Source organism: Pseudomonas sp. IPO3778 (genome assembly GCF_013386825.1).
Classification (GTDB): domain Bacteria; phylum Pseudomonadota; class Gammaproteobacteria; order Pseudomonadales; family Pseudomonadaceae; genus Aquipseudomonas.
Map to the genome: position 1 here is coordinate 1 of NZ_JACARC010000013.1, position 92,380 is coordinate 92,380.

Consider the following 92,380-nt stretch of genomic DNA (forward strand, 5'->3'; position numbering starts at 1 on the left):
TTACCGCAGCAACGGATATACCCCCGATCAAACCAGATGCAGATGGTTATCCCAAAGCCCCGCCGGCAACTCCAACGGCTTACCCACCAACGGCACCTGCCGGCAATCATAAAACCGGCAACGCCCCTGACCCGACGTCACCACAAACCCGTCCGCCACCGCACCCACCCCCGCACAGTCGGGCAACGGCCCGTCCAGCAGCAACTCCGCGCTGTCCATGTCCCAGATAAAGAACCGGTTCCCCCGGGGCGCCGTCAGCGCTACCAGGCGTAACTCACTGTGCACCGCCACACTGGCCGTGTAATGCCCCATGGCCTGCAACTGCTCATCCGCCACCGGAAAAGCCACAAACGCCTGCCCCGGCCGCTTGATCGCCAGCAACTCCGAGCGCTCATGGGACGCCCCCATAAACTGCTGCCCGGCGAGGATCGTACCGTCGCTGGCAATCCCCATATGCCGCACGCTGTTCATCTGCTGAGCCAGGGTTTCCTTGCTCAACAGCGTACCGTCGCGCTGCATCAGGACCAGGCTCGGCTCCATGGCATGCAGGTTCATCTCCACCCGGCTCTCGGCCTCGGTGCGAATCCCGCCGTTAGCCACCACCAGCGTCTCACCGTCAGGCATCCACGACACCTGGTGCGGCCCAATCCCATGGGTGGAAATCTCCCCGGTGTGCACCAGCCGCTCACCCTCAAACCGGTACACGCCCAGCAAGCCGCGCCCCGGATCAGAGGTGTCGTTCTCCGTGGCATACAGCCACTCGCCGTCCTTGTGAACCACCGCATGCCCATAGAAGTGACGATTGGCGTTGGACGTGATGGTTTGCAGCAGCGCCCCGTCCCGCAAGTCGATCAGGTAGCTCTCGGTGCCCGGCCGACGGGCGACAAACAGCGCAATCGGCAGCGTCGGGTGGTTGATGATGTCGTGGCAACGCTGGCCAACCTGGGTCGCAAACACCTGCTTGCCGTCCAGGTGGAAGCCGACGGCGTAGTGCTTGCCGTCACTGTCATCCCGCGCCGAGAGCAGCAGCGGGCTTTTGCCCTTCTGCTTGAACAGCGTCCAGCCACCCAGGGTAATTGCACTGAGCAGCACGCTACCGATCGCCAAAGCCTGTCGCCTGAGCATCATCAGTCACCGTCGTTGGCGTTAAAGCCCAGTTGGATGCCCAGCGCCTTGGCCAGTTCGCCTTCGTGCAGGCGGTGGACCACGTTGAGGCTGTCGTAGATATCGTTCAGTTGCTGACGCCCGGCATCGTCGGCCAGCAGTTCGTTCAGCGAACGCTGGTTGCTGGCAAACAGTTTCAGGGACGCAGCGTAAGCGGCGTCGATCTTGTCAGCCAACGGCTTTTGATCGGCAGGCAACAGGCCGCGCAGGCCTTTGTTGTCGACGCCTGCCCACACCGTCTGGGCGGCCGCCAGGCTGGCCTCCAGGCTTTGCAGGGACGACTGGCTGCGCCATGCATCGGCCTGGAACGGCTGCGGGATGCCCTTGGTCTGGCGGCCCATTGGCGTGCCGAGTTTTTTCTTCAGGGTGTCCAGTGCGGTCACTTGTACCCGTAGCAGATCCGCAATGGCTTCGTGGGAATCGGCGTAGCGCTGGTTAGGAAACTTGGTCATCTGCGCCAGCATGCCGTCGGTGCTGTTCCAGCTCGTCAGGATTTCTTCGGCGAGTTGCTTCTGCCGTTCGCCGATGGCCACCAGCAGTGGGCAGTAGCGGGCTTTTTGCGTCTCGTCCGCCAGGTCGGTCTTGGCGTCGTAGAGGATGTATTCGTAGGCCGACAGGCCTTGCACCACCACGCTGGATTTGGCCAGTGCGGCGGCGTCGATCTGCGGTTGGGCGGTCACCAGTTGTTCGACCTGACGGCCCACCAGGTTTTTCTTGTCGGGCCAGAACTGCACCTGCCACGAACGGTTGCCCTCGGCCAGTGGGCCGATCAACAACGGCTGTAGCTCGGCCCAGGCTTTTTGCGCGTGCAGGAAGTCGGCGCGGGCGGTCTCCAGGCTTTCCTTGCCCTGGCAGTAGGCCAGGGCGCTGACGGCCAGTTGGCGGTCGGCTTCGACCCAGCGGCTGTAGGTCGGCAGGATCACTTGCTTGGCGATGGCCGCGGAGGTCACCGCTTGCGGGTCCTGGGGCGAGCACGCACCGAGGGCGAGGGCGGCCAGGCTGGTGAACAACAACTTGGGACGGAACATGTCGAGCTCCCTTCTGTAATTAGGACAAAGCTTATAAAGAATTCAGGAATGCCAGCAGCGCAGCGCGCTGCTCGGCATTAAAAGACAACACATGCTGCTGCGCCGCCTGGGCCTCGCCGCCGTGCCACAGCACGGCCTCCATCAGGTCGCGGGCGCGGCCGTCATGCAAAAACTGGGTGTGGCCACTCACGGCCTGCGTCAAGCCAATGCCCCACAACGGCGGCGTGCGCCAGTCGCGGCCACCGGCCTTGAATTCGCTGCGGTTGTCGGCGAGCCCGTCGCCCATGTCGTGCAACAGCAAGTCGCTGTAGGGGCGGATCACCTGGTTGGCCAATTCGGGTTCGGCGGCGGTCGGTGCCGTGGTGAACTGCGGGGTGTGGCAGCCCTGGCAGCCGGCCTGGTAGAACAGGTTTTTCCCGGCCAGCACCTGCGGCGCGTTGACGTCACGACGGGCGGGCACGGCCAGGTTGCGGGTGTAGAACAGCACCAGGCGCAGGATGTTGTCGCTGACCTCAGGCTCGCCATCCGGGCCATTGCCGTTGGGCGCCTGTTTGCAGGCCACTTGTGCATCGGTGCAGTCATCGAACGGTCTCAGGGACGTGGTGAGGCCCATATCACCAGAGAACGCGTGAACATTTTGTTGATTGAGGTTCGGCTGCCCGGCTTTCCAGCCGAATCGACCGAGGACGGTCTTGTGTTGCGCGTCGTCCCAGACCCAGTTCGCCCGTCCGACGATGGCCTCTTTGTCGGCGGTTTTCGGGTCGGTGTTGCGCAAGATGTCGGCGTCGGGAATCGCTTCCAGCAGCCCCAGGCCGATCATCGGCGGTGCAACCCGGGCAGAGAAGCGTGTATCGGGATGCATCGGGCCGTAGCCGAGTTGGGTGATGTGCAGCGCCGGCTTGCGCAGCTCGACGACGGTGCCGTCCTTGAAGCTGATGTTGACCGGGGTGTAGTCGACCCGCACCTTGCCTTCCGGGACGACGCCGGGCACGGCCATGTCCTGCAACTGCCCACCGTAGACCGGCTCGGGGACTACACCCAATTGTTCGATGACCTTCGCGTACGCTGGCGCGTCGGGAATCGACAGGCGCACCAGCATCGACACCGCGTTGGGCGCATCAGGCAGTGGCGGATGACCCCGGCCGTCCTTGATATGGCAGTTCTGGCAGGCGTTGGTATTGAACAGCGGCCCCAACCCGTCGCGGGCGGTGGTGGTGGACGGTGCAATCACCCAGGGGCTGCGGAAGAAGCTGTTGCCCACGCTGAAGTCCAGGCGCCGGGTGGGCGACAGGTTAGCGGCGGGCAGGGAGAAGGCGTTCTGGTCGGTCTTCCTCACCGTTGTCGCGCCACCCGCGCGCGCTTCGCCTGGCTCCGCTTTGGTAAAGCGGGGCGCATCATCGCAGGCACTCAGGCTCAGGGCCATCAGTAGTGCAGACAGGCGAAGGGGCGAACGGGGCATCAGTCTTCCTGAACGTAGGCTGAAAATAAGGCCGCAAAGTCTAACAGGGCAGGGCGGATTGAATAAGAGCAATTATCGTTTGGTGGTATCCGATTCATTCCCGCTAGAATGACCGCACATTTTTCTCTGGAGGTGGCCAATGCAGGCTCTCGACGCTTTGCTCAACCGTGTTTCCGTGCCGCGACTGCTGGACCCGGCACCGACCCAGGAGCAGCGCGACCTGCTGTTCGCTGCCGCCATGCGCGCCCCGGACCACGGCCAGTTGCGGCCTTGGCGCTTCCTGACGGTGGAAGGTGCGGCACGTGAGCGCATGGGCACGCTGCTGGCCGAAGCGGCCCGCCTGCAAGACGCCGATGCGCCCCAGGCCTTTATCGACAAGGCCCAGGCCGGCCCGCTGCGTGCACCGTTGGTGGTGGTGGTGATTGCCCGCCTGCAGGAACACTTCAAGGTGCCCAAGTCCGAACAGCGCCTGGCGGCGGCCTGTGCGGCCCACGGGATTCTGCTGGCGGCGTATGCCCAGGGGATCGGTGCGGTGTGGCGCACCGGTGAGTTGTCGTACTCGGCACACGTGGCCAAAGGGTTGGGTTTGACGGGGGATGAGGAAGCGATTGGCTTCCTTTACTTGGGCACGCCACAAAACCCGCCGCGTACGGCGCCGAAGGAAGACCTGGCGCCGTTCGTGGCGGCCTGGACGGGTCAATAAAGCACCGCAACTCTAATGTGAACGGGCTTGTGTGGGAGCGGGCTTGCTGTGGTGAGCGGGCTTGCCCCTTCAATCTGGGGTGAACCCGACGGGGGACAAGCCCCCTCACCACAGGACAAGCCCCCTCACCACAGGACAAACCCCCTCACCACAGCAAGCCCGCTCCCAGATTGGGTCCTCACGGGTTTCAAGCTCGGGTCAAACCCGAAACTGATCCATCAGCTTCATCTGCTGGCTGGCCAGGGCATTGAGCTGGCTGCTGATGGCCGCCGACTCGGTGGCCTGGCCGGTGAGGGTTTCGGTCACGGTGCGGATCGCCGAGACGTTGCGGTTGACCTCCTCGGCCACCGCACTCTGCTGCTCGGCGGCGCTGGCGATTTGCAGGTTCATGTCGCTGATCACTGTCACCGCGTCGCTGATTTTGCCCAGGGCCTGCACCGCCTGATGAATCTGCCCGGCATTGTTCTGCGCCTGGCTCTGGCTCGAATGCATGGTCGCTACCACGCCGCGGGTGCCGGTCTGGATGCGTTCGATCACCTGGCGAATTTCCTCCACCGAGTCCTGGGTACGCTTGGCCAGGTTGCGCACTTCGTCGGCCACCACCGCAAAACCGCGCCCGCTTTCCCCGGCACGGGCGGCTTCGATCGCGGCGTTCAGGGCCAGCAGGTTGGTTTGCTCGGCGATGCTGCGGATCACTTCCAGTACCGAGCCGATCTGTTCGCTGTTCACCGCCAGGGCTTCGACTTCGGTCACCGCCTTGCTGACTTCTTCGGCCAGGGTGGTGATGTCGCGGGTGCTGCGCTCAATAATCTGCATGCCTTCACGGGCTGACTGGTCGGCACCCCGCGCGGCGCTGGCGGCATTGGAGGCACTGTTGGCCACGTCGTGGGCGGTGGCGCTCATTTCATTCGAGGCCGTGGCCACCTGGTCGATCTCACGGAACTGCACTTGCATGCCTTCGCTGGTCTGGCGCGCGATTTCCGAGGATTGGTCAGCGGTGCCACGGGCTTCGGTGATGCTTTGCTTGATCTGCGCGATGGTCGGCTGCAGCTTGTCGAGGAAGCGGTTGAACCAGTTCACCAGTTCCCCCAGCTCATCCTTTTTCCCGTAGGCCAGGCGCTGGGTGAGGTCACCGTCGCCGCTGGCGATGGCCTTGAGCATGGCGGCCACGCGGTTGATCGGCCGGGTCACGCCGGTGGCTGCCAGCCAGATCAGGAACAAGCCCAGCAGGCCGGCGACTGCGCCCACCAGCAATGCCTTGACGGTGCCGCTGGCTTGGGCCTTGTCGAGCATGGCCTGGAGTTTGAACGAGTCCGCCAGCAGCACTTGCTTGGGCAGCTTGATAACGATGCCCCAGGATTTGGCGTCGGCAATCGGCTTGACCGGGTACACGGCGCGGATCGTGCCGTCTTGCTCGCGGATCATGCGGGTATCGCTGGCCAACAGTTGCACGATGTCTTTGCCTTCGGCGCCGAGGGTATCAACGAGGTTTTTGCCGACCTTTTCCGGCTCGCCGCTGTAACCGGCAATCAAGCCACTGCCGGACAGGATTTCGAGAATCCCTGCACCGTTGAACAGCTCTTTTTGCGCCCCGTCGGTCGCCGCTTGCAGGGCATTGAGGGCGAGGTCGATGCCCACCACGCCGATCACCTTGCCGTCGACCAGCAACGGCAGGGAAATGGTGGTCATCAACACCGGTTTGCCGGCCACCGTGTCTTCATACGGGTCCAGCAGGCAGGTGTTTTTGGTGTCCCGTGGGCAGGTGTACCAGATGTTGTAGGGCGTGCCGCTGAGGTTGAGGGTGGTCTTGGTCAGGTCCTCTTCGACCATCACCGTGTTCAGGCCCTCACCGCCGGCGCGGCTCCAGTAGCTGGAAAAGCGGCCTTTTTCGTTGGACACACGGGCGGCATCGTTGACGAATTCGCTGTCTTTGCCGTCCAGGCCATTGGGCTCGAACGACAGCCAGATGCCGAGCACCTTGCTGTTGCGGTCGAAGGCGGTTTTCAGGCTGTGGTTGAGTTCTTCACGCAAGGCCCCGGCGTCCAGCGAGCGTTTGCCGGCCAGGGTGCGCAGGTCTTTGATCTGGTCGGCGAGGGCGGTGACCACCAACAGGCTTTCGCCGAAGGTCTTTTGCAGTTGTACGGCTTGTTCGGCGGCTTTGGCCTGCAACAGGTTCTGCACGCTGTCGGTGAGCATTCGCGAGCTTGAGTCGCTGATCAGTTGGTCGTTCTGGCTGGTCTGGTAGAGGTTCATGCCCACCACCAGCGCGATCACCCCCAGCAGGCAGAGACCGGACAACAGCACGATTTTCAAGCGAATGGAGAGGGTGTCGAACATAGAAGTACCCGCGAATGGACTTATTAGTATGCAAGCTCAGGCGAGTCCATTCGGCGCTATGCCCGGAACATCGGCTTGGGGCGGCCGTTCATGAGCGGGAGCCGATGAGCGGTAGGCGGGTGTCAGGTGGGATGTGGGAGGTGTTCCGGGCGCGACCAGATCCACAGGTTGCCCAGGCTCATTCCGGCAATGGCCAGGTAGATCGGCCAGCCGTGGTCGAGCATTACCAGCATCAGGCCGGCGCACAGCAACATGCTCGCCGTGGCGCTGACTTTGGCCCGGCGGGCGATGATCTTGCCGTTGCGCCAATTGAACAGGATCGGCCCGAACAGCCGGTGGTTTTCCAGCCAGGCACTCAGGCGCGGAGAGCTTTTGGTGGCGGCCCAGGCGGCCAGCAGGATGAACTCGGTAGTGGGCAAGCCCGGTACCACAATCGCAATCAAGCCAATGCCCAGGCTGACGTAGGCCAGCAGGCCGAATAGGACGCGGGCGATTTTGGATGAGGATTGGGTTTTGCCGGTCATTTTAGTGGGGCTTGCAGGCTGGAATGGGTTGCAGATTATAGAGACTGGCACCCGATCAAATGTGGGAGCTGGCTTGCCTGCGATGCAGACAACTCGGTGCATCAGGTACACCCAGTTGATGCCATCGCAGGCAAGCCAGCTCCCACATTAATTGGGGTTCTACAGAAAAATCAGGCCAGTTCAGGGCTGGTAGCGTACGCCTGTTCCAGCAGCACGGTGAAGCGCACGAACGCGTCAACTGCGCCTTTTTCCACTTCGGCTTCTTCCCCGGCGCTGAATTCCAGTGCGTCGAGGGTGCGGGTGAAGCTTTTCCAGCCTTCGGCGCGACCGCCTGCCGGTTCGCCCAGGTGACGGGCACCGAAGGTTTCGCTCAAGCCCAGGCCCACGGCCCGCTTGATCAGGAACGCGGCGCCCAGCTTGGAGCCTTCAGACACGAACAGCCAGCCGAGGGCTTCGGCTTTGCTCGGGTTTTTCACGGCGCCGGCGACCGGTGCCGGTACTTCGGTGTCCAGGTCGCCCAGGTCCAGTTTGGCCGCTTCGGCACGGCAGCGTTCGGCCAGGTCAGGGACGATCTTGATCAGCTCGGCGTCGTTGTACAGCGCCACCAGTTCCGATTGGAACAGGTACTGCGCGACCACGAAGCGGGCGAAGTTGGCCTGGGTTTCAAACGGTGCATGGGCCTTCACCAGAGCATCGAGCTTGGTATGGGGCTCGTTGGTGATCTGGTTCAGGCGTTGGGAGCGCAGGCTTGGGCGTTCAGCGGTAGGAGAAGCGGTCATGAAGATGTCCTTGAGAGGGGAAGCGTCTGGTTGCCAGGCTGTTATGAACTAGACGAACTAGAAGACGCGTCACAGTAAAAAATCCTCACCCCGGCGCAGATTAAATTCCGGCCGGGTGAGGCTCCATGGATCAGATGTCCCAGATCAGGTTGATCGCAAAGTTGCGGCCCGGTTGGGTCAGGCGGTCCAGGTTGGCCGGACCGGTCACGCCGGCTTCGCCCACGCTGTCGTAGCTGCGCACGTCATCCCAGTTCCAGTATTTCTTGTCGGTCAGGTTGTACAGGCCGCCGTTGATGGTCACGTCCTGGGTGACTTTGTAGAAACCGGTCAGGTCGACGATGCCGAAGCCCGGGGTCTTGAACGGGCCGTTGGCGCTGTTGCCATCGGGGGCGAAGAAGGTGGTGCTGTCGACACGGTCCTGTTTCTTGACCAGGGTCCAGCTGACCAGGGCGCCGTAGTTCTGCTGGTCGTAACCCAGGCCGAACACGCCCTTGAGCGGGTTGACGCTGTTCAGCGGTTCGCCGTTGTCGTCATTGCGCCCGTAGATGTAGGCAATCGAGCCTTGGGTGTACAGGCCCTGCGGCGCGCCAAATGCGTCGAGGTTCAAGCGGCCCTTGGCTTCCACGCCCTTGATGGTGGCGTGCTTGATGTTGTTGGCTTCGAACTGCTGGACGGTACCACCAGCGACCGAGGCGTCTTCGTCGATAAAATCGCGGTATTTGTTGTAGTACACCGCCACGTCAAACGAGCCCGCGTCGAAGTTGCCGCGAATCCCGGTTTCCACACCGCGGCTGCTTTCCGGCTTGAGGTCCGGGTTGGGTTCCACGGTGTAGCCCTGTTGCAGGTTTTCAAAGCGGCCATACAAGGCTTTGGCTGACGGTGTGCGATAGCCTTCGGCGTATTGGCCGAACCAGGTGTATTGCTCGGTCAGGGCATACGTGATGCCGAATTTGGGTGTTACACGGTGCCAGTTCTTTTCCGCATCGCTGTGGTCGTAGATGCGTGTCGGGTCCACGGTGTTGAGGAATTCCTGGGTCAGCTTGGGTTTGAGCTGGATGTAGTCATAACGCACGCTGGGCAGGAAGGTCCACTTGTCCCAGGCGATCTGGTCCTGGGCAAACAATGCATAAGAGTTGATGGTCGGGTCGGGGAAGTCGCTGGCTTTTTTCACGCTGTCGGCGGCCGACGGGCTGGGTGCGCCGATGGCGGTGCAGCCTGCGCCCACCGCCAGGCAGGTCGCGGCGCCTTCACGGGAGCCGGTGACTTTCTGCTGCTTGAGGGTGGTGCCGTAGGTCACGACATGGTCGGTTTCGCCGATGCTGAAGGCCTTGTCCAGTTGTGCGTCGAAAACCCACTGTTTCTCTTCGTACAGCGTGTCGCGAGTGCGCAATACCTTGCGCGATGGCTGGTAGATTTCTGCGGTGGTCTGGTCGGTCTTGGCAATCTGGTAGTTGAGGCTGGTCTTGATGTGATCGGCCATCGGCGAGTCGAGGGCGAACTTGTTCTCGATGCCGAAACGCTCACGGGTAATGGTGTCGTTGCCCGTACGGCCACGATAGAAGTTAAAGCCCTGGCCACCGACGAACGGGCCGCCCACCGCGTTTTTCAGGTTGGTGTCGCGGTCGTCCTTGAACTTCTCGTAGGTCAGGCCCAGGCGGTTCTCTTCACCGTAGTTCCAGCCCAGCTTGGCCAGGATATTGGTGGTACGCGCATCTTCCGGGTTGGCGCCGGTACGGGCCAGGCCGGTGGCGTTGTTGCCGTCATAGGACTCCATTTCGTGGCCATTGCGCTGGCTCAGGTGCAGCAAGCCGTCGAAGTCCTGTACGCGACCGGCGACGGTGCCGGAGGTCAGCCAGCTCTCGTCGGCGGAGCTGTAGCCGGTCTTCAGGCGGGCGCCATAGTCCTGGCCGGGCTTGATGATGTCGTCGGGGTCGAGGGTGAAGTAGCTCACCGCGCCACCGATGGCGCTGCTGCCGTACAAGGCTGAAGCCGGGCCGCGGAGGATTTCCACGCGCTTGACGATTTCCGGGTCGACGTAGTTGCGGCGGGTCTTGGCGTAGGGGCCGTTGAAGAAGTTGTCCGGGACTTCGACACCGTCCACCTGGGTCAGGATGCGGTCGCCGTCGATGCCGCGAATGTTGTAGCCGGCGTTGCCGGAACGGGTGCCGGCGCCTCCCACCGACACACCCGGTTCGTAGCGCACCAGTTCGCGGATGGTATTGACGTTCTGGCGGTCCAGTTCTTCGCGGTCGTGCACGGTCACGGTGCTGGGCACGCTGTCCACGGCCTGTTCCTGGCGGGTGGCGCTGATGGTCATTTGTTGCAAGGTGATGGTGCTGCCGGCGGCGCGCTTTTCCAGCACGATGTTGTTGTTGCTCAGTTTGCGGTAGCCCAGGTTGGTCCCCACCAACAGCCGGTCCAGGGCTTTGTCCGCCGGCAACGAGCCGCGCACGCCAGGGGACGACACACCCTGGCCCAACTCGGCAGGCAGGCCGACTTGCCAGCCGGTCACGGCGGTAAAGGCGTTCAGTGCCGAGACCAGGGATTGCTGCTCGATGCTGAAGCTGTAATTGCCCTGGCTGCGGGTGGCCGGCTCTGCGGCGCTGGCGACCATGACGGGCGCGCCGGCCAACAGAATGGCAGCCGTCAGCAGCGACAAGCCGTGACTGCGAACGGGCGAAGAGGACCGGCGGTTGAAACGAGAGGACATCGAGAGCGCTCCGGAAGGTACGAATCTTATAGTTGCGAAACCGAATCAAATAGGAATCAGTTGCATTGGCTATAACGAGACGTACCGCCGTTGGCTATCGAGTAAAAATAATTCTCATTTAGTTCAGGATCACCAGCGCCGGGTATTCCGAGAGCTTGGCCGAGGTGATGTGGGCGAGGGAGCGCACCACGTCCAGCGGTTGGTCGAGGCGGTAGTTACCGGTGACCGCAACGCTGGCGAGCTTGTCGTTGTTGTTGACGATCCAGCCTGGGTAGTAGCGGCGCAACTCGGCCAGTACTTCGCTCATCGGGCAGTTTTCGAAAATCAGCCGGCCGTCGACCCAGGCCAGGTCTTTGGTGGTGTCGAGCTTGGCCGGTTGGCCGAAGCCCTTGGGCCCGATGCGGATACTTTCACCGGCACTCAGGCGCACCCGTGCGTCATCAAAGGTGTTGCTCAGGTCGACATCGCCGCGCTGCACCTGAACCTGGGCTTCACCGTTCAAGTAGCGCACGGCGAAGGCTGTGTCGCGCACGCTGGCGCGCACCGGTCCGGCGTCGATTTCCAGGGGCAGGCCACGGCTGGGCAGCACTTCGAAAAACGCTTCACCCTGATACAGGCGGGCGATGCGCTGGTGGTCCTTGATGCTGCTGGAGAAAGCCGAATTGGTGTTAAGCAGGACTTTCGAGCCGTCGTCCAATTGCAGGCGCTGGCGCTCGCCCACCACGGTCAGGTGGTCGGCCTGCAGGCGCATGGGCAGGTTGCTGAAGCTGAACAGGCCCAGCAGCAGGACGGCGGCGGTGGCCAAGGGTTTCCAGTGGGGTTTGATGCGGCGCCAGGCGCCGGGTTTGCGCGGCGCATTCAGGGCGACGGCGGCGCTGTGCACCGGCGCGCCACCCCAGGCGTTCTGGGCCTTGATGAAGGCTTCGGCGTGCAGCGGATCGCTGGCGAGCCAGGCTTCGAACTCGGCCTGCTGCCCGGGTTGCGGGCACTGCAAGGCGATCAGCCAGTCGAGGGCTTGGTCCATAGCCGTGTCTTGCAACACCTCATGAGCCAGCTCATGGGGGTGCAGTTTGTTCGGATCCGTCACGGTGTTCCTCGGGTCTTCGCCACGTTTTAATCAAAAGTCCTACAGACTGTGCCGGCAAAGCTTAAGGGCGATCCAGTCTTTCGGCCACACCTATGCAGATGGCCATGATCAATTTCAGTTCCTTTTGCACGGTACTCAGGGACACGTCGAGCTGGTCGGCGATCTCCTGATAGCTGCAGCCGTGCAGGCGGCTGAGGATGAAGATCTGCTGTTGGCGGGCGCTCAACTGGCCGAGGCTGACACTCAGGTGTTCGAGCAATTGCTCGGCCTGTGTCGCGTCTTCCGGGGTGCTGACGGGGGAGGCGACGCTTTGCAGGACATCCAGCGGGACATCTTCCTGCAGGGTGCGGGCCTGGATCCTGCGGGCGCGCAGGTGGTCCAGCGCCAGGTTGCGCGCCGTCTGGTACACGAAGGGTTCGAGGTGATCGATGGGCCGTTCACTCAAGGCCCTTGTCACGCGCAGGTAGGTTTCCTGCAGCAGGTCCTCGGCGGTGCTGTGGTTGTTCACCATCCGCTGCAAGGTGCGCAGCAGAATCACCCGTTGGGTGAGGAAGACGTGGTTGAAGCGAGATTGGCTCACAGTGATACCAGACCGATTTGCAGCAAATGATAATGCTTATCATCAACACAAATGGCAAGGGGCACTTTGATCGGTTTGCGTTGGCGCAAGGCTGCGATCGACTGCGAAGCCGGCGTATTCCAGGCGATGCCGATATGTCTGAAGTACCTGTTCGCCTGGTTTACGGCTGCTTCGCAGTCGATCGCAGCCTTGCGGCCACTGAAGGTGTTACGGCGTTATACGCGATCCAGCAGATACGCCTGGTAGTCCGGAATCCGGTACTCGTGGGCCTGGTCCATCATCGGGCTGCTGAGCAGGTAGTCGGCGCTGCATTCATTGCAGGCCACCGGGATGTTCCACACCGCGGCCACCCGCAGCAACGCCTTGATATCCGGGTCATGAGGCTGCGGTTCGAAGGGGTCCCAGAAGAACACCAGCATGTCCACCCGCTGCTCGGCGATTTGCGCGCCCAGTTGCTGATCACCGCCCAACGGGCCGCTGATCATGGTGTCGATGGGCAGGCCCAGGCGGGCGCTCAACAAGTGCCCGGTGGTGCCGGTTGCCACAAGGTCGTGCCGGGCCAGGCGGTCTTTTTGCCGCTCGGCCCAGTCCAGGAGAAACACCTTGCAATGGTCATGGGCAACCAGGGCGATACGCTTGCGCGCCGCCATGGTTTTGTTCATGAAACCGATGCCGACCATGCCGTTACTCCGCGTTGCAGAGCGCCAGGCAGTTATCCAGCATACGGTTCGAGAAGCCCCATTCGTTGTCATACCAAGCCAGCACTTTCAACAATTTGCCGCTAACCTTGGTGTGATTGGCGTCGAAGATCGACGAAAGCGGGTTATGGTTGAAGTCACTGGAAACCAGCGGCAGGGTGTTGTAACCGAGGATTTTCGAGTGTTGGCTGGCGGCTTTCAGCAGCGCGTTGACTTCTTCGGCGCTGGCTTCTTTTTTCAGCTGTACGGTGAGGTCCACCAGCGACACGTTGATCACGGGTACACGCACGGCCATGCCGGTCAGCTTGCCTGCCAGTTCCGGCAGCACCAGGCCTACGGCTTCGGCGGCGCCCGTCTTGCTCGGGATCATGTTCTGGGTGGCCGAACGCGCGCGGTACGGGTCGGTGTGGTAGACGTCGGTCAGGTTCTGGTCGTTGGTGTAGGCGTGGATGGTGGTCATCAAGCCGCTTTCGATGCCCAGCTCGCGGTGCAGCACCTGGGCCACCGGTGCCAGGCAGTTGGTGGTGCAGGACGCGTTGGAGATGATCTGGTGGGATTGACGCAAAATGTCATGGTTCACGCCATACACCACGGTGGCATCAGCGCCCTTGGCCGGGGCCGAGATGATCACCTTGCGCGCGCCGGCAGTAATATGGGCGGCGGCCTTGTCACGGTCGGTGAACAGGCCGGTGCATTCGAAGACCACGTCTACCTTGTGTGCGGCCCACGGCAGGTCGGCCGGGTTGCGAATGGCACTTACGGCAATCCGGTCACCATTGACGGTCAGGCTTTCCTGATCGTGGGCGACCTCTGCTTCGAAAGTACCGTGGACGGTGTCGTATTTAAGCAGGTGGGCATTGATCGAGCTGTCGCCAAGATCGTTGATGGCGACGATCTGCAAATCCTGACGATAGCCTTGGGTATAAAGTGCGCGCAGGACATTACGGCCAATACGGCCAAAACCATTGATAGCGATACGTAGAGTCATTGGAAGGTGCCTGTCGTCGATTTGTTGTAAGAATTACAAGATTATTCGCATAAAAATAGAAAACAAGCCTTTTTAGTGGCAATATTTTGTTCAATCAACAACGAGTGACCTGAATCAACTGGTCCGATTGATCAAAAAGCACCCTGCCATCCCACCTACAGCGGGCTTTTGATCAGCATAGACATACAGGTCGCCACATCCGTTAGCCTGGAGTTCTACACATGCATCCCCGCGTTCTTGAGGTCACCGAACGGCTTATCGCCCGTAGCCGTGCAACCCGTGAGGCATACCTTGCGCTCATTCGCGGCGCTGCCAGCGACGGCCCGATGCGCGGCAAGCTGCAATGCGCCAACTTTGCCCACGGCGTGGCCGGGTGCGGCACCGAAGACAAAAACAGCCTGCGCATGATGAACGCCGCCAACGTGGCAATTGTTTCGTCATATAACGACATGCTCTCGGCCCACCAGCCGTACGAACATTTCCCCGAGCAAATCAAAAAAGCCCTGCGTGAAGTCGGCTCCGTGGGTCAGTTCGCCGGCGGCACCCCCGCCATGTGCGACGGCGTGACCCAGGGCGAGCCGGGCATGGAGCTCAGCCTGCTGAGCCGCGAAGTGATTGCGATGTCCACGGCGGTAGCGCTGTCCCACAACATGTTCGACGCCGCGCTGATGCTCGGTATCTGCGACAAGATCGTCCCGGGCCTGATGATGGGCGCCCTGCGCTACGGCCATCTGCCGATGATCTTCGTACCCGGCGGCCCGATGCCGTCAGGGATCTCCAACAAGCAGAAAGCCGACGTGCGCCAGCGCTACGCCGAAGGCAAGGCCACCCGCGAAGAGCTGCTGGAATCGGAGATGAAGTCCTACCACAGCCCGGGCACCTGCACCTTCTACGGCACCGCCAACACCAACCAGTTGCTGATGGAAGTGATGGGCATGCACTTGCCGGGTGCTTCGTTCGTCAACCCGTACACACCGCTGCGTGACGCCCTGACCCGCGAAGCCGCGCATCAGGTCACGCGCCTGACCAAGGCCAACGGTAACTTCACGCCGATCGGCGAGATCGTCGACGAGAAATCCATCGTCAACTCCATCATCGCCCTCAACGCCACCGGCGGCTCCACCAACCACACCCTGCACATGCCGGCCATCGCCATGTCGGCGGGCATCATCCTGACCTGGGATGACATGGCTGACCTCTCCGAGGTGGTGCCGACCCTGTCCCACGTGTATCCAAACGGCAAGGCCGACATCAACCACTTCCAGGCAGCGGGCGGCATGTCGTTCCTGATCCGCGAACTGCTGGAAGCCGGCCTGCTCCACAACGACGTCAACACCGTGGCCGGTCACGGCCTGAGCCGCTACACCCAGGAACCGTTCCTGGTGGACGGCGAACTGGTGTGGCGTGAAGGCCCGATCGAAAGCCTCGACGAAACCATCCTGCGCCCCGTGGCCCGTGCGTTCTCCCCGGAAGGCGGCCTGCGCGTGATGGAAGGCAACCTGGGCCGGGGTGTGATGAAAGTCTCCGCCGTGGCGCTCGAACATCAAATCGTCGAAGCCCCGGCCGTGGTGTTCCAGGACCAGCAAGACCTGGCCGATGCGTTCAAGGCTGGCCAACTGGAAAAAGACTTTGTGGCGGTGATGCGCTTCCAGGGGCCGCGCTCCAACGGCATGCCGGAATTGCACAAGATGACGCCGTTCCTCGGCGTGCTGCAGGACCGTGGCTTCAAGGTTGCCCTGGTAACAGACGGGCGCATGTCCGGCGCGTCAGGTAAGATTCCCGCCGCGATTCATGTCAACCCTGAAGCCCAGAGCGGCGGGGCACTGGCACGGGTGCGCGATGGCGATATCATTCGCGTGGATGGCGTCAAAGGCACCTTGGAGCTTAAGGTGGACGCCGAAGAATTTGCAGCGCGCACGCCTGCCACGGGCCTTCTGGGCAATAACGTGGGGGCCGGTCGCGAGCTGTTTGCGTTTATGCGTCTGGCCGCAAGCTCCGCAGAGCAGGGCGCCAGCGCCTTTACCTCTGCCCTGGAGACACTTAAGTGAAGCTTGCGCTGGTCGGTGATATTGGGGGTACCAACGCCCGTTTTGCGTTGTGGCGGGATCAGGCGCTGCATTCGATCCGCGTCCATGCGACGGCGGATCATGCCAGCCCCGAAGAGGCGATCCAGGCCTATCTCAAGGAAGAAGGCCTGGCCATCGGCTCGATTGGCGCGGTGTGCCTGTCGGTCGCCGGGCCGGTGAGTGGAGATGAATTTAAATTCACCAACAACCACTGGCGCCTGAGCAAGACTGCTTTTTGCAAGACCCTGCAGGTGGACGAGCTGCTGCTGGTGAATGATTTCTCGGCCATGGCCCTGGGCATGACCCGCCTGCAGCCCGACGAATTCCGCGTGGTGTGCGAAGGCACGCCGGAGCCGTTGCGCCCGGCGGTGGTGATCGGCCCGGGCACTGGCCTGGGTGTGGGCACCTTGCTCGACCTCGGCCATGGCCGTTGGGCGGCCTTGCCGGGTGAGGGCGGCCATGTCGACCTGCCGGTGAGCAGCCCGCGGGAAGCCCAGTTGTGGCAGCACATCTACACTGAGATCGGCCATGTCAGCGCTGAAACCGCCTTGAGCGGTGGCGGTTTGCCGAGGTTGTACCGGGCGATCTGCGCGGTGGACGGCCATGAGGCGGTACTGGACACCCCCGAGGCCATCACTGCCGCTGGTCTGGCGGGCGATCCGATTGCCCTGGAAGTGCTGGACCAGTTCAGTATCTGGCTGGGCCGCGTCGCCGGTAACAACGTGCTGACCACCGGCGGTCGTGGTGGTGTGTACATCGTCGGTGGCGTGATTCCGCGCTTTGCCGATTTCTTTATCAAGAGTGGTTTTGCCAGGAGTTTCGGCGACAAGGGCTGTATGAGCGACTACTTCAAAGGCATTCCGGTGTGGCTGGTGACGGCACCGTATTCCGGTTTGACCGGGGCAGGTGTAGCGCTGGAGCAGGCATTTGCGTAGGCAGTGATGGCGCCATCGCAGGCAAGCCAGCTCCCACAGGGGAATGCATTCCAAATGTGGGAGCTGGCTTCTGCGATGAGGCCCTCCAGAACAACGAATTATTAAGCCCGTCCCATCCCTAACAACAAGGACGACCCCGTGAGCGTAATCAGTAAATCCATTCTCCTGGTCGACGACGACCAGGAAATCCGCGAGTTGCTGCAAACCTACCTCAGCCGCGCCGGTTTCCAGGTGCGTGGCGTGCCGGATGGCGCGGGGTTTCGCCAGGCGATGAACGAAGCGCCGTGCGACCTGGTGATCCTTGATGTGATGCTGCCGGATGAAGACGGTTTCAGCCTCTGCCGCTGGATCCGCCAGCACCCGCGCCAGGCCCAGGTACCGATCATCATGCTCACCGCCAGTTCCGACGAAGCCGACCGCGTGATCGGCCTGGAACTGGGCGCCGACGACTACATCGGCAAACCCTTCAGCCCCCGTGAGTTGCAGGCGCGGGTCAAGGCCTTGTTGCGTCGCGCCCAGTTTGGCCAGGAACGCAGCGGTGGCGAGGTGCTGGTGTTTGGCGAGTGGCGCCTGGACATGGTCAGCCACCGGCTGTTTCACGTCGACGGTGAGGAAGTGATCCTGTCCGGCGCCGACTTCGCGCTGTTGAAACTGTTTCTCGACCATCCCCAGCAAATCCTCGACCGCGACACCATCGGCAACGCCACCCGTGGCCGCGACCTGATGCCGTTGGACCGGATCGTCGACATGGCGGTCAGCCGCTTGCGCCAACGCCTGCGCGACACCGAAAAACCACCCCGGCTGATCCGCACTGTGCGCGGCAGTGGCTATCAATTGGCAGCCAGCGTGGTTGCCGGCAATGCCCACTGAGCGCCTGCGTGAACTGCGCCGGCGGATTCCGGTACCCCGTTCGCTGCTGGGGCGGATGTTACTGCTGACCCTGTTGGCGGTGCTGTTTGCCCAGGCGTTGTCCAGTGTGATCTGGGTGTCGCAACTTCGGGCTACCCAGCTCGAAGGCCTGGTGACGGCTGCCCGCAGCCTGGCGCACTCGATGACCGCCAGCGTCAGTTATTTCCGTTCCTTGCCGGTGGCTTTTCGGCCTTTGGTACTCGACCAGTTGCGCAGCATGGGCGGTACGCGGTTTGTCGTGACCCTCAACGACAAACCCTTGGGCATGGCCGTGTTGCCGCAAACCCCACGCAAGCAGGCGGTGCTCGGCGCCGTCGAAGAAGTGTTGCGCCAGACCCTGGGCAGTGACGTGCATGTGTCAGTGGAATTCGTCAGCGCCGAAGACCTGCGCATCTTCAACGCCGGTTTGAAACTCGATGAGTTACCGCGCTCCTGGGCGCATTACGCACTGACCCTGGAACCCGTGAATCCGCCGGTGTTGGTGACCCAGATCCAGCTGGCCCAAGGGGAATGGCTGTACATCGCCTCCTTGTTGCCCGAGCCCTACACCAGCCTTGAAGAACAAGGCCTGCCCTCCCAGCAGGTGTGGTTTATCGTGCTGACCAGTGGCTTCCTGTTGTTGTTTATCGGCCTGCTGGTGCACTGGCAAAGCCGTCCGCTCAAGCGCCTGGCACGGGCCGCGCGAGACATGTCCCTGGGCGCCGACGTGGAGCCGGTGGCCGAAGGCGGTGGCAGTGAAGTGGTGGAAGTGGGGCGTGCGTTCAACGCGATGCGCGAACGCATCAGCCGTTACCTCACCGAGCGCAGCCAGCTGTTCAGCGCGATTTCCCACGACTTGCGCACCCCCATCACACGCCTGCGGTTACGGGTGGAGTTGCTCGAAGACGAAAACCTGCAACTCAAATTCGGCCGCGACCTGGATGAGCTGGAGTTGCTGGTCAAGGGGGCGCTGCAGTGTGTGAAAGACACCGATATCCACGAGAACATCGAGCCGGTGGACCTCAACCATGTGCTTGATTGCCTGGTGGAGCCGTACCTGGCGCCCAACGGCAATGGCCGTGTGACCCAGCATGGTCGGGCGCTCACCACCTATCCGGGCAAGCCGCTGGCGCTCAAGCGCTGCATCGGCAACCTGATCGACAACGCCTTGAAGTATGGGCAGAACGCCCATTTGCATATCGAAGACGATGGTGCGGAGTTCATTCTCCACGTCGACGACGAAGGCCCGGGCGTGCCGGAACAGCGCCTGGAGCAAGTCTTTGAACCCCACTTCCGCCTGGCCGGGCAGCAGCAAGGTTATGGGCTGGGGCTGGGCATCGCCCGCAACATTGCCCACAGCCATGGCGGTGAAGTGAGTTTGCAGAATTTGCGCGAGGGTGGATTGCGGGTGACCTTGCAGCTGCCCCGCAGCCTCGACTAGTTGCGCGAAGCTACTTTTGTGGCGAGGGGGCTTGTCCCCCGTTGGGCTGCGTAGCGGCCCCATCACGATCACCGCAGTCTTTCAGACAGATCACCGTCGCAGATTTCAGGACTGCTGCGCAGTCCAACGGGGGACAAGCCCCCTCGCCACAAAAAATTTCTCACCGCAGGGGCTGCGTTAAAGGCTCTGGCGCAACCTGGCCAAATCCCGCAACGGTGGCGCGCCAAACAGCCGGCTGTATTCGCGGCTGAACTGCGATGCGCTTTCATAACCCACCCGATAACCCGCCGCCGACGCTTCCAGGCCTTCGGCGATCATCAAGCGCCGAGCCTCCTGCAAGCGCAGCTGCTTCTGATACTGCAGCGGGCTCATGGCAGTCATTGCCTTGAAGCGGTGGTGCAAGGTCGAGACGCTGAGGTTCACTTCCTTGGCCAGGTCATCAATGCGCAGGGGCTGTTCGTAGTTGCCGTTCAACCAACTGATCGCCTGGCTGACCCGATGGCTCTGACTGTTGGCGACGGCGATTTCATACAGCCGATAACCCTGCGGGCCACGCAACAGGCGATAGAGAATTTCGCGATTGATCAACGGCGCCAGCATCGCGATGTCTTTCGGCGTGTCCAGCAAGCGCGTCAGGCGCAGCACCGCGTCGAGCAACTGGTTGTCCAGGCGGTCGACATACATCCCGCGTGAGGTCGGGCGCGTGGGCACGCCCATGGGGCCGGCTTCGGCGATCAGCGCGGTGATTTGCGCCGGGTCGATGTTCACCCGAATCGACAGGTTGGGGTCTTCCGGCGTCGCATCAAGGATGCGCCCGGCCACCGGCATCGATACCGAGAACACCAGGTAATTGAGCGGGTCGTAGGCGAAGACTTCATCCGCCAGGCGCACCTCCTTGCGGCCCTGGGCGAGGATGCACAGCGCAGGTTCCACCAGTACCGGCATGAAATCCCGCGGGGTGTTATGGCGGTTGAGGTACAGCGAAGTGATCGCGGTGCCGTAGGAGCCATCCTCCCAGGTGTGCCGGCGCACGATGCCGGCGAGTTCTGCGCGCTGCTTTTCCATATCGGCGTCGAGGGGTGTGGAGCGAAGATCGGGCGACGACATGGGACATCCTCGGGTGCTTTGACGATGGGCACAGCTTAGCGGCGGCTTTGCAAAGAGTGGTACTTCGATTCTGCACAATCCTTGCCTGATCCTGCGATAAATCGTGAATCAGGCAAGCAGCGGGCTGTCATCTGCCCGAAATACAGCCGTCATGCCGGGAATAAAACCCGCAGGCTGATTGTTATGTCTACGCATCTCGCAGGATTGTGCAATAAGCCGGCAGGAATCGACTAACTGCATACACACCCGCGCCAGTATCTTTGATCCTGTGGCAACACGCCCTCACAGTGCTTGCCGAGCATCACTTCTCAACGGGAGAGTCGAACATGTCCACCCCCATTCCCGCGAGCCATATGGCCTTTATCCGTGCCCGTACCGGGTGCAGCACCGAACTGGGTGCACGCTTGAGCAGTTTGATCGAACCGGGCCGCCAGGCTCAGGGTTGCCTGCAATTCTCGTTGCAGCACTCCCTGGCCGACCCGGATGTGTGGTTGGTGTCGGGCTTCTGGAGCAGCGAGCAGGCGATGAGTGCCTACTTCAGCTCGCCGGCGCTGATGGTCTTCACCGAGTTGTTGAATGACATGGTGGTTCGCAGCATGGACTTCCAGACCTTTACCGACGCCAGCGCCGTCAACGCCTATGGCGAGTACCTGCAACTGGCGGGTTAGTGCTTTAGAATGGCCGCCTTTCCCATTGGCCAGGACCTGCAACATGGCACGTAAAGAGTTTGCCCACCACGAAGCCGTTTCCGCCTTGGTGCGTGAAGATGAAGGTGGCTATAGCGCCGCCATCGCCGTGAAGGCGCTGGATGGCATGGGCGCACCGCGCTTTCACAAGATCCTCGATGGACAGAAGTTCAAGACCGCCTCCGACGCCGACGATGCCGCAGCTCTGCAACTGGAGCGCTTGGTCGATGTCGATGAAGACGGTCAGCTCTCTTGGGCAACTTCCGCCAACTAAAAACGCCGCTGATCCAAATGGGGGAGCGGGCTTGTGTGGGAGCGGGCTTGCTCGCGAAGGGGGCGTGTCAGTCAATGCATATGCCGACTGATCCACCGCATTCGCGAGCAAGCCCGCTCCCACATTTTTATCGCGTTCCAATCAGCGTTGCGCGGCGCCTGGGCGGTACATTTTGAACAGCGCTTCCGGCCCCAACTGAAAATAATCCGCCGGGCCGCCTCCACGCAGGATCGGCTCGGCGGCAGCGGTGTCGTACACGCCGTCTTTCAGCAGCCATTTGGCGATATGCACCGCAACCACTTCACCAAGTACCAACCAGCTAGGCACCCGTTCCTGGTCGGCGCGCTGCAGTTGAATGATCTGCGTCACCTTGCACTCGAACGACACCGGACTTTCACCCACACGAGGCACGGCGATTACCTTCGACGCCACCGGCGTCAAGCCGGCCAATTCAAACTCGTTGACTTCGGGAGAGACCGGCGCGCAACTCTGGTTCATCTGCTCGGCCAGCGGGCGGGTGGCCAGGTTCCACACGAATTCGCCGGTCTGTTCGATGTTGTTCAGGCTGTCTTTGCGCCCGACACTGGAAAACCCAATGATCGGCGGAATGTAGTTGAAGGCATTGAAGAAACTGTAGGGCGCCAGGTTCAGGCGGCCCTGGTTGTCGTGGGACGAGATCCAGCCAATCGGACGCGGGCCGACAATCGCATTAAACGGGTCATGGGGCAGGCCGTGGCCGTTGGCGGGTTCGTAGAAATGGATATCGTCGGACATGGCCGGGGTTCCTGCTGCGCGGTTCGGGGAGGGCATCATAGTGCAATCCTATGCTGCGGATTTCTATCATCCATATGGAATTTTCATACAGCCCCCACCTATTTTTCACAGCTCCCGGTTCAGTCTGCGCGCCAGGTCGACACCCCCAATAAGTCGACCGTTTGAACGACTGAGCCTTTGGAGCCTTCTGCACAATGAACAAACTTCCTCAGATCACCCTGGCGTTCTGGGTCATGAAAATCTGCGCCACGACCCTGGGCGAAACCGCCGGGGACTTGTTGTCGATGACCTTGAATGTTGGTTACGCCATCAGCTCGATGATCCTGATCAGCGTGTTCCTGGTCACCCTGGTGACGCAACTCTGGTCGAAAACCTATAACCCGGTGCTGTACTGGATTGTGATCCTGTCCACCAGCACTGCCGGCACCACCATGTCCGACTTTATGGACCGCACGCTGGGGCTGGGTTATGCCACGGGCTCGATGATTCTGGTGTCGATCCTGGTGGCGATCTTTGCCCTGTGGCGCATCAGCGGCGATTCGCTGAACGTGAACAAGGTCCAGACCTTTCGCGGTGAGCTGTTCTACTGGATGGCGATTCTGTTTTCCAACACCCTGGGCACGGCGCTGGGGGATTTCCTGGCGGATGATTCCGGGCTGGGGTTTGCCGGTGGCGCCTTGCTGATCGGCGCGAGTATCGCGGTGGTGGTGTTGCTTAAATACTTCACGCGGATTTCGTCGGTGCTGCTGTTCTGGGTCGCGTTTGTGCTGACCCGGCCGTTCGGTGCAACCCTGGGTGACTTCCTGACCAAACCCCATGAAAAGGGCGGGCTGGACTTTGGCACCATCGGCTCGTCGGCCGTTTTGGCGGCGGTGCTGGTGGTGATGATCGCCGGGGCGGCGTATGCCCAGCGCCGTTATGGGCGCCAGGCGGTGACCGAGCTGTCCTGAGGCCAATGAAAAAGAGGCCATATCAGTCAATGACATGGCCCCTTTTTTACACCTGCCGAACCCTTAGTCCGTGGTGATCCGCGAATGCTTGCGGGTGTCCTTCATGGTCACGTACACCAGCAGCGACACGGCGATACACGCGGTGACGTACCAGTAGTAGCCGGTCTCCATGCCAATGCTCTTGAACCACAGCGCGATGTATTCGGCGGTGCCGCCGAAGATCGACACGGTCAGTGCGTAGGGCAAGCCCACGCCCAGGGCGCGGATTTCAGTGGGGAACAGCTCAGCCTTCACTACGGCGTTGATCGAGGTGTAGCCGCTGACGATGATCAGCGCTGCCATGATCAGGAAGAACGCACCCCACCAGGTCTGGATGGTGTGCAGGGTGGTGAGGATCGGCACGGTGAACAGCGTGCCGAGGACGCCGAAGGCGATCAGGATCGGCCGACGGCCAACCTTGTCCGACAAACCGCCGATGATGGGTTGCAGGCACATGAACAGGAACAGCGTAGCCGCCGAAATGGTGGTGGAGTCGGAGATGCTCATGCCGACCGTGTTCACCAGGTATTTCTGCATGTAGGTGGTGTAGGTGTAGAACGCCAGGGTGCCGCCCATGGTCAGGCCGACCACGGTCATCAGTTCCTTGGGGTGGCGCATCAAGGTGCGCATGGCGCTTTCCTTGGCCTTTTCTTTCTTGGTGAACGACTCGGTTTCTTCCATGCCGCGACGCAGGTACAGGGCCACTACCGCGCACAGGGCGCCGATAGCGAACGGGATACGCCAGCCCCAGTCGTACAGTTGTTCGGTGGTCAGCAATTGTTGCAGCACGATCAGTACGGCCAGGGCGATGAGCTGGCCAGAGATCAGGGTCACGTACTGGAAGCTGGAGTAGAAGCCCCGACGTTCCTTGGTCGCCATCTCGCTGAGGTAGGTGGCGGAGGTGCCGTATTCGCCACCGACCGACAGGCCTTGCAGCAAACGGGCAAAGACCAGCAGGATCGGCGCACCGATACCAATGGCTTCATAGCCCGGGCTCAGGGCAATCAGCAGCGAGCCGAAGCACATCAGGTATACGGAAGCCATCAAGGCTTTTTTGCGACCGACCTTGTCGGCGTACAGGCCCATCAACCAGCCACCGATCGGGCGCATCAGGAAGCCCACGGCGAAGATCGCGGCGGTGTTCAAGAGTTGGGCGGTGGTGTCGCCTTTCGGGAAAAAGGTCTTGGCGAAGTACAGCGAGAAGGCCGCGTAGACGTACCAGTCGTACCACTCGACCATGTTGCCGACGGATCCGCTGAAGATCGACTTGATCCGGTTGGAGGTGGTGCGTTCTTTTGCCGGCGCAGCCGCCGACCCCAGAGGCAGGGAGTTGGAGTTATCCATTTAAGGATCCTTCATCTAATTGTTTTTGTGGAGCGCGCACTAGCGCAGCCTGGTCGGGGCTATAGCAGGAGCTGTGCCAGACAGGTGAAGGCCCGGTCTAGAAGGGTTTGCAGAATTTTTTGAGCGGAAAGTCGCTGATGATTGGAGGGTGATGAGCGGAAATCCGCTTATGGCTGCGGGCCTCATCGCAGGCAAGCCAGCTCCCACCTTTTGATTTGTGAATACATTCAAAGGTGGGAGCTGGCTTGCCTGCGATGGCGCCCTACCAGGCGATACAAGAACCGGTTTAGAGGAACGTGTCCCGCGCCAGGCCATGGCGCTGCATTTTTTCATTGAAGGTACGCCGGGGCAGTTGCAGCTCGGCCAGCACCGCCTTGATATCGCCTTTGTGCCGGGTCAGCGCCGCTTTCAGGCAATGGGCTTCAAACGCTTCCTGCTGCGCCGCCAGCGATTGCCCGGCTTCGATGCCTTCCGGCTCAGGTTCACCCAGCCCCAGTACCTGGCGTTCGGCGACATTGGCCAGTTCCCGCACATTGCCCGGCCAGTCATGGCTGAGCAGGCGGCCCAATGCCGGCCCACTCAAGGGTGCAACGCTGCGGCCCAGGCGTTCGGCGGCGCTTTGCGCGAAGTGCTCGAACAGCAGCGGAATGTCTTCCCGGCGCTCACGCAGCGGCGGCAGGCGCAGTTGCGCGACGGTCAGGCGGTAGGCCAAATCTTCGCGAAAACGCCCGGCGCGGGCTTCGTCCAGCAGGTCGGGTTTGGTGGCGGCGATGATCCGCAAGTCCACCTTGATGCTTTGATTGGAGCCGAGCCGCTCCAGTTTTTGCTCCTGCAACACCCGCAGCAATTTCACCTGTTGGGCCAAGGGCATGCTTTCAATTTCATCGAGAAACAGCGTGCCGCCGTCGGCGTATTCCAGCTTGCCGATGCGCTTGCCCTGGGCACCGGTAAACGCACCACTTTCATGGCCGAACAGCTCGGCTTCAAACAGCTGCTCGGGAATCGCTGCGCAGTTGAGCGCCACAAATGGTTTCTTCGCACGGGGGCCGAAATCATGCAGGCAACGGGCGACCAGTTCCTTGCCGCTGCCGGTTTCGCCGCGAATCAGCACGTTGACCGGCAGGCCTGCCAAATCCAGCACTTGCCGGCGCAGGTTCTGCAAACCCCGGGATACCCCCAACAGGCTCGACTCCAGTTGGGCCCGGTGATCAGCCTGTTGGTGCAGGCGGCGGTTTTCCAGCACCAGCCCACGCTTGTCCAGCGCCCGGCGCAGGCTGCTGAGCAGGGCTTCGGGGCTGAAGGGTTTTTCGAGGAAGTCGTAGGCGCCATCGCGCATGGCTTCGACGGCCATCGGCACATCGCCGTGGCCGGTGAGCAAAATCACCGGCAGGTCGGCGTCGCGCCGCTGCACTTCGGCCAGCAACTCCAGGCCCGTGAGGCCGGGCATGCGCACGTCGCTCAGGATCACCCCGGGAAAGTCCCGGGGCAATTGCGCCAGGCATTCCTCGGCGCGGCTGAACAATTGCACCTCAAAGCCGGACAGGCTCAGCCATTGCTCGACGGCCGTGCGGATGCTGGCTTCGTCATCGACCACAATCACCGCATTCAACATAGTTCTGGCGTCTCCAGGGCGATGGGCAAGGTCAGGGTAAAGATCGCCCCGTCACCTTGATTGCCGGCGCTCAAGCGGCCGCCGAGTTCGTGGACGATAGCGTACGACACGGCCAGCCCCAGGCCGAGTCCGTCGCCCACGGGTTTGGTGGTGAAGAATGGGTCGAATACGTTGTTGAGGTGTTCTTCGGCGATCCCGCCACCGCTGTCGCTGACGGTCAGGCTCCACAGCTGCTGATCGGCGTGCAGGCGGATTTCCAGGCGTTTGCGGGGTTTGTCGGCCATGGCGTCGAGGGCGTTGCGCAGCAGGTTGATCAGCACCTGTTCGAGGCGAATCGCGTCACCGCGTACCCACGCCGGGCGGGTCAGGTCCAGCACGGCGCCGATGGCTTCGTCCCGCAGGCGGGCATCGAGCAAGTGCAGGGACTGATCCACCACCGAGGCCAGGTCCAGGCGTTCGCGCAGGCCGCTGGGGCTTTTGCGGGCGAAGGTCTTGAGGTGGCCGGTGAGGGCGGCCATGCGGGTGAGCATGTCGTCCAGTGGGGCCAGGGCCTGGTAGGCGTCGTCCACCCGGCCGTGGTCCAGCAGCAGGCGCAGCGTCGCCAGCTGCATGCGCTGGGCCGTCAGTGGTTGGTTGATTTCGTGGGCGAGGGCGGCAGACATCTGCCCCAATGCCGCCAGCTTGGCGGATTGCACCAAGCCATCCTGGGCGGTGCGCAGGGCGCGGGTGCGTTCTTCCACCAGTTGTTCCAGTTCTTCACGGCTGCGCTGGCGCAGGCGGGCCAGGCGCCAGCGCTGGGTCAGGAACAGCACCAGGAACACCAGCGCCAGCCACGAACCGGCCGCAGCGAGGCCGGCGTTGCGTTGGTCCTCAAAGGCAAACTGTGGCTTGCGTAGCAGATGCAGGGTCCAGCCCTCGGCCTTCAGCGGCAGGGATTCCCAAATGTAATTGGCCTTGCCGTCGGGGCCGTCGACGCGCATCAGGTGGCTGTTGTCGTCAAAGCGTTGCACCGCTTCGGCGTCCAGTGGCAGCAGCTGTTTCTTGTCGTATTGGCGAGTGGCCTTGAGTTCGGCGTGGTCGCTGTCTGACAACGGGCGCAGCGCGCGGTAGCGCCAGCCCGGTTGGTTGGCGATAAACACAATGCCCCGGGCATCGCTGACCAGCAGCAGGTCGTTCCCTTGAGCCCACTCGCGCTCCAGTTCGGGGAATTCCAGCTTGACCACCATGGCACCCAGGAACTGTTCGTTCTCGCCCACCACCGCGCTGGAGAGGAAATAGCCCGGAATCCCGGTGGTCACCCCCACCGCATAGAAACGCCCGGTGCCCTGGCTCAGGGTCTGGCTGAAGTAGGGGCGAAACGCGTAGTTGTGCCCGACGTAACTGCTGGGCAGGTTCCAGTTGCTGGCGGCCACGGCCAGGCCGTTGCGGTCCATCAGTTCCAGGGTGGAAGACTGGGCGGCGCCGTTGATGCGCTCCAGTTTGCGGTTGAGCAAATCCTGGGTGGCCGGGTTCAGCGGGCCTTTCAAGGCGCTGATCATTTCCGAGTCCAGGGCCAGCACGGCGGGCAGGGCGCGGTAGCGTTCGATCAGGGTGTGCAGGGAGTTGCCATAAAGCATGAGCTGCTGATTGGCGCGGGCGGCGTCATCCACCAGGGCCAGGCGTTCGGCGTGGCGGGTGGCCAAGGCGGCAGCCAGCATCGCACCGGCAATGATCAGCAGGGAGTAGAAGGTCAAACGCAACGGGCGGGGAATCGCGATCATACGAAGATGAACAGTGCAATTGGGGGCGAGCACCATAGCATGAGGCGCATGGCTGTTGTGGCGAGGGAGCTTGCTCCCGCTGGGGCGCGTAGCGGCCCCAAAAAAATGGGAGTGCTGGGCACTCCAGCGGGAGCAAGCTCCCTCGCCACATTGAGAGGTGTCCAGCACAAAAAAGGCGACCTTATAGGTCGCCTTTATCCTTGCGGGGAAATGCTTACTGCACTTCTACCGCCAGGCTTTCACTGATCTTTTTCTGCCAGATGGCAGGACCGGTGATGTGTACCGATTCGCCCTTGCTATCAACGGCAACGGTGACCGGCATGTCTTTCACGTCGAACTCGTAGATCGCTTCCATGCCCAGCTCGGCGAATGCCACCACGCGGGACTTCTTGATGGCCTGGGCCACCAGGTAAGCCGCGCCGCCCACTGCCATCAGGTAAACCGCCTTGTGGTCCTTGATCGCTTCGATCGCGGTCGGGCCGCGCTCGGATTTGCCGATCATGCCCAACAGGCCGGTTTGCTCGAGAATCTGGCGAGTGAACTTGTCCATCCGCGTGGCGGTGGTTGGACCCGCAGGCCCCACCACTTCTTCGCGCACCGGATCAACCGGGCCCACGTAGTAGATGAAGCGACCCTTGAGGTCCACCGGCAGGGTTTCACCCTTGTTCAGCATCTCGACCATGCGCTTGTGCGCGGCGTCGCGACCGGTGAGCATCTTGCCGTTGAGCAACACGGTTTCGCCCGGCTTCCAGCTCTGCACGTCTTCCGGGGTCAGGGTGTCGAGGTTGACGCGACGGGCCGACGGGCCGGCTTCCCAGACGATTTCCGGGTAGGCGTCCAACGGTGGCGCTTCCAGCGACGCCGGGCCCGAACCGTCGAGCACGAAGTGCGCGTGACGGGTGGCGGCGCAGTTGGGGATCATGCACACCGGCAGCGAGGCGGCGTGGGTCGGGTAGTCCATGATTTTTACGTCGAGCACGGTGGTCAGGCCACCCAGGCCCTGGGCGCCGATGCCCAGTTGGTTGACCTTCTCGAACAACTCCAGGCGCATCTCTTCGATACGGTTGGACGGGCCGCGCTTTTTCAGCTCGTGGATGTCGATGGATTCCATCAACACTTCCTTGGCCATCACCGCAGCTTTCTCGGCGGTGCCGCCGATGCCGATGCCGAGCATGCCCGGTGGGCACCAGCCGGCGCCCATGGTCGGAACGGTCTTCAGTACCCAGTCGACGATGGAGTCGGACGGGTTGAGCATGGCCATTTTCGACTTGTTCTCGGAACCACCGCCTTTGGCGGCCACGTCCACTTCCACGGTGTTACCCGGGACGATGGAGTAGTGGATCACCGCAGGGGTGTTGTCCTTGGTGTTCTTTCGCGCACCGGCCGGGTCGGCGAGGATCGAAGCCCGCAGGACGTTTTCCGGCAGGTTGTAGGCCTGGCGCACGCCTTGGTTGATCATGTCGTCGAGGCTCATGGTGGCGCCATCCCAGCGCACGTCCATGCCGACGCGTACGAATACGGTGACGATGCCGGTGTCCTGGCAGATCGGGCGGTGGCCGGTGGCACACATGCGCGAGTTGATCAGGATCTGTGCCATGGAGTCACGGGCCGCTGGCGACTCTTCGCGCAGGTAGGCTTCGTGCATCGCCTGGATGAAGTCAACGGGATGGTAGTAGGAAATGAATTGCAGGGCGTCGGCAACGCTCTGAATCAGGTCGTCTTGCTTGATCACGGTCATGAGTCGCGCTCCTCTATAAGGGAACATTCAATAAAGGTGGCTTCAGTGTTGCATCGGTCGGCTGAAACCACCTTTCCAAGGCACGCCAAAGTGGTGCAGGCGCGACGCTAAAAAGGCGCGGCAGTATAACCCGGCACGGTGGCCGATACACCCGACTATGGTCATGAATGCCAGGCCCGATTCACCGTAGGAGCGAGCTTGCTCGCGAAAAACGTGAATCTGATGGGTTTCGTCAGGCGCCCCGCGTTATCGTTAGCGACCTTCGCGAGCAAGCTCGCTCCTACAGTTGAAGAGTTTTATGCCTGAACTTCACGTCGGCGAACGCCACTGGTCGGTAGCCACCGGCAGCAACCTGCTGGATGCCCTGAACCAGGCGGGGGTGGCCGTGCCCTACAGCTGCCGTGCCGGTAGCTGCCATGCCTGTATGGTGCGTTGCCGGGGTGATATCCAGGACAACCAGCCGGATGCCCTGAGCCCGGCACAACGCCAGGACGGCTGGCGCCTGGCCTGCCAGTGCCGGGTCACGGCTGACGTGCAGGTCGAGACCTTTGACCCGCTGCGTGACGGGTTGCCGGCGACGGTGCTGAGCGTTGATTGGTTGAACCCGAGCGTCCTGCGCCTGCGGCTGCAACCCGAGCGCGGCTTGCGCTACCGGGCGGGGCAACATCTGGTGCTGTGGGCGGGCAGCGTTGCGCGCCCGTATTCCTTGGCCAGCTTGCCCCAGGAAGACCCGTTCCTCGAGTTTCATATCGATTGCCGGCTGCCGGGTGAATTCAGTGACGCCGCCCGTCAATTCAGGGCCGGTGACCGCCTGCGCCTGGGCGAACTGCGGGGCGGCGCGTTGCAGTACGACCCCGACTGGCAATCCCGGCCGCTCTGGCTGCTGGCCTCGGGCACCGGGCTTGGCCCGCTGTGGGGCGTGTTGCGCGAGGCCTTGCGCCAGGATCACCAGGGCGCCATCCGGGTCATTCACCTGGCCCATGACGCAGGCGGCCATTATCTGGCCGAGCCTTTGGCACAACTGGCTGCGGCGCACCCGAACGTGACGGTTGAGCGATGGACAGCGGCTGAGGCAACCGAGGCTTTGGCACAACTGCGGCTTGTTTCCCGGCAAACTCTGGCCTTACTCTGCGGGCACCCTGCCAGCGTCGAGGCCTTTTCCAAGCGCCTGTTCCTGGCCGGACTGCCGCGCAATCAACTGCTGGCTGATGTGTTCCTGCCCCGTGGTTGAGCGCTGAATTTTCCAGCCGCGAGATTTGCCATGACCCATGCCATCCTGCAGCAACGCGAACGCGGGTTGCTGATCCTGCAACTCAATCGCCCGGACAAGAAAAACGCCCTGACCCGCGCCATGTACAGCCAACTGGCCGAGGCGCTGGAGCAGGCGGATGCCGATACCGGCGTCAATGCCGTACTGATCCAGGGCAGCAGCGTGTGCTTCACCGCCGGTAATGATATTGGTGACTTCCTTGAACAGCCGCCGGCGGATCTCGACAGCCCGGTGTTTCACTTCATGCGCAGTTTGCTCAATTGCCGCAAGCCGGTGATTGCGGCAGTGGCGGGCGTGGCGGTGGGAATTGGTACGACGTTGCTGCTGCATTGTGACCTGGTGTATGTCAGCCGGGACGCGCGGTTGCGCATGCCGTTCGTCAACCTGGGGCTGTGCCCGGAGTTCGGTTCCAGCTTGATCCTGCCGCGTTTGTTGGGGCACGCCAAAGCGGCGGAGCTGTTGCTGCTGGGTGAAGGCTTTACCGGCGAGCAGGCTGCCGCTTGGGGCATTGCCACCGAGGCACTGGACAGCGGGGAATCAGCCTTGGCCAAGGCGCGGGAAGTCGCCGCGCGGTTTGAAACCCTGGCGCCGGGCGCGGTGCAGGTCAGCAAGCACTTGATGAAAAGCGTCGATCGCGAGCAGTTGCGCAGGGTGATCGAGGAGGAGGGCGCGCTGTTTACCCAGCGGTTGAAGTCGCCGGAGGCGATTGCGGCGTTGTCGGCTTTTATCACTCGGTGATGAATGAGCGTTGGCTGGTCGGACGTCTTCGCGAGCAAGCCCGCTCCCACATTTAACCGCGTACATCCTGAAAAAACGCAGTCGAATGTGGGAGCGGGCTTGCTCGCGAAGAGGCCAGTGAAGCCAGTACAAAAGCCCATCTGCAATACAAAAAGCCCCGCCATTCACATGGCGGGGCTTTTGTTTTTCAGCGTGTCACTCAGACCATTGGGTCGCCAACGTGCAGGATCTTCATGCCGTTGGTGCCGCCGATGGTGTGGTAGCTGTCGCCCTTGGTCAGGATGACCCAGTCGCCTTTCTCCACAACGCCGCGCTTGAGCAACTCGTCGATCGCGGCCTGGCTGACTTGCTCAGGCGGCAGCGATGCCGGGTCGAACGGTACGGTGTAGACACCACGGAACATGGCCGCGCGGGCCTGGGTTTCGCGGTGCGGGGAGAACGCGTAGATCGGGATCGAGGAACGGATGCGCGACATGATCAACGGCGTGTAGCCACTTTCGGTCAAGGCGATGATCGCTTTCACGCCCGGGAAGTGGTTGGCGGTGTACATGGCGGCCAGGGCGATGCTCTGGTCGCAGCTTTCGAAGACCTTGCCGATGCGGTGGCTGGAGGTCTTGCTGGTCGGGTGCTTTTCAGCGCCGACGCAGATGCGTGCCATGGCCTGTACGGCTTCCAGCGGGTATGGACCGGCAGCACTTTCGGCCGAGAGCATGACGGCGTCGGTGTAGTCGAGCACGGCGTTGGCCACGTCGGACACTTCGGCGCGGGTCGGCATCGGGTTCTGGATCATCGACTCCATCATCTGGGTCGCCACGATCACCGCTTTGTTGTGGCGACGTGCGTGCAGGATGATTTTCTTCTGGATACCGATCAGCTCGGCGTCGCCGATTTCCACGCCCAGGTCACCACGGGCAACCATCACGGCGTCGGATGCCTTGATCAGGCCGTCGAGGGTTTCGTCATCGGCCACGGCTTCGGCACGCTCGATCTTCGCCACCAGCCAGGCAGTACCGCCGGCTTCGTCGCGCAGTTTACGGGCGTATTCCATGTCGGCAGCGTCGCGCGGGAAGGATACCGCGAGGTAGTCCACTTCCATTTCGGCGGCGAGCTTGATGTCGGCCTTGTCTTTTTCAGTCAGGGCTGGCGCGGTAAGGCCACCGCCGCGACGGTTGATGCCTTTGTGATCCGACAGCGGGCCGCCGATGATCACGGTGCAGTTCAGTTCAGTAGGTGTCGCGGTGTCGACGCGCATGACCACGCGACCGTCGTCCAGCAGCAGTTCGTCGCCGACGCCGCAGTCTTTCACCAGGTCCGGGTAGTCGATACCCACGACTTGCTGGTTGCCATCGGTCAGGGGATGGCTGGTGGAGAAGGTGAACTTGTCACCGATCTTCAGCTCGATCCGCTTGTTGGCGAATTTGGCGATACGGATTTTCGGGCCTTGCAGGTCACCCAGCAATGCAACGAAGCGGCCATGCTTGGCGGCCAGGTCACGCACCAGTTTGGCGCGAGCTTTGTGCTCGTCCGGGGTGCCGTGGGAGAAGTTCAGACGGGCAACGTCCAGGCCAGCCAGAATCAGCTGTTCGAGGACTTCCGGCGAGTTACTGGCCGGGCCAAGGGTGGCGACGATTTTGGTACGACGGACGGACATGCACAGACTCCTGAGTTCAAGCGCTGAGGAAGGCTACTATGCTCTTTGGTTGTAGTCATTGTTCGTTTGCACTACTTATCGATGATTCGCTTGTTTTCACTCTGCATGAACAGATGAACAACCTTGAAGATTTTCGATGAAGGGTCGATACACTGCACAAGACAGGAGAACCCCCATGCGAATCGTGATCATTGCTGCCCTGGCCGTCAGTGTTGTCGGCTGCACCCGTTGGTCCATGGACCATCATTTGAACAATGCCTACCGCGCTTACGGCGTCGGCGATTGCCAGCGGGTCACCCTTGAGTTGTCCCAGGTCGACCGTGAAAGTCGTTCCCGGCGCTACGTGCAACCGGAAGTCTCGATGTTGCGCGGGCAGTGCCTGGAGCGCGAGAAACTGTTTGTCGATGCAGCGCAAACCTATCAATTCATCATCAGCCAGTACCCGGCGAGCGAGTACGCATTCCGCGCGCGTGCCCGTTTGGATACGTTGCAACAACTGGGGCATTACCCCGGCGCGAGCGCCCAGCCCCGCCCGGCGTCACTGTGAGGATATTTGTCATGGGATAGCTGGCTCGTTGCCAGTCTTGGGCTAATCTTTGAGTATCGGTTTGTATAGGTTTCTATTCAAACGGATTGCATGCCCGGATTTGGCAGCTGTAGGTGACAAGGCATTTGCTGTTGTCGCACCGATATCCGGGGAGAGCGGGCCTTTGCGGCCTGTTCCGAATCACTGGAGCGGCCACAACCCTGGCCATTGGATGGCGACCTCATCATGTTTACTCACCGACGGATCGAGCGGCATCAATTACCCTGCTTCCTTCAAGTATTCAATCGCCTCACGGACAAGCCCATTGGTTACCTGGGGAATGTTTCCGAGAAAGGGCTGATGTTGATCAGCCAATTGCCCATGATGATCGACGTGGATTTTGAGTTGCGCTTGAAGATCCCCGGGCCTGAGGGCGAGGTACAGGCCGTCGACCTCACGGCTACGTGCCTGTGGTGCCATGAAGATATCAACCCTCAGCATTATGATTCCGGGTTCAGCGTGTCCCAGGCGCCTGCCGAATATGGCGAGGTGATCAGCGCACTGTTGAATTATTTCAGCTTTGATCCCTTGCAGGCCTCTGCCTAGGGGCTGTGGGCCGGGGTTCATAACACACCGGCTTTTTTCCAGCTCAGGTAGCGGGTCACCAGGGCTGCTCCCAGTTCCGAGGGCAGGGCGTCCAGAACAGACAGGCCATGGGCGCCCAGGCGGTCACGGAGTTCGTCCCGTGTGTTGAGATAGTCGACAGTGCCGCAATAGGCCAGGGCTTCCGGCAGGGTTTGCACGGGGGCTTGGCGCAACTGGTCAAGGACCTCTTCCCGCAGGCTGGCGACCAGTACCCGATGCTGGCGGCTGATGCGTTTGACGGCGCCCAGCAGCTCTTCATCATCCTCATCCCGCAAATTGGTGATCACGATCACCAGTGAACGCCGTTTCTGCCGGGCCAGCAGCTGGCTGGCGGCCGCCTGGTAGTCGGCTGTGCGCCGGGACGTGTCCAGGTCATACACCGTGTTCAGCAGCAGATTGAGCTGCCCGCTGCCCTTGACCGGCGCCAGGTAGCGAGGCCGGTCGCAGGCAAAGGTGCAGAGCCCCACTGCATCGCCCTGGCGCAAGGCGACATAGCTGAGTAGCAGGCAGGCGTTGAGGGCGTGGTCGAAGTGTGAAAGCTGAGCGTCCTGGCTGCGCATGCGCCGGCCACAATCGAGCATGAACATGATTTGCTGATCACGCTCATCCTGATACTCCCGGGCAATGGGGGTACGTTGCCGGGCAGTGGCTTTCCAGTCGATCTGGCGCAGGCTGTCGCCCTCGCGAAATTCGCGCAGTTGATGAAACTCCAGGCCCAGCCCGCGTCGTTGCCGCTGGCGTACGCCGAGCTGGTTGAGCCAGTTGTCCACCGCCAGCAACTGAGCGCCATACAAGCGCGCGAAGTCCGGGTAGACGCGGGTGGCATCGCTGACGTCTATCAGGCGTCGTGCCGACCACAGCCCCAGTGGGCTGGGAAGGTGGATTTCACACCGGGTGAAACTGAAATGCCCGCGCCGTAGCGGTCGCAGCCGGTAGCCCAATTGGCTCTGTTCACCGGGTCGCAGTTCAATGGACTGGGGCAGGTTTTCCACCAACAAGCCGTCAGGCACATGGTCGAATAGCTGGACCACCAGCGGCTGGGGATACGTGTGTTCCAGCGTCACGCGCACCTCTCCCCAGCGACCCAGTGCCAGGCTGCCGGGCATTTGCCGCCGTACGCGTGGGGACGGCCGGCGGCGCAAGCGACTGGCGTCCAGCAGGGCCAGCAGCAACAGGGCCAGCAGCAAGCCCCAGGTCACCGAATGCAGGGTGTCTGGCACCTTGATCCGCAACGCCATCAGTGCGCCGAGCAAGGTGCTCAGGCCCAGTAGCACGCCGAGCCAGATCAATAGCAGGCGGGACGGTCTCATAGGCGTGTCATTGCCGTGGCGCCGGGACTTGGTCCAGCAGTTGCCTGAGCACCTGGTCGACTTCCAGCCCGTCGATATCCAGCTCCGGGGCAATGCGCACCCGATGGCGCAACACGGCGAGGGCACACCCTTTTATGTCGTCCGGGGTGACGAATTCGCCACCGCGCAGCAGGGCACGGGCCCGTGCACCCCGCACCAGGGCGATGGAGGCCCGGGGGCCTGCGCCGATGGTCAGGCCCGGCCAACTGCGGGTGGTGCGGGCCAGGCGCACCGCGTAGTCGAGTACTTGCTCATCCAGCGCCAGTTCGCTGGCGATCTGTTGCAGCAGCAGTACGTCTTCGGCGTGCAGTACCGTACGCAAGGGCTGTACGTCGAGCATGTCGGCCCGGGACGAGCGGGTGACTTCGCGCACCATCTCCAGCTCCTGCTGCGCCTCGGGGTAGTCCATGCGCACCTTGAGCATGAACCGATCCAGTTCGGCTTCGGGCAACGGGTACGTGCCTTCCTGCTCGATCGGGTTCTGGGTGGCCAGCACCATGAACGGCTGGCCGATGGGCAGCGCTTCGCCTTCGAGGGTCACCTGGCGTTCCTGCATGGCTTCCAGCAACGCTGCCTGGGTTTTCGCCGGGGCACGGTTGATCTCGTCGGCCAACAGTAGGTTGGTAAACAGCGGCCCCTTGCGCAGTTTGAACTGCTCGGTATGCAGGTCGTACACCGCGTGGCCGGTCACGTCGCTGGGCATCAGGTCCGGTGTGAACTGGATGCGCGCGAACTCGCCGCCAAAACAGCGCGCCAGGGCACGTACCAGCAAGGTTTTGCCCAGGCCGGGAACACCTTCAAGCAGGACATGGCCACCCGCGATCAACGCCGTGAGCACGTCATCGATCACCTGGTCCTGGCCGATGACGGCCTTGCGCAGTTCGACGCGCAACGCCTGGGCCAGTTGGCTGGCGCGTTGAATCGGGTCAGCGGGAGGTAATTCGCTCATAGGGCATTCCTGAGGGTTTGCAGGTTCGCCACCTGGCGGCTGAAGTCGGCGCTGGAGAGCCGTTTCGCCGGGAGTGGGCCGAGGGCCTGGCTGATGACGAGGGTGGGTTGGCGGGACAGACGTTCAAGGACCCGTGATTGTTCGGCGGTGTCGAGGTGTTCGAAACCGGGATGACGGCGCCGGGCTGTGCGCTGGATGTCGTGCTGCAAGGCTTGCAGCAGAGCGTTTTGCCCGCCGCGGCGTAGCAGGAAGTCGGCGCTGGCTTTCAAGTGTTCCTGCAATTGCCGGCGGGCCTTGGGGGCCGGTTGCCGGGTCGGGCCGTGGCGGACGCTGGCGTGCCATAGCCCCAGGGCGATCAGTGCAGCAAGTGCCACCAGGGCCTGGGGGAAGTAGCGCAGCAGCAGGCTGAACAGGTCCTCGGCATCAGTGTTAAACAGCAGCGTGACCTGAGTGCCTTGGCTCAGGTACCAGAGCAGCCAGGCATTATCGTGTTGGCCGATGGCCGGGCTTTTCCACAGGTCGCTGTCGGTAACCACTGTCACACGGCCTTGCCCGAGGTTGATCTGCATCAGGTGGGTCGACTTGGCACTGTTGGCCGAGAATTGCGCCAGGTGCCTGGGGTCGGTGAGGTTGAAGTCAGTGTCGAAGCTGAAATAGGCCGGCGCCGTTTCGTTGTCCACATAGAGTTTGGTCAGGTCCGGCGCTTTCTTTTTACGCGCAGGGGCTGGTGCGTCGAACGCTTCACTGAAGGATTGATGTACCTGCACGCGGTCCAGCAGCAGGTCACCGCTTTTGCCGGTGTCCTCGTCCCACAGTGCCTCGGCCACCAGCAGCAGGTGGCCGCCATCTCTGGTCCATTGCAGCAGTTGATCAACCTGGGGCGGGCTCATGTTGCTGCGCTCGCCCAGCAATAACAGGCTGTTGCCTTCGGGCGAAAGGCTGGCCAGCCGCTCCAGGCTGTTGGTCTGTTCCACCACCAGGCCTTGCTGGCGCAGAAAATGTTCCGCCGCAAGGTAGGGGTTGGCGAGGGCTTCAGGCGAAGGGCCGCGATCGACCACCTCCTGGTATGGAATCGCCTTGTGCCAGGCATATAAGCCGCCTGCGGCCAACAGACATGTCACAAGCAGCCCCACCCACAGCAATGGCCGGTTCATTGCGCCGCTCCCGAGCCGAACAGGGCTCGCCAGCTGTTGCAGAGCTGTTGTTGTGCGAGGGCAGGAGGCAGGCGGTGGCCATAGGCAAGGTTTTGCCAGTAGCGGGTCAGTTCATCACTGAATGCCAGCAACTGCGGTTGTTGCAGTTGGCGGATGTGTTCCAGGACCTGGCCTTCGGTGTCGGCGCTTTTCAGCGGCAGGTTGAAGTCGTGCAGCAGGCGGCTAAGCAAGCCACGGTAAAGCAAACCGAGAGCTTCCCGAGGCTGGGTTGCCCAGAGCTGTTCGGCGGTGCCGGCGATGTCTTCCGGCAGCGTGTCGGCCCCCAGTTCGAGGCCGAACAACTGTGGGGGAACGGGGTTGGCAGCCTTGGGCTTGTGCGGTCTGCGTCGGCTGACAAACGCATGCAGCCAGTCGCGATAACGCCAGATCACCAGGGCCAGCACACCCACCAGCAATCCCCAGAGCAGTACCTCAAGCCCTTTCGCGATGTGCTTGAACGAATCGCTGTTGAGGTTTTTCAGGAATGCTTCCAGCCAGGCCGGCAGCTTGGCGTCACCTGCCGCTTTGTTTTTGTCTGTGGCTTTATCCTCGCCGAAGCGATAACGGGTGACGGTCTCCGGGTTTTTGAACGGTGGCTGTCCCAGCAGCGCCTTGATCGACTGATTGGCCGATTGCGTACTCAGGTGCTTTTGGGGAACCGGCTCATCCGCCCATACCGGTGGCGCCGTCGGGACCAGCATCAGCCCGATTACCAGCAGCAGGACCGGTGCCACACCACTCAGGCGCTGGCGCAGTCGACGGAATACCAGTTCCAGGTCCCAGGCTTCCAGTACGGTGCGGCGGTTCAGGTACAGGCTGAAACCACAGGCGACGTAGATAGGCTCCCAGAACACCAGGATCAAGGCGTAGAAGGCGTTGGTCAGGTGTTCCAGCCAGCGCCATTCGTTCCCGGCGGTGAGTACCAGCTGTTGCCAATCCCAATCCCGTTCGACCTGTTGCGGCAGGAAGAAATAGAACACGGCCATCAACCCGAACCACAGGGCGATTTCCAGGTGCACCCCGATCAGGGTCAGCCACCGGGCAGCGCCAGCGTTGCGTTGTTGCAGTACCCCGAGACGGTGTTGGCGTGCCGGGCCTTGCAGGCCCTCGAGCTGGACCACCGGCATCACGAAGCTGCGGCTCAGGCTGAAGCGCCGCCACGTCAGGCTGGCCAGCAGTTGGCCCTTGAGCAGGCTCGGCCATTGGCGCAGGGCCTGCTTGAGGCTGGGTGTTTCGCCAAACAGGGCCTTGGACAGGATATACAGTGGCAGCCGGTCGAATGCCGGTTTCAGCCACCAGAACAACAACAGCGCGGTGGTGGGATGATTCCACAGCAGTGCGCTGAGCAGGGCGAAGACCGGCAAGGTCACGATGGCCCAACTGCCCATCAGCAACAGCCGATGTTCGCGGGCCAGCAGGATGCCCAGGTCCATGGCTTCCCAGGAGGTACGCGGACGGATCACGACGCTGGCATCACTCAGGCGCATGGCGATTGCGTCCGGCAAACAGCAGATAGGCCGCCATCAGCAACCACAGGGCCGCGCCCGCCAGGTACTTGATCCACGGCGCCACGGCGGTGGTGGAAGACCAATACGCTTCGATAAACGCGGCGATCAGCAGGAACACCATCACCCCACAAATCATTTGCACACTTTTACGCGCGGCCAGTCTCAGGGATTCGCTTCTTGTCAGTTGCCCCGGTGCAATCAATGCCCAGCCCAGTTGCAGGCCTGCTGCGCCAGCCAGGGCAATGGCGCTCAGTTCGAAGGCGCCATGGCCAATCACAAATGACCAGAAGGTCTGACCGTAGCCGATTTGTGTCAGGTGCCCGGCGACGGCACCAATGATCAGGCCATTGAAAAACAGGAAGAACACGCTGCCCAGGCCAAACAACAGCCCGGCGGCAAAGGTCTGGAAGGCGATGCCGATGTTGTGCATGACGTAGTAGCCAAACATCATCCAGTCTTCGCTGGACGCGCGTTCGGCTGCCCGGCCCAGGCGGCTGGCGTCGGGATCGTACATGCCCTGCATCTCGGCCACTTGCTGGGGGCTGACGATGCTGTAGATCAGGTCCGGAAACAGGTACACCAGCAAGGCGATGCCGATCAGGCTGCCAAAGAACAGCAGGCTGGCGGCCAGCACGAATGGCCATTGGGCGCGAACCAGCCTGGGGAAGTCGGCCAACAGGAAACCCAGTACGTTTGCGCCGAGCTGGCTGCGATGGCGATACAGCTGTTGATGGCCGCGCAAGGCAAGCTGTTGCAGCGGGTCAACCAGATAACTGCTGTAGCCGCGCTCTTGGGCCAGGGCCAGGTGCTGGCACAACTGCCGGTATTGATGGGGGAAGTTGGCGAAGTCAGTGCCCTTGGTTTTACCTTTTTCCAGCTGTGCCAGTTGCGCGGCAAAGGCCTGCCATTGCGGCTGATGACGGCTTTCGAAAAGACTCTGTTTCATGCGGGCCCCAACAAACCGCGGGCCACGCCGTTGAGTTCTGTGACGGCGCGGGCAGGGGAGACCTGCAAGGGCATGGCCAGGATTGCGGCCAGTTCGTTGACCCGTTCGGTGGACAGTTCGGCCTGGCGTTCGGCGAAGCTGAGTATCGCCCGTTGCTCGTTCAGCTCAAGGGCGAACGGCAGGCGAAGCGCAGCAGCTTGCGGCACTTGTGGACGGGAAAGTGGTTGTTCGCGGTAAATCACCAGGGTCCCGGCCGCCAGGTCACCCAGGCGCTTGAAGTTAGGGTGTTGCAGGCAACTGATGGCGCCGAGGAAGTAGCCAAACGGCAGCATGTCGACAAAACGCAGCAGGTTGCGGATCAGCGAGGCGGACCAGCCGATGGGCGTGCCGTCGTCCTGTACCACCCGCAGGCCCATGATTTGCTTGCCGGGCGAGCAGCCCTGGTTGAGCACTTCGAACAGCACCATGTACCACCAGCTGACGAGGAACAGCAACAGCGAGCCCAGGCCAATGCCCAGGTTGCCGAGAAAGGCGAGGGCCATGAACAGAATGCCGAGAAGCAGGCCACGCAACCCCAGGTCGAAGGCAAAGGCCAGCGAGCGGACCATCAGGCCGGCCGGGCGCAGGGGCAGGTCAATGCCCTCCGGGGTCTCGATCTGGTGGCGGGTATCCAGTGGCGCAGGTGGCATCGCGGTCCTTGGCAGTGCAGTGCTGGCGCCTGGGCGGCAGCGGCGGGGTTGGAAAGACGGATGCTAGCAGTGTCGACGCTGGAAGCAACCACTCAACGATTTACTGAATGTTTGTACAGTAAACACAACGCTGGCCCCCGATGCCTTCAAGCGCCTAGACTTTGCCGGTCATCAGCACAGGAATAGCCCGTGACCACCATTTTCTGGTACGACTATGAAACCACCGGCATCAATCCGCGTACCGACCGCCCGCTGCAGGTAGCCGGCATTCGCACCGACCTTGAGCTTAACGAGGTCGGGCCGCCGGTCAATCTCTACTGCCAGCCCAGCGACGATATCCTGCCCCATCCGGCAGCGTGCGCGATTACTGGCATCACCCCTGGCGTGCTGGCGGAAAAAGGCTTGGCCGAAGCCGACTTCATGACTCGGGTGCACGCCGAACTGGCGGCGCCAGGCACGTGTGGCGCCGGCTACAACACCTTGCGTTTTGACGATGAGATGACGCGCTACAGTTTGTATCGCAACTTTTTTGACCCTTACGCCCGTGAGTGGCAAGGCGGTAACAGCCGCTGGGACCTGATCGACGTGGTACGCACCGCTTACGCCCTGCGCCCGGACGGGATCGTCTGGCCGCAGCAGGACGGGCGCGTCACCCTCAAGCTGGAGCGTTTGACGGCCGCCAATGGCATCGATCACGGCCAGGCCCACGACGCACTGTCCGACGTGCGCGCCACCATCGCGTTGGCCCGGTTGATCCGCGAGAAGCAACCCAAGCTCTATGACTGGCTTTTTCAGCTACGCAGCAAACAACGGGTCATGGACCAGGTGCGGTTGTTGCAACCGATGGTGCATATCTCCGGCCGTTTTTCTGCCGAACATCATTACCTGGGTGTGGTATTGCCGCTGGCGTGGCATCCGCGCAATCGCAATGCATTGATCGTCAGCGACCTGGGGCTCGATCCACAGGGGCTGCTGGACGAGGACGCCGATACCTTGCGTCAGCGCTTGTATACCCGCCGTGACGATCTGGCCGAAGGTGAATTGCCGGTACCGCTCAAGCTGCTGCACATCAATCGTTGCCCGGTGGTTGCACCGTTAAGTGTACTTCGGGCGCAAGACCGCGAGCGCCTGCAACTGGATATGGATGAGTACGCTGCTCGCGCCCTGCGGCTTAGCGACGCACAAGAACTATGGCGCGATAAATTAGCGGCGATTTATGCCGAGGAAGATTTTGCATCGAGCGCCGATCCGGAGCAGCAGCTATACGATGGTTTTATCGGTGATCGTGATCGACGTTTATGCGAACAAGTGCGAGTCGCTGAGCCTGAGCAACTAGCACGGCAGCAATGGCCTTTCGATGATGAACGTTTGCCTGAATTATTATTTCGCTATCGCGCCCGTAACTTCCCTGAGACCCTGAATAGTGAGGAGCAACAACGCTGGAGAGTTTTCTGTCAGCAACGTTTGTCAGACCCGCAATGGGGGGCGCCCAATACCCTTGAGGCGTTTAAACAAGCGCGTCTTGATTTGGCTGTTAGTGCTACACCGTTTCAGCTGAAGGTGCTCGATGAGTGGCAGGAATATGCTGATTCTTTAGCGAGCCGGATGAGCCTGTAAACGGCGCCCGGGTAAAATACGGGCAATAAAAAACGCCAGCTAGCTGGCGTCTTTTATAGCGTTGCGTATCACGCAGCGTCCTTGCGTGGCTTAGCCCAGCAGGGTAGCCCAACCTTCAACTACGTCGCCGCCCCACTTGGCTTTCCACTCTTTCAGCGTTTTGTGGTTGCCACCTTTGGTTTCAATCACTTCGCCGTTGTGCGGGTTTTTGTATTGTTTAACCTTGCGCGCACGCTTGGTGCCGGTAGTTTTTACGGCACCACGTGGAGCCTTAACTTTCGACTCTGGATCCAGCAGCGCAATGATGTCACGCAGGGATTTGGAGTACTCGCCCATCAGGGTGCGCAATTTGCCTTCGAATTCCAGCTCGGTTTGCAGTTTGTCGTCTTGGGACAGGTTCTTCAACCGGGCTTGCAGCTCTTTGATCGCTTCTTCGGTGGCGCGGTATTCGTTGATCAGGGACATGGGGACTACCTTATTTAGGGCGCTGGGTGAAAGGGGATAGTGGCCCAATAATAGTCAGACGGTTTGCCCAAGTAAACATTTAAGACCGCATTTATGTAATTTACTTTGATTGTTTGTGGCGAAAGCGTGGGGTTGAGTTAAATAGTAAGGGTTAAGACCTAAAGATGCTCTCGTTAAGTCTTGGCTTACTGCCGGAGTCCACGCGTTTGCACACATATAGTGGGTAAAACCTTACGCTATTAAGGGGCAGGGCTGACGCGGGCGGTCAGAATAAGCGTTGAGGAATACTGCAGTTTTTCTGCGCAATCGCTAGAATGGCGGCCTTTGCGAAGTTCTGGAGTTTCCCCCTAATGCGCACTTTTCGGCTGGTGATTGCTTGCCCGGACCGGGTTGGCATCGTTGCCAAGGTCAGTAACTTTCTGGCTTCCCACAACGGCTGGATCACCGAAGCGAGCCATCACTCGGACAATCTCAGCGGTTGGTTTTTCATGCGTCACGAAATTCGTGCCGATACGCTGCCCTTTGGCCTGGAGGCATTTCGCGAGGCATTTGCGCCGATCGCTGAAGAGTTCTCGATGACCTGGCGCATCACTGACACGGAACAGAAAAAACGCGTGGTCCTGATGGCCAGCCGTGAGTCCCACTGCCTGGCCGACTTGCTGCACCGCTGGCACAGCGACGAACTGGACTGCGAGATCTCCTGCGTGATTTCCAACCATGACGACCTGCGCAGCATGGTCGAGTGGCATGGCATCCCGTATTACCACGTCCCGGTCAACCCGCAGGATAAGGAGCCGGCGTTCGCCGAAGTTTCACGCCTGGTCAAACAGCACGATGCAGACGTCGTGGTGCTGGCGCGTTACATGCAGATCCTGCCGCCGGATTTGTGCCGTGAGTACGCCGGGAAGGTGATCAACATTCACCACAGCTTCCTGCCGTCGTTTGTGGGTGCCAAGCCGTATCACCAGGCGTCGTTGCGTGGCGTTAAGTTGATCGGCGCTACGTGCCACTACGTCACCGAAGAGTTGGACGCCGGTCCGATCATCGAGCAGGACGTAGTACGTGTCAGCCATAGCGACAGCATCGAAGATATGGTCCGTTTTGGCCGCGACGTCGAGAAGATGGTGCTGGCTCGTGGCCTGCGTTACCACTTGGAAGACCGCGTGCTGGTGCACGGCAACAAGACCGTCGTCTTCTGATTGACCTGTTTTGATTGAAGAATAAAGGGCCTGGGCGTTAAATCGCTGCAGGCCCTTTTTCTTGGGTGACAGGTGAGGATTGGAGAATGAGCGATCCACTGGATAAGGCCACTTCCAAAGCCCCCGCGACACTGGGGGAAGGTTGTTTGAGCCGGTATGACCCGGATGACCTGAGCAGTGAGGACGGCACCGAATTTCCAGGCGCCGCCGAGTTGTGGGAACAGTTGCAGGACACATCTGATTCGCTGGAAGAAAAGGCGTCAGCCGCTGCGCAAGGCAGCAACTGAGCCTGCTGGATCAGATCCGGAAGCTGCCCACCAATTGTTTCAAGCGTGCCGCCTGCTGTTCCAGGTCGGAACAGGCCCGCAATGTCGAATGCAGGTTTTCCACGCCTTCCTGATTGAGGGTGTTGATCTCGGTAATGTCCATGTTGATCGACTCCACCACGGAGGTCTGTTCCTCGGTGGCGGTGGCGACCGACTGGTTCATGCCGTCAATTTCGCCGATGCGCAGGGTCACGCTGTTCAGGCGTTCCCCCGCGAGGTTGGCGATTTCCACGCTGTCCTGGCTGTGACGCTGGCTTTCGCTCATGGTGCTGACCGAATCCCGGGCGCCAACCTGCAACTCCTCGATCATCTTTTGCACCTGTTGCGCCGACTCCTGGGTGCGGTGTGCCAGGTTGCGCACTTCGTCGGCCACTACCGCGAACCCGCGCCCGGCTTCCCCGGCTCGTGCGGCTTCAATCGCCGCGTTGAGGGCCAGGAGGTTGGTTTGCTGGGAAATGCTGGTGATGACTTCCAGGATTTGTCCGATGTTCACCGTCTTGCTGTTAAGCGCTTCGATATTGGTGCTGGAAGCGCTGATCATCTGCGACAGCTGATTCATCGCCCTGATATTGCGCTCCACCACCTGCTGACCGTCTTCCGCCAGGTGCCGGGCATCGCTGGCCTGGCTGGAAGCTTGCGCGGCGTTACGGGCGATTTCCTGGGCAGCGGCCCCAGTTCGTTGATTGCGGCGGCGACGCTGTTGGTGCGATTGGCCTGCTCGTCGGAGTTGACCATTGAGGAGTTGGAGGCGCTGACCACCCGCAGGGCCACTTCATTGACCTGCTCGGTGGCCGAGGACACTTCGCGAATCGAGTTGTGAATACGTTCCACAAAGCGATTGAACGCGCTGCCCAGCACACCGAACTCGTCATGGTTCTGGATGGCCAGTCGGCGAGTCAGGTCGCCTTCGCCGTCGGCAATGTCTTCCATGGCGCGGGTCATGACGTGCAATGGCTGCAGCAGGATGCGGATCAGCATTCCCAGCAGGGCAATGATGATGACCACCGCGATAATCGTGGCAATGATCGCCGAGGTGCGGAATTCGCTGAGCATGGCGAAGGATTTGTCTTTATCCACCGACAGGCCGAGGTACCAGTTCACTGACGGCAGGCCCTTGATCGGGGTAAAGGTGACGATGCGGGTTTTGCCATTAACCTCGACTTCGCTGAAGTCGCTGCTGATCTTGGGGGTATTGTTTGGATACACGTCGGCCAGGGTCTTCATCACAAGGCTTTTGTCGGGGTGTACCAGTACTTTGCCGTCGGCGCTGACCAGGAAGGCATAACCCATTCCGCCGAAGTTCAGGGCGCCGATGTTGTCCACCAGGGTTTGCAGGCTCAGGTCGCCACCCACTACGCCGACACTCTGGCCCGCTTTGCTGCTGGGGGTGGCGATGGAAATGATCAACTGGCCGGTGGCCGCATCAATATAGGGTTCGGTCAGGGTCGAGCCGTTGCTGCTCTGGGCACCCTTGTACCAGGGGCGCACACGCGGGTCGAAGCCGTCGGGCATCTTGGTGTCGGGGCGGATCACGAAGCCGCCTTTGCTGTCGCCCAGGTAAGTCGCCATGAATGAAGACGTCAGGGCTTTCTGTTCCAGCAGGCTGGCGACGGTGCTTGAATCAGGGTTTATGGCGATGTTCTGCGCCGCGCTTTCTATCAGCACAATGCGCCCGGCCAGCCAGGTCTGGATATTGCTGGCGGTGACGTCGCCCATTTCATGCAGGTAGTTGTTCAGATCGTCGCGAATCGCATTACGCTGCAAGTAGTCGTTGTAGAGGGTAAACAACGCAAAGGCGGCAATGACGATAAGAGCGGCGGCAAGCAGGATTTTATGGCTAAAACGCAGATTTTTATTCATGGCTTGTGGGGTCCGCTATGGTCTTAATATCCGATGCACTTCCTTTTGGGGCGTGCAAAATGGCTGCGTCAAAAAAAGTGTGATATTTCCATCTGCTCCTGCAGGAATTATCCGGCCCATTTTTTCTAAGACTTTTTGGGTCTCTCGCGTTAACGGTATCGACCGTGCAGTGCTAAAGATTAACCATGGGTGACAAAATGCCTGACTCCTCGCAACTCATTATTGGTGCCGATCTTCAAGGCCAGCCGATCGCCCAGTCGATGCGCCTGGCCAACCGCCATGGCCTGATCGCCGGCGCCACGGGCACCGGCAAGACCGTCACCTTGCAGCGACTGGCGGAAGCCTTCAGCGACGCCGGCGTCGCAGTATTTGCCGCCGACATCAAGGGCGACCTGTGTGGCCTGGGCGCTGCGGCCAACCCTCAGGGCAAGGTTGCCGAGCGGATTGCCGGCATGCCTTTCCTTAATTACACGCCCAAGGCTTATCCGGTGACGCTGTGGGATATCCACGGCCAGTCCGGTCATCCGTTGCGTACCACCATGAGTGAAATGGGCCCGCTGTTACTTGGCAGCCTGTTGGAACTCACCGACAGCCAGCAATCGGCGCTCTACGCAGCCTTTAAGGTGGCCGACCGCGAAGGCCTGTTGCTGCTGGACCTCAAGGACCTCAAGGCGCTGTTGAATCATTTGCGCTACCACCCGGAGCTGCTGGGGGAAGATGCTGCCTTGATGACCACGGGTTCCAGTCAGGCCCTGTTGCGGCGCCTGGCGGTGCTGGAGCAACAGGGTGCCGAAGCATTGTTTGGCGAGCCAGCGCTGCAATTGGAAGACATCCTGCAGCCGGCCAGTGACGGGCGTGGGCGTATTCATCTGTTGGACGCCAGCCGTCTGGTGCATGAGGCGCCGAAGGTGTACGCGACCTTCCTGCTCTGGCTGTTGGCCGAACTGTTCGAGCAGTTGCCGGAGCGCGGTGATGCCGACAAGCCACTGCTGGCGCTGTTTTTCGATGAGGCGCACCTGCTGTTCGCCGACACCCCCAAGGCGCTGCAGGATCGCCTGGAACAAGTGGTAAGGCTGATTCGTTCCAAAGGGGTGGGCGTGTATTTCGTCACCCAGTCTCCGGGAGACCTGCCGGACACGGTGCTGGCGCAACTGGGCTTGCGCATCCAGCACGGGTTGCGGGCGTTTACCACTAAAGAGCAGAAATCCCTGCGGGCCGTGGCCGATGGCTTCCGCCCGAATCCGGCGTTTGATGCGCTGGCGGTGCTGACCGAATTGGGTACGGGTGAGGCGTTGGTGGGCACTCTGCAGGAAAAGGGGACGCCTGAAGTAGTCCAGCGCGTACTGGTGGCGCCGCCGCAATCGCGGATCGGCCCGCTCAGCGAAGCCGAGCGGGCGGCGCTGATTGCCAGTTCGCCGTTGCTGGGGCGCTATGACAAGCCGATTGACCGAGAGTCTGCGTACGAAGTGTTGATGGCGCGCAAGGACCTGGGCCCGCAAGAGCAGGCGACGCCCACCGCTGAAGAACCGAGCTTCACCGACAAGGCCGGTGCGTTCCTCGGTACGACGGCTGGCAAGGCGCTGAAGTCGGCGATGCAACAGGCGGCCAATCAGATGGGCCGGCAGTTGGTGCGCGGGTTATTAGGGTCGTTGTTGGGCGGCAGCAAGCGTAAGTAGCGATGTGATCCAATGTGTGCGGGCTTGCTCGCGAAAGCGGTAGGCCAGTCGATAATGCGTTAACTGGCACACCGTCTTCGCAAGCAAGCCCGCTCCCATACTGGGTTCTGCGTCGGGTTTCAAGTTTTGGGCTTGGCGTGAGCAGCCAGCCGCTCCAGTGCGGCGCGCAAGTTCGGATCGGTAATCCCGTCCGCCGTGGCCTGAATGGTTTCGGCGGCAATTTCCGACAAGTCCATGGTATGCCCCACGGCGCCTTGCTGCACGGTCGGCGGCTGCACCTTGAACTGGATGCGCGTCAGGCTGGCGAACTCGTCAAAGGCCATTAATTGGCGCTGCAGACGTTTTTGCTGATACCGCAGGCGTGTCGCCCAATGCCCATCGGTGACAATCAACAGCAGATTGCCTTCACGCCACGACGCCACATGACAGTGTTCGCGGGCGGCAGGTTGCAGTTGGCTTTCCACCAGGCGTTGCAGATGGCCCAGGCGTTGCGCATGGCCGAAGATGGCTTTTAAAGGCTTGGCTTCGCGAAGCAACACGGCGGGAGCACGGGCCGTAAGAGGGCGAAATGCCATGAACTAGACACCTTAAGTAACAGAGAGGCCATGGTAGCAGAAAGCGTCTGCGCCGCCGCGGCCATTGCATTACCGGCAGTTTATCCATTAAATCAACGAGTAACTTATTACCCGAATGGGTTGAAGTTCAGCAAAAAGCCCTTATTTTAAACAAGCCCTCTAAGAGCGCCGTGCCAGCATCGTGGAATAACGCCACTTTCCTCACCCACGTTTCCGGGTAGAATGCTCGTTCGCATGCGGCCGTGAGGGCTGCTCGGGCGACTCACGGGGCGCCCTCCATCCCTATGTGTGGAAGAACCTGCCGATATGTTTGCGCCTTTGTTAAAGAAACTTTTTGGAAGCAAGAATGAGCGCGAAGTCAAACGCATGCTCAAGACGGTGCAGCTGGTCAATGCCTTCGAAGAGCAGATGGTTGCCCTTTCGGACGAGCAATTGCGCGCCAAGACCGAAGAGTTCAAGGCCCGCATAGCCAAAGGTGAAACCCTCGACAAGCTGCTTCCCGAAGCCTTTGCGGTCGCCCGTGAAGCCGGTAAGCGTGTCATGGGCATGCGCCACTTCGACGTTCAGTTGATCGGCGGCATGACCTTGCATGAAGGCATGATTGCCGAAATGCGTACCGGTGAAGGCAAGACCCTGGTAGCCACCTTGGGCGTTTACCTCAACGCATTGTCCGGCAAGGGCGTGCACGTTGTGACGGTGAACGACTACCTGGCCCGCCGGGACGCCAACTGGATGCGTCCGCTGTATGAATTCCTCGGCCTGACCGTCGGCGTTGTCACGCCGTTCCAGCCGCCGGAAGAGAAGCGCCTCGCCTACGCTGCCGACATCACCTACGGTACCAACAACGAATTCGGTTTCGACTACCTGCGCGACAACATGGCGTTCAGCATGGAAGAAAAATTCCAACGCGAACTCAATTTTGCCGTAATCGACGAAGTCGACTCGATCCTGATCGACGAAGCCCGTACCCCGCTGATCATTTCCGGTCAGGCCGAGGACAGCTCGCGCCTGTACACCGAGATCAACAAGCTGATCCCGCGCCTCGAGCAACACATCGAGGAAGTGGAAGGCGTCGTGACCAAAGAAGGTCACTTCTCCATTGATGAGAAGACCCGTCAGGTCGAACTCAACGAAGCCGGTCACCAGTTCGTCGAAGACATGCTCACCCAGATCGGCCTGCTGGCTGAAGGCGAGAGCCTGTACTCGGCGCACAACCTGGGCCTGTTGACCCACGTGTATGCCGGCCTGCGCGCTCACAAGCTGTTCCATCGCAACGTCGAATACATCGTGCAGGACGGCCAGGTCGTACTGGTCGACGAACACACCGGCCGTACCATGCCGGGTCGCCGTTTGTCCGAAGGCCTGCACCAGGCGATCGAAGCCAAGGAAGTCCTGAACATCCAGGCCGAAAGCCAGACACTGGCCTCGACTACCTTCCAGAACTACTTCCGTCTGTACAACAAACTGTCCGGCATGACCGGTACAGCCGACACCGAAGCGTTCGAGTTCCACCAGATCTACGGTCTGTCGGTGATGGTTATCCCGCCGAACAAGCCACTGGCACGTAAGGACTTCAACGACCTGGTGTTCCTGACCGCCGACGAGAAATACGCTGCCATCGTCGCCGACATCAAGGAATGCATGACCCAGGGCCGTCCGGTGCTGGTGGGTACTGCCACCATCGAAACTTCCGAACACATGTCCAGCTTGCTGAACAAGGAAGGTATCGAGCACAAGGTCCTCAACGCCAAGTTCCACGAAAAAGAAGCCGAGATCATCGCCCAGGCCGGTCGCCCAGGCGCGCTGACCATCGCCACCAACATGGCCGGTCGTGGTACCGACATCCTGTTGGGCGGCAACTGGGAAGTGGAAGTCGCGTCCCTGGAAGACCCAACGCCTGAGCAGATCGCGCAGATCAAGGCCGACTGGCAGAAGCGTCACCAGCAAGTGCTGGAGTCCGGCGGCTTGCAGGTGATCGCTTCCGAGCGTCACGAATCGCGCCGTATCGACAACCAACTGCGTGGTCGTGCCGGTCGCCAGGGTGACGCCGGTTCCAGCCGTTTCTACCTGTCCCTGGAAGACAGCCTGATGCGTATCTTCGCCTCGGACCGGGTGAAGAACTTCATGAAAGCCCTGGGCATGCAGTCCGGTGAAGCGATTGAACACCGCATGGTGACCAACGCCATCGAGAAGGCCCAGCGCAAGGTAGAAGGCCGCAACTTCGACATTCGTAAGCAACTGCTCGAGTTCGATGACGTCAACAACGAACAGCGTAAAGTGATTTATCACATGCGTAACAGTTTGTTGGCCGCTACCAATATCGGCGAGACCATTGCCGATTTCCGCCAGGACGTGCTCAACGCCACTGTCAGCGCACACATTCCGCCACAATCCCTGCCTGAGCAGTGGGATGTTGCCGGTCTGGAAGCCGCGTTGAAGAGCGACTTCGGTGTCGATTTGCCGGTCCAGCAATGGCTCGACGAAGACGACCACCTGTACGAAGAAACCCTGCGCGAGAAGCTCATGACCGAGCTCCTGGCCGCGTACAACGAAAAAGAAGAGCAGGCGAGTGCCGAAGCACTGCGCACGTTCGAGAAGCAAATCGTACTGCGCGTGCTGGACGACCTGTGGAAAGACCACCTGTCGACCATGGACCACTTGCGTCATGGCATCCACTTGCGCGGCTACGCCCAGAAGAACCCGAAGCAGGAGTACAAGCGCGAGTCGTTCACGCTGTTCTCCGAGCTGCTGGATTCGATCAAGCGCGATTCGATTCGTGTGCTGTCCCACGTTCAGGTGCGTCGCGAAGACCCGATCGAGGAGGAAGCTCGCCTGCGTCAGGAAGCCGAGTCACTGGCCGCCCGCATGCAGTTCCAGCACGACGAAGCGCCTGGTCTTGAGGCGCCGGAAGTGTTGGGCGAAGAGGTCGATGTGGCCTTGGCCCAATCCCCGGTGCGCAATGAGCAGAAGCTGGGTCGCAACGAGCTGTGCTGGTGCGGTTCGGGCAAGAAGTTCAAACACTGCCACGGCGAAATCAACTAAGATTTTCGCCTGACGCTGCAACACCCCGCGCCGCGACCGGCATCAGCCGTCGCGGCGTTTTGCCATTTCATCACCGTCGATAGCGACGGGGTACATATCCACTATTTTTAGGAGCGCATTCATGGCTGTTGGTCTTGGTCCTTTGCCCACGTTGCACCCGGTTGCCGGTTTTGAACTCGGTATCGCTTCGGCCGGCATCAAACGCCCGGGGCGCAAGGATGTGGTAGTGATGCGCTGTGCCGAAGGCTCGACGGTCGCGGGTGTGTTCACCCTGAACGCGTTTTGCGCAGCTCCGGTGATTTTGGCCAAGCAGCGGGTTGAAGGCCCGGTGCGTTACTTGCTGACCAATACCGGCAACGCCAACGCCGGTACCGGCGAGCCTGGCCTGGCCGCCGCTGCCCGTACCTGCGCCAAGCTGGCGCAGCTGACGGGTGTTGATGCCAACCAAGTGCTGCCGTACTCCACGGGCGTGATCGGTGAGCCGCTGCCGGTAGAAAAAATCGAAGGCGCGCTGCAAGCCGCACTGGATGACCTGTCGGTGGATAACTGGGCGGCTGCGGCCATCGGCATCATGACCACCGACACCCTGCCCAAAGGCGCAAGCCGTCAGTTTGTGCACGAAGGTGTGACCATCACCGTGACCGGCATCAGCAAAGGCGCCGGCATGATTCGCCCGAACATGGCGACCATGCTCGGCTACATCGCCACCGACGCCAAAGTCTCCCGTGACGTGCTGCAAAACCTGATGCTCGACGGCGCCAACAAGTCGTTCAACCGCATCACCATCGACGGTGATACGTCGACCAACGATTGCTGCATGTTGATCGCCACCGGCCAGGCCGATCTGCCGGAAATCACCTCGTCCAACGGCGCGTATTTCGCGGCGCTGAAGCAGGCCGTGTTTGAAGTGTGCATGGACGTGGCCCAGGCCATCGTGCGTGATGGCGAAGGCGCCACCAAGTTTGTGACCGTTGAAGTCAACGGCGGCGGCAACCATCAGGAATGCCTGGACGTGGGCTACACCGTGGCTCACTCGCCCCTGATCAAGACGGCGCTGTTTGCCTCCGACCCGAACTGGGGCCGTATCCTGGCCGCTGTTGGCCGTGCTGGCGTGCCGAACCTGGACGTAAGCAAGATCGACGTGTTCCTCGGCGAGGTGTGCATCGCCAGCCGTGGCGCCCGTGCCGAGACCTACACCGAAGCCCAGGGTTCTGCGGTGATGCAGCAGGAAGAAATCACCATCCGTATCGAATTGGGTCGCGGTGAATGCAGCGAAACCATCTGGACCACTGACCTGTCCCACGAGTACGTGAAGATCAACGCGGAATACCGCACCTGATACGCAGGTATGGCGGGTATCACTGTAGGAGCCAGCTTGCTCGCGAAAAACCAAAGGGCGCCCCGGAGCGTCAGGAAGCTCGCGTTATCGTTAGCGACCTTCGCGAGCAAGCTCGCTCCTACAGGTGGATTTACGTTTAGAGGAACAATGCGGTGAAACGAGTTCATGTAGCAGCAGCGGTCATCCGGGGTGTCGACGGCAGGATTCTGCTGGCGCGCCGCGCTGATACCCAGCATCAGGGCGGCCTCTGGGAGTTTCCCGGTGGCAAGGTGGAGGCCGATGAGTCGGTCGCTACCGCGCTGTCCCGTGAATTGCAGGAAGAGTTGGGTATCCAGGTCACCACAGCTCGCCCCTTGATCAAGGTGCAGCATGATTACCCGGACAAACAGGTGTTGCTGGATGTCTGGGAAGTCTCGGCCTTTACCGGCGAACCCCACGGTGCCGAAGGGCAGCCCCTTGAATGGGTGACCCCGCGTGACCTGCCGAACTATGAGTTTCCGGCAGCCAATGCGCCGATTGTTTCGGCGGCGCGTTTGCCGGCTGAATACCTGATCACGCCCGGCGAGCTGGAAACCCCGGTCCTGCTGCGGGGCATTCAAAAAGCCATCGCGGGCGGCATCAAGCTGGTTCAGTTGCGTGCCCCCAACGGTTACGACCCCAAGTACCGTGACTTGGCGGTGGATGCGGTGGGCCTGTGTGCGGGCAAGGCGCAGTTGATGCTCAAGGGCCCGTTTGAATGGCTGGGGGATTTTCCCGCGGCCGGCTGGCATATGACCTCGGCCCAACTGCGCAAGTACGCCAGCAAGGGGCGGCCTTTGCCCAAGGATCGCTGGCTGGCGGCGTCTTGCCACAATGCTGAAGAGCTGGCGTTGGCGGAGCTGATGGACGTGGATTTCGTCACGTTGTCGCCGGTGCAGCCGACCCAGACTCATCCGGATGCCCAGCCTCTGGGTTGGGAGCAGGCACAGCAGTTGATCAGTGGCTTCAGCAAGCCGGTGTTCCTGCTCGGTGGGGTTGGGCCCGCCGAGCTGGAAAAGGCCTGGGAAGCCGGGGCTCAAGGCGTGGCAGGGATTCGGGCGTTCTGGCCTGAGGTTTGAGGACCAGGCCGGGGCGCTTGTTGTGGCGAGGGAGCTTGCTCCCGCTGGACCGGGCTGGCGCTCCAGTGCGAAGCGCTCCCAAAATTTTGGGCCTGCTGCGCAGCCCAGCGGGAGCAAGCTCCCTCGCCACAAGTCTGAATCAGTCAGTCAGCATCAGTGCGGCTTCGCGGCCGCCTGCCACAAAATCTCGGCAACGCCCTGGCGCCTGGCAATCACCCTGGCGGCCACAAACAGCAAGTCCGACAGCCGGTTGATATACGCCAACCCCACGCCCTCCAGCGGTTCCACCGCATTCAGGTGCTGGCAGCGCCGCTCGGCACTGCGGGCCAGGCTACGGCACACATGAGCCTGGGCAATCAACGCCGAACCACCGGGCAAAATGAAGTTCTCCAGCGGCCCGACCTCTTCGTTCCAGCGATCGATCGCCGCTTCCAAACGGTCGACTTCCGCCGCATTCAGCGCCTTATACACCGGCATCGCCAACTCGCCGCCCAGGTCAAACAGCCGATGCTGACAAGGCGTCAGTACTTCGATCACATCCTTCAGCGCCGGATGCTGACCGCTTTGTTCCTCCAGCCCCGCCAGCAGCAACCCCAACTGACTGTTCAGCGCGTCAACTTCGCCAATGGCCTCTACCCGTGGATGGTCCTTGGGCACGCGGCGGCCATCGCCCAGGCCGGTTTCGCCCTTGTCGCCGGTACGGGTGTAAATTTTCGACAGGCGAAAGCCCATGGTTAGCGCTCCAGTTGAGTGAGTTCGTTGGGGGGCAGTTGGCTGCCGGCCAAGGGCAGGCGCAAGGTGAAGCAGGTGCCCTGGCCCAGGGTGGAATGGACTTCCATCTGCCCCTTGTGATTGTTGGTGATGATGAAATACGAAACCGACAACCCCAGCCCGGTGCCTTGGCCGATTTCCTTGGTGGTGAAGAACGGTTCGAACGTACGCTTGCGCACGCTTTCGCTCATGCCAACACCATTATCCTCCACCTGGATTTCCGCCCACGGCGGGTTGAGCCGGGTGCGCAGGGTGATACGCCCGGGCTCGCGGTCATCTTCCCGCTGGTGAATGGCCTGGGCGGCGTTTTTCAGCAGGTTGAGCAGTACCTGTTCCAGCTCGTTGGCGGTGCCGGGCACCGGGCCCAACTGCGGGTCGAACTGGCGGATGATCGCCTGGCCCTTGAAGTCGAAGCCTTCGGTGAGATCGAAATCGTTGCCGGCAATTTCCACCGCCTGGTCGATCAATGCCGGTAAATCACAGGGCGCCATCTGGCGGTTGCTGCGGCGGCTGAAGCTGAGCATGTGGGTGACGATTTTCGCCGCCCGGGCACCGGCTTGCTGGATGCCGTCGAGCAATTGCGGCACTTCGCGGCTTTGCAGGTAGCGGTTGACCGTGTCCAGGTCAATGCCCACCTGTTCGGCATGCTCCAGGTTTTTCGGCAGTTCGTTGGACAGGCGACGGCGGATGTTCTGCACGTTGTGCAGGATCGCCCCCAGCGGGTTGTTGATTTCGTGGGCCATGCCAGCAGCGAGGCCGCCAACCGACAGCATCTTCTCCGACTGCACCATCATCTCTTCCAGCGACAGGCGCTGGGTGATGTCGTCGATCCGGATTACCACACCGCGCCCGGCGCCGCCCATCAGCGGGTAGAAGGTCAGGGCGTAATGCTTGGGCTCGTCATCCTTGACCCAGGTGACCCGCTCGATCCGTTCCACGGTGTGTTGCTCCACGGTGGCCTTGATCTGTGGCAGGAAGGGCTTGAGCGGTTGAAAGGCGAGGAAGATCGGCTGGTTCAGCGCCTCGTCCAGGCGGGTGCCGGAAAGCGCGCTGGCTTCCTGGTTCCACTGGGTGACGTAGAGTTGTTCGTCGAGGGCGATCAACGCCGAGGGCATCGAGTCGATGATGCTGTTGAGGTAGTTCTGGAAACCGGTGAGTTTCTTCTCGATCTTGCTGCGCACCTGCACTTCCAGTTCCAGCTTGCGGTTGGTGTGGCGGGTTTCTTCCGCCAGGCCCTGGGCTTGATCGTAGGCGGCCTGGGAGTCGTCCCGTGCGCGTTTGAGCTGCTGCTCGCGGGCTTCAATGCGCGAAAGCATGGTGTTGAAGGCTTCGGCGAGGCTGCCGATTTCGTCATGGTTGCCGCGCCCGGCGCGCAGGGCGTAGTTCTCTTCCCGGGTGACCTGGCGCGACAATTCTTCCAGTTCGTGGATCGGCCGGGTAATCAGGCGCTTGATCTGCCGGGCAATCACCAGCCACAGCAGCACGCTGAAAATCAGGATGCCCAGGCTGGCGGTGAAAGTCCCGGTGTAAAACGCCACCGGCAGTTCGCTGCTGGCCACCAGCAGCAAATGCCCGGAGGGTTGGCCGGCCCGGGGGATGGTGATCACCTGATTGCTGCGAAACTCGGTGGCGCGCCAGGTTTCAATCTGTTGGTAACTGTCTGGCAGGTGCAGGCGATTGGCATGTTGCAGCTGGGCCAGGCGCATGCCTTCGCCGTCATATAAAGCCGCGGCCCGCAATGGCGAGTAGCTGGTCAGTTCATCCAGCAGGGTTTGGGCCTTGAGCGGTGAGTCGAGAGCCTCGGCGGCGAGCGACGGGTTGGACACCAGTCGACCGATGGCCTGCAGGGCCTGGGGCGCCATGCTTTCCTGGGAGATCCAGTAGGCGGCGCTGATAAAGGTCAGGTTGGCCACCAGCAAGACGGTGGTCAACAAAACCAGCAGGGCCGCCAGCAGTTTCTGCCCAACTGGTAGATTTTCGAGACGCTGGCGCAGTGGCATCAAGGTTTTCGCTGCAAAGGAACAAGCAGTCAGGGTAGCGCGTGCCTCAGTCGCTGGGCAATCCGCGTGCAGACAGTCGCTGTTCCAATCGCACCTGGAGTTGTTGCAGGTGCGGCAAGGTCAGTTGGTGACGTGTGGCTGCCTGGCAGGCGTAGCCCAGCAAGTAGCTGATTTCGGTGCGTCGGGCACTGGCCACGTCCTGGTACATCGACGAGTAGTTAGCGGCGGTGGCCTGGATCACCCGTTCCACTTCGCTCTGTAAATCCAGCGCGGCGGCGGGTTGGCCGCAGCACTCCAGCAGTTCGGCGAGTTCGGCGCACAAGGTGGCGACTTCGCACTGGTGGGTTTGCAACTCGCCATTGCGGCATTCGTACAGCACGGTCAGCGGGTTTATCGCACAGTTCAGGGCCAGTTTGCGCCACAGGCGGGTGAGGATGTCGGTGCTCCATTCGTGGGGAATGCCGGCGGCTTGCAGGTCATCCAGCCACAGCGGTGGGGTAGGATGGCTCACATCCCCCAGCCAGGTATAGCCATGGCCGGCGAACACCACCCGCCAGTCGCTGTCGCGAAAGGCGCCTTCGGTGCTGGAGGCGAAAATGCATCGGGCTTGGGGCAGTTGGGCGGCGACCGCGTCCTGGCTGCCCAGGCCGTTTTGCAAAAGGATCAGTTCGGCGTCCGGCACCAGGCGATGTTCAAGCTGTGCGATAGCCTGTTGGGCGTCGTAGGCTTTGCACGCGACCAGCAGGCGATGAATCGGCCCTGGGCTGTCGGATGTTTCGCCGACGACCGGGTAGGTGTGGGCCACGCCTTGCTCGACCAGGGTCAGGCCCTTGGCAGCCTGATAGCTCACCAGCCGCGTGTTGTCCCGCAGGATCAGGCGCACCGGCAGCCCCGCGCGGGCCAGGCGGGCGGCCCACAATGTGCCGAGGCTGCCGGCGCCGAGAACATGCCAGGTGGTCGACATCAGTTTTTACTCCGTAAGGCTGCCCGCAGTGAACGAGGCGAAAGAACCGCTATAATGCCCGGGCATTTTAGCCCGGGCGTGCTCCATCTCTACTGAGCCGCGCCCCTTTTTATTGGAGAAATTACATGCCGTCGTTCGACGTGGTATCCGAACTGGACAAGCACGAACTCACCAACGCCGTCGAGAACGCCGTCAAGGAGCTGGATCGTCGCTATGACTTGAAGGGCAAGGGCAGCTTCGAGTTCAAGGAAAAAGACCTGACCGTCAACCTGACCGCAGAAGCTGACTTCCAGCTGGAAGCGATGATTGAGATCCTCAAGCTGTCGCTGGTCAAGCGCAAGATCGATGCACAGTGCCTTGAAATCAAGGACGCTTACGCCTCCGGCAAACTGATGAAGCAGGAAGTCGTGTTCAAAGAGGGCATCGACAAAGAGCTGGCGAAGAAAATCGTCGCTCACGTCAAGGACGCCAAACTCAAGGTCCAGGCCGCGATCCAGGGCGAGCAGGTGCGCATCACCGGCAAGAAGCGTGACGATTTGCAAGAGGCCATTGCTGCCTTGCGCGCCAAGACCTTCGACATGCCGCTGCAGTTCAATAACTTCCGCGACTGAGTGCGCCCTTCGGGAACCTGTGGGCGTTTTTGACGTCCCACGCCCAGAACTTGCAGAAACGATTGAGCCCTTCGGGGCTCATTTGTTATGTGGGCATTGATAAAGCTGCACATCCGGTAAACAGGAGAACGTAGATGGATTTGAACGCTGAAGTGGATCACCTGATCAAGACCTCGGAGTCGTGGTTACCGATGATCATGGAATATGGCAGCCGATTTTTGCTGGCGGTGATCACCCTGGCCATCGGTTGGTGGCTGATCAACGTCTTGACCCACCGAGTAGGGCGTTTGCTGGCACTGCGTAATGCTGACCTGGCACTGCAACACTTCATTACCAACCTGGCGAACATTGCGCTCAAAGTCATGCTGGTGGTCAACGTGGCCTCGATGATCGGCGTGGCAACCACGTCGTTCGTTGCGGCGATCGGTGCTGCCACCCTGGCAATCGGTCTGGCACTGCAAGGCAGCCTGGCGAACTTCGCCGGCGGCGTGCTGATTCTGTTGTTCCGTCCGTTCCGCATTGGTGACTGGATCGAAGCCCAGGGCACCTCCGGTACCGTCGACAGCATCCAGATCTTTCACACCGTGCTGCGCACCGGCGACAACAAGACGGTGATCATCCCCAACGGCAGCCTGTCCAACGGCCTCATCACCAACACCAACCGTCAGCCGACCCGCAAGGTGGTGTTTGATGTGGGTGTCGACTATGAAGCCGACCTGCAGAAGGCGCGTGAGGTATTGCTGGAACTGGCCAAGGATCCACGGGTACTGGCCGATCCTGCGCCGGCAGCCGTGGTTTCGACCCTGGGCGACAGCTCGATCACCGTGTCCCTGCGAGTCTGGACCAAGACGTCGGATTATTGGGATGTGATGTTCATGTTCAATGAACTGGCACGTGATCGTTTGAAAGCGGCGGGGATTGATATTCCGTTTCCGCAGCGGGTTATTCGCGTGATGCAGGAAAGTGCTGCTAAGTGATGCCGGGACTTGCGGATCAAACTGGGCAGATGTGTCAGGTTTGATACGTGGGAGTAAACTAGATAGTTAGCTTGCTAGTTATCGGGCGTTGAGATCAAGTTGCAATAAAAAAGCCGCTCACTTGTGAACAAGTGAGCGGCTTTTTAGTTAGGGCCTAAGCCCTAAGTCATCATTGTAATCAAACGACCAATTACAGGATGTTCAGCGGGTATTGCGCGATCAGACGCAGTTCATCCAGGGACGGCGAACCGTAGTAGATGGCATCGCTGGAGCGGTAAGTCGCTTGACGTACGCGCAGGCTCAGGTCTTTAGCCGGGCCGCTCTGGATCACGTACTTGGCTTCGATGTCACGTTCCCATTCTTTGGCGTTGTTGGTCACGCCGTTGTCAGCACCGCTACCGGTGACATAACGGGTCATGAAGCTCAGGCCTGGAATGCCGAAGGTGGCCATGTTCAGGTCGTAGCGAGCTTGCCAGGATTTTTCACCTTCAGCGTTGAAGTCGGAACGGGCAACGGAGTTGGCGAGGAAAATCGTGCCGCCGCCGTCTACGCCGTAACCGTAGTCACCGTCACCGGTAACCTTCTGGTAAGCCAGGGTGAAGGTATGAGCGTCGATGGTGTATGCGCCTTGCAAGCTGTAGGCACGGTTATCGAGCTTGGTAGTGTTGTCTTTCTCTGCGCGTTGCAGGCCCAGACCATCACTTTTGGTGCTGTAGATGTTGAAGTCAAAGGCCAGCGACTGTTCCTTGCTCAGAGCGTGAGTCCAGTTGACGTTGGCGTAGGTCTTCTTCCAGTAGTCTTCGGTTTTTGCGTAGTACAGGCTACCGGTCAACTCTGGGGTGAAGGCGTAGACGCCACCAACGAAGTTGGTTTCCTTCAGGCCCAGGCTGTCGTGATAGGTTGCTGCTTGCGCAGTGCTGGCGGTGAAGTGACCACCTTCCAGTTTCAGGCCCTTGATCTCGTTGCTGGTGATCGAGATACCTTGTGGCAGCTCTGGCAGCAGGCGGCTGTCGTCGGAAGCGAAGACAGGAGCGGTGGTGTACTGGTCACCGATTTTCAAGACCGTGTCAGAGAAACGGAACTTGATGGCGGCGCCACCTTTGGAGTAGTCATCCTGTGCACGACCGTCAGCGCCGACAGGCAAGATGCCGGTGCCGGAGCGACCTTTACCGCTGTCCAGCTTGACGCCCAGCAGGCCGATGACGTCGATACCCACGCCGATCTGGCCTTGGGTGAAGCCCGACTGGTACAGACCGTTGAAGCCCAGTGCGGTTTCGTCGACGCGGCTTTTGCCGGTGTCATTGTTACGGTAGTCGCGGCTAAAGTTCAGGAGGCGAGTGTTGATGCTGAAAGTACTGTCATCCACAAAGCCCTTGGAATCGTCCTGAGAGGACGCCATTGCGAACTGCGAGGTGCCTGCTGAAACAGCCAGGGCGATCATGCTCCACTTCATCACGCGCATCGTGATTTGCTCCTTTGGTTTTAGGAAGAGTACTGCCGTCCCACCTATATTTTTGTCTGGGCGGCTCTTTCTTTATTGTGTCGGCGCAAACTTATATCACGCTGACAATATTGGCGATACTTGCCCATCTATCCTTTCAGCTTCTTTACGAGCCTGTCGTAAATTGCTATGTCCATGTCGCAAATTTACAGTTCGAATGTAACCGAACTGACAACTTCAATACTGTTTTAAAACCTTGAGATCAGGGTGAAAAATTGACCCTTTAAAGTTTTAACACATCCCTGAAACGCATTGACCCGCTGTTGTTCTCTGTCGCGAAACACCTGCTTCCTGCCGGTGCTGTTGTCGACCATAGGAGTGTGAATGCAACAAGCGTGCACAAACACGTTACCGAATGTGATTTTTTCGTGAAAATTGTCAACGCACTGTAAAAACCGCATAAGCACGGGCTTTTTACGCCGTTTGGTTTGGCCTTGACGGGCGTGCTGTACTCCTGTTCGGTGGTGCATAAAACCTGCGCCAGCGCAAAACGTTACCGGTTCACCCCGTTCGGTGGGTAGTCGGCGGATCCCTTTGAGGCACAAATGGGTCATTTTGGTGCAGTTGTTCCCCGTCTGCATTTTTGCTCCAAGTGACGCTTCTTGCCTTGAAAGCCCTCTGGCTCAAGGTCTTGGCGCGTACCTTGTGTCCCGACTTTGACCGGGTGAGGGTGCGCTGGTCATTTAGCGTAGCCGAAATATTGGCCTGTCTCGAAATGGTGCACTTTTTTTCGTGAAGTCCTGTTTGGGCGCGTATTTGGCCTGATGCATTCGCCGTGAAGCGCCAGGCATTCGCAGGTATGCTGGGCGCCTGAAACTTGACCCGCCGAACGGGAGTGACTGCTGTGTTCGCCTTAGATCCACGTCTTCAACAAGACACCTTGCCCATCGGGGATTTCCCCCTGTGCCGGCTGCTGCTGTCCAATGACTCAAATTACCCCTGGTTCATCCTGGTGCCGCGTTTGAACGGTATCAGCGAAGTGTTTCAACTGGATGTCGCTGACCAGCAGCGGGTATGGCAGGAAAGCACCGCGCTGGCGCAGGTGCTTAATGAAGGGTTTGGCGCCGACAAGATGAACATCGGCGCCTTGGGTAATGTGGTCAGCCAACTGCACGTGCATGTGATCGTGCGCAAGCGCGATGATGCCGCCTGGCCTGCGCCTGTCTGGGGCAAGCATCCGGCGAAGCCTTACAGCGATGAACAGGTTGCAGTGATTCGTGCACGCCTGCGCGAGATCCTGCCGGCTGACTTCACGTTCCTGGGGGCTTGAGCCATGGACCTTCAAGATCGCGTGACCGACCTGGAAAGCCGCCTGGCCTTCCAGGACGACACCATTGAGACCCTCAATGACATTCTGGTCACCCAGCAGCGGGCCGTCGAACGGCTGCAGTTGCAGATGACGGCGCTGCTCAAGCGCCAGGAAGAAATGGGCGGCCAGTTCGAGTCTTCCGAGGAAGAAGCGCCGCCGCCTCATTATTAATAAGGCAGGGGTGAACCCCCGGGCATAAAAAACCGCGATGCAGCCAGGCTGCATCGCGGTTTCTTTTTTCGGGGTGCTGGAATCAGCGACGCGGCAACGCGGCGATCACATCTTCAGCTTGCAGGCCCTTGTCACGGTTCATGACGGAGAACTCCACGCGCTGGCCTTCCACCAGGACGCGATGGCCTTCGCCGCGAATCGCCCGGAAGTGGACGAAGATATCGTCACCCGAATCCCGGGAAATAAAGCCGAAGCCCTTGGAGGTATTGAACCACTTGACCGTACCGGTATCCCGGTTGGTCATGTCGTAGCTTTGCGACGCAGCGGCCGGGGAGGAGCGGTAAAAACTGATGGCCAGATGAAGAACGATGGCTACCAGTGCTATTGCCAGGCTGAGCAGGACGGCCGGGTGACCACCGACTTCAGGCATAGGCGCCAGCAGGGTGAGGGTTTGCACGACAACAGCCAGAACCAGCAGGGCGCTGACCAGGTTTTGCAGTTGATGACGCGGGCCTTTGTTCCAGTAAGGAATGACTGGAGCCAGTGTCAGGTTAAGAAGACCAAAGAAGGTCAGGTAGAGAGCGTCAGGTTGTTGCAGGTAAGGCAGGGTTTCTGATCGCAGGCTGGGGATAAAGGACAGCAGCAACGCTGCAGCGCCCGTTAGCAGGTGGACGATTTTCAACATTTTGATTAACTCACGTTAAGACGGATCACAAGGAAGAGCTGACTGGCACGGTTCGCTTCTGAACAAATGGAGGCGTTGGACACGTACGCGGGTATCAGCCTATGCCGCTTGCCGCGAAAAATAACGGCGGCGACACGCTGCCTATTTAACAGCAAAGCCTGTGCCTACTCAAATCAAGCATTTCAGGCTGTTGCGGGGGTTGGGGCATTTCTGCGTCAAACGCTTGTCCTAGACAGGTGCAGGCTTTTCGCAGGCGTTGGGTAATTTTTCTTGCGGGGCCTGAAGCGCCGTCTGCTGTGCAGATTCGCTCTGCAAGGGGCGTTTTGCCGCACCTCAAGCGGGACCGCCAGGCTGCACAAGGCCGGCACTCTTGCTAGAGTGGTGCTGCACCTGATCAATGAATTTTTTATCAATTGAAGGGGAAAAACATGGCAATCGATATTGGTATCAGTGAAGAAGATCGTAAATCAATCGTTGATGGACTTTCGCGACTGCTTTCCGATACCTATGTACTTTACCTGAAGACCCACAACTTCCATTGGAACGTGACGGGCCCCATGTTTCGCACGCTGCACTTGATGTTTGAAGAGCAGTACAACGAACTGGCGCTGGCGGTGGATTCGATCGCCGAGCGTATTCGTGCCCTGGGCTTCCCGGCGCCAGGCGCTTACTCGGTGTATGCGCGACTTTCTTCGATCAAGGAAGAAGAGGGCGTGCCGAGCGCCGAAGACATGATCAAGCAACTGGTTGAAGGTCAGGAAGCGGTTACCCGTACGGCTCGAGGCATCTTTCCGTTGCTGGATAAAGTCAGCGACGAGCCCACGGCGGACTTGCTGACCCAGCGTATGCAAGTACATGAAAAAACCGCGTGGATGTTGCGTTCCCTGCTCGAAAACAAGTAATACCGGCTGCGGGTGGGCGTCGAACTGACGCCTCTCGCACGCTTGCCTCCCGGCGTTTCCTTCACTCTGCGAGCTTCCTGATACGCGCGTTGGCTTGTCCTACGGCGATCGGCTCCCTGTCTTCTGGCTGCACTTGTCTTCTTGATGTTTTATAGGCCCCGCGGCCAACAAGAACGATTGATGAGTGGTCGTCAGGCAATGGAGTGTCAAGTGTATGTCACGCGGAGCAGGTAATGGAGTTATGGAAACGTGCGGGTTGCACAAGATAAAGGTAGATCCCTTTGCCAAGGGGTTTGATATGAACTTGGCCAGGCCATTGTCCCGATCCGTTCGGCTTAATGGTTTTTCGACGTGTTTGCGGCTTGAAGAGGTCTATTGGAATATTCTTGCGGAGATAGCCAGGATTAATACCTGCTCGGTCAGTGCGCTGCTGTCGTATGTCGACCGTGAGGTGCACTTGCGTTATGGCGGTGTAAAGAACTTCAGCGGTCTGGTCAGGGTGGTGTGCGTGGTTCATGTATTGAAAGGGCGCATTGGCGCACCCTCTGCCCCGCCGGGGCAGGCGTGATCCTGCCGGGCCCGGGGTTCTCCCGGGTCTGGCGCCTGGCAGGAGCCTGCGGCAGCCACCTATATATAAGGAGCCGCGCGCCGCTACGGCTGCACTGCCTCGATTTACCAGATATAATCCCGGGCTTTGCTGCGCATGCCGGGACTTTCCCTAGGGTTGGAGTCAGGGCAGTGCGCGGCGTACGTCGTGATCTGATCGCCGAGACATCTCCATGCCCATGTACGACTATCAATGCGCTTCCTGTGGTCATCAGTTGGAAGCCATTCAAAAGATCAGCGCCGCGCCGCTGGTCGATTGCCCAGCCTGCCAGGCGCCGGAGCTGAAAAAGATGTTGTCCATGCCGGGCTTTCGCCTGAGTGGCAACGGCTGGTACGAGACCGATTTCAAGACCGGCTCGAAGAAGAATCTGGCCGGCGGCGACAAAGCAGACTGAGTTGAACTCTACGCGCAGGCTCCTGCATTATCCGTCACCTGACTAAGCTGTACGGTGATGAGGCAGGCCTCCACCGAATTTCGAATTACGAGAAGCGAAACCACTATCATGATGCGCAGCCACTATTGCGGCCAACTGAACGAGACCCTGGAAGGTCAGGAAATCACCCTTTGCGGATGGGTTCACCGTCGCCGCGACCACGGCGGGGTGATCTTCCTCGATATCCGTGATCGTGATGGTCTGGCCCAGGTGGTGTTCGATCCGGACCGCGCCGAGAGCTTCGCCGCCGCCGATCGCGTGCGCAGCGAGTACGTCGTGAAGATCACCGGCAAGGTTCGCCTGCGTCCGGCCGGTGCCACCAACGCCAACATGGCGTCGGGCATGATCGAAGTGCTGGGTTACGAGCTGGAAGTGCTGAACGAGTCGGAAACCCCGCCGTTCCCGCTGAACGAGTTCTCGGACGTCGGCGAAGAAACCCGCCTGCGTTATCGCTTCCTCGACCTGCGTCGCCCGGAAATGGCCGAGAAGCTGCGTCTGCGTTCGCGCATGACCACCAGCATCCGCCGCTTCCTGGACGAGAACGGCTTCCTTGACGTTGAAACGCCGATCCTGACCCGTGCTACCCCGGAAGGCGCCCGCGACTACCTGGTGCCGAGCCGTACCCATGCCGGTTCCTTCTTCGCGTTGCCGCAATCGCCACAGCTGTTCAAGCAACTGCTGATGGTTGCCGGCTTCGACCGCTACTACCAGATCGCCAAATGCTTCCGTGACGAAGATCTGCGGGCTGACCGCCAGCCGGAATTCACCCAGATCGACATCGAGACCAGCTTCCTCGATGAAAAAGAGATCATGGGCATCACCGAACAAATGATCCGCAACCTGTTCAAGGAAGTGCTGGACCTGGAATTCGGCGAATTCCCGCACATGACCTTCGAAGAAGCCATGCGCCGTTACGGTTCCGACAAGCCGGACCTGCGTAACCCGCTGGAGCTGGTTGACGTTGAAGACCAGTTGAAAGACGTCGACTTCAAGGTGTTCAGCGGCCCGGCCAACGACCCGAAATGCCGTATTGCTGCCCTGCGCGTGCCTGGCGCTGCGAGCATGCCGCGCAAGCAGATCGACGACTACACCAAGTTCGTCGGCATCTACGGTGCCAAGGGCCTGGCGTACATCAAGGTCAACGAGCGCGCCAAGGGCGTTGAAGGCCTGCAGTCGCCAATCGTCAAGAACATCCCTGAAGCCAACCTCAACGTGATCCTGGATCGTGTTGGCGCGGTTGACGGCGACATCGTGTTCTTCGGCGCCGACAAGTCGAAGATCGTCAGCGAAGCACTGGGTGCACTGCGGATTAAAGTCGGTAACGACCTGAACCTGCTGACCTGCAAGTGGGCGCCGATGTGGGTGGTCGACTTCCCAATGTTCGAAGAGAACGACGACGGCAGCTTCAGTGCCCTGCACCACCCGTTCACCGCGCCGAAGTGCACGCCCCAGGAGCTGGAAGCCAACCCGGCTGGCGCTCTGTCCCGTGCCTACGACATGGTCCTGAACGGCACTGAGCTGGGTGGCGGTTCGATCCGTATCCACCGCAAGGAAATGCAGCAATCGGTCTTCCGTCTGCTGGGTATCAACGAAGATGAGCAGCAAGAGAAGTTCGGCTTCCTGCTCGATGCCCTGAAATACGGCGCACCTCCCCATGGCGGCCTGGCCTTCGGCCTCGACCGTCTGGTGATGCTGATGACAGGTGCCCAGTCGATCCGTGAAGTGATTGCCTTCCCGAAAACCCAAAGTGCTGCCGACGTTATGACGCAAGCACCGGGTGTGGTGGATGCCAAGGCACTGCGCGAGCTGCATATCCGTCTGCGCGAGGCACCAAAGGCAGAGTAAGGCCCCAGCGTGAACGCGCGATAAGGTTTTACATGTCAGCTAGGGCGCATCTTCGGATGCGCCTTTGCGTTACAAGGGCTGTACGTTAAAGAGGGAAGTCCTGCCTGGGGCGGGATTGACAGGTTTCTACAGAATTTCGGAGTTGTGTTATGGCTGGCCATTCCAAGTGGGCGAACATCAAGCACCGCAAAGAGCGTCAGGATGCCAAGAAAGGCAAGATCTTCACCAAGTGGATTCGCGAGCTGACCGTAGCCGCGCGCCAGGGCGGCGGTGACCCGGGTTCCAACCCGCGTCTGCGCCTGGCCCTGGACAAGGCCCTCGGTGCCAACATGAGCCGCGACATCATCGACCGCGCCGTAGCCCGCGGTGCCGGTGCGGCCGACACCGATGACATGGTCGAATTGAGCTACGAAGGCTACGGCCCGGGTGGCGTGGCGGTGATGGTCGAGTGCATGACCGACAACCGCAACCGTACCGCGGCGGCGGTGCGCCATGCGTTCAGCAAATGTGGCGGCAACCTGGGCACTGACGGTTCGGTGGCCTACCTGTTTGAGCGCAAGGGGCAGATCTCCTTCGCGCCGGGGGTTGACGAGGACGCACTGATTGAAGCGGCGATGGAGGCGGATGCCGACGACGTGGTGACCAATGAAGACGGTTCCATCGACGTGTTCACCTCGTTTGCGGGCTTCTATTCCGTGCGTAACGCCCTGGAAGCCGCGGGTTTCAAAGGTACCGATGCGGAAATCGTGATGCTGCCGACCACCAGTGCCGAACTGGACCTGGACGGGGCGCAGAAGGTGCTCAAGATGCTCGATATGCTGGAAGACCTGGATGACGTGCAGAACGTCTACTCCAATGCCGATATCCCGGAATCGGTCGCCGAACAGCTCACTTAAGGGCACTGAAGATCCAATGTGGGAGCTGTCGAGCCCCGGCGAGGCTGCGATGGCATCAGCTCGGTGTGACTGATGCTCCGAGGTGCCTGCATCGCAGGCAAGCCAGCTCCCACAGGGTTCTATGCTGTTACACAAACCATGTGCCTCGCGCATCCGCTTTAAACCCATCTCGCAGGCGTTATGACTCTAATCCTAGGTATCGACCCCGGTTCGCGAATCACCGGCTTTGGCGTGGTCCAACAGACCCCGCGAGGCTGCGTATACGTGGCGTCGGGCTGTATCCGTACCGGCGCCGGCGAGTTGGCCGAGCGCTTGCAGATCGTTTACCGCGGCGTGCGTGAAGTGATCCAGACCTACGGCCCGGTCACCATGGGCATTGAAAAAGTGTTCATGGCGAAAAACGCCGACTCGGCCTTGAAGCTCGGCCAGGCCCGCGGCGCGGCGATTGTTGCCGGTGCCGAGGAGGGCATGGAGATTGCCGAGTACACCGCGACCCAGGTCAAGCAGGCCGTGGTCGGTACCGGTGCGGCCAATAAGGAGCAGGTGATGATGATGGTCATGCATATGCTCAAGCTCACCGCAAAACCGCAAATCGATGCCTCGGACGCCCTGGCCATTGCCATTTGCCACGCCCATACCCGTTCCAGCCTGCTGCCCCATGGCCTGGGTACGGCACGCAGTCGTGGCGGTCGGCTGCGTCTCTGATAGCATCAGCGCAATCATTCTGCGTGGGGTGCATGAACGGCCTGTGTTGGCGGCCGCCATGCCCGCGTAATTACCGGTCAGGCCTTGATCTGAGCCGATTCTTAAGGATTCGAACGTGATTGGACGCTTGCGCGGCACCTTGGCTGAGAAACAGCCGCCGCACCTGATTCTTGATGTAAACGGCCTGGGCTATGAGCTGGAAGTGCCCATGACGACGCTCTACCGCCTACCGTCGGTCGGTGAACCGCTGACCCTGCACACGCATCTGGTGGTGCGTGAGGACGCGCAGTTGCTCTATGGTTTCATTGGCAAGCGTGACCGGGATTTCTTTCGTGAGCTGATCCGCCTCAATGGGGTGGGGCCGAAGCTGGCGCTGGCGCTGATGTCGAGCCTGGAAGTCGACGAGCTGGTGCGCTGTGTATCCGCCCAGGACACCTCGGCGCTGACCAAGGTGCCGGGAGTGGGCAAGAAAACCGCCGAGCGCTTGCTGGTGGAACTCAAGGACCGCTTCAAGGCCTGGGAAGTGGTGCCGAGCATGTTCGCCCTGGTGCCTAACCAGCCGGACGCACCGGGTGTGCCGGTGGCCAGCGCTGAAAGCGACGCCGTCAGCGCGCTGATCTCCCTGGGCTACAAGCCGCAAGAGGCGAGCAAGGCCGTGTCGGCCATCAAGGACAAGAACCTGAGCAGCGAAGACATGATCCGCCGCGCCCTGAAGGGAATGATTTAAGTGATTGAAGCTGATCGTCTGATCGCGGCCACCGGCCCTCGTGATCGTGAAGAAGTCCAGGACCGGGCGATTCGCCCCCTGAGTCTTGCCGAATACATCGGCCAGCCCACCGTGCGGGAGCAGATGGAGCTGTTCATCCAGGCGGCGCGCGGGCGCAGCGAGTCACTGGACCACACATTGATTTTCGGCCCGCCGGGCCTGGGCAAGACCACCCTGGCCAACATCATTGCCCAGGAAATGGGCGTGTCGATCAAGTCCACCTCCGGGCCGGTACTTGAGCGCCCGGGCGACCTGGCAGCGCTGCTGACCAACCTGGAACCCCACGACGTACTGTTTATCGACGAGATCCACCGGCTGTCGCCCATCGTCGAGGAAGTGCTGTACCCGGCCATGGAAGACTTCCAGCTGGACATCATGATCGGCGAAGGCCCCGCGGCCCGCTCGATCAAGCTCGACCTGCCACCGTTTACCCTGGTGGGTGCCACCACCCGTGCGGGCATGCTGACCAACCCGTTGCGAGACCGTTTCGGGATTGTTCAACGTCTAGAGTTCTATAGCACGGCGGATCTGGCCACCATCGTCAGCCGCTCGGCGAGCATCCTCGGTTTGCCCCTGGACCCGGAAGGCGCCTTTGAAATCGCCCGCCGCGCTCGCGGAACGCCACGGATCGCCAACCGTTTGCTGCGCCGTGTGCGTGACTTCGCCGAAGTGCGAGCCAAGGGCCATATCACCAAGCCGGTCGCTGACCTGGCGCTGAACCTGCTGGACGTGGACGAGCATGGCTTTGACCACCAGGACCGGCGCCTGCTGTTGACCATGATCGAGAAGTTCGACGGCGGTCCGGTAGGGGTGGACAGCCTCGCTGCAGCGATCAGCGAAGAGCGGCACACGATTGAGGATGTACTGGAGCCGTACCTGATCCAGCAGGGTTACATCATGCGTACGCCGAGGGGGCGTGTGGTCACCCGGCATGCGTATCTGCACTTTGGGTTAAACATTCCGTCACGATTGGGCGATATGCCCGTAGTAGACGAATTCCTCGATGCAGTAGACGATTAAAAGACCTTGGCGATTCGATTTATTCGGCGTTTGTGCTGTCCTAGTGGCTGGCGTCGTCATTCTTTCGTTAGAAATGTGCCACAGAATGAAAAACAGTTGCCTGGCCGGATTGGCAACCTGAGGAGTAAGCACTAGAGTATGCGCGCGCAAAACGGGGATCAGTCGTTCGCACATCGCTGTCGCGTTTATTACGAGGACACCGATGCTGGCGGCATCGTTTATTACGTCAATTACCTAAAGTTCATGGAGCGGGCTCGAACCGAGCGGCTACGGGAGCTGGGCTTTGCCCAATCCCAGCTGGCAGGGGAGGACCTGTTGTTTGTCGTGCATTCCAGCGAGGCGCGTTACTACGCGCCGGCGCGACTGGACGACGAACTGCTGGTCAGCGCAGAAATAACCGAATTGAACCGTGCCAGCCTGCGCTTTAAACAGCAGGTCAGGCGGGCTACGGATGCAACGCTGCTCTGTGAGGGGCAGTTCCTGGTGGCCTGTGTTCGCACCAATAGTTTGAAACCCCGGGCCATTCCCGAAACTCTACGCGCGGCCTTTGCCGGCGTGAGCGGCGCGGGTAAACATTCAGAGCAGGAGATTTAGCGTGGAACCTACCGTCGTCGACCATTCCTCCATGTGGAGCCTGGTCAGCAATGCCAGTGTCGTGGTTCAACTGGTGATGCTGGTCCTGGTAGCCGCATCGGTTACCTCTTGGGTCATGATTTTTCAGCGCAGCAACCTGCTGCGTGCCGGTCGACGTGCCCTGGAGAGCTTCGAGGAGCGCTTCTGGTCGGGTATCGACCTGTCCAAACTGTACCGCCAGGCCGGCAGCAACCCGGACCCGGATTCGGGCGTAGAACAAATCTTCCGTGCCGGCTTCAAGGAATTCTCCCGCCTGCGCCAGCAGCCAGGCGTTGACCCGGAAGCGGTCATGGAAGGTGTGGCCCGTGCCATGCGCGTTGCGATTTCCCGCGAAGAAGAGAAGCTTGAGCAAAGCCTGCCGTTCCTCGCTACCGTCGGTTCCGTGAGCCCGTACATCGGCCTGTTCGGTACCGTGTGGGGGATCATGAACTCCTTCCGCGGTCTGGCCCAGGCCCAGCAAGCGACCCTGGCCACCGTGGCCCCGGGTATTGCCGAGGCACTGGTCGCCACGGCCATCGGCCTGTTCGCCGCTATTCCCGCCGTAATCGCCTACAACCGTTTTGCCTCCCGTGGCGAAACCTTGATCAGCCGTTACTACACCTTCGCCGATGAATTCCAGGCGATCCTGCACCGTAAAGTGCACACCAGCGAAGAATAAGCAGGTAATTCCCAATGGCTTTAATCGCTCGAGCTCGCAAAAAGCGCAAGCCGGTCGCCGAGATGAACGTAGTGCCTTACATCGACGTGATGCTGGTGCTGCTGGTTATCTTCATGGTGACCGCGCCGATGCTCAATCAGGGCGTGAAGGTTGATCTGCCCAAGGTTTCCAGCGAAGCCTTGCCGCAGGACAACAACACCCAGGTCCTGACCATTTCGATCAAGGCTGACAAGACCTATTACTGGAACCTTGGCAGCGAAGTCGACACTCAGAAACAGCAGGACAAGGCCATGACTTTGCCGCAGATGACTGATGCTGTGACCAAGATCATTCGCGCCGGCAACGAAGGTGGCAAGCACACCCAGGTGTTCATCCGCGGCGACAAGGTCGTCGACTACGGCTCCGTCATGGGCGCCATGGGGGGGCTGCAGAAGGCCGGCGTCGGTAATGTTGGCTTGATTACCGAGGCGCCCTGATGCACCAACAGCGAGAGCCGTCCGCCTCGGAAAGCTTCTTCTGGCCTAGCGTCTGGGCGATTGCCCTGCACGTCCTGGTGTTTGGCATGCTGTTCGTCAGCTTTGCCATGACCCCGGACCTGCCGCCAGCCAAGCCGATCGTGCAGGCGACCCTGTATCAGCTGAAATCGAAAAGCCAGGCCACCACCCAGACCAATCAGAAGATTGCGGGTGAGGCCCAGAAGTCGGCTGCGCGCCAGACTGAAGTCGAACAGATGGAACAGAAGAAGGTCGAGCAGGAAGCGGTGAAGGCTGCTGCGGAACAAAAGAAAGAAGAGGCGGCTCAAAAGGCCGAGGAATCGAAAAAGGCTGACGAGGCGAAGAAAGCTGAAGAGGCGCAAAAGGCTGATGAAGCCAAGAAAGCCGATAAAGCTGCCGAAGCCAAAAAGGTCGAAGAGAAACAATTGGCTGATATAGCCAAGAAGAAATCTGAAGAAGAAGCCAAGAAAGCTGCTGAAGAAGAGGCCAAGAAAAAGGCCGCTGAAGACGCGAAGAAAAAGATTGTCGAAGACGCGAAGAAGAAAGCCGCGGACGACGCCAAGAAGAAAGCTGAAGCTGACGAGGCGAAGAAGAAAATCGCCGACGATGCGAAGAAGAAAGCTGCCGCCGATGCCTCCAAGAAAAAGGCACAGGAAGCAGCCCGTAAATCGACCGAAGACAAAAAGGCCCAGGCCTTGGCCGATTTGCTTTCCGACACGCCGCAGCGCCAGCAAGCCTTGGCCGATGAACGTGGTGATGAAGTCGCGGGCAGTTTCGATGACCTGATTCGCTCACGAGCAGCAGAAGGATGGGCCCGTCCTCCTTCGGCACGCAAAGGCATGACAGTAGTGCTGCAGATCGGCATGTTGCCGGACGGTACGGTGACTTCGGTCGGCGTGTCCAAGTCCAGTGGCGATGGTTCGTTCGACAGTTCGGCGGTTGCAGCGGTCAAGAACATTGGCCGGTTGACCGAGATGCAGGGAATGAAACCAAGCGACTTCGCTCCCTACCGTTCATTCAAGATGACATTCACACCTGAGGATCTAGCCTTGTGAGAAACCTTCTTCGAGGAATGCTTGTCGTTATTTGCTGCATGGCAGGGATAGCGGCGGCGGATGAAAAGAACATCCTGGTCACCAGCGGTAGCGATCGGGCCACCCCGATCGCCGTTGTACCGTTTGGCTGGCAGGGCGGCAGCGTGCTGCCGGACGACATGTCGCAGATCATCAGCGATGACCTGCGCAACTCCGGTTACTACGCACCGATCGACAAAGGCAACATGATCAGCCAGCCGACCCAGGCCAGCGAAGTCATCTTCCGTGACTGGAAAGCGCTGAACGCGCAGTACCTGATGGTGGGCAGCATCACGCCGGCCGGCGGTCGCCTGCAGATCCAGTACACCCTGTTCAACGTCGCGACCGAGCAGCAAGTGCTGACCGGCAGTGTGTCGGGCACCACGGATCAGTTGCGGGACATGGCGCACTACATCTCCGACCAGTCGTTTGAAAAACTGACCGGGATCAAGGGTGCGTTCTCCACCCGTCTGCTCTATGTAACGGCCGAGCGTTTTTCGGTAGACAACACTCGTTACACTTTGCAGCGTTCCGACTATGACGGCGCTCGCGCAGTGACGCTGCTGCAATCCCGTGAGCCGATCCTGTCGCCTCGCTTTGCACCCGATGGCAAGCGTATCGCCTATGTATCCTTTGAGCAGAAGCGTCCACGGATCTTCGTTCAGCACATCGATACCGGTCGCCGTGAGCAGATCACCAACTTTGAAGGCCTGAATGGCGCGCCAGCCTGGTCGCCGGATGGTTCCCGCCTGGCATTCGTACTGTCCAAAGATGGCAACCCGGACATCTACGTCATGAACATGGCCTCGCGCCAGCTGAGCCGTGTCACCAGCGGCCCGGGCATCAACACCGAACCGTTCTGGGGTAAGGATGGTTCCACCATCTACTTCACCTCCGACCGTGGCGGCAAGCCGCAAGTCTACAAAACCAGCGTCAACGGCGGCGGCGCAGAACGAGTGACCTTTATTGGTAACTACAACGCTGCACCGAAGCTTTCGGCCGATGAAAAGACGTTGGTGATGATTCACCGTCAGGATGGTTTCACTAATTTCCGGGTTGCGGCCCAGGATTTGCAGCGTGGAACCGTAAAAATCCTCACAGATACCAACCTTGATGAGTCAGCCACTGTTGCGCCCAACGGCACCATGGTAATCTACGCCACCCGCCAGCAGGGCCGGGGAGTCTTGATGCTCGTGTCCATTAATGGACGCGTAAGGCTCCCGCTTCCTACCGCACAAGGCGAAGTCAGAGAACCGTCCTGGTCCCCTTACCTGAACTGACGCGGCGCTACAAATAGAAGTACTTAACACACTGGGGTTCATTAGGAGTTTCACGATGGAAATGCTGAAGTTTGGTAAGTTTGCTGCTCTGGCTCTGGCTCTGTCCGTAGCCGTTGGTTGCTCGTCTAAAGGCGGCGACAATGCCGGTGAAGGCGCAGCTGTTGATCCAAACGCTGGTTACGGCGCTAACACTGGTGCAGTTGACGGCTCCCTGAGCGAAGAAGCTGCTCTGCGCGCTATCACCACTTTCTACTTCGAATACGACAGTTCGGACCTGAAGCCAGAAGCCATGCGCGCTCTGGACGTTCACGCGAAGGACCTGAAAGCTAACGGCGCTCGCGTTGTTCTGGAAGGTAACACCGACGAACGTGGTACTCGTGAGTACAACATGGCACTGGGCGAGCGTCGTGCGAAAGCCGTTCAGCGCTACCTGGTACTGCAAGGTGTTGCTCCGGGCCAACTGGAACTGGTTTCCTACGGTAAAGAGCGTCCAGTTGCTACTGGCCACGACGAGCAGTCCTGGGCTCAAAACCGTCGCGTCGAACTGCGTAAGTAATTCGTCATGCGAACGTGCCGTCGTGCTCTAACTGTATTGGCTCTCAGCCTGGCACCGCTCGCGGTGTGGGCTGCGGTTCCTGTGGAAGATAGCAACTCTGGCTATAACAATAGCGGGAGCAGTTATCCGCCAGCGGGTTATGGCACGAACGGCGCCTATGCCGGGGGCGCGGCTACGGCCGCGCCTTCGGCACAGGGCGAGCTGTTCAACCAGCTGCAACGCATGCAGGATCAATTGTCGCAGCAACAAGGCACGATTGAAGTTCTGCAGAATCAAGTGAACCAGCTGAAGCAAGAAGGCCTGGAGCGATACCAGGATCTTGATCGACGTATTGGAGCCGGCGTTACACCTGCCGCCACTCCTGATAATTCTTCTGCCGGTGGCGCACCCAGTGCCGCCGCCGCCGGTGGTGCAGCAGCAGGGGCGGCGGCTGCCAGCCAAGCCCCTGCTGCCAGCAGTGAACCGGGTGATCCGGCGAAGGAAAAGCTGTATTACGACGCAGCCTTCGACCTGATCAAAGCCAAGGACTTCGATAAAGCCAGCCAGGCTTTTACCGCATTCCTGCGCAAATACCCGAACAGCCAGTACGCGGGCAACGCTCAGTACTGGTTGGGTGAGGTGAACCTGGCCAAGGGCGATCTGCAAGGTGCAGGTCAGGCGTTTGCCAAGGTCAGCCAGCTGTACCCCAAGCACGCCAAGGTGCCGGATTCGCTGTACAAACTCGCTGACGTAGAACGCCGCCTGGGTCATACCGACAAGGTCAAAGGCATTCTGCAGCAGGTGGTGGCCCAATACCCGGGTACATCTGCCGCTCAGTTGGCTCAACGGGATCTGCAACGCATGTGAGCGTTGCAACCCGTTTAGAAGAAACCCGCGCCCTGCGCGGGTTTTTTCGTTAGAATCCACGCCCTTTTATGAAACACGCTTTTTGGGGTTTACGCGGTGGCGGAATCCCTTGAAGTGCCTGACGGAGGCGGACAGCCTGTTTAGCTGTTACGCCCGTGGCGACTATGCAAGACACATTACGTATTACCGAAGTTTTTTACTCGTTGCAGGGTGAAACGCGCACTGCCGGGCTGCCCACTGTATTTGTGCGCCTCACCGGTTGCCCGCTGCGTTGCCAGTACTGCGACAGCGCCTACGCCTTCAGCGGCGGCACCGTGCGCACCCTTGACGACATTCTGGAGCAAGTGGCCGGTTACCGGCCGCGTTACGTCTGTGTCACCGGTGGCGAGCCACTGGCGCAGCCTAACGCTATTCCTTTGCTCAAGCAGTTGTGTGATGCCGGTTATGAGGTGTCGCTGGAAACCAGCGGTGCTTTGGATATTTCTGCGGTCGATCCACGCGTCAGCCGGGTGGTCGACCTCAAGACCCCGGGCTCCAAGGAAGTGCACCGCAATCGCTACGAGAACATCGAGCTGCTGACGGCCAACGATCAGGTCAAGTTCGTTATCTGTTCCCGTGACGACTACGACTGGGCAACCTCCAAGCTGATCCAGTACGGGTTGGACCGCCGCGCCGGCGAAGTCTTGTTTTCCCCCAGTCACCATGACCTGAACGCTCGCGACCTGGCTGACTGGGTCGTCGCGGACAACCTGCCGGTGCGCCTGCAACTGCAATTGCACAAATACCTGTGGAACGACGAGCCGGGGCGCTGAGATGACTGATCAAAAGCGTGCAGTCATCCTGCTGTCCGGCGGTCTTGACTCCGCCACCGTGGTCGCCATGGCCCGTGCAGAAGGCTACAGCTGCTACACCATGAGCTTCGACTACGGCCAGCGCCATCGCGCAGAGCTGGACGCCGCCGCCCGCGTCGCCCGCGATCTGGGTGTGGTGGAGCATAAGGTGATCGGCCTGAACCTCAATGGCATTGGCGGCTCGGCGTTGACCGACAGTTCCATAGACGTGCCCCAAGCGCCCAGCGAAGGCATCCCGGTGACCTACGTGCCGGCACGCAACACCGTGTTCCTGTCCCTGGCCCTCGGTTGGGCTGAAGTGTTGAATGCCCGCGACATCTTCATCGGCGTCAACGCCCTGGACTACGCCGGCTACCCGGACTGCCGTCCGGAATACATCGAGTCGTTCGAGCGCATGGCAAACCTGGCGACCAAGGCTGGTGTGGAAGGGCAGGGCTTTCGCATCCAGGCGCCGCTGCAGAACCGCAGCAAGGCCGATATCGTGAAGGCTGGCGTAGGACTTGGCGTCGATTACTCGCTGACTGTTTCCTGCTATCAGGCGGACAATGACGGCCGTGCTTGTGGGAAATGCGACAGCTGCCGGCTGCGTGCAGAAGGCTTCCAGGCGGCCGGAATTATGGACCCTACGCGTTATTTCTGATTTATTTCAAATAAGGTGTTGAATAATCCTTAGAAATCAGTATTATACGCGCCACCACACAGCGGGTCGTTAGCTCAGTTGGTAGAGCAGTTGGCTTTTAACCAATTGGTCGTAGGTTCGAATCCCACACGACCCACCATTTTTGGCGGTTTAGAAAATCCGGAAGGCCCACGCAAGTGAGGATTTCCGGGTTTTTTTTTGCCCAGTAAAAAGCCGATCACGCTCAAGGCTGAGCGTGATCGGCTTTTTCGTTCAACCTAGCCAAACCGCCCGGTTATATAGTCCTCGGTCTGCTTCATCTTCGGCTTGGTGAAGATTTCATCGGTATTACCGTGTTCAATCAGCTCACCCATGAACATGAATGCGGTGTTGTCCGAAACACGTGCCGCCTGCTGCATGTTGTGGGTCACGATAACCACGGTGTACTGCTCTTTCAGCTCGGTAATCAACTGCTCGATGCGCCCGGTCGAAATGGGGTCGAGCGCTGAAGTAGGCTCGTCCAGCAGCAACACTTGAGGCCGCAACGCAATGGTGCGGGCGATACACAGCCGCTGCTGTTGGCCACCGGAAAGGCTCTGGGCGCTCTGCTTGAGTTTGTCTTTCACTTCATCCCAAAGCGCACCCCCGCGCAGGGCCTGCTCGACACGGTCATCCATTTCCCGGCGTGACAGCTTTTCATGGTGGCGTACGGCATAGGCGATGTTGTCGTAGATCGACATGGGGAACGGCACCGGCTTCTGGAAGACCATTCCCACATGGCTGCGCAGCCGGTTCATCGAGTAGCCGGGGGCGAGAATATTCTCGCCATTGAGCAGGACTTCGCCGCGGGCTTCCTGCTTCGGGTACATCGAGTAGATGCGGTTGAACACGCGCAGCAGGGTCGACTTCCCACAGCCTGATGGACCAATGATCGCGGTGATGCGTTTTTCTGGAATGTCGATATCGACCGATTTCAGCGAGCGCTGGTTGTTATAGAAAAACTCCAGGCCGCGAACCCGGATTTTGGTTTTTTCATGAGCACTAAGGGTGGGTTGCATCAGTGGGACCTATTGCGCAAAAGAATCAGGCGAGACAGCAAGCTCAGCACCAGCACGAACATCGTCAGCACTAACGCGCCTGCCCATGCAAGGGAGTGCCAGTCGTCGAAGGGGCTCATGGCGTACTGGAAAATAACCACCGGCACGCTGGCAATGGGTTTGAGCAGGTTGCTGCTCCAGAACTGGTTGCCGAAGGCGGTGAACAGCAAGGGTGCGGTTTCCCCGGTAATCCGGGCCAGCGCCAGCAGGATGCCGGTTACAACACCGGCCTTGGCGGCTCTCAATACAATCTGCAACGTCAGCTTCCACTGCGGAACGCCCAGTGCCAGCGCAGCCTCACGCATGGTGGAGGGTTGCAGTTGGAGCATTTCGTCGGTCGTCCTCACCACCACCGGAATCACCAACAGCGCCAAGGCCAGTGCGCCGGCGATCGCGGAGAAACCCACCTGGTGATTGGTCAGCAGGTTCAGCGGCAGGATCACGCCGGTGTAGATGAACAGCCCCAGCACGATCGATGGCGCGGACAACAGAATGTCGTTGATAAACCGAACCGTGGTGCCCAGGCGCGAGTGGCGGGCGAATTCGGCCAGCCAGATGCCCGCCATCAGCCCGATGGGTGTGCCAATCAGCAGCGCAATCCCCGACATCAGCGCACTGCCATAAAACGCGTTGGCCAGGCCACCCTCTGTTCCCGGTGGCGGCGTCATCTCGGTAAACAGGCGCAGGTTGAGCGCCTGAAAGCCGTTGATGATGGTGGTCAGCAGAATCCACGCCAGCCACAACAGGCCAAAGGCAGTCGCGCCACAACTGAGCAGCATGGCCACTCGGTTCTTGAAGGCACGCTTGCGGTACAGGCGTTCGTTGTTGTTCATAGGCCCTCCTTGCGGGACAGGCGCATCAGCATCAACCGCGCCAGCGCCAGGACGACGAATGTCACGATGAACAGCAGGAAGCCCAGGGCAATCAGCGCCGAGCGATGCAGGTCGGTGTAGGCCTCGCTGAACTCGTTGGCGATGACCGAGGCGATGGAGCTGCTGGGCATCAGCAATGAGGCGGAGAACTGTTGGGCGTTACCCAGCACGAAGGTGACGGCCATGGTTTCACCCAAGGCGCGACCCAGGCCGAGAAACACCCCGCCGACGACCGCCGAGCGCGTGTAGGGCAAGACGATGTCCCACACCACTTCCCAGGTTGTGCTACCCAGTGCGTACGCCGATTCCTTCAACTGAGTCGGCACGCTGCGGAAAACTTCATGCATCACAGAGGTGATAAACGGCGTGATCATGATGGCCAGCACGATACCGGCGGTCAGCATGCCAATGCCCAGGGGCGGCCCCTGGAACAGCGAGCCAATAAACGGCAGTGCACCCAGGTAGTCATTGATCCAGGGTGAAAGGTATTCGGCCATGAAGGGCCCGAAAACAAACAACCCCCACATGCCATAGATGATCGATGGAATGCCGGCCAGCAGTTCCACGGCGGAGGCCACCGGCATTCTCAACCAGGGCGGCGCGACTTCAGTGAGGAAAATCGCGATACCAAAACTCACGGGGACTGCAATCAGCAACGCCAGAAAGGAGGTGACCAGGGTGCCGTAAATCGGCACCAGGGCGCCAAAGTGGTTGTTGACCGCATCCCACTCGGTACTGGTAATGAAACCGAAACCGAAGGTCTTGAAGGCCAGGCCGCCGCCCCACAAGGTGGAGGCAGCAATACTTGCCAGCAACAGCAAGACGAGCATGGCGGCGCCGAACATCGAGCGTTTGAACCACAGGTCATTGCGCTGATCGCGAGCGGCGCGGCTGTCACCCGAGACATCGCTCGCGTGTGTAGTCATAGCCAGAGGTTGGACAGTTTCGTTCATGTCAGATGTGCTCATCCCCTTGCTCAAGCGCGGCCTGGGCAAGGGGATCATGGGAGGGCGGATCAGTGGGCGAAGTCAGACTTCCAGTAACCTTCGATCCGGGTTACGAGGGAATCGGGCAACGCTACGTAGTCCAGTGCCGCAGCCTGCTGCTGACCTTTCTCAAGGGACCATTTGAAGAAGTTGAACGCAGCCTGGCTTTGCTCGGCGTTCTTCGGCTGCTTGTACATGATGATCCAGGTGGTCGCCGTGATCGGCCACGCGTTCTCGCCCGGTGCGTTGGTCATGATCAGGTTGAAGTCTTTGGCGCTGGCCCAGTCGGCGGTATCCGCTGCTGCCTGGAAAGCCTTGGCGTTGGGTTCGACAAACTTGCCCGACGCGTTCTTCAACTGGGCGTAGGTCATTTTGTTTTGCAGGGCGTAGGCGTATTCAACAAAGCCGATGGAGTTCTTGATCTGCTTCACGTAGGCCGAAACACCTTCGTTACCCTTGCCGCCCACACCGACTGGCCACGGCACGGTGGTGCCGAAACCGATTTTGGTTTTCCAGCTGTCACTGACTTTGGCGAGGTAGTTGGTGAAGTTGTACGAGGTGCCCGAGCCGTCCGAGCGGTGAACCACGGTGATGTTCGCACTTGGCAGCTTCAGGCCAGGGTTGAGTGCGGCGATAGCCGGGTCGTTCCAGGCCTTGATGTCGCCGAGGAAGATCTTAGCCAGCGCGTCGCCATCGAGTTTCAGTTGGCCCGCCGCAACGCCTTCGACGTTCATCACGGGCACGATACCGCCAATCACGCTTGGGAATTGGCCAAGACCGCCGGCTTTCAGTTCATCGGCCGACAGGGGGGCGTCGGAGGCACCGAAGTCCACGGTGGCGGCCTTGATCTGGGCGATACCACCGCCGGAGCCGATGGACTGGTAGTTGATCCGGTCACTGGAGCTTTTGCTGTATTCCTGGGACCACTTGGACAGCACCGGGTAGACGAAACTGGAGCCGGCGCCCGTGACGTCAGTGGCGTGAGCGACACCACTCAGGCACAGGGCGGTCAACAAAACTGACAGACTCTTTTTGGTCAGCAACATCACGACGACACCTCAAAGGAAAGGATTAAGTGGAGGGCTCCACCTGTCTAAGACGTGACGATTTAATTCCTGAAATGTGTCTGTTTAATGACGGTTTGGCTTTATGAAGAAACATTTAGAAATATTTGTGAGGGCTCTTTTGAAGCCGCTCACTGTTTCTGTGTTTTATCGGCAGGGTTTGGTAGCCACAGGCGCGCTTTGCTTGACCGCGGCCTCGCCACCGAGTGCAACCACATTCACCTGGCACCGCGCAGTCGCAATGAAGCCGTCCTTGGAGAACTGCATGCTGACCTCGTAATCCTTGCCTGCCTGGGGTTCAAACATCACGGGCGGGGCATCACAGCTGCCGTCCGGGGCTGAATACCGAACTTGCACGACACTGGGTTTGCCGGCCGGCAGCACGAATTCGCTGTAGCTGAGCCGATCTGTCTGCAGGCGTTGCGTTGCTTGCGAGGGCGGCATGCCAATGACGTTGTTCTGGTAGTTCTCGGGCTGCATGCCGCGAAGGTCAACAGTGCGCCACAGCATGTAGCTTTCCTGGTGTTTATAAACCGTGGTGTCGATCAGCCCGCGGTTCGCCGCGTGGGTGTTCAGTTGCGCACAAGATTGGCCAGGCTGGTAGCTGCCGATAAATTCCGGGGACGTGAATATCCGCACCCGTGCAGAGGTCGCCGGGTCGTAGCGGGCGGCTTCCTGATCATTCGGAAGGGTGGTTTTGGTGTAGCTGCAGGCCCCGAGCATCAGGCAGGTGAGGGCGAGGGGCAGAGCGTGTTTCATCGTGTCTCCGGAGGTTGATGTTTATTCCGGCGAGAATAGTAGCGCTTTGCCATATTCCTCAAGCCCCGCTCAAAAAAAGAGGGGGCTTTAACATTTCTGAGTCCGCTAAAGCTGACCACGTACCAGAATCGACTCATCGATCTGTGCGATCGACGTCACCCCGGTCAGCGTCATCGCCACGCGCATTTCCTTGGCAAAGATATCCAGCAGGTTCTCCACGCCGCGCTGCCCGTCAGCGGCCAGTGCGTAAGCCTGGGCGCGGCCCAGCAGCACGCCTTTGGCGCCGAGGGCGAGCATGCGCACCACGTCCAGCCCCGAGCGTACGCCGGAGTCCACCAGCACCGTCAGATCGCTGCCCACGGCTTGTGCGATGGCAGGCAGCGCCTTGGCGGTGGACAGCACGCCGTCCAACTGCCGGCCGCCGTGGTTGGAGACGACAATCCCGTCAGCGCCGAAACTCACCGCGTCCTTCGCATCCTGTGGGTCGAGGATGCCTTTGATGATCATCGGGCCTTTCCAGAATTCGCGGATCCACTCCAGGTCCTTCCAACTGATGGAAGGGTCGAAGTTGTTGGCCAGCCAGCCAATGTAGTCTTCCAGCAGGGTAGGTTTGCCCAGGTATTTGGAGATATTGCCCAGGTCGTGGGGGCGCCCCATCAGGCCCACATCGAAGGCCCAGGCCGGTTTGGTCATGGCTTGCAGCATGCGCCGTTGAGCGCCGTAAGGGCCGGACATCCCCGAGTGGGCATCACGGTAGCGTGCGCCGGGGGTGGGCATGTCGACGGTGAATACGAGATTTTTCACCCCGGCGGCCTGGGCCCGTTCCAGGGCGTTTTTCATGAAGCCGCGATCTTTCAACACATACAGCTGGAACCAGATGGATTGCGGGCTTTGGGACGCCACTTCTTCGATCGGGCACACGGAGACGGTGGACAGGCAAAACGGAATGCCTTTGTCCGCCGCTGCCTTTGCCGCCTGGACTTCACCGCGCCGGGCAAGCATGCCGGTCAGGCCTACCGGGCTCAGGATCACCGGCATCGCCAATGGCTGGTCGAACAGCGTGGTCTCAGTGCTCAGGCTCTCGACGTTGCGCAGGATGCGCTGGCGCAGGCTGATGTCGGACAGGTCGGAGCTGTTGGCCCTGAGGGTGTGTTCGGCGTAGGCGCCGCCGTCGACGTAGTCGAACAGGAAGCGTGGCAGTTTGCGGCGGGCGGCTTCGCGGTAATCCGATGCGGACGAAATGATCATGAACAGTGATGCCCCGGAATGAAGAAAACGGTGGGGTGAGGATAGACAAAGGCCTTTCATGGTAAAAACAACTTTTCCAACTTGAATCAAGTCGAAAATGGAATACTCATGAACCTTCGTACGTTGCTGGCCTTTGTCGAAGTGGTGCGCCAAGGCAGCTTCTCACAGGCGGCCGAGGTCGTGTCGCTTACGCAGTCTACCGTCAGCAAGGCGGTCAAGACGTTGGAAGATGAGTTGGGCACGCCGTTATTCAATCGCATCGGCCACAAGAGCGAGCTGACAGCCGCAGGTGAAATTGCCTACCGCCGTGCGCTGGTGTTACTGGCGGAGCGCAGTGACCTGGTGGCCGAGATCAATGACCTGCTGGGGCTCAAGCGCGGCGTATTGCGCATCGGGCTGCCGCCGGTGGGCAGCGGCGTACTGTTTGCGGCGATGTTTGCCCTGTATCGAAAGCGCTATCCGGAGATCGAAATCGAGCTGATCGAGCACGGCAGCAAGAAGCTGGGCGAATGCCTGGAGGCCGGGGAGGTTGATGTGGCGGCCTTGCTGGTGCCGGTGGCGGGGGAGTTTGAGTACCAGGATGTGCGCGTCGAACCGTTGATGGTGGTTATGCCGATTGGCCATCCACTGGCCGGACGCAAAAGCGTCGACTTTTCCGACCTCGCCGACTCACCGTTCATTCTGTTCGAAGCGGGTTTTGCGCTTAACCGGATTATTCTTACAGCCTGTGAGCGCAGAGGCGTAGTCCCGCGCATCACCGCCCGCAGTGCCCAAATCGACTTCATCGTCGACCTGGTGGCCGCGGGCCTGGGCGTGGCGTTTCTGCCGAGCATGCTGGCGTACAAACACCTGCATGCCGGCATCGCCCTGATTCCGCTGGACGAGCCCCAGACCGATTGGCACATCGCCCTGGCCTGGAGACGACAAGCCCATCTACCCCCGGCCGCGCGGGCCTGGCTGGACCTGGCCCTGGAAATGGGTAACGTCCCGGAGTGCGCCCCGCCTGCGGTTTAGCTTTGTGCGATCAAGGTCAGGCGGCTCTTCACGACTTTTTGCAGCAGCTGCGCCAATGCTTCGGTGGAGTAGGGCTTTTGCAGCAAGACGAAACGGCTGGCTTCTTCCTGTGCAATACGTGCGTATTCGTCGTTGTAGCCGGTGGTGAGCACCACCGGCAGCCACGGGTAGAGGGCTTCGATGGCATCCAGCAGCTCCAGGCCACTCATGCCGGGCATGGAGATGTCGGAGAACACCACCTGGAAGCTTTCCGGGTTGGGGGCGAGCGCTTCCAGCGCACTTTGGGCATCCGGCACCCACAGCACATGAAAGCCCATTTGCTCCAGGGTTTGCGAGGTGTAATGACCGACATCGGTGTTGTCCTCCACCATCAACACACCCAGGTTTGAGACGATGGGCGAAGCGCTGATTGATTGAGGTGCCGGCATTGCGCTTGGCTCGACCTTGGGCAGGTACAAGGTGAATTGGCTGCCTTTGCCGCACTCGCTCTGTACCAGGATCTCACCGCCTGATTGCTTGGCGAAACCGTACACCTGAGACAAGCCCAACCCGGTGCCCTGGCCGATGCCCTTGGTGGTGTAGAAGGGCTCGAAGATCGCGTCGAGTTTTTCCGGCGGGATACCTGAGCCTGTGTCGGCCAGTTCGATGGTCACGTAATCGGCAACGCGCACCGGGTGGGCGCGCACCGAGGGCAGCCAGTTGGCCGTTGACACGCTAATCGTCAAATGACCATTACCGGCCATGGCATCCCGGGCGTTGACCACCATATTGACCAGCGCGGTGTCGAACTGGCTCTCATCGGCATTAATAAAGCAGGCATCGTCGGGCACCTGGATGCTCACCTTGACCCGCGAACCGGTCAGGCTGTCCATCATCTCGCCCACCCGCAGCACACTTTCGCCGACGTTGAACACCTCGGGTCGCAAGGCCTGGCGGCGGGCGAAGGTCAGCAGTTGTGCGGTCAGGCGCGCCGCGCGGTCGACGGTGCTGGCGATGGCTTCCACGTATTTGATGCGTCGCGCTTCGCTCAAGGCGGGGGGCTTGAGCAAGTCGGCACAGGACTTGATCACCGTCAGCAGGTTATTGAAGTCGTGTGCGACACCGCCGGTGAGTTGGCCGATGGCTTCCAGTTTCTGCGATTGGCGCCGGGCATCTTCTGACAGGCGCAGGGCTTCCTTGGCTTCTTCCTCGGCCTGGATGTCGCGGCCTACGGCGTGGATGTAGTCGCTGTCGGGCACGGCTGTCCAGGCGATCATGCGGTAGCTGCCGTCCTGGTGGCGGTAACGGTTCTTGAAGTTGGGGAAGTTCTTGCCATCCCCCAGGCGGCTGACCGCCGATGACGAGACGGCCAGGTCGTCGGGGTGCACCAGCGCCAGCAATTGGCTGCCCACCAGGTCGCTTTCGGTGTGGCCGAGCATGCGCGTCCAGGCCGGGTTCACCGCAGAGATCACACCGTCGAGTTGCGCCACCAGCATCAGGTCGGGCGACAGGCGCCAGATACGGTCGCGGTCACGGGTGCGTTCGATCACCCGCTGCTCCAGGGAATCGTTGAGTTTTCGCAGGGATTCTTCGGCTTCGCGCAGGGGCGTGATGTCCCGGGAGACGCAGAGAATTTTCTCCGGTCGGCCGTCACTGCCCATGATCGGGCTGACATTTACATGCCACCATTTCAGGTTGCCGGCCAACGTATTGGCGGCGCCGACAAAGCTGGCGCTGCGACCGTCCCGGGCAGCCTGCACGGCGGCCTTGGCGTCGACATTGCCCTGGTCTTGCCAGAAGTCAGGCCAGGGGCAGCCGCGAATTGCGTTGAAGTCGCTGACTTCCATGATCTGCTTGCCGCCCTCACTCATGTAGGTCAGGCGTGCATCGAGGTCCAGCACCTTGATGCAGTCGTTGATGCTGGCAAGTACGCGCTCGGTGAAAGCGTCGCTGTGGTTCAAGCCTGCGGCGGACAAATCGCTGGCGCCCGATGCGGGTGGGGTATTTGGCCCGGAACCCTTCCCGACATTGCTATTCATTTGAGTGCGGCCGCGCGTGTTAAATGGCCTTAATCATGTCATTTCGACACCTATACCACCAGCGACTTGATGCTTATTCCACGGGCGTGCCGCCTTGCTGGATGAAGTACTGGCAAATCAGCCGATCTTCCCGCAGGCAATGCTCGCTGGCAGGAAAACCCGTGGCCTCGGAAAAGAACCCGGCCATGGCCCGGCATACGCACTGTTCGTCGCGCACCACACTGCCCACCGGGCAGGTGAAATTACGCACCATCACGCCGCCCTCCTGAACCACCGCCTCGGTGCTGGCGCCCAGGGCATCGGCGGCGGCCATGGCGGCACGCAGGCCGCTGTCGAAGTCTTTCGGGTGGTCCAGGCCGGCGCTTTGTGCCAATTGGCGGCCGGTCTGCTCCAGCACGTCGCCCAACTCATCGGCGGCGTAGCGGTCCTTGAGCACGGTGAGCAGGTGGGTCAGCAAGATCTGATAGGCCGTCGACGTAACGTCTTCACTGCCGGGCGCCGCTTCGAACACCACCGGCGGTTTGCCCACGGTGTTGGGCGGGCGGATCTTGCTGCGCCGCACCAGGCCTTCGGATTCCAGCTGCTTGAGCTGCACGATGATCGCGTTGCGGGTGACGGCCAGGTGCTCGCACAACTGCACCACGGTCAGTGGCTCGCGTTGCAGCAGGTTGAGGATATCGCTTTTGGTGCTCACGGCAGGTTGGGTTCACTGGCTGGTTTGAGGGGCGAGTATACCGTCAACCGTTTTGAAAACGGGATAAAAACAATAATGACAAAAGTTATTGTCGTAATTGTTTTTTGTCGATTAGAATCTGCCGGGATCACCCACCACCCTGCAGGGCGCACCATGAAAAACCCCACTCATTTACTGTTGGCAGTACCTTTTGCACTGGCCTTGATTGCCAGTGCCGCGGCGCAAGACGCACCGGCCCAGGCATCCACCCCGACCCAACTGGTCGACGCCCTCAACGGCGTGTTCGGCCAACACCCCGGTGCGCGCGCCGTGCACGCCAAGGGTGTGGTGCTGGAAGGGCAGTTCACCCCGAGCCCGTCGGCGGCCGCGATTACCAAGGCGGTGCATTTGCAGGCGAGTGCCGTGCCGGTGACGGTGCGCTTTTCCAACTTCGCCGGGATCCCGGATATTCCCGACAACCACGCCCTGGCCAGCCCACGTGGCCTGGCGATCCGCTTCGCGCTGCCCGGCGGCGGTTCCACCGACATCGTTGCCCATTCGTTCAACGGCTTCCCGTCGCCCACCGCGGATGACTTTCGCGACTTGCTGATCGCCCTTGGCACCAGTGGCCCGGACGCGCCCAAGCCCACGCCGCTGGACGGCTACCTCGCCAGCCATCCGGTGGCCAAGGCGTTCCTCACGGCCCCCAAGCCGGCGCCGGAAAGTTTCGCCTCGCTGCCCTACTATGGAGTGAACACCTTCAGGTTCATCAACGAGGCGGGCAAGGTGACGTTCGGTCGTTACCAATTCCTGCCGGTCAGCGGCGCCCATTACCTGACTGATGCGCAGGCCGCCAAGGCGCAACCGGACTACCTGAGCCAGGAAATCCAGCAGCGCATCGCCAAGGCTCCGGTACGTTTCAAACTGGTGGTGCAGGTGGCCGAGCCCGGCGACAAGCTGGACGACCCGTCCATCGCCTGGCCGAACAGCCGCCCCGTGGTTGAACTGGGCACCGTCGACATCACCCGCGCGGTGGCCGATAACGTGGCCGCGCAGAAAGGCCTGATGTTCCTGCCCAACAACGTTCCGGCAGGCATCGAGCCGCAAGACCCGATGATCAACGCACGGTCGGCCGCCTACCCGGTGTCCTTCGGGCGTCGGCAGTAAACGATCAATAACAAGAGGAAACCCTGATGAGCCTGATACCGAACAACTCGCTGATTACCGAAACCCCTGAAGACGGGCGCCAACTGGCGATCAAGATGGCCCGCCTGGTGATCAAGGCCACCCAGCCGGATGAAGAGGTTCGCACTCGGCTGCGTGATGTGTACGCCAACGACGCGGCGATGCTGATCAGCATCGGCCAGGTGGTGGCGACGGAGTTTGCGACCATCGCAGCGGCCAACAAATACTGGGTTCGCTGACGATAATGAAGGTGCAGCCAGCGGGCTGCACCTTCATGAAAACCCATCAGTCACATTCGGGTTTCAAGGTCTGAACAAGTACCGTAAAAACCACCGAAGTCTTTGAAATCAGTAAGATTGTCGGACAATTTTCAGCATGAAAAACTCTTCATAATTTGCCCGCTCGAACATTGGTAGCTTCCCCGGGCTGCCCAATAATTCGAGTTCTAATAATGAATAAAAAACTCTTCAAGAGCGCTTTGGCGCTGTCGATTTCCCTTGCCTCCACCTCCCTGTTCGCCGCTGGTTTCGCCCTCGATGAGCAAAGCATCAGTTCAATGGGCACCGGTTTCGCCGGGCGTTCCTCTTCTGCCGAGGACGCCAGCACGGTGTACGGCAACCCGGCCGGTATGGCCCGCATCAAACACAATGAAGTGAGCGTCGGGGCAACCTACATCGATGCCAGTTCGAACATCAAGAATGCCAGCTCCTCGCAATTTGGTGCCAACAACCCGGGCACCGACAAGGGCGACATGGTGCCGGGCATCTCGGTGCCGATGGGCTACCTGGTGACGCCGATTGATGAACACTGGACCTTTGGCCTGGGTGTCTACGCGCCGTTCGGTCTCGAAACCGACTATGAAAGCGCCTTCCAGGGCAACGGCTTTGGCAGCAAAAGCGTGATCAAGGTTGTCACCGTCCAGCCAACCGTCAGCTATGCCTTCAACGACAAGGTCTCGGTGGGTTTCGGGCCGACCTTCAACCGTATCTCGGGTGAGCTGGACTCCAACGTGCCCCTCGGTGGTGGCGCCGGTGAACAGGTCAAGATCAAGGGTAACGACACGTCGACCGGTTTTAACGCCGGTATCCTGGTGCAACCGCTGGAAAGCACGCGCATCGGTCTGACCTACCATTCGCAAGTGGTCTACCACCTGACCGGCAAGACCGATGCTTCCGGCCTGGTGTCCGACGCCTTTGATGGCGGCCCGCAACGCTATGACGCCAGCCTGAATGTGACCACACCATCGTCGGTGGATTTCTCGGTGACCCATCAGTTGAATGACGACTGGACCTTGTACCTGGGCAGCACCTACACCCGCTGGAGCCAGTTGAAGAAAATCACCGTCAACAACGAAGGTGTGTCGGACCTGGCGGCCCAGTTCGGCGGTTTGAACTCGATCACCGAACAGCAAAACTGGCATGACACCTGGTCCCACGCCATTGGCGCGTCGTATCGGGTCAACAAGCAGTTGGTGCTGCGTACGGGGTTCTCGGTGGACCAGACGCCGACCAACAACACCGACCGCTCCGTGCGTATTCCAACGGGTGACCGCACCATATTCAGCCTCGGTGCCGGTTGGACGCCAATCGAAAACGTGACCTTTGACGTGGCCTATTCCTACCTCAAGGAAGAGCCGATCAAGGTCCGCCAGAGCCAGCCAGCTCTGGGCCTGACCTACGACGCCAAGTATGAAAACAGCGCCAGCGGGTTTGGTGGCTCGGTGACTTACCGCTTCTGATGCACTGAAAGAGCGCAAAGAGTCATTATTGTGGAGTGGCTCTTTGCTATCAACTGTATCGGTCCTGCTACCAAACCCTCCCTGTCTTGGTTCGATTAAGAGCCATCCAGCTCAAGACAGGGATCGTCATGACTACGCTTTCGCCCATCAGCTCCGCCATCGCCCTTATCAATCGACCCACCGTTGCGCCGCCCGCCACGCTGACGCCAGAAACGGATGCCTAGGCTGTGCGCGCTTCCTCGGTGGTCAGCCTCGGCAATGTCGCGGTGGATGTTCAAGCCGAGACGTATTCCCGCAACGGCCAATTGCCCGGCCATGGACCGATCAACGCCTGGGAACGTGACGGCCTGGATGCGGTGACCAAAGCGATCAACACGAATTTCTATGCACTGCCCAGAGCCACGGGGATCAGCGGCTTGGGCACGACCCTGATCGAACAATTCTCCAAGGAGGGGGCCGACATTTTGACACGGCCAGCAGCTCGGCGAAGATCACCTATAAGGACGGCTTCCTGACCAACGCCGCCGTGGACCAAAACGCCAGCCAGAACACCCGTACCCAGCGCTATGAAATGGGTTCATTGATTAAAGACACTGTGGTGCCGAACCAGGCCAGCAGCCATCGCGACTACCTGGTGTTGCTGGAGTATGCGGCGCGGGAAGGCAAGAAGGCCCAGGGCGCCGATGAGACCATCCTTAAGGATGCGTTGGCGAACATGCATCAGGGTGTGTTGCTGCAAGACGATCCTAGCGCTTTGCCCTGCTAAACCGGTCGAGATGAAAAAGGGAAACCCGGGCGTGGTTTCCCTTTTTCATGCCCTGGTGAATCCCAGATTAGGCTTTTGAATCCATTCGATATTCTGTAGCCTTGCGCAGCTTCACCGTGCTTGATGAACACAATCACTTCGTCCGGCGGCGCCCGAAGGGCTCCAGAGCCGGTGGTACACTCGACTTTCGCGCAACTGCGCCTGCAGGTCTTGCGAACATGACCCAAATTTCCGAACGCCTTCTGGTCCAAGCCCACCTCGACGCCAAGCAGCCCAAAGTGCTGAGCGCTGAAGAAGAGGCGGGCTACCGTACTGCCATCGCCGCCGAGCTCAAGGCTCAAGACGCGGTGTTGGTGGCGCACTTCTACTGCGACCCGGTGATTCAGGCCCTGGCCGAAGAAACCGGTGGCTGTGTGTCCGACTCCCTGGAAATGGCCCGCTTCGGCGCGGCGCACCCGGCCAAGACCGTATTGGTGGCGGGCGTGCGCTTCATGGGCGAAACGGCCAAGATCCTCACCCCTGAAAAACGCATCCTGATGCCGACCCTGGAAGCGACGTGCTCCCTGGACCTTGGCTGCCCGGTGGATGAGTTTTCGGCGTTCTGTGATCAGCATCCCGAGCGCACGGTGGTGGTGTATGCCAACACGTCGGCGGCGGTAAAAGCCCGGGCGGACTGGGTGGTGACGTCCAGTTGTGCGCTGGAGATCGTGGAAAGCCTGATGGATAACGGCGAGACCATTATCTGGGGGCCGGACAAGCACCTCGGTACTTACATCCAGCGTCAGACCGGCGCCGACATGCTGCTGTGGGACGGTGCGTGCATCGTTCACGAAGAGTTCAAGTCCAAGCAACTGGAAGACATGAAGGCGCTGTACCCGGACGCAGCGATCCTGGTGCACCCGGAGTCGCCGACGTCGGTGATCGAGTTGGCGGATGCGGTGGGGTCGACCAGTCAGTTGATTGCGGCGGCGCAGCGGTTGCCGAACAAGACGTTCATTGTGGCGACCGACCGCGGGATCTTCTACAAGATGCAGCAGTTGTGCCCGGACAAGGTGTTTGTCGAGGCGCCGACGGCGGGGAATGGGGCTGCGTGTCGTAGTTGTGCGCATTGCCCGTGGATGGCGATGAATACCCTGGAGCGTACGCTGCAGTGTTTGCGTGAGGGGAGTAATGAGATTTTTGTTGAGCCTTCGGTGATTCCGCAGGCTGTTAGACCGCTGAAGCGGATGCTGGATTTTACTCAGGCTGCGCGGTTGAGGTTGGCTGGGAACGCTTGATCTTGTTTGTGTACATGTCCGTTGCTGCGGTAACGGCGGCTTTGGCTGTGTACATATCCGTTGCTGCGGTAACGGCGGCTTAGGGTTCCGCTCTTACAGCGGGTCACTTTTGGCAAACGCCCCAAAAGTAACCAAAAGGTCTTTGCCCCACCACTCGGTGCCTCGCCTAGGCTCGGCAT

Annotated in this window: 88 protein-coding genes, 1 tRNA gene and 1 pseudogene; 48 read left to right on the forward strand and 42 right to left on the reverse strand. The window is 60.5% G+C overall.

Annotated features, from left to right (window positions below):
- Nucleotides 1-27: 27 nt before the first annotated feature.
- The 3 genes from HX855_RS04405 to HX855_RS04415 are packed head-to-tail and all read right to left on the reverse strand — an operon-like array spanning nt 28 to nt 3,651.
- The gene (locus HX855_RS04405; RefSeq protein WP_177089391.1) at nt 28-1,125 is read right to left on the reverse strand and encodes a DUF1513 domain-containing protein; all 1,098 of its coding nucleotides are present in this window, start codon (nt 1,123-1,125) and stop codon (nt 28-30) included.
- Nucleotides 1,126-1,127: 2 nt separating this feature from the next.
- The gene (locus HX855_RS04410; RefSeq protein WP_177089389.1) at nt 1,128-2,192 is read right to left on the reverse strand and encodes an imelysin family protein; all 1,065 of its coding nucleotides are present in this window, start codon (nt 2,190-2,192) and stop codon (nt 1,128-1,130) included.
- Between the two features lie 31 nt (nt 2,193-2,223).
- Entirely contained in the window at nt 2,224-3,651 is a 1,428-nt protein-coding gene (locus HX855_RS04415; protein WP_177089388.1) for a di-heme oxidoredictase family protein, read from the reverse strand.
- A 139-nt stretch (nt 3,652-3,790) separates the two neighbouring features.
- Here HX855_RS04415 and HX855_RS04420 point away from each other — a divergent pair, with 139 nt between their 5' ends.
- Nucleotides 3,791-4,354: a nitroreductase family protein gene (locus tag HX855_RS04420; protein WP_177089387.1), complete on the forward strand. Its 564-nt coding sequence runs from the start codon at nt 3,791-3,793 to the stop codon at nt 4,352-4,354.
- A gap of 198 nt (nt 4,355-4,552) precedes the next feature.
- Here the strand turns inward: HX855_RS04420 and HX855_RS33785 are convergent, their stop codons facing one another.
- From HX855_RS33785 to gap, 9 genes and pseudogenes are all read right to left on the reverse strand, one after another.
- Nucleotides 4,553-5,308, reverse strand: coding sequence for a methyl-accepting chemotaxis protein (locus tag HX855_RS33785; RefSeq protein WP_375140060.1), 756 nt, complete (start codon nt 5,306-5,308; stop codon nt 4,553-4,555).
- A gap of 102 nt (nt 5,309-5,410) precedes the next feature.
- Nucleotides 5,411-6,691: pseudogene (locus HX855_RS33790) on the reverse strand (HAMP domain-containing protein); the annotation flags it as partial.
- Nucleotides 6,692-6,813: 122 nt separating this feature from the next.
- Nucleotides 6,814-7,215 (reverse strand): YbaN family protein, encoded by a 402-nt coding sequence (locus tag HX855_RS04430; RefSeq protein ID WP_177089385.1) that lies wholly within the window; start codon nt 7,213-7,215, stop codon nt 6,814-6,816.
- Nucleotides 7,216-7,385: 170 nt separating this feature from the next.
- Entirely contained in the window at nt 7,386-7,994 is a 609-nt protein-coding gene (locus tag HX855_RS04435) for a biliverdin-producing heme oxygenase (RefSeq protein WP_177089384.1), read from the reverse strand.
- Between the two features lie 130 nt (nt 7,995-8,124).
- Nucleotides 8,125-10,704: a TonB-dependent receptor gene (locus HX855_RS04440; RefSeq protein WP_177089383.1), complete on the reverse strand. Its 2,580-nt coding sequence runs from the start codon at nt 10,702-10,704 to the stop codon at nt 8,125-8,127.
- A 118-nt stretch (nt 10,705-10,822) separates the two neighbouring features.
- Nucleotides 10,823-11,791: a FecR domain-containing protein gene (locus HX855_RS04445; RefSeq protein ID WP_177089382.1), complete on the reverse strand. Its 969-nt coding sequence runs from the start codon at nt 11,789-11,791 to the stop codon at nt 10,823-10,825.
- A gap of 61 nt (nt 11,792-11,852) precedes the next feature.
- On the reverse strand, nt 11,853-12,371 hold the full coding sequence (locus HX855_RS04450) for an RNA polymerase sigma factor (RefSeq protein WP_177089381.1): 519 nt from the start codon (nt 12,369-12,371) through the stop codon (nt 11,853-11,855).
- Nucleotides 12,372-12,586: 215 nt separating this feature from the next.
- Nucleotides 12,587-13,051: a methylglyoxal synthase gene (locus tag HX855_RS04455; protein WP_177089380.1), complete on the reverse strand. Its 465-nt coding sequence runs from the start codon at nt 13,049-13,051 to the stop codon at nt 12,587-12,589.
- Between the two features lie 4 nt (nt 13,052-13,055).
- Nucleotides 13,056-14,057, reverse strand: coding sequence for a type I glyceraldehyde-3-phosphate dehydrogenase (gap, locus tag HX855_RS04460; RefSeq protein WP_177089379.1), 1,002 nt, complete (start codon nt 14,055-14,057; stop codon nt 13,056-13,058).
- Nucleotides 14,058-14,278: 221 nt separating this feature from the next.
- Here gap and edd point away from each other — a divergent pair, with 221 nt between their 5' ends.
- The 4 genes from edd (at nt 14,279) to HX855_RS04480 (ending at nt 19,387) form a co-directional block, all read left to right on the forward strand.
- A complete protein-coding gene (gene edd / locus HX855_RS04465; protein WP_177089378.1) occupies nt 14,279-16,105 on the forward strand; it encodes a phosphogluconate dehydratase in 1,827 nt (608 codons plus the stop codon).
- On the forward strand, nt 16,102-17,058 hold the full coding sequence (locus tag HX855_RS04470; RefSeq protein WP_177089377.1) for a glucokinase: 957 nt from the start codon (nt 16,102-16,104) through the stop codon (nt 17,056-17,058). Before edd ends, HX855_RS04470 begins: the two co-directional genes overlap by 4 nt.
- A gap of 138 nt (nt 17,059-17,196) precedes the next feature.
- A complete protein-coding gene (locus tag HX855_RS04475; RefSeq protein WP_010169994.1) occupies nt 17,197-17,928 on the forward strand; it encodes a response regulator in 732 nt (243 codons plus the stop codon).
- Nucleotides 17,918-19,387, forward strand: a complete 1,470-nt coding sequence (locus HX855_RS04480; RefSeq protein WP_177089376.1) for an ATP-binding protein — start codon at nt 17,918-17,920, stop codon at nt 19,385-19,387. Before HX855_RS04475 ends, HX855_RS04480 begins: the two co-directional genes overlap by 11 nt.
- Nucleotides 19,388-19,564: 177 nt before the next feature.
- Here the strand turns inward: HX855_RS04480 and HX855_RS04485 are convergent, their stop codons facing one another.
- Nucleotides 19,565-20,494, reverse strand: coding sequence for an AraC family transcriptional regulator (locus HX855_RS04485; protein WP_177089375.1), 930 nt, complete (start codon nt 20,492-20,494; stop codon nt 19,565-19,567).
- A 326-nt stretch (nt 20,495-20,820) separates the two neighbouring features.
- Here HX855_RS04485 and HX855_RS04490 point away from each other — a divergent pair, with 326 nt between their 5' ends.
- Entirely contained in the window at nt 20,821-21,162 is a 342-nt protein-coding gene (locus HX855_RS04490; RefSeq protein ID WP_177089374.1) for an antibiotic biosynthesis monooxygenase family protein, read from the forward strand.
- A 43-nt stretch (nt 21,163-21,205) separates the two neighbouring features.
- Entirely contained in the window at nt 21,206-21,454 is a 249-nt protein-coding gene (locus HX855_RS04495) for a hypothetical protein (protein WP_177089373.1), read from the forward strand.
- Between the two features lie 141 nt (nt 21,455-21,595).
- On the opposite strand, the gene HX855_RS04500 is transcribed toward HX855_RS04495, so the two are convergent.
- On the reverse strand, nt 21,596-22,228 hold the full coding sequence (locus tag HX855_RS04500) for a flavin reductase family protein (RefSeq protein ID WP_177089372.1): 633 nt from the start codon (nt 22,226-22,228) through the stop codon (nt 21,596-21,598).
- Nucleotides 22,229-22,422: 194 nt separating this feature from the next.
- Between HX855_RS04500 and HX855_RS04505 the strand changes: the two genes are divergently transcribed.
- Nucleotides 22,423-23,178, forward strand: a complete 756-nt coding sequence (locus tag HX855_RS04505) for a hypothetical protein (protein ID WP_177089371.1) — start codon at nt 22,423-22,425, stop codon at nt 23,176-23,178.
- 63 nt (nt 23,179-23,241) lie between these two features.
- Here the strand turns inward: HX855_RS04505 and HX855_RS04510 are convergent, their stop codons facing one another.
- The 4 genes from HX855_RS04510 to HX855_RS04525 form a co-directional block, all read right to left on the reverse strand.
- Entirely contained in the window at nt 23,242-24,561 is a 1,320-nt protein-coding gene (locus HX855_RS04510) for an MFS transporter (protein WP_177089370.1), read from the reverse strand.
- A 286-nt stretch (nt 24,562-24,847) separates the two neighbouring features.
- Entirely contained in the window at nt 24,848-26,173 is a 1,326-nt protein-coding gene (locus HX855_RS04515) for a sigma-54 dependent transcriptional regulator (RefSeq protein ID WP_177089369.1), read from the reverse strand.
- Nucleotides 26,167-27,933 carry an ATP-binding protein gene (locus tag HX855_RS04520; RefSeq protein WP_177089368.1) on the reverse strand — a complete coding sequence of 589 codons (1,767 nt, stop codon included), beginning with the start codon at nt 27,931-27,933 and terminating at the stop codon, nt 26,167-26,169. Before HX855_RS04520 ends, HX855_RS04515 begins: the two co-directional genes overlap by 7 nt.
- 214 nt (nt 27,934-28,147) lie before the next feature.
- Entirely contained in the window at nt 28,148-29,671 is a 1,524-nt protein-coding gene (locus HX855_RS04525) for a fumarate hydratase (RefSeq protein WP_003214142.1), read from the reverse strand.
- Between the two features lie 298 nt (nt 29,672-29,969).
- On the opposite strand from HX855_RS04525, the gene HX855_RS04530 reads away from it, so the two are divergent.
- Together HX855_RS04530 and HX855_RS04535 are read left to right on the forward strand one after the other, a co-directional pair.
- Nucleotides 29,970-30,902 (forward strand): iron-sulfur-binding ferredoxin reductase, encoded by a 933-nt coding sequence (locus HX855_RS04530; protein ID WP_177089367.1) that lies wholly within the window; start codon nt 29,970-29,972, stop codon nt 30,900-30,902.
- A gap of 30 nt (nt 30,903-30,932) precedes the next feature.
- Nucleotides 30,933-31,679 (forward strand): enoyl-CoA hydratase-related protein, encoded by a 747-nt coding sequence (locus tag HX855_RS04535; RefSeq protein WP_177089366.1) that lies wholly within the window; start codon nt 30,933-30,935, stop codon nt 31,677-31,679.
- 199 nt (nt 31,680-31,878) lie between these two features.
- Here HX855_RS04535 and pyk read toward each other — a convergent pair whose 3' ends face one another.
- A complete protein-coding gene (gene pyk, locus HX855_RS04540; RefSeq protein ID WP_177089365.1) occupies nt 31,879-33,330 on the reverse strand; it encodes a pyruvate kinase in 1,452 nt (483 codons plus the stop codon).
- A 175-nt stretch (nt 33,331-33,505) separates the two neighbouring features.
- Here pyk and HX855_RS04545 point away from each other — a divergent pair, with 175 nt between their 5' ends.
- Both HX855_RS04545 and HX855_RS04550 read left to right on the forward strand, forming a co-directional pair.
- On the forward strand, nt 33,506-33,877 hold the full coding sequence (locus HX855_RS04545; RefSeq protein ID WP_177089364.1) for a tol-pal system YbgF family protein: 372 nt from the start codon (nt 33,506-33,508) through the stop codon (nt 33,875-33,877).
- A 225-nt stretch (nt 33,878-34,102) separates the two neighbouring features.
- Nucleotides 34,103-34,462, forward strand: a complete 360-nt coding sequence (locus tag HX855_RS04550; RefSeq protein WP_177089363.1) for a PilZ domain-containing protein — start codon at nt 34,103-34,105, stop codon at nt 34,460-34,462.
- Between the two features lie 17 nt (nt 34,463-34,479).
- Here HX855_RS04550 and HX855_RS04555 read toward each other — a convergent pair whose 3' ends face one another.
- From HX855_RS04555 to HX855_RS04580, 6 genes are read right to left on the reverse strand one after another with little or no spacing between them, the layout of a single operon-like run.
- A complete protein-coding gene (locus tag HX855_RS04555) occupies nt 34,480-35,811 on the reverse strand; it encodes a DUF58 domain-containing protein (RefSeq protein WP_177089362.1) in 1,332 nt (443 codons plus the stop codon).
- Between the two features lie 7 nt (nt 35,812-35,818).
- Nucleotides 35,819-36,799, reverse strand: a complete 981-nt coding sequence (locus tag HX855_RS04560; protein ID WP_177089361.1) for a MoxR family ATPase — start codon at nt 36,797-36,799, stop codon at nt 35,819-35,821.
- Nucleotides 36,796-37,953 (reverse strand): DUF4350 domain-containing protein, encoded by a 1,158-nt coding sequence (locus HX855_RS04565; RefSeq protein ID WP_177089360.1) that lies wholly within the window; start codon nt 37,951-37,953, stop codon nt 36,796-36,798. The genes HX855_RS04560 and HX855_RS04565 overlap by 4 nt, the downstream gene beginning before the upstream one ends.
- The gene (locus tag HX855_RS04570) at nt 37,950-39,479 is read right to left on the reverse strand and encodes a DUF4129 domain-containing protein (RefSeq protein ID WP_177089359.1); all 1,530 of its coding nucleotides are present in this window, start codon (nt 39,477-39,479) and stop codon (nt 37,950-37,952) included. Before HX855_RS04570 ends, HX855_RS04565 begins: the two co-directional genes overlap by 4 nt.
- On the reverse strand, nt 39,466-40,446 hold the full coding sequence (locus tag HX855_RS04575; RefSeq protein ID WP_177089358.1) for a stage II sporulation protein M: 981 nt from the start codon (nt 40,444-40,446) through the stop codon (nt 39,466-39,468). The genes HX855_RS04570 and HX855_RS04575 overlap by 14 nt, the downstream gene beginning before the upstream one ends.
- Nucleotides 40,443-41,135 carry an RDD family protein gene (locus HX855_RS04580; RefSeq protein WP_177089357.1) on the reverse strand — a complete coding sequence of 231 codons (693 nt, stop codon included), beginning with the start codon at nt 41,133-41,135 and terminating at the stop codon, nt 40,443-40,445. The genes HX855_RS04575 and HX855_RS04580 overlap by 4 nt, the downstream gene beginning before the upstream one ends.
- A 189-nt stretch (nt 41,136-41,324) precedes the next feature.
- On the opposite strand from HX855_RS04580, the gene sbcB reads away from it, so the two are divergent.
- Nucleotides 41,325-42,752 (forward strand): exodeoxyribonuclease I, encoded by a 1,428-nt coding sequence (gene sbcB, locus HX855_RS04585; RefSeq protein WP_177089356.1) that lies wholly within the window; start codon nt 41,325-41,327, stop codon nt 42,750-42,752.
- A 90-nt stretch (nt 42,753-42,842) separates the two neighbouring features.
- Here the strand turns inward: sbcB and mvaT are convergent, their stop codons facing one another.
- On the reverse strand, nt 42,843-43,217 hold the full coding sequence (gene mvaT, locus HX855_RS04590; protein ID WP_005790963.1) for a histone-like nucleoid-structuring protein MvaT: 375 nt from the start codon (nt 43,215-43,217) through the stop codon (nt 42,843-42,845).
- 350 nt (nt 43,218-43,567) lie between these two features.
- On the opposite strand from mvaT, the gene purU reads away from it, so the two are divergent.
- On the forward strand, nt 43,568-44,416 hold the full coding sequence (purU, locus tag HX855_RS04595; protein ID WP_177089355.1) for a formyltetrahydrofolate deformylase: 849 nt from the start codon (nt 43,568-43,570) through the stop codon (nt 44,414-44,416).
- Between the two features lie 86 nt (nt 44,417-44,502).
- A complete protein-coding gene (locus tag HX855_RS04600) occupies nt 44,503-44,703 on the forward strand; it encodes a hypothetical protein (RefSeq protein WP_177089354.1) in 201 nt (66 codons plus the stop codon).
- Between the two features lie 10 nt (nt 44,704-44,713).
- Here HX855_RS04600 and HX855_RS33795 read toward each other — a convergent pair whose 3' ends face one another.
- Both HX855_RS33795 and HX855_RS04605 read right to left on the reverse strand, forming a co-directional pair.
- A complete protein-coding gene (locus tag HX855_RS33795) occupies nt 44,714-45,325 on the reverse strand; it encodes a methyl-accepting chemotaxis protein (protein WP_375140058.1) in 612 nt (203 codons plus the stop codon).
- Entirely contained in the window at nt 45,298-46,602 is a 1,305-nt protein-coding gene (locus HX855_RS04605) for a methyl-accepting chemotaxis protein (protein WP_375140059.1), read from the reverse strand. The genes HX855_RS33795 and HX855_RS04605 overlap by 28 nt, the downstream gene beginning before the upstream one ends.
- Before the next feature lie 197 nt (nt 46,603-46,799).
- On the opposite strand from HX855_RS04605, the gene HX855_RS04610 reads away from it, so the two are divergent.
- Entirely contained in the window at nt 46,800-48,278 is a 1,479-nt protein-coding gene (locus tag HX855_RS04610; protein ID WP_177089353.1) for a helicase HerA-like domain-containing protein, read from the forward strand.
- Nucleotides 48,279-48,397: 119 nt separating this feature from the next.
- On the opposite strand, the gene HX855_RS04615 is transcribed toward HX855_RS04610, so the two are convergent.
- Entirely contained in the window at nt 48,398-48,853 is a 456-nt protein-coding gene (locus HX855_RS04615) for a DUF721 domain-containing protein (protein ID WP_177089352.1), read from the reverse strand.
- Nucleotides 48,854-49,159: 306 nt separating this feature from the next.
- Here HX855_RS04615 and secA point away from each other — a divergent pair, with 306 nt between their 5' ends.
- From secA to HX855_RS04630, 3 genes are all read left to right on the forward strand, one after another.
- On the forward strand, nt 49,160-51,895 hold the full coding sequence (secA, locus tag HX855_RS04620) for a preprotein translocase subunit SecA (protein ID WP_177089351.1): 2,736 nt from the start codon (nt 49,160-49,162) through the stop codon (nt 51,893-51,895).
- A gap of 121 nt (nt 51,896-52,016) precedes the next feature.
- Entirely contained in the window at nt 52,017-53,234 is a 1,218-nt protein-coding gene (gene argJ / locus HX855_RS04625) for a bifunctional glutamate N-acetyltransferase/amino-acid acetyltransferase ArgJ (RefSeq protein WP_177089350.1), read from the forward strand.
- A 152-nt stretch (nt 53,235-53,386) separates the two neighbouring features.
- On the forward strand, nt 53,387-54,331 hold the full coding sequence (locus HX855_RS04630) for a Nudix family hydrolase (protein ID WP_177089349.1): 945 nt from the start codon (nt 53,387-53,389) through the stop codon (nt 54,329-54,331).
- A 153-nt stretch (nt 54,332-54,484) separates the two neighbouring features.
- Here HX855_RS04630 and HX855_RS04635 read toward each other — a convergent pair whose 3' ends face one another.
- From HX855_RS04635 to HX855_RS04645, 3 genes are read right to left on the reverse strand one after another with little or no spacing between them, the layout of a single operon-like run.
- Complete coding sequence (locus HX855_RS04635; protein ID WP_177046012.1) at nt 54,485-55,063, reverse strand: cob(I)yrinic acid a,c-diamide adenosyltransferase; 579 nt, start codon at nt 55,061-55,063, stop codon at nt 54,485-54,487.
- Nucleotides 55,064-55,065: 2 nt separating this feature from the next.
- On the reverse strand, nt 55,066-57,102 hold the full coding sequence (locus HX855_RS04640) for an ATP-binding protein (RefSeq protein ID WP_177089348.1): 2,037 nt from the start codon (nt 57,100-57,102) through the stop codon (nt 55,066-55,068).
- A gap of 46 nt (nt 57,103-57,148) precedes the next feature.
- Complete coding sequence (locus HX855_RS04645) at nt 57,149-58,066, reverse strand: putative 2-dehydropantoate 2-reductase (protein WP_177089347.1); 918 nt, start codon at nt 58,064-58,066, stop codon at nt 57,149-57,151.
- Between the two features lie 125 nt (nt 58,067-58,191).
- Here HX855_RS04645 and HX855_RS04650 point away from each other — a divergent pair, with 125 nt between their 5' ends.
- Both HX855_RS04650 and HX855_RS04655 read left to right on the forward strand, forming a co-directional pair.
- Complete coding sequence (locus HX855_RS04650; protein ID WP_177089346.1) at nt 58,192-58,677, forward strand: YajQ family cyclic di-GMP-binding protein; 486 nt, start codon at nt 58,192-58,194, stop codon at nt 58,675-58,677.
- Between the two features lie 134 nt (nt 58,678-58,811).
- Complete coding sequence (locus HX855_RS04655; protein ID WP_177089345.1) at nt 58,812-59,654, forward strand: mechanosensitive ion channel family protein; 843 nt, start codon at nt 58,812-58,814, stop codon at nt 59,652-59,654.
- A 190-nt stretch (nt 59,655-59,844) separates the two neighbouring features.
- On the opposite strand, the gene HX855_RS04660 is transcribed toward HX855_RS04655, so the two are convergent.
- Nucleotides 59,845-61,116: an OprD family porin gene (locus HX855_RS04660; RefSeq protein WP_177089344.1), complete on the reverse strand. Its 1,272-nt coding sequence runs from the start codon at nt 61,114-61,116 to the stop codon at nt 59,845-59,847.
- Nucleotides 61,117-61,999: 883 nt separating this feature from the next.
- Between HX855_RS04660 and HX855_RS04665 the strand changes: the two genes are divergently transcribed.
- A complete protein-coding gene (locus tag HX855_RS04665) occupies nt 62,000-62,425 on the forward strand; it encodes an HIT domain-containing protein (RefSeq protein WP_177089343.1) in 426 nt (141 codons plus the stop codon).
- A 3-nt stretch (nt 62,426-62,428) separates the two neighbouring features.
- Nucleotides 62,429-62,635 carry a SlyX family protein gene (locus tag HX855_RS04670; protein WP_017847119.1) on the forward strand — a complete coding sequence of 69 codons (207 nt, stop codon included), beginning with the start codon at nt 62,429-62,431 and terminating at the stop codon, nt 62,633-62,635.
- Nucleotides 62,636-62,717: 82 nt separating this feature from the next.
- On the opposite strand, the gene HX855_RS33635 is transcribed toward HX855_RS04670, so the two are convergent.
- Nucleotides 62,718-63,320 carry a cold-shock protein gene (locus tag HX855_RS33635; protein WP_003209798.1) on the reverse strand — a complete coding sequence of 201 codons (603 nt, stop codon included), beginning with the start codon at nt 63,318-63,320 and terminating at the stop codon, nt 62,718-62,720.
- 428 nt (nt 63,321-63,748) lie between these two features.
- Here HX855_RS33635 and HX855_RS04680 point away from each other — a divergent pair, with 428 nt between their 5' ends.
- The 18 genes from HX855_RS04680 (at nt 63,749) to HX855_RS04765 (ending at nt 77,664) form a co-directional block, all read left to right on the forward strand.
- Nucleotides 63,749-64,222: a Dps family protein gene (locus HX855_RS04680; RefSeq protein WP_003209800.1), complete on the forward strand. Its 474-nt coding sequence runs from the start codon at nt 63,749-63,751 to the stop codon at nt 64,220-64,222.
- A gap of 214 nt (nt 64,223-64,436) precedes the next feature.
- The gene (locus HX855_RS04685; RefSeq protein WP_177089342.1) at nt 64,437-64,790 is read left to right on the forward strand and encodes a ribbon-helix-helix domain-containing protein; all 354 of its coding nucleotides are present in this window, start codon (nt 64,437-64,439) and stop codon (nt 64,788-64,790) included.
- Nucleotides 64,791-65,001: 211 nt separating this feature from the next.
- The gene (locus HX855_RS04690) at nt 65,002-65,223 is read left to right on the forward strand and encodes an FmdB family zinc ribbon protein (protein WP_003209804.1); all 222 of its coding nucleotides are present in this window, start codon (nt 65,002-65,004) and stop codon (nt 65,221-65,223) included.
- Between the two features lie 108 nt (nt 65,224-65,331).
- The gene (gene aspS, locus HX855_RS04695) at nt 65,332-67,107 is read left to right on the forward strand and encodes an aspartate--tRNA ligase (RefSeq protein WP_076017427.1); all 1,776 of its coding nucleotides are present in this window, start codon (nt 65,332-65,334) and stop codon (nt 67,105-67,107) included.
- Nucleotides 67,108-67,256: 149 nt separating this feature from the next.
- The gene (locus HX855_RS04700; protein WP_010169954.1) at nt 67,257-68,003 is read left to right on the forward strand and encodes a YebC/PmpR family DNA-binding transcriptional regulator; all 747 of its coding nucleotides are present in this window, start codon (nt 67,257-67,259) and stop codon (nt 68,001-68,003) included.
- Between the two features lie 180 nt (nt 68,004-68,183).
- Nucleotides 68,184-68,708: a crossover junction endodeoxyribonuclease RuvC gene (ruvC, locus tag HX855_RS04705; RefSeq protein WP_177089341.1), complete on the forward strand. Its 525-nt coding sequence runs from the start codon at nt 68,184-68,186 to the stop codon at nt 68,706-68,708.
- A gap of 115 nt (nt 68,709-68,823) precedes the next feature.
- Entirely contained in the window at nt 68,824-69,435 is a 612-nt protein-coding gene (ruvA, locus tag HX855_RS04710; RefSeq protein WP_010169952.1) for a Holliday junction branch migration protein RuvA, read from the forward strand.
- The gene (gene ruvB / locus HX855_RS04715) at nt 69,436-70,494 is read left to right on the forward strand and encodes a Holliday junction branch migration DNA helicase RuvB (protein WP_177089340.1); all 1,059 of its coding nucleotides are present in this window, start codon (nt 69,436-69,438) and stop codon (nt 70,492-70,494) included. It abuts the gene before it with no gap.
- 138 nt (nt 70,495-70,632) lie between these two features.
- A complete protein-coding gene (gene ybgC / locus HX855_RS04720; RefSeq protein ID WP_010169950.1) occupies nt 70,633-71,088 on the forward strand; it encodes a tol-pal system-associated acyl-CoA thioesterase in 456 nt (151 codons plus the stop codon).
- Nucleotide 71,089: 1 nt separating this feature from the next.
- Complete coding sequence (gene tolQ, locus HX855_RS04725) at nt 71,090-71,785, forward strand: protein TolQ (RefSeq protein ID WP_177089339.1); 696 nt, start codon at nt 71,090-71,092, stop codon at nt 71,783-71,785.
- Nucleotides 71,786-71,808: 23 nt separating this feature from the next.
- On the forward strand, nt 71,809-72,261 hold the full coding sequence (gene tolR / locus HX855_RS04730; RefSeq protein WP_161635741.1) for a protein TolR: 453 nt from the start codon (nt 71,809-71,811) through the stop codon (nt 72,259-72,261).
- Nucleotides 72,261-73,334 (forward strand): cell envelope integrity protein TolA, encoded by a 1,074-nt coding sequence (gene tolA, locus HX855_RS04735; RefSeq protein WP_177089338.1) that lies wholly within the window; start codon nt 72,261-72,263, stop codon nt 73,332-73,334. The genes tolR and tolA overlap by 1 nt, the downstream gene beginning before the upstream one ends.
- Nucleotides 73,335-73,351: 17 nt before the next feature.
- Nucleotides 73,352-74,632: a Tol-Pal system beta propeller repeat protein TolB gene (gene tolB / locus HX855_RS04740; protein ID WP_032868196.1), complete on the forward strand. Its 1,281-nt coding sequence runs from the start codon at nt 73,352-73,354 to the stop codon at nt 74,630-74,632.
- A gap of 55 nt (nt 74,633-74,687) precedes the next feature.
- Entirely contained in the window at nt 74,688-75,188 is a 501-nt protein-coding gene (gene pal / locus HX855_RS04745) for a peptidoglycan-associated lipoprotein Pal (protein WP_003209827.1), read from the forward strand.
- Between the two features lie 6 nt (nt 75,189-75,194).
- Nucleotides 75,195-76,034, forward strand: coding sequence for a tol-pal system protein YbgF (ybgF, locus tag HX855_RS04750; RefSeq protein ID WP_177089337.1), 840 nt, complete (start codon nt 75,195-75,197; stop codon nt 76,032-76,034).
- 164 nt (nt 76,035-76,198) lie between these two features.
- Complete coding sequence (queE, locus tag HX855_RS04755) at nt 76,199-76,846, forward strand: 7-carboxy-7-deazaguanine synthase QueE (protein WP_177089336.1); 648 nt, start codon at nt 76,199-76,201, stop codon at nt 76,844-76,846.
- A 1-nt stretch (nt 76,847) separates the two neighbouring features.
- Nucleotides 76,848-77,525, forward strand: a complete 678-nt coding sequence (gene queC, locus HX855_RS04760; RefSeq protein ID WP_177089335.1) for a 7-cyano-7-deazaguanine synthase QueC — start codon at nt 76,848-76,850, stop codon at nt 77,523-77,525.
- Nucleotides 77,526-77,588: 63 nt separating this feature from the next.
- A tRNA-Lys gene (locus HX855_RS04765) sits at nt 77,589-77,664 on the forward strand.
- Between the two features lie 118 nt (nt 77,665-77,782).
- Here HX855_RS04765 and pstB read toward each other — a convergent pair.
- From pstB to lldD, 6 genes are all read right to left on the reverse strand, one after another.
- Nucleotides 77,783-78,562, reverse strand: a complete 780-nt coding sequence (gene pstB / locus HX855_RS04770; protein ID WP_177089334.1) for a phosphate ABC transporter ATP-binding protein PstB — start codon at nt 78,560-78,562, stop codon at nt 77,783-77,785.
- Entirely contained in the window at nt 78,562-79,434 is an 873-nt protein-coding gene (pstA, locus tag HX855_RS04775; RefSeq protein WP_177089333.1) for a phosphate ABC transporter permease PstA, read from the reverse strand. Before pstA ends, pstB begins: the two co-directional genes overlap by 1 nt.
- Nucleotides 79,431-80,426 carry a phosphate ABC transporter permease subunit PstC gene (pstC, locus tag HX855_RS04780; RefSeq protein ID WP_177089332.1) on the reverse strand — a complete coding sequence of 332 codons (996 nt, stop codon included), beginning with the start codon at nt 80,424-80,426 and terminating at the stop codon, nt 79,431-79,433. The genes pstA and pstC overlap by 4 nt, the downstream gene beginning before the upstream one ends.
- Before the next feature lie 62 nt (nt 80,427-80,488).
- Nucleotides 80,489-81,505, reverse strand: a complete 1,017-nt coding sequence (pstS, locus tag HX855_RS04785; RefSeq protein ID WP_177089331.1) for a phosphate ABC transporter substrate-binding protein PstS — start codon at nt 81,503-81,505, stop codon at nt 80,489-80,491.
- A gap of 165 nt (nt 81,506-81,670) precedes the next feature.
- Entirely contained in the window at nt 81,671-82,282 is a 612-nt protein-coding gene (locus HX855_RS04790; protein ID WP_177089330.1) for a hypothetical protein, read from the reverse strand.
- A 105-nt stretch (nt 82,283-82,387) separates the two neighbouring features.
- Nucleotides 82,388-83,530, reverse strand: a complete 1,143-nt coding sequence (lldD, locus tag HX855_RS04795; RefSeq protein WP_177089329.1) for an FMN-dependent L-lactate dehydrogenase LldD — start codon at nt 83,528-83,530, stop codon at nt 82,388-82,390.
- Nucleotides 83,531-83,638: 108 nt separating this feature from the next.
- On the opposite strand from lldD, the gene HX855_RS04800 reads away from it, so the two are divergent.
- Complete coding sequence (locus HX855_RS04800; RefSeq protein ID WP_177089328.1) at nt 83,639-84,544, forward strand: LysR family transcriptional regulator; 906 nt, start codon at nt 83,639-83,641, stop codon at nt 84,542-84,544.
- Here the strand turns inward: HX855_RS04800 and HX855_RS04805 are convergent.
- Both HX855_RS04805 and HX855_RS04810 read right to left on the reverse strand, forming a co-directional pair.
- Complete coding sequence (locus tag HX855_RS04805) at nt 84,541-86,499, reverse strand: PAS domain-containing sensor histidine kinase (RefSeq protein WP_177089390.1); 1,959 nt, start codon at nt 86,497-86,499, stop codon at nt 84,541-84,543. The genes HX855_RS04800 and HX855_RS04805 overlap by 4 nt on opposite strands.
- 136 nt (nt 86,500-86,635) lie before the next feature.
- Nucleotides 86,636-87,256, reverse strand: coding sequence for an ArsR family transcriptional regulator (locus tag HX855_RS04810; protein WP_177089327.1), 621 nt, complete (start codon nt 87,254-87,256; stop codon nt 86,636-86,638).
- A 153-nt stretch (nt 87,257-87,409) separates the two neighbouring features.
- Between HX855_RS04810 and HX855_RS04815 the strand changes: the two genes are divergently transcribed.
- The 6 genes from HX855_RS04815 to nadA all read left to right on the forward strand — a co-directional run bounded on the left by HX855_RS04815 (nt 87,410) and on the right by nadA (nt 92,201).
- Nucleotides 87,410-88,402: a catalase family peroxidase gene (locus HX855_RS04815; RefSeq protein ID WP_177089326.1), complete on the forward strand. Its 993-nt coding sequence runs from the start codon at nt 87,410-87,412 to the stop codon at nt 88,400-88,402.
- A gap of 26 nt (nt 88,403-88,428) precedes the next feature.
- Complete coding sequence (locus HX855_RS04820) at nt 88,429-88,659, forward strand: hexameric tyrosine-coordinated heme protein (protein ID WP_177089325.1); 231 nt, start codon at nt 88,429-88,431, stop codon at nt 88,657-88,659.
- 212 nt (nt 88,660-88,871) lie between these two features.
- Nucleotides 88,872-90,158, forward strand: coding sequence for an OmpP1/FadL family transporter (locus tag HX855_RS04825; protein ID WP_177089324.1), 1,287 nt, complete (start codon nt 88,872-88,874; stop codon nt 90,156-90,158).
- A gap of 227 nt (nt 90,159-90,385) precedes the next feature.
- Nucleotides 90,386-90,673 (forward strand): hypothetical protein, encoded by a 288-nt coding sequence (locus tag HX855_RS33175; RefSeq protein WP_256353079.1) that lies wholly within the window; start codon nt 90,386-90,388, stop codon nt 90,671-90,673.
- Between the two features lie 11 nt (nt 90,674-90,684).
- Complete coding sequence (locus HX855_RS33180) at nt 90,685-90,924, forward strand: hypothetical protein (RefSeq protein ID WP_256353078.1); 240 nt, start codon at nt 90,685-90,687, stop codon at nt 90,922-90,924.
- Between the two features lie 218 nt (nt 90,925-91,142).
- Nucleotides 91,143-92,201: a quinolinate synthase NadA gene (nadA, locus tag HX855_RS04835; RefSeq protein WP_177089323.1), complete on the forward strand. Its 1,059-nt coding sequence runs from the start codon at nt 91,143-91,145 to the stop codon at nt 92,199-92,201.
- The last annotated feature ends 179 nt before the right edge of the window (nt 92,202-92,380 follow it).

What these genes read in the sequence shown, in the direction of transcription:
- HX855_RS04530 (WP_177089367.1), top strand. Translation starts at nt 29,970, where the DNA reads ATGCCTGAACTTCACGTCGGCGAACGCCACTGGTCGGTAGCCACCGGC.
- HX855_RS04635 (WP_177046012.1), bottom strand. Translation starts at nt 55,063, where the DNA reads ATGGGCTTTCGCCTGTCGAAAATTTACACCCGTACCGGCGACAAGGGC.
- HX855_RS04505 (WP_177089371.1), top strand. Translation starts at nt 22,423, where the DNA reads ATGAACAAACTTCCTCAGATCACCCTGGCGTTCTGGGTCATGAAAATC.
- HX855_RS04800 (WP_177089328.1), top strand. Translation starts at nt 83,639, where the DNA reads ATGAACCTTCGTACGTTGCTGGCCTTTGTCGAAGTGGTGCGCCAAGGC.
- nadA (WP_177089323.1), top strand. Translation starts at nt 91,143, where the DNA reads ATGACCCAAATTTCCGAACGCCTTCTGGTCCAAGCCCACCTCGACGCC.
- HX855_RS04685 (WP_177089342.1), top strand. Translation starts at nt 64,437, where the DNA reads ATGTCACGCGGAGCAGGTAATGGAGTTATGGAAACGTGCGGGTTGCAC.
- HX855_RS04790 (WP_177089330.1), bottom strand. Translation starts at nt 82,282, where the DNA reads ATGAAACACGCTCTGCCCCTCGCCCTCACCTGCCTGATGCTCGGGGCC.
- HX855_RS33635 (WP_003209798.1), bottom strand. Translation starts at nt 63,320, where the DNA reads ATGTTGAAAATCGTCCACCTGCTAACGGGCGCTGCAGCGTTGCTGCTG.
- HX855_RS04545 (WP_177089364.1), top strand. Translation starts at nt 33,506, where the DNA reads ATGCGAATCGTGATCATTGCTGCCCTGGCCGTCAGTGTTGTCGGCTGC.
- pstS (WP_177089331.1), bottom strand. Translation starts at nt 81,505, where the DNA reads ATGTTGCTGACCAAAAAGAGTCTGTCAGTTTTGTTGACCGCCCTGTGC.
- gap (WP_177089379.1), bottom strand. Translation starts at nt 14,057, where the DNA reads ATGACTCTACGTATCGCTATCAATGGTTTTGGCCGTATTGGCCGTAAT.
- HX855_RS04655 (WP_177089345.1), top strand. Translation starts at nt 58,812, where the DNA reads ATGGATTTGAACGCTGAAGTGGATCACCTGATCAAGACCTCGGAGTCG.
- HX855_RS04410 (WP_177089389.1), bottom strand. Translation starts at nt 2,192, where the DNA reads ATGTTCCGTCCCAAGTTGTTGTTCACCAGCCTGGCCGCCCTCGCCCTC.
- HX855_RS04495 (WP_177089373.1), top strand. Translation starts at nt 21,206, where the DNA reads ATGGCACGTAAAGAGTTTGCCCACCACGAAGCCGTTTCCGCCTTGGTG.
- queC (WP_177089335.1), top strand. Translation starts at nt 76,848, where the DNA reads ATGACTGATCAAAAGCGTGCAGTCATCCTGCTGTCCGGCGGTCTTGAC.
- purU (WP_177089355.1), top strand. Translation starts at nt 43,568, where the DNA reads ATGCGCACTTTTCGGCTGGTGATTGCTTGCCCGGACCGGGTTGGCATC.
- HX855_RS04515 (WP_177089369.1), bottom strand. Translation starts at nt 26,173, where the DNA reads ATGTTGAATGCGGTGATTGTGGTCGATGACGAAGCCAGCATCCGCACG.
- pstA (WP_177089333.1), bottom strand. Translation starts at nt 79,434, where the DNA reads ATGAACAACAACGAACGCCTGTACCGCAAGCGTGCCTTCAAGAACCGA.
- tolB (WP_032868196.1), top strand. Translation starts at nt 73,352, where the DNA reads ATGCTTGTCGTTATTTGCTGCATGGCAGGGATAGCGGCGGCGGATGAA.
- HX855_RS04490 (WP_177089374.1), top strand. Translation starts at nt 20,821, where the DNA reads ATGTCCACCCCCATTCCCGCGAGCCATATGGCCTTTATCCGTGCCCGT.
- tolA (WP_177089338.1), top strand. Translation starts at nt 72,261, where the DNA reads ATGCACCAACAGCGAGAGCCGTCCGCCTCGGAAAGCTTCTTCTGGCCT.
- queE (WP_177089336.1), top strand. Translation starts at nt 76,199, where the DNA reads ATGCAAGACACATTACGTATTACCGAAGTTTTTTACTCGTTGCAGGGT.
- ruvC (WP_177089341.1), top strand. Translation starts at nt 68,184, where the DNA reads ATGACTCTAATCCTAGGTATCGACCCCGGTTCGCGAATCACCGGCTTT.
- HX855_RS04575 (WP_177089358.1), bottom strand. Translation starts at nt 40,446, where the DNA reads ATGAAACAGAGTCTTTTCGAAAGCCGTCATCAGCCGCAATGGCAGGCC.
- pal (WP_003209827.1), top strand. Translation starts at nt 74,688, where the DNA reads ATGGAAATGCTGAAGTTTGGTAAGTTTGCTGCTCTGGCTCTGGCTCTG.
- HX855_RS04615 (WP_177089352.1), bottom strand. Translation starts at nt 48,853, where the DNA reads ATGGCATTTCGCCCTCTTACGGCCCGTGCTCCCGCCGTGTTGCTTCGC.
- HX855_RS04565 (WP_177089360.1), bottom strand. Translation starts at nt 37,953, where the DNA reads ATGAACCGGCCATTGCTGTGGGTGGGGCTGCTTGTGACATGTCTGTTG.
- HX855_RS04610 (WP_177089353.1), top strand. Translation starts at nt 46,800, where the DNA reads ATGCCTGACTCCTCGCAACTCATTATTGGTGCCGATCTTCAAGGCCAG.
- HX855_RS04405 (WP_177089391.1), bottom strand. Translation starts at nt 1,125, where the DNA reads ATGCTCAGGCGACAGGCTTTGGCGATCGGTAGCGTGCTGCTCAGTGCA.
- HX855_RS04525 (WP_003214142.1), bottom strand. Translation starts at nt 29,671, where the DNA reads ATGACCGTGATCAAGCAAGACGACCTGATTCAGAGCGTTGCCGACGCC.
- edd (WP_177089378.1), top strand. Translation starts at nt 14,279, where the DNA reads ATGCATCCCCGCGTTCTTGAGGTCACCGAACGGCTTATCGCCCGTAGC.
- mvaT (WP_005790963.1), bottom strand. Translation starts at nt 43,217, where the DNA reads ATGTCCCTGATCAACGAATACCGCGCCACCGAAGAAGCGATCAAAGAG.
- HX855_RS04430 (WP_177089385.1), bottom strand. Translation starts at nt 7,215, where the DNA reads ATGACCGGCAAAACCCAATCCTCATCCAAAATCGCCCGCGTCCTATTC.
- HX855_RS04640 (WP_177089348.1), bottom strand. Translation starts at nt 57,102, where the DNA reads ATGCCACTGCGCCAGCGTCTCGAAAATCTACCAGTTGGGCAGAAACTG.
- HX855_RS04555 (WP_177089362.1), bottom strand. Translation starts at nt 35,811, where the DNA reads ATGAGACCGTCCCGCCTGCTATTGATCTGGCTCGGCGTGCTACTGGGC.
- HX855_RS04815 (WP_177089326.1), top strand. Translation starts at nt 87,410, where the DNA reads ATGAAAAACCCCACTCATTTACTGTTGGCAGTACCTTTTGCACTGGCC.
- HX855_RS04825 (WP_177089324.1), top strand. Translation starts at nt 88,872, where the DNA reads ATGAATAAAAAACTCTTCAAGAGCGCTTTGGCGCTGTCGATTTCCCTT.
- HX855_RS04500 (WP_177089372.1), bottom strand. Translation starts at nt 22,228, where the DNA reads ATGTCCGACGATATCCATTTCTACGAACCCGCCAACGGCCACGGCCTG.
- HX855_RS04600 (WP_177089354.1), top strand. Translation starts at nt 44,503, where the DNA reads ATGAGCGATCCACTGGATAAGGCCACTTCCAAAGCCCCCGCGACACTG.
- aspS (WP_076017427.1), top strand. Translation starts at nt 65,332, where the DNA reads ATGATGCGCAGCCACTATTGCGGCCAACTGAACGAGACCCTGGAAGGT.
- HX855_RS04645 (WP_177089347.1), bottom strand. Translation starts at nt 58,066, where the DNA reads ATGTCGACCACCTGGCATGTTCTCGGCGCCGGCAGCCTCGGCACATTG.
- HX855_RS04550 (WP_177089363.1), top strand. Translation starts at nt 34,103, where the DNA reads ATGTTTACTCACCGACGGATCGAGCGGCATCAATTACCCTGCTTCCTT.
- HX855_RS04580 (WP_177089357.1), bottom strand. Translation starts at nt 41,135, where the DNA reads ATGCCACCTGCGCCACTGGATACCCGCCACCAGATCGAGACCCCGGAG.
- HX855_RS04560 (WP_177089361.1), bottom strand. Translation starts at nt 36,799, where the DNA reads ATGAGCGAATTACCTCCCGCTGACCCGATTCAACGCGCCAGCCAACTG.
- HX855_RS04680 (WP_003209800.1), top strand. Translation starts at nt 63,749, where the DNA reads ATGGCAATCGATATTGGTATCAGTGAAGAAGATCGTAAATCAATCGTT.
- argJ (WP_177089350.1), top strand. Translation starts at nt 52,017, where the DNA reads ATGGCTGTTGGTCTTGGTCCTTTGCCCACGTTGCACCCGGTTGCCGGT.
- HX855_RS04435 (WP_177089384.1), bottom strand. Translation starts at nt 7,994, where the DNA reads ATGACCGCTTCTCCTACCGCTGAACGCCCAAGCCTGCGCTCCCAACGC.
- lldD (WP_177089329.1), bottom strand. Translation starts at nt 83,530, where the DNA reads ATGATCATTTCGTCCGCATCGGATTACCGCGAAGCCGCCCGCCGCAAA.
- HX855_RS04570 (WP_177089359.1), bottom strand. Translation starts at nt 39,479, where the DNA reads ATGCGCCTGAGTGATGCCAGCGTCGTGATCCGTCCGCGTACCTCCTGG.
- HX855_RS04485 (WP_177089375.1), bottom strand. Translation starts at nt 20,494, where the DNA reads ATGTCGTCGCCCGATCTTCGCTCCACACCCCTCGACGCCGATATGGAA.
- HX855_RS04670 (WP_017847119.1), top strand. Translation starts at nt 62,429, where the DNA reads ATGGACCTTCAAGATCGCGTGACCGACCTGGAAAGCCGCCTGGCCTTC.
- pstC (WP_177089332.1), bottom strand. Translation starts at nt 80,426, where the DNA reads ATGAACGAAACTGTCCAACCTCTGGCTATGACTACACACGCGAGCGAT.
- HX855_RS04820 (WP_177089325.1), top strand. Translation starts at nt 88,429, where the DNA reads ATGAGCCTGATACCGAACAACTCGCTGATTACCGAAACCCCTGAAGAC.
- HX855_RS04510 (WP_177089370.1), bottom strand. Translation starts at nt 24,561, where the DNA reads ATGGATAACTCCAACTCCCTGCCTCTGGGGTCGGCGGCTGCGCCGGCA.
- HX855_RS04605 (WP_375140059.1), bottom strand. Translation starts at nt 46,602, where the DNA reads ATGAATAAAAATCTGCGTTTTAGCCATAAAATCCTGCTTGCCGCCGCT.
- HX855_RS04650 (WP_177089346.1), top strand. Translation starts at nt 58,192, where the DNA reads ATGCCGTCGTTCGACGTGGTATCCGAACTGGACAAGCACGAACTCACC.
- HX855_RS04535 (WP_177089366.1), top strand. Translation starts at nt 30,933, where the DNA reads ATGACCCATGCCATCCTGCAGCAACGCGAACGCGGGTTGCTGATCCTG.
- HX855_RS04440 (WP_177089383.1), bottom strand. Translation starts at nt 10,704, where the DNA reads ATGTCCTCTCGTTTCAACCGCCGGTCCTCTTCGCCCGTTCGCAGTCAC.
- HX855_RS04420 (WP_177089387.1), top strand. Translation starts at nt 3,791, where the DNA reads ATGCAGGCTCTCGACGCTTTGCTCAACCGTGTTTCCGTGCCGCGACTG.
- ybgF (WP_177089337.1), top strand. Translation starts at nt 75,195, where the DNA reads ATGCGAACGTGCCGTCGTGCTCTAACTGTATTGGCTCTCAGCCTGGCA.
- ybgC (WP_010169950.1), top strand. Translation starts at nt 70,633, where the DNA reads ATGCGCGCGCAAAACGGGGATCAGTCGTTCGCACATCGCTGTCGCGTT.
- pyk (WP_177089365.1), bottom strand. Translation starts at nt 33,330, where the DNA reads ATGTCCGTCCGTCGTACCAAAATCGTCGCCACCCTTGGCCCGGCCAGT.
- HX855_RS04455 (WP_177089380.1), bottom strand. Translation starts at nt 13,051, where the DNA reads ATGGTCGGCATCGGTTTCATGAACAAAACCATGGCGGCGCGCAAGCGT.
- HX855_RS04480 (WP_177089376.1), top strand. Translation starts at nt 17,918, where the DNA reads ATGCCCACTGAGCGCCTGCGTGAACTGCGCCGGCGGATTCCGGTACCC.
- HX855_RS04690 (WP_003209804.1), top strand. Translation starts at nt 65,002, where the DNA reads ATGCCCATGTACGACTATCAATGCGCTTCCTGTGGTCATCAGTTGGAA.
- HX855_RS04415 (WP_177089388.1), bottom strand. Translation starts at nt 3,651, where the DNA reads ATGCCCCGTTCGCCCCTTCGCCTGTCTGCACTACTGATGGCCCTGAGC.
- pstB (WP_177089334.1), bottom strand. Translation starts at nt 78,562, where the DNA reads ATGCAACCCACCCTTAGTGCTCATGAAAAAACCAAAATCCGGGTTCGC.
- secA (WP_177089351.1), top strand. Translation starts at nt 49,160, where the DNA reads ATGTTTGCGCCTTTGTTAAAGAAACTTTTTGGAAGCAAGAATGAGCGC.
- HX855_RS04700 (WP_010169954.1), top strand. Translation starts at nt 67,257, where the DNA reads ATGGCTGGCCATTCCAAGTGGGCGAACATCAAGCACCGCAAAGAGCGT.
- HX855_RS33785 (WP_375140060.1), bottom strand. Translation starts at nt 5,308, where the DNA reads ATGCAAGTGCAGTTCCGTGAGATCGACCAGGTGGCCACGGCCTCGAAT.
- HX855_RS04520 (WP_177089368.1), bottom strand. Translation starts at nt 27,933, where the DNA reads ATGATCGCGATTCCCCGCCCGTTGCGTTTGACCTTCTACTCCCTGCTG.
- HX855_RS04660 (WP_177089344.1), bottom strand. Translation starts at nt 61,116, where the DNA reads ATGCGCGTGATGAAGTGGAGCATGATCGCCCTGGCTGTTTCAGCAGGC.